The sequence below is a fragment of the Romboutsia sp. BSD2780061687b_171204_C1 genome (assembly GCF_015560225.1).
In the GTDB taxonomy this organism is placed as follows: domain Bacteria; phylum Bacillota; class Clostridia; order Peptostreptococcales; family Peptostreptococcaceae; genus Romboutsia_C; species Romboutsia_C hominis.
In genome coordinates this window covers 461371-576713 of the sequence record NZ_JADMRK010000001.1, presented here as the reverse complement: position 1 = coordinate 576713, position 115343 = coordinate 461371, and the positions used below count along the sequence as shown (strand labels likewise).

The window sequence follows — 115343 nt, the reverse complement described above, 5'->3', positions numbered from 1 at the left end:
TTGCTGTATATCCATCTTTTATCACAAAGTAAAATGATAGATACTCTATACTTATTATTATAGTTTTTAGATATGTATTATCTATGTTTATATTAAACGCTTTAAAAGTTTCTACTATAAAAATGTATACTGATAATACATAAAATACATTTTTAGAACAACATACAAATCTTGAAAGTCTTCTAAAGTTAGCTATAATTTCAAATTTTTTATTTATATTTCCTTTTAACATATTTAATTTCTTGCACATAAATAAGGATAATATATATATAGAAAATACAGTTCCAAAAGGAAATGCAGCTATAAGTATATAATAAATAACTTGTACATATTCTCCGGATTTTAGTATATTTATATATCCTTGAAACTCTTTCATAAAGCTGTATCCTATTAATTTAGATGCATATATATCTACAAATACCATAAGTACAACGCCTATAAAAGAAGTATATACCATATCATCCATAATAGATGTATCCTTACTTATAAAGTAGCCACAAAGTATTCCAAGTATTACACTTTGGCTACACCATATAGCTATACCTATATTCCCAAGTATCAACCATACTATTAAAAGTGATGTTATCCCAGAAAGTACTGAATACTTAAAATCACATCTAAGTACTACTATTGAAAAAAATACAGGAACTATAAAATCTATGTAAAGTGCATATCCAAAACCAATTCCTACAAATAGTAAGGTACTTATAACAAATAGTGCGGATAGTATTGCTGACTCTGTTAACTTTTTAGTTTCATTCATCAAATTACCTACCTTTTAATTTTTATTTAGTTTATCCGTATATTATAATACTTCTAAAAAAAATAATAAAGCATGCTTTATTATAATATAAAAGAAACTGTGAATATTCACAGCTCCTTTTATTAATATATATGAGTTTATTTGTTGCCTACTTTAAATTTATAGCTTCAAGTGCTACTTTTGTATCATCAAAAGGATGCTTTTTCTTACCTATTATTTGATAATCTTCATGTCCTTTTCCCGCTATTATAACTAAGTCTTTATCATTTGCCATATCTATTGCCTTATATATTGCTTCTTTTCTATCTTCTATAATTATATAATTATCCTTTTTTATATTAATACCTTTTAATATATCATTAATTATTTTATGGGGATCTTCACATCTTGGATTATCTGATGTTATTATAGCTACATCAGAGTATTCTTGTGCTATTTTTCCCATTATAGGTCTTTTTAGTCTATCTCTATCTCCTCCGCATCCAAACACTGTTATTACCTTGCCTTTTGTAAATTCTTTTGAAGCTTTTAATATATTTTCTAAAGCGTCTGGAGTATGTGCATAGTCTACTATAACATTTAGCTTTTTATTATTTTTTATACTTTCAAACCTACCCTTAATGCCTTTAGTATTTCTAAATACTTCTTTAACTATGTTTATATCTATATCTAATATGTAGCAAATACTTATTATTCCCAATGTATTATATACACTAAACTTTCCTGGTATATTTACATAGATATAATCTTCATAAGTTGGAGTTTTTACTTTATATTCTATATGATCTTTTTCTAATATAATATCACTTGCCATAAAATCAGCATGTTCATTTATAGCATAAGTGTATACAGGTATATCTAAGTTTTTAATATTATTTAATATAATTTTGCCATGTTCATCATCTATATTTATTATATTTGCTTTTGTTGTCATATAAAATAACTTTTCTTTAGAGTTTCTATAATCCTCTATATTTTTATGAAAATCTAAATGTTCTTCAGTTAAATTTGTAAATAATCCCATTAAAAAACTAGTATCTTTCACTCTACCTAAGCTAAGTGCATGAGAAGATACTTCCATGGCGCAATATTTACAGTTATTTTTTAACATATCATTGAAACTTTTTTGAAGGTCTAAACTTTCTGGAGTTGTATTTTTAGGTATTATTTTTTCCTTTGAGTTGTCTATTTCGATAGTTCCTATAAGACCACATTTATTAACTTTATTTAATATCTCCTTTAAAAGAGTTGATACACTAGTTTTCCCATTTGTTCCTGTTATTCCTATTACATCTAATTTTGTACTTGGCTCATTATAAAAATTAGATGCAATTTTTGCCATGGCCTCTTTAGTATTACTTACTTTTATAATTCTATACTTCTCCATATTATCTATATTTATATCTTCTTCTATTAAAAATGCCTTAGCTCCAGATTTTATAGCATTTTCTATATATAAATGTCCATTAGTATTATATCCTTTTATACATATGAACATGCTGTTTTTTGTTACTTCTCTTGAATCATAATATATATTATCTATATCAATATTTGTGTCTCCATATATATTTAAAGTATCTACATTCTCTAAAATTTTATCTAATCTCATCATATCCTCCTTATCTATTGTTTAATACAGTATATTTTACATATGATTTTTTTATGATATATAATTTAAGGTGGGTCTCCCCACCTTATCTTTCTTTTATTATAGAATTAAAGTACTTTTCATTACATTTTACACATTCATCATTTGGATTTAATTCCATACATTTTTGATGGTGATAATAAGCCCTTGGTAAATCTTTCAATTCATAATAACAGCAACAAAGATTTAAATGAGGTTTAAATCTTAAGTAACTCATATTAATGCATTGGTTAGTATCACAAGATATATCAGTATTAAGTATTATTTTATACCAACTTATAGCTTGTAAATATTTTTCCTCCTCTTCAAATGAATAAGCTATATTATACATTATATCAGCTCTTGGTATATCTTCTTCAAAGGCTTTATATAAATATATCCTTGCTAGTTTGTATTCTTTTTGTTTTATATAACATTCTCCTATTTTGCATAATGCATCTACCGTTTCTTCCTTAAATTTACTTACCTTTATAAATTCTTTTAATATTTCTATAGATTTTTCATATTTTAAATTACAATATAATTCTCTTCCATAATAATACAAATCTCTATTGCTTAATATTTTGCCATCTTTTAGTTTTTTTTCGTATATTTTAAGATTTCTATCATCTATATTTTTTACCTTATCATGTATTATACAAATATCACTATCATATACATTACTTTCATTTATACCCTCTATAGATATATATTCATGAACATATCCTACCCACTTAAAACCTTCATTTCTTTTGATTATTCTATTTCTTCTAGCTACTATTTTAGGATTATTATTTTCATCTATACACATATGAGTCTCTGTAGATATAACACTTATACTTTCATTTAAATTTTCTTTCAAGTTTATAAGTCTTTTTCTATTTTTCTCATCTAAATACTCGTCTGCATCTAACCAAAGTATATAATCTTTGGTTGCTTTATCAAAGGAAAAATTTCTAGCCTTTGAAAAATCATCAATCCACTTAAAATCATATATATTGTTAGTATAATTTCTGCAAACTTCCTTTGTTTTATCTACTGACCCTGTATCTACTATTATTATTTCATCTACTATATCATAAATACTATCTAAACATCTTTTTAAAATATTTTCTTCATTTTTTACTATCATACATAAACTTATAGTAATCATACTATTTGCTCCCTTAATTAAAAGTTATACTTCAATGTATGATAAAATGACATTTTTTGTGTTTATTGTACTGAATTTTCATTAATGTATATATGTTTTTAATTTATCTATATATATATTTATTTCTTTAATTGTATCTTCTATTTCGTGTTTGTTAGTTTGTATACCTTTTATATTTTTTAGTATTTCTAGTGTTGTATAGTTTATCTCTATACTATAATTTTCATATATATCTTTTAGATTCTCACTTATTTTATACTTTAGATTTTCTATAAAAGTATCTATATCATTTAGCAATTCCTTGCTCTTTTTATCATCTCGTACTTTATCATATATAACTTTCCCTACTGCTCCACTTATAGTCCCTGCTATTAATAGCGGTGGACAATAAGTCATTAGTGCTGCTGATATAGTAGTTGAGGTTGCCGATGCTCCAAGTATTGCACTATACATTGAAACAACTGTACCCGAAGTTGCCCCAAGCACTGCACCTGTTCCTACTACTGCTAATAATTCATTTGCTGTTGCTTGGTTTTTTTCTAATTTAAAGCTTTGGGTATCTATGCATTCATTTTTATATGTTATATCATTTATATATCTTTTTATATCATCATCCATTTCATTGCTTATTTCTTTTAAACACTGACTCCACTCATTAAAAAATAAATTATCCAATTCTATTTTTTTCTTGTTTACTAATTCATTTATATATCCTTCATTTATGTATAACTTAGCTAAATCTATATTTAATTTAATTTTTTGTATTTCATCACTAAAAAATATTCTATCTACCCAATCCTTTATCTCAAAATCCATCTTTGAACTTATATAGTCTCTTTTGTTTTGAAGTAATTTATTGTATCTTAATAGTTCATCATCTAAAACATATAAAGTCTTTAGATAATCATTATGACAAACTATATCTTTGTGTATTATTCTATCTAAAGATGATTTTATACTACTATTTTTTTCTTCTTGAGAATTTTTTATTAGATAATTTATATAATCATTTAATCTATTAAATTCGTATTTTAAATCATTATAGTTTGATAATACTAAATCAGTACTTTTTGTTTTTACCTTAGGTAATACCTTCTCTTGGTATTCAAGATATGAAGATATCATAAAAAATTCATCTATATATATTCCATATTCATCTTTTATATAATCTATAATTTCTTCTTTATCAGAACTTAATAAATCACACTTATTTACTATACCTATAATGTTATTTTTATACTCACTTATCAAATCAAGCGCTTCTATTACATCTTCTTGTCCTAGGTGAGTTGCATCTATTACAAATAATATCAAATCAGCATTTTTTATATAGTTTAAAGTTTTTTCTTCATTGTTTACAGTTATGCTCTTTAACCCTGGTGTGTCTACTATATTTATCTTTTTTAAATAATCTATATTAAGACCCACCTTTGTTATGTCTTTATATGTTTTAGTATATGGCATGTTACTATATACTATTTCTATTATACTAGAAGTAGCTTCAAGTACATCTACTTCACTTATATCCCCTCCTATTAATGAATTTACTAAGCTTGATTTTCCTGATTTAACTTCTCCTAACACAACAATTTTTAATGGTTCTTCCTTATTACTTTCTATAGATTTAATAAGTTCAACCGCTTCTTGTAATGGTTCTTTTATTGTATTTTTATATGGTAAATTTAAATCTTCAATTAACTTTTTTCTTATTGGTGAATTTAATATTTCTTCTTTAACTATACATATACCTTTATTATTTTCCAAAATATCACCCCAAAGTATTTAAAATTCTTTCTATATTGTTTAGGAAGTCTATATAAATATTTATATACTTATAGTCTATATATACTTTTTCAAAACTATGATTTTTTATATATTCTATGTTTGAAATTATAGTATTTATATTATCTTTTAATATTTTTTCTATGTCTTTTGTTATGAGTTCTTTATTTATAGATAGGTAATTTGGTTTATAATTTACGTCTTCATTAAATGCTTTAACTAAAAATTTATTAAATAAATTTTCTAGTTTATCTTCTTTTGCTTTATCTTTTAATTGTTTTTGAATTGGTACCTGGATTTTATCTAAATTTATATTAGTATCTATTTTTTGATAAATGGAGTCTTTATTGAAATTTGATTTTTTATAAATTATATCATATATATTACTAAAATCATTATTGCATTTATTTTGCAAACTTATTATATGGTCCTTTATTTCTATATCTATATCTTTTATATAACTTAGAGCATCCTTTTTTATATTATCTAAGGTGTATTTTAATTCATAATCTATTTCATTATATATAGATAAGTCTTTGTATAATTCTCTCTTATGTGAGTATATAGATTGTAGTATATTACTTTTAGTTATATATAAATTTTTGTATTTGGATTCTATTTGCTTATTTTCACAAAGTTTTTTAAAATTAACATCTATACTTTTATATAATTTTTCTATATTGCTTTTCTGTATATAATAATAATCTTCATTTAATATTCCTTTTATAGCATCCTTAGCTGATATGTATACAATGTCTTTAAACTTATCTTTAAATAATTCTTCACATTTATCTTTAACTTTATCTAGATCTTTTTCTTTTATTATATCAATCTTATTTACAACAGCTATTATATTTTTGTTAGTGTAATTTTTATCTATATCATTAATTTCATTTATAAGCTTTGTATTTTCACTAGATACTATATTTTGAGCATCTATTACCCATATAATTCCATCTGCTATCTCATAATATCGCTCTACTTTTTTATCAGTATTTAATAGACTTTGGTTAAGTCCCGGTGTATCTACTATAGTAAAATCATTTATTAAATTTCCTTCTTTTAAGTAATATTTAACCTTACATATTTGAGGTTTATATAAATATTTCTCTTCTAATTCTCTTTTGTATTCTTTAAGTTCTTTTTTTGTTTTTGTATTTTCTTTTTTAAGCTCTTGAACTAATCTATATATTTTTTCTTTAGATTTTTTGTACTTATCTTCTTCATCTTTCAGTAATCTATATCCACCTTGTATACTTTTTAAAATTTTTTCTTCGTTGTCATATATTATCTCTATTTTTTCTAAATTACTCTTTAAAAAAACATCAACCTTCCAAGTACTTGGTATATCTTTTGTAGCTACTACCTCCCTTTTTATTAATGAGTTTATAAGAGTTGATTTTCCGTAGTTCCCACAACCCACTATACAAAGTACAAATGGATTTTCTAGCTCTTTTACATTGTTTTTTAATTTATTTATCTCTTTTTGTATATAATCTATAATATATATTGATTTTGTTTTATCTTTGGTATATATATACTTTGTAATATTATTTATTTCATTTTCTATAGGTGTAATAATTTTCATAATATTGTTTAATTCTTCATATCTTGAATTATACATAATATCATCCTTTTTTGGTAAATTAATTTAATTATATTTTTACTTTAATAAGTGTAGTGTATATAAATTTAATATATAGACAAAATTAAAAACAAAACCATATTCAAAGTATATGATCTAATTATCTTAAATATTATACCAACTTGAAATATTATTGTATATATGATTTAATATTTGTATAAATTTGTAATATTTTGAAAGGAGATTTACTATGAGAAAAGCATCATTATTTATAGTCGTTAATGCTATATCCTTATATATAGTATCTTTACTTTTAAATAGCGTATATATAAGTTCTTTTAAGTCATTAATAATACTTACATTAATATTTGGATTACTTAATTTAACTATAAAGCCTATACTTAAGTTCTTTTCATTCCCTATAACAGTTTTAACTTTAGGGTTATTTTCACTAATTATAAATGGATTAGTTTTAAAGCTAGCATTCTCATTTGTTAATGGAGTTTATATAAATAGTACTTTAAGTGCAATAGGTGCATCTATATTGCTATCTATTGTAAATAGTGTTTTATATAGTATATTAGACTAATTAATAATATAAAAAGGGACTAAAAGCCAACTTTAGTCCCTTTTTATATTATTTTAATTGTTTATATAAAATAAATACAAGTATCAAATTATTTTTGTATATTTATATTTTTTGATTTTATCCTGTTATTTATATACCCACCACATAAAGTATATATCATACTAAAAAGAGGTACTCCTATTAGGATCCCTAATACTCCAAACATTGATGAACCTATTATTATAGGAACTAATATCCAAAATGATGATAATCCTATGGAATTTCCTACTATAAATGGATATATAAAATTCCCTTCTACTTGCTGAATTATAACTATCATTATTATAAAGTAAAGTGCTGTTACAGGTTTTATCATAAATAATATCAAAGCAGAAAGAGCTGCTCCTAAAAATGTACCAAATATCGGTATTAAATCTGTAATTCCTATTAATGTACTTATTAATATAGCATAAGGCATATTAAATATGGTCATACCTATAAAACATAAACTTCCCATAACTATACCATCTGTACATTGTCCTACTATAAATTTTGAAAATTTAACATCGCCTAATTTAATAATGCTCATTATTTTATCTGCAATATTTTCACTTAAAAGACCATATATCACCTTTTTAAATTGAACTATAAGCTTATCTTTGCTAAGTAACATATATATGGCTATAACAAAACCTAATAATAAGTTAGTTATTATAGATGTTATTGAAAAAGTAATTCCAACTATATTAGATATAAAATAATTTAAAGTTTTTATCATAAAGTCTGACATCTTATCAACTCCTGATAATAAACTGTGATGTAAATTATCTGATATATTTATATGAGACATATAAGTTGTTATATAAGACTGTAATGAGTCTATATCCTGCGGAATACTACTTATTAAACTTGAAGTACTTTTTACTAATTGTGGTATTACTAAGTTTATAAATGCACTTAATAATAGCCCTATTGTTATAAGTGTTAATATTAATGATATTATCCTTATAATAATTTTTGAATTCTTTATATTATATTTTTTAACAATTTTTCCTATTAATCTATTTTCAAAAGATTTCATAGGTACATTTAGTAAAAATGCTATAGCTAATCCTATTATAAAAGGTTTTAATATAGATAATGTAGTGTTTAAAACATTTCCTACAGTTTTTATATTTAATAATAAAAAGGATAATATAATTATATAAGTTGCTAGTATAAATTGATTTTTCAGTTTAAAATCCCTCATAAATTTTGACTCTCCTTTTGTTGATTGTTTATTATTAAATTATACAACAAACAAGTTTAAATTAGTATGTTTTCAAACAAGATATAATATTTTATTATTTTTTATATAATTTTTTATTGCATTTAAATATTTATTGACTATATAAGATTTATAAAGTATTATTTTAGTTATTGATATTTATTTTCATTTATTTTTAATTAACATCTAATATTAATTCGCAAGGAGGTTTTATGAGTAATTGGTTATTTTATGCACTTTTAGCAGCTATCAGTGCAAGTTTTGTAACAGTTTTTTCTAAGGTGGGAGTAACTAACTTGTCTCCTTCACTAGCTACTAGTGTTAGAGCAGTTATAATGGGAGTATTTTTAGTATTAGTATCTTTTATAAAAGGGGATTTTTCTAATCTATCTTCTCTTTTAAGTCATAAAAAAGACTTACTATTCTTAATATTTGCTGGCGTATCTGGTGCTTTGTCTTGGTTATTTTTAAATATAGCACTAAAGACGGGAAAAACTTGGCAAGTAGCTCCTATTGATAAGTTATCTGTAGTTTTAACTGTAATTTTTTCTATTTTAATATTTAAAGAACAAATAAGTGTAAAAGGTATAATAGGCGTTTTATTTATAGCTATTGGTACTATATTTGTTGCCTTAGGATAAATTTTACATTACATATCAAGACAATAAAAATATTAACTATATATTTCATAGTACATAGTAATTAATTTTTTATTTACTATATACTATGAATTTGTTATTTTCTGTAGAAACAAATTAACTTCTTTTGCTTTTTTCAAAACTACTATTTTATTCTTAAAATTTTTTTCTATTTGCTTATAATGATTGCGTATTTTTTTAGTGCGACCTTCATAAAGAATCCACCAAATAAATTCTAAATCGATTTTCTCTATACATCCTTTAGCCATATCTTCACGAGTTGTGTTTTTGTATCTAAAATATCTCTTTAATGCTCTATAAATACAAATTCTACGTGGAAATTTCAAAAAAATTATTTTATCAGCTTGTTCTAATCTTTCTTTTTGAAAAAAATCACTATAATTTCCATCTATTATCCAAGAATCATTTTTCATAAAGTCACATACTATTAAACGCCCCTCATCTCTATCACGTTCAATCCAATTTGGCAAAAAATTAACTGTGTCGAGAAATAAAACAGGTGCCTTATAATATTTTGCAAGCTTCCTAGCAAGTGTGGATTTTCCACTTCCACTATAACCAATTATTGCAATTTTCATTTTAATTTCCTCCAAAACTTTAATATTAATAAATTAAAATAATAGTAAATACATTAAAAACCTATTGCTAGTTATTTATAGCCATAGGTTTTTAATGTATTTTTATAGCAAAATATTCTTGTTTATTTTATAAATTCTTTGTTTACTATACTAACCATTTTGTCTAAAGCTTCATTTACTATTAGTTCTCCTTTTTCTTTAGAACTAGTTCTTCCTATGGCTAATAATCCTGATTTTGGAACTAAATCCTTTGGTATTGGATATACATGATAAGTTGGTACTTCTTCTATTTTTTCATCTATTAATCTATCCATATGAACTAGTTGTGGAGCAAATTTAAGTATTAATGAAGTCTCTGTTATAGCTGCATGTTCTAATGCCCACCCTGGAAACTCTATTTCATCAAATACTTTATCAATAGTATCTTGGCTTATTAAGTCCCACCAGCTCATCATTATTATTTTAGTATCATTTGGCATAAATTTGCTTACTAAATCTATGGCTTCTAGTAAAAATGCTTGATTTTCAAAATGAGAGTTTACTATAGCTATTTTTCTTACACCATCTCTTATTAACTCTTCTAAAATATCTTTTACTAACTCTATTAAAGTAGTTCCATTTAAATCTATAGTACCTGGAAATAATGGACCTCCACCTGATGCCGGTTGAGATTTATATCCATAATTTATAGAAGGCATTACTATAGAATTTGTTTTTTCTCCTAATAATTTAGAGAATCCCTCAGATATTATAGTATCTGTAGATAATGGTAAGTGTGGTCCATGTTGTTCAACAGACCCTATAGGTAATATTACTACATCTTTGTCTTTTCTTTCATTAAACTCATACCATGTCATTTCTGCCATTAGTGTCATAAAAATCACTCCTTTATTAATACTACTGTATAAATTATATCATATAAAAAAATGTATTTAACAAGTTTAAATAATTAAATTTACCAATAATAAAAATTTAATTTTTATACTTTAATAAGAGAGGGCATATACCCTCTCTTATATTTATCTTATTATAATTTTAAATATAGCTTTCTTTACATATTCTTTTTCATTTACTTTTATAGCTGTCATGTGAGCATCTTCTGGATAGCAAATCAAGAAATTTCCTTTTCTTAATTCTACATATCCATTATTTTCACCTTCTAGAGGTAAAAAGTCCGATTCTTCTTCATAATCTTTTTGAGTTAATTGTTCTATGAAATTTAAGTCAATTCTTTCGCATCCATCTATCATTAAATGAATATCTATGTACTTTTTATGAGCTTCCCAAAATCTTTCTTCTTTCTCATAAGTTTCATATTCTACTATATTTACAAATATATCTTTTCCATCTATAGTGTATGTCCCTTTTTCATAGCTTTTTAAATCATTTTCATTAGCATATTCAAAACACCTAAGTAGGTCTTTACTTAAATTAGGATAATTTTTTATATGCTCTATATTGCCAAATATCATAAATCTTCCCCCTATCTTAAAAGTCTTTACTTAAATTTATACCTTGATAGCTACTCATTAATTATTGTTCCTACAAAAGTTCTTTCTGTTCTAACACCTGGTTTTACTTCCCCATTTATTGAATATATCTTATTTCCATTAAGTATTAGACCTGCTCCACAAGGTGCATTAAATGGAATTTCTCCTACAGTTTTCCAGCTATCTTCTTCTGCATTATATATTAATATATTTTCATTCCAATTAAATTCCTGAGGATCTGCACCAAAATATTTTTGTCTAAAGGCTTGTAATTCTTCTCCTTTTAAGTTATCTAGATTATAAACTGCATCATCATATATTTCTTTATTAAATCCACCTATAACTAACATTTCTTCTTCATTAAGTTTCACTGAGCTTGCTCCTAATAAAGATATTTTATTATCATTTATTTTAATATCAGAAACCTTTTCCCATTTATTATTTTTTATGTTATATTTATATCCATCTGTATATGCTACTTTATCTCCACCACTAAATACATATATATCATCACCTAATATTTGAGCTACAGCTTGGTTTCTAGTTGCTTCTCCTGGCATAGGTGCTAACTCTTTAGTCTCACCTTTTTTTATGTCAAATCTATACATCTTATTACTAGGTGTTCCATTTTGCTTTCCTAAACCAATATATATATATCTATCTTTTTTAACTGCTATTCCATCGCTAAGTGTAAATGGTAAATCTCCTATGTGCTTTTCTTTAAGTTTTCCTTTTTTATTAACTGTAAATAAAGTTACATTATCAGCTTCTTTTTCATTACTACTTCCACCTATATAGTAAACCCCTTCTTTATCAGTAATTGAGCTCCCATATCCAATTTCATAATTTAGTTTTTCATGGCTAACTTGCTTCAGTCTTCCATCTTCTTCCTTTAGTACATACACATCTGGATAAAGCTTTTTAGCCCCTCCATCTAAAACTGGTTTATCTGGGAAATTTGCTCCTCCACCAGCTATTATATATTCGCCATCTTTACCCGCAAGTAAACCTGCAGTACCTATATTTTTATCTTGTCCAAATTGTGCCTCTAAGTCACCACCATGTTCCCAGAGTATTCTATCTACATCATTTCCACCTGCATTTCCAGTATAATTCATAGTACTTGCACCTAGTATAAACGTAGATGAAATTGCAATTGCCATAGCCTTTGTTAGCTTTCTCATTACTTACCTCCAATAAATAATATATTTTTAAAACTAAAAATTATAGATATAATTTGTAGAGGTATTTATTTTAGTCAAAAACTATTTATCAATTTTATATACTTTAAGATTTATATATACTGTTATTTATAAAAATGACATAACTATATTTTTAGTTTTTTTACTTTTACAATTAGATTGTACTAATAAAAAATATTCTTATCAATAAGATTTTTATATAACTTCTATATAAAATTAATTTTATGTTTAATGTAATAAATACATAAACTATAATAGAATTTTTTATGTATTTTTTAACTAAAATTTAATATTATATATATAGAAAAAGTTATGAAAATAAATATTCTCATAACTTTATATATTTAAATTTTATATACTATCTTTTTGAATATCTTAATATGACAATCCCATTGTCTGAAATATACTCATCTAAGTGTAAATCTATTTTAGGGTTATTACCCAAGAATAATGGTCTACCTTTTCCAAGTATTGTAGGTATTATTCCTATTATATATTCATCTATAATATCTGCTTTTATAAAGTTGTCTACTAATTTCCCTCCTCCAAATAAAAATATGTTCTTTCCTTCTTTTTTTCTTTCTTCTTCTATTACTTTACATATATCGCCATTTATAAAATGTATATTTTCATAATCTTCTAGCTCCTTTGATGTAGCTACATACACCTTTTTGCTTTTGTAGTCATTATGAAAATTTTGGTCATAACATTTTTTTCCCATTACTACAGTATCTACTTCACTTAGAAATTCATTAAAATCCCACTTTTTATCACTATTTAAAGAATTATCTCCATCTCCAACTATCCAGTCAAATCCTCCATCTTCACTTGCTATATATCCATCTATGCTAATTGCTAAGTTTAATATTATTTTTCTTTTCATATTTATGTCTCTCTTTCTTACTGATTTTTTTAGTTTAATTTACATTTTATCATAAAATATTTTAAATTATAAATATATTATAGTACATAGTTTCTTATATTCTATTAAAAATAGATATTATATTAAATTATCAACTTAAAATCATTAATTGTTAGTATTACTATATAAAAAGAGCACCTCTTTTTTAGAGGTGCTCTTTTTTAGCTTATATCAATTTATTTTACATAGCTAATTCAAGATATCCACTTGGGTGGAAGTAGTATATATTTGATGTATTTTTATCTACAAAGAAACCTAAGTCAGTATCATAGTCTGGGAAAAATACATATCCACTTAATCCTTTTTCTTTTAATGCACTAAAGTTATTTTCATCACCTTGGTATGTATAGTTTGCGTCTTGATTATACATTTTTAATAAATCTTTAGCTTGTTCTTGATTTAATACTTTTATAACTTCAACTTTACTTTCTTCTTTTATGTCTGGTTGTACTTTATCATTTGAAACTACTACATTTTCTTCTTGTACTTTATCATCTTCAGTTTTTTGTTTATTTTCAACTTTTGCATTTTCATTAGTAGTTGTATTTTCTTCTTTAGCTACTTGATTATTTTCTTGTTTGTTTTCTTCTTTATTTATTTTATTATCATCTTTTTTAACTTCTTCTTTATTTTCAACTTTTACTGATTCATTATGTACTTTATTATTGCTTTCATTTTTTATTACTTGTTTATCTATGTTGTTATTTTCTTCTTTATTTACTTCTTCTTTTGTATTAGTGTTTATACCTTCAACTGCTTCTACTTTAGGTTTGTTATTAGAATTTTGTGCAAATATTATGTTGTTTATTGGACTTACAAATAACATCCCTCCACATAATACTGATAATGCTGTTATAGCTCTTTTCATTTTAATCACGTCCTTTTAATTTATGTAAATTTATGTAAGTTTTTATTTTATTTCCTTCTATGTATTTATATTAACATATTAAAATTATATATAACAGTTACACGGCTGTTACCTTAGATTACAAGTTCGTAATTAAAGTAACAAGGATGTAACTTTTATATTTATACTTTTTGGGTACAACAAAAATTCGCTTTGCTTGAGCGACGTGTCGGCAAAACACTTCATGTCGTCCACGACTTCGTCTGTTGCTCAAAATATCTTTTTTTGCATTTTAATCTTATTGATATATGTTGTCTATGTAAGCTATCAACAGCTTTATGCTTAATATAAAGTACTGGTATATAAAAAAGATAGCATAAGCTATCTTTTTAATAAATATCTACTGTTTTAGCACTAACTACATCAATACCTGTGTCTAGTATGTTTTTAACTATAACATCTCCTACACTTATTGGTGCACTTACCTTTATAGTATCTAATTCTCTCATTATTTCAAACATCATATCTTTTGGTATAGATTCTTTTGTTTTTACTGGCAGTAGGTTTAAATATGAATTTTCAAGTCTTACAGTAGTAGTTATAACTCTTTTAGGATTAGTTAACTCTTCTACTCCATACTTTTCTCCTCTTTTACAAGTATTTCCTTCTACTTTATATCCATCATTAGTCTTAGTTACTACTAATGGGCATCCCATAGGACATACTATACAAGTTATATTTGCCATATTTAAGCCTCCTTAACACTTACAGTTATATTTTCTTTTATATCTTTAAATAAATCTTTAGATAATTTTATATTTTCCATTTCAGATGGTATCATATGTTTTCTTTTCTTTTCTAATATTACTTTACCATTACTTTCTACTACTAATTTTTTGTTACTGTATATATTTCTAACTCTCATAAATAAATTTATATCTTCATCACAAGTTGTGTCTATATTTTGTGGTACTATATAAGAAATTCCTTCACTTGCTAAAGTTTTTACACTTTCATTATTTTTTAATTTATTTAATGAGTATAGAGCTGCATTTTTACCAGCTATTCTACTTTCTTTTGTAACAAAATCTACTAAGTCATGTACATGAACTACATTACCACAAGCAAATACACCATCTATATTAGTTTCCATGCTATTTCTAACTATTGGTCCACTAGTTTTACTATCTAGACTTACTCCTAAATCAACACTTAACTCATTTTCTGGTATAAGTCCTACTGATAAAAGTACTGTATCACATGGTATATATTCTTCTGTTCCTTTTATAGGCTTTCTGTTTTCATCAAGTTTTGAAAGTGTAACTCCTTTAACTCTTTCTTTTCCATGAATATAACTTATACCTGTGCTTAACATTAAAGGTATATTAAAATCATCTAAACACTGTACTATATTTCTAGTAAGCCCACTACTGTGAGGATTAACTTCTACTACTGCCTTAACTTTAGCGCCTTCTAATGTCATACGTCTTGCCATTATAAGACCAATGTCTCCTGATCCATATATAACTATTTCTTTACCTACCATATACCCTTCCATATTTGATAGTCTTTGAGCTGCTCCTGCGTTGTATACTCCTGCACATCTATATCCTGGTATATCGATTGCACCTCTAGTTCTTTCTCTACATCCCATAGCAAGAACGATTGAATCTGCACTTATATTTATAAGTCCATCTTCTCCAAGTGCTTCTATAGTTTTATCTTTAGTTATATTAAGTACCATAGTATTTAGCATATAATCTATATTTTCTTCTTTTATCATTTCTATAAATCTATGAGCATACTCAGGCCCTGTTAGTTCTTCTTTAAATTCATGAAGTCCAAATCCATTGTGTATACATTGATTAAGTATTCCACCTAATTCTCTATCTCTTTCTATTATAAGTACATCTTTTGCACCATTTTTCTTAGCTTCATAAGCTGCTCCAAGACCTGCTGGTCCTCCTCCAACAACAACAACATTATATTTCAACTAACTCACCCCTCATTTCCTTAACTTTACCTACTACCATGTTTGATTTGTCATAATCTTTTAATACATCTTCAACGTTTATATTAAGTTCTCTAGCTATTATTTCTATAACTTTAGGACCACAAAAACCACCTTGGCATCTTCCCATTCCTGGTCTTACTCTTCTTTTAACTCCATCTACAGTTTTAGCTCCACATGGTGATTTTATAGCATCTATTATTTCACCTTCTGTTACCATTTCACATCTGCATATTATCTTTTTATATCTTTCATCTTTTTTTGCTATTTCTTCTTTTTCTTTGCTACTCATATGTGAAAATGGCTTATTTTTTCTTCTTATTGGGTTAAAATCTGTGTTTTTCTCTAAGTTTAATCCCTCTTCTTTTAGAATTTCTACTACATATTTTGCAATAGCTGGTGATGAGGCTAACCCAGGTGATTCTATTCCACCTACATTTATAAAGTTTTTACATTTATCTGATGCAAATATCATAAAGTCTCCTGTATTTGGTGTTGCTCTAAGTCCTGCAAAAGATGTTATTGTCTTTCTAAAATCTATATTTTCTATACTTTTTCTTGAAGCATTAACTACTTCTTCAATACCTTCTCTACTTGTAGATATATCTTCTTTGTCATCTACAACATTTGCATTTGGTCCAACTAATAAATTTCCGTGAACTGTTTGAGTTACTAATACACCTTTACCTTTTTTTGTTGGGCATTGGAATAATGTATGATTTGCTATTTTCCCTTCAGATTTATCTAGTATTTTGTACTCTCCTTTTCTAGGTATGATATAATACTCATCTCCGCCTATCATATTGTTTATTTTATCACTGTATACTCCAGCTGCATTTATTACATATCTTGATTTTATTATTTTTCCATTTTGTAATTTTATATTAAATTCATCATCTATTTTATTGATATCTATTACTTCACTTTCTAATTTTAAATCTACTCCATTAGTTATAGCATTTTCCATAAGTGCTATATTTAAATTAAATGGACAAACTATACCTGCTACTTCACAAAGTAGTGCACTTACTACGTTTTTATTTACACTAGGCTCAAGTTTTAATACTTCTTCTTTGTTTAGTATTTTTAGACCTTCTACACCATTTTTTATTCCTCTATCATAAAGTTGTTGTATATGTTTTTTATCTTCTTCATCGAAAGCTAAAACTAAAGAACCATTTTGTTTAAATTCTACATTTAGCTCCTTACAAAGTTTAGGATACAACTTGTTACCTTCTACATTTAATCTTGCCTTTAAACTTCCTTCATGTGCATCATATCCACCATGTACTATAGCACTATTTGCTTTAGTAGTTCCTTGACAAACTTCAACTCCCTTTTCTAGTACTACTGTTTTTAAATTATATTTAGATAATTCACGAGCTATAGAGCTTCCCACAATTCCAGCTCCTATTATTGCTATATCATACATAACTTTCCCTCCAACTTATGTTTTTTCTAAAAAAAGACAGAGAGCCCCCTATACGTTGTATAGAAGGCTCTCTCATCTCTTAGCCAAAAATATTTAAATATTGTACTTAATAAAATTCACTTTGTTATAATTTGTAAATTATAGATATTACTTTAAAATTGTAAACATTTTCCTTCATATATTAATTATATACTATAAAATATTTTTTGTCACTAATTTTATATTAACTCTCAACTGATGCTAATTCAGATTTAAGTTCTTCATCTTCTCTTGCCCAATCAAGACTTCTTTGTACTGCTTTTTTCCATCCTTTATATAATAAGTTTCTCTTTGCATCACTCATATTAGGAGTAAACTCTTTATCTATTATCCAAGATTTTTTAATATCTTCTTTGCTATCATAAAATCCTACAGCCAATCCTGCTAGGTAAGCTGCTCCTAGTGCAGTAGTTTCTACTACTTTTGGTCTATTTATATTTGCATCTAATATATCAGACTGGAACTGCATTAAGAAATTATTTGCACTTGCTCCTCCATCTACTTTAAGACCATTTAGCTTTAGTCCTGAATCTTCTTGCATAGCATTTAATACATCTTTAACTTGGTATGCTATTGATTCAAGTGTTGCACGAACTAAATGTGCTCTATTAGCACCACGAGTAAGTCCCATTACGCTACCTCTTGCATACATATCCCAATATGGTGCTCCAAGCCCTGCAAATGCCGGTACTACATATACTCCATTAGTATCATCTACACTTTGAGCATAAAATTCACTTTGGCTAGCATCATATAATATTCTAAGTTCATCTCTTAACCATTGTATAGATGCACCACCTATAAATATACTTCCTTCTAATGCATATTCAACTTTCCCATCTACACCCCAAGCTATTGTTGTTAATAATCCATTTTTAGATTCTACCATATTTTCTCCAGTATTCATTAACATAAAGCAACCTGTTCCATAAGTGTTTTTTGCACTTCCTTCTTCAAAACAAGTTTGCCCAAATAGTGCTGCTTGTTGGTCTCCTGCACATCCTGCTATTGGTATTTCAGCTCCTGCTAACATTTCTTTGTCTGTGTGTCCATATACACAGCTAGATGGTTTTACTTCTGGTAACATACTCTTTGGTATGTTTAACATTTCAAGTATTTCATCATCCCATTTTAACTCTTTTATATTATAAAGCATAGTTCTAGCAGCATTTGAGTAATCAGTTACGTGTACCTTTCCACGAGTTAAATTCCATATTAACCAAGTATCTACTGTACCAAATAATAGATCTCCATTTTCTGCTTTTTCTCTTGCACCTTCTACATTATCAAGTATCCATTTTATTTTAGTTGCTGAAAAATATGCATCTAGTATAAGTCCTGTTTTTTCTTTTATAGTATCTTTGTATCCTTTAGCTTCTAATTCATCACATATACCTGATGTTCTTCTACATTGCCAAACTATCGCATTGTATATTGGCTTTCCTGTATTTTTATCCCAAACTATTGTAGTTTCTCTTTGGTTAGTTATACCTATTGCACAAACTTCATCTGGTCTTATAGAATTAGTTTCTAGAACTTCTCTCATAACTCCACTTTGGCTTCCCCATATTTCCATAGGGTTATGTTCTACCCATCCTGCATTTGGATAAAATTGAGTAAATTCTTTTTGAGAAGTTGCTATTATGTTTCCACTCTTATCAAATAATATTGCTCTTGAACTTGTTGTTCCTTGATCTAGCGCCATTATATACTTTCTTTCCATACAAATCCCTCCCTGAAATTTTAAAATTTATATTTATAATTATTGTTGTATTTAATGTTTCTACTTAGATGTTTCTGTAACCTCTTCATCATCTAAATATCTTTTTACACCTTTGTCATATACAAATCCTGCAAGTAAACCACCTATAATTGGACCTACTATTGGAACTAAGAAATACATATTTTCTCCTAATGCATTAGTTCCCCATCCTGCTATCATTGCAAATAATTTTGGTCCAAGATCTCTTGATGGATTCATTGCAAATCCTGTTAGTACTCCAAAACTTGCACCTATTATAGCTATTGTTAAACCTATCATAACTGGTGCTAAATTAGCATGAGGCTTGTTTGAGTTTTTAGCTTCTCCAACTGCAAGTATAACCATAACTAAAAGCATTGTTATTATTATTTCTGTAAATAAAGCTGTCATTATACTTATATCAGCATGTGGGTATGTTGAGAATATTCCCGCTGTAGTCATACCACTTGCACTTGCTCTTACTATATTATTAGCATTTTCAAAAGATATGAATAAGTTCTTAAATAAAAAGTAAACTGTAGCAGCTCCTACAAAACATCCTAGTATTTGAGCTATTATGTACGGTAAGACCTTTTTCTTTGGAAAATCCCTATACACCATTAAAGCTATAGTAACTGCTGGGTTTATATGTGTACCCGACACTGCTCCTGTAACATATATTGCCATGGTAACAGCAAGGCCCCATATTATACCGATTTCCCACTGTGAAATACTAGCTCCATTTAATACAAGTGATGCAACTGATCCACAACCTATAAATATTAGTATCCAGGATCCTATAAATTCAGAGATACACTCTCCCATCAATGTTTTTTTCAACTTAATTCCCCCTTAATTTTTATAAAATCAATTTTTTGTAAAAAAACAGAGAGAGCTCATAGTAAAAAAACTATTAGCTCTCTCGTCTCCAGCCTAGTATTGATTTAATTAAATAATAATAAAAAAACTTTTTCCCGTCAATATTTTTTAAGGTTAAGTTTTTAACATTGCAGTTAAGTTTTTAACAGCCTTTTTTTAATCCTTACCATATACTTTTATCTGTAGTTGAAACTGCCATAGCACCACAAGATAATATATTTATAACTTCTTCTTTTTCATCTATAAGTCCACCACATATTATTGGTATATTAGGATAAGTTTTATTTATTCTTTTTACTATCTTTGGCATTATTCCAGGCATTATTTCTATAGCTTGAGGCTTTACTTTCCTTAAGCTTTCTATAGCATTTTCAAGTGACATTGAGTCTATAAAGAAAAACCTTTGCACAACATCTAGGTTTAGCTCTAATGCCCTTTTTACAATATTAGTTTTAGTAGTTATTATTCCATCTAATTTTACTTCTCTTTTTATATAATCAACAATAACCGGATTTGATGCTATTCCAGATATCATATCTATATGAACAAATACCTTTTTATCATATTTATGAAGATATTCGATTATTTTTTTTAAATTAAGTATATCTCCATTTAATAAAAATACAATATCACAATCTGATTTTGCTACAGCTTCTAAGTTTTCGTCATTTTTAATTGCACCTATTATAGGATTTACTTCTAAAATTTCTCTCATTTTTTCCCTCCAAATTTGTATGCGTCTATATTTATTATACATTAATAAAAAAAAGTGCAATATTAATTATTTTTTTAACAAATTTTAAAATATAAAGGAGGAACGATTCGTTCCTCCTTTATATTTAGTCCATTTAATTATTTATAGTCATTTTGATTTCGTAAATCATCCCAAAAATTTTCTACATTAACTACTTCTTTATTTATCCCTTTATAACCATCCTAATAAAATTTTTGATTAATATGTATTCAACTTTTAGTTACATTAGCTTTATATAATAAAAAAGTTGGACTATAGATTAGCCCAACTTTTATTTATTCTTAATATTAGTATATTTTTATAAATTCTTCTAATAATGAACTAGCATTTTTAGCTGCTATTGGTAAGAATTCCTCATATGATAAATCAGCTTCTCCATTGGCTTTATCAGATATTGAACGAAGTATAACAAATGGTATATCATTTAAGTAAGCTACTTGTGCCATAGCTGCTCCTTCCATTTCTACTGCCTCTACATCTTTAAAATTATCTTTTATTTTTTTAGCAATATCTCCACCTGCTACAAATTGGTCTCCTGTAGCTACCATTCCATCTACTATATTTACACCTTTTACATTCTTAGCAGCTTCTTTTGCTTTATTTATCATATTTTTATCTGCATCAAAGAATCTTTTATTTAATCTTGATATTTCTCCAAGTGGATCTCCAAATGCTGTTGTATCAAAATCATGCTGAACTGTAGTTGTTGATATAACTACATCTCCTTGATTTAAATCTTCATTCATAGTCCCAGCAACTCCAGAATTTACAAGAGCTGATACATTAAATTTATCAACTAAAACTTGAGTACACATAGCCATATTAACTTTTCCTACACCAGAACGAACTAACACTATATTTTTATCATGTAATGTTCCTTTGTAAAATTTTATACCTGCTATAGTCGTAGTTTCTTTTATATCCATCTTTTCTTTTAATATTTCTACTTCTTCTTCCATAGCCCCTATTATACCTAATACATTTTCATTTCCTGTTTCTGATTGTGATGTACATCCTACCATTAAAAATATTGATAATAATATTGTTGGTAGTAAAACTAATATTTTTTTCATTTTCTAATTACTCCTTAATTTTATGTCAAAATCATTTTACAATATTATTTATATCATTATTTCCATACATTTTCAATATTTTTTTATATTTTTTATGTATTATTATGAATTTTTATATATTCAAATTAAATAAAGTTCGTTTTTTACTTTGTAATATATCTATTAGACACTTTAATTTTTATAAAAAAATAGATATAATAAGTTATTGAAAAACTTACTATATCTATACTTTTATCATATATTTTTTATGTTTTGATTATATGTACTTAAAATAACTGACTAAATATATGTGTATGTTCATTAAATATATTTATACCTATGCCTATAAGTATAATTCCACCTATAAGTTCTGCATATCCATTAAATACGTTTCCTATTTTTTTACCTATAAAAACTCCAAATAAACACATTATAAATGTTATAACACCTATAGCTATTGATACCTCTACTATGTTTATACTTAAAAAAGCAAAACTTATTCCCACTGCTAAAGCATCTATACTAGTAGCTACAGATAACACTAAAATATCCTTTGTAGATAGCTCTTCTTCAGATGTAGCAGCTAACAAAGTATCTACTTCATTTGCTTCTTTTCTTTCATCTATGAATCCTTTTATCATTTTATATCCTAAGTAACTTAATAATATAAGTGCTATCCAATGATCTATAGATTTTATGTACTTTTCAAATCCAATACCCATAACCCACCCTAAAAGTGGCATTCCACCTTGAAATATTCCAAAGAATAAGGCTATTTTTATACCTAAAGATTTTGTTAAATGTTTAATAGTCATTCCTTTTGTTACCGATACAGCAAAAGCATCCATTGAAAGTGCTAAAGCTGTAAATAATACTGCTGTAATACTCATAATTGCCTCCTAATTTTTTATTTTCGCAAAAAAATAACGAGACTCTAGGTATGCAAAATAAGCATACCTGAGTCTCGTTTTTTAAGATTAGACCAGACTATTTAGTCATTATGTTGACCTAATCACACAATACGTGCAAACTACTCCCTCAGTATGATAGTATATACATCTTATTATAATACAAATTTATATATAAATAAATAACTTTTGTATAATAAATAAAGTTTTTAACCATTTAGTATATAAAAAATAGATAGACTTATTTTTATATAAGTCTATCTATTTTTAACTAAGTATATATTATTCATTTATAGGCTTTTTTAAAGCTGCTAATGCTATCATACCTACTACTGAACCTATTGCTATTGCAGCTAAGTATCCTAAAGGGTTACCAACAACTGGAACAACAAATATTCCTCCATGTGGTGCTCTTAGTGTTGCATTAAACATCATACTAAGTGCTCCTGCTGTTGCTGAACCTAATACACAAGCTGGTATAACTTTAAGTGGGTCTGCTGCTGCAAATGGTATTGCACCTTCTGTTATAAATGATAACCCCATTACATAGTTAACCTTACCTGATTCTCTTTCTTCTTTTGTAAATCTATTTTTAAAGAAAGTTGTAGCAAGTGCTATTGCTAAAGGAGGCACCATACCACCTGCCATAACTGCTGCCATTATTTCAAATTGACCTGATTGTAGTGATGCAACTCCAAATACATAAGCTGCCTTGTTTATTGGTCCACCCATGTCTATTGCCATCATACCACCAAGTATTAATCCAAGTATTAATTTAGAACTAGTTCCAAGTCCATTTAAGAAATTAGTTATACCTAAATTAAGTGCTGCTACTGGAGGTATTATTAAAAATGTCATTATAATACCCATTAAAAGTGTCCCAAATAAAGGATATAAAAGTACTGGCTTTATACCATCTAATGAATCTGGTAACACACTAAACACCTTTTTAAGTCCTACTACTAAATATCCTGCTATAAAACCTGCAAGTAATGCTCCTAAGAAACCTGAACCACCAGTATTTGCTAGTGCTCCACCTACAAATCCTACTACTAAAGCAGGTCTATCAGCTATACTATATGCAATATATCCTGCTAGTACTGGCAACATAAATCCAAAGGCAATATCCCCTATTGATTTAAAGAATGCTGCAAGTGGTGTATTTGAACCAAAAGTCTCTGGATTTATTGAATAATTATCAAGTAAAAATGCTAATGCTATTAGTATACCTCCACTTACTACAAATGGTAGCATGTTTGATACACCATTCATTAAATGCTTATATACTTTTCTAAATGCACTTTCATCACTACTTTCTTCTTTTGTTTCTACATTTCCTTCGTGATTATATATAGGTGCATCTCCATTTTCTGCTTTTGTTATTAACTCTTCTGCTTTGTGTATTCCATCAGCAACTTTAGTTATTATAACTTTCTTTCCGTTAAACCTAGCCATATCAACTTTTTTATCTGCTGCTACTATTATAGCTGTTGCATTTTCTATTTCTTCTTTAGTTAATACATTTTTAGCACCAGATGAACCATTAGTTTCTACTTTTATGCTAATTCCCATTTTCTCAGCTTGTTTGTTTAAGCTTTCTGCTGCCATAAAAGTATGCGCTATACCTGTTGGGCAAGCTGTAACTGCTAATACTTTTGGATATTTTGAAGTTTTTTCTTTAACTACTTCTATTTTTTCTTCTTTTTCTTCTGGAAATTTCTCTTTTTCCTTTTTATCTATTAAACTTAAAAATTCATCTTCACTTTTAGCATTTATAAGTTTTTCTCTAAATTCTTCATCCATAAGTATTGTAGATAATCTTGATAATACTTCTAAGTGAGTGTTATTAGCTCCTTCTGGTGCTGCTATCATAAAGAATAAGTGTGATAGGCTCCCATCAAAAGATTCATAATCTACACCATCTTTACAAATAGCTGCAGCTAAACATGCATTTTTAACTGAACTAGTTTTAGCATGAGGTATTGCTATTCCTTCACCTATTCCTGTTGTGCTTTGATTTTCACGAGCTATTATTGCTTTTTTATATTCTTCTTTATTATTTAAATTGCCACTATTATTTACTAAATCTACTAGCTTGTCTATAGCATCACTTTTATCAGTTACTTTTAAGTTAAGGCTTATAGACTTTTTATTTATTAAATCTACTATCTTCATAGCTTATCTCCTCTCTACATTTATTTCATCTATTAAACTATATATGTGTTCTTTATCTGCTAAATCATTAGAAAATGCTGTTGCACCTCCACTAGCTGCCCCTAGTTTTAAAGCTTCTTTGTAGTCTTTTGAATTTAGATATCCAGCTATAAATCCAGCTACCATAGAATCTCCTGCACCTACTGAATTTTTAACTTTACCTTTTGCTACGTTACTTATAAATGTTTCTCCATTTTCTGTTATAAGTAATGCTCCATCTTTCCCTCTTGATATTAATACATTTTTAGCTCCCATATCTTTTAACTTTTTAGCATAAGTTATTATTTCATCAGTAGTTTCTAATTTAACATTAAATAATTCTTCTAATTCATGGTTGTTTGGCTTTATTAAAAATGGTTTGTGCTTTAATACATTAATTAATAAATTTTTAGTTGCATCTACTACTATTTTTATATTTTTATTTTCTAGCCTTTTCATTATATTTTCATAAAGAGAAGAATCTAAAGTATTAGGTATACTTCCTGCTAATACTAATACATCGTTTTCCGTAAGGGTATCTAATTTTTCATATAATTTATTTAAATCTTTTTCACTTATATTTGGTCCTTGACCATTTATTTCTGTTTCTTCACTGCTTTTAACCTTAACATTTATTCTTGTAAATCCATTTTCTATATTTATAAAATCTTCATATAATCCTTTATCTTTTAATACATCTTTTATATAATTACCTGTAAATCCACTAACAAATCCTAGAGCTCTACTTTCATATCCTAGTTCTTTTAATATTAAAGATACATTTATACCTTTACCACCTGGATATACATACTCTTCTTTAGTTCTATTTACCTCTCCATTTTTTAGATTATCTAGCTTTATTACATAATCTATAGATGGATTAAGTGTAACTGTATAAATCATTTTATCACCTCGTTGTGTTATCTTATATACTTATAATAAGTTAGAATACCTTTTCCTGAAAGACAAAAAATTTCTCTTAGTTAAAAGAGAAATTTATCTATTAAATATAAAGGTGTATTTTCACCTTTATTATATTAAATTTTTTCAGATTATAAATTAAATAGATTTATTTAAACATAGCTATAAATTTATCATAATTTTTAGATTCACATATACTTATAACCTTAGCTATAGAATCTATTCTTTTATATATGTTTGAAAGTAAATCTTCATAGTTTAATATACTATCTTTTTGTATACAAAGCATTACTATAAGCCTTACATCTCCTACTTCCCACTTTATGCTTTTTTTAAGTATTCCTATTGCTATAGTATTTTTATATACCTTTCCTTTAGCACCATGAGGAATAGCTACCATATTTCCAATTTCTGTTGTAGCTATCTTTTCTCTATCAATATAAGATAGTTTCATTTCTTCATCTATATAATTCTTTTTAAGTAATTTATCAGACATATAATCTATTACGTCATATTTATTATCAAAATCTAAGTCTGTAAAGAATAAATCCTTATCAAATATTTCAGATAAATTTATATTATAATAAATTTTACCTGTATCTATAAACTTTTCTATTATCATAATTTCCTTGTCATCTAAAAATGGTGATACATTTATAACAGGAATATTTTTAATATCTATAGGTACCGTAGATATTATAAAATCTACATCAAGTACTCCTACAAAATCTATTAAGTAAGAAGGCATTACTTTTAGTATTTCAATTCTTTTATCAAATTTAGCTTCAAGCTTTGCCTTTATAAGCATAGATGTTCCAATGCCTGATGCACATACTATTATAGCTTTTAATACTTTTTTATTTTCTTTATGAGAAGTTCTTTGTAATGCTCCTCCTATATGAATTGCAATATTTGCAATCTCATTTTCATCTATTTTAATGTCTAAATCTTTTTCTAATGTATTTTTTGCAATAGTTGCTAGTTCAAATGCAAATGGATACTTAGCCTTTATATCGCTTGCTATTATACTTTGAGTATTTATGTTTAGTTCTTTATTAATACAAAAACTAAGTATATGCTTATATAAATACTCTTTAAATATATTATCATTGCTTAAATCTATAGATGTAGCTAATTTTAAATTTTTAATAAACTCCTCTATAGAACTTAGTACTTTTTCTTCATATTCTTTATTATAATTACTGTTTATTTTTTCTTGGTAGTTATTAATATATGTTTTTATAAATTCTTTATAATTATTATTATCTTCTAATGATAGTGATAGTAGTATGTAATTAAATATATTATTAAATTCATAATCAGTAAATATTATATGTTTTTTATCTATATTGTATAATATTTCACTTCTTATTAAAGATATATTTGAAGCTACATTGTCACTAAAAAAGTCTTCAATATTTATGTTTTTATACTTTAAGCTACTTTCTATTATACACTTTATTATATTTTTAGTATCTCCTGAAATACTAATACCTAGCTTATGTTTTGATATAGTTTTTAAATTATAATTTTCAAGTATAACTTTAACTTCTTTTAAGTCATTTTTTATGGTAGATAGACTAACATACATTTCATCTGCTAAGCTTTCTATTTTCAAAGTTTTATCTTTATAAAGTAGTAATATCTTTTTTAATATATATCCTACTCTATCTATATTAACGCTTGTTTGTTCATCATCTTTATCAATAATAGAATCTACATTTCCAACTAATATATATCCTTTTCCTCTTATAGAATCTATTTTTACATTTTCTAAAGTGGAGTTTATATCTTTTATTTCTCCTTGAACTGTTTTTGTAGAACAATCTAGTTCATATGCTAAAGCCTTACTAGTTATAGGTTGTGTACTTTTGTTTAATATATTAATTATCTTAACTTGTCTACTGTTTAAAATATATGTCAATATCATCAATCCTTATTATAATTTTTTATCTATTATTTAATTCTACTATAAGTGTAATTATAGTTTCAAATAAAATTAGTTTTCCTTTACTAAGTATTTATCATTTATTTTAAAGTAAAGTAACCTATACATAAGCATCTTTAAAGCTTATATACAGGTTACTTATTAATATACATCAGACATTTCTAAATCTACTATTTTATTTATATCTTTTATACTTGAACCTTCATTTTGCATTTCATTTACTTTCAAATGTCTAGGAAGGCATATCTTAAAAGTAGAACCTTTATTTATTTCACTTTCTATCTCTATTTTTCCATCATGAATATCTATTATTTCCTTTACTATACAAAGTCCTATTCCACTACCTTCATTGTGTCTAGTATATAAGTTGTCCACTTGATAAAATCTATGAAATATATAATCAACCTTTTCTTTTGGTATACCTACTCCATTATCTTTTACTTCAATAACTACATTATCTTTTTCTTTATAAATATACACACTTATAACTCCATTTTCAGGTGTAAACTTTATAGCATTTGATAACAAGTTTAATATAACTCTTTGAATTTGGAATATATCTATAGCTACTTTTATCTCTTCACATTCTGTGTCAAATACCATATCAATATTTTTTCTTCTTGCAAAATCTATACTCGACTCAAATATACCTTCTACAACACATACTATATTGCAATTTTCTAAGTTTAATTTTAACATTCCAGATTCAGCTTTAGTCATATCTATTATATTATTTGATATTTTAAGCAGTCTATAGGCATTTTTATCTACATTTTCTAGCTTACTTAGTATATAATTCTTATCTAGATTTCCTTTTTCAAGACTTTTTTCTAATACTTTGGTAGTTCCTAATATTATATTTATAGGTGTTCTTAATTCATGGCTTAGATTAACTATAAAATCTGATTTTAGTTTTTCTCTTTCTTTTGCTCTTTTTTGTATTTCTATTCTTTTTAATTTATCATTTCTAAATCTAATAAAAGTTATTATTATACCTATAATAATTATTATTGATATGATTTGTAAAAATATTAGAACTCCTTTCATCCATGTAGGTATTAATAAATCAAAAGGATCTTTATTTAAAACAACTACATCCTTTATTACAGAAAAAGGATTAATATTATACTCATATATACTTTTATAATCTACGTATGATTTTACTTTAGGCTCTGAAACACTTTTAATATTTTCTATTTTTTCTCCACTTTTTAACTTAATTATCATCTCTCCAATTATACTACCTTGTTCTTGACCTATATCCATGCTACCCCCTAATATCCCAGCATTCATATAAGTTTGGTCGTTAGAGTATATTGGTGCACTGCTATAATCTTTTATTATGCTTATAACTTCTATAGGAGTTATATACTTTCCTGAATTCTCGTTCTGAAATTCTCCTCCTATTACATTAATAGTATCTTCTGAGTTTTTAATCTCACTTAATTCTTTTGTTATATCTTCTAAATAATTACTTTTTATATGTCTTATTTTTACTTGATCTTTTAAGTATCTATCTACTATCCTTGATACTTCCTTATAAATAGAATATCCATATCCTGATTCTTCTGTTATTATATTTATATATCTTGCTTTAGGAGTTAAGTCTTTCATTAAAATCATTAAATCTAATGTATCATCACGGTGATATATACCTGCCATATTTTCTTTTTCTTTGCTAGTTTCTTCTAAATTGTTATCTACTCCACTAAATAAAAGAGGTAATTTATAAAAATTACTATTTATATTTTTTACTTCATTTTTAAAAACTTCATAAGCTTCATCATTTACTGTATAAATAACATCTATGCTTCCCTTTGGGTACTTTTTACTTAACATATCTTTTAATGATTTTATATATTCTTTATTGTGATTAACTCTAAAATCTAAATATTCAACTTTAAAGTTTATATTTGACTCATTATTATTTGATATATAATTTTTAAGCCCCATTGCTATATTTGATTCCCAGTAATGTCCTTGATGATAAGAGTTTAGTACTAAAACGTTAAATGACGCATCTTTTGTACTTTTTGCATGTATTTTAGATATAAACATCTGTGTCATTAATATAACAGTTAATATGTATATTATTTTCTTAAATTTTGTCATTTATTAAATCTCCCTGTCTCAAAATATACTCAAGATTTAATAATTCTACATTATTTGTTTTTTTCCTTTATTATTTTTATTTAAAATAAATAAACCTAAGGAAATAATCCTTAGGCTATATATTAATATTTATATTTATTACATAGATAATTTAAGTATTTCTTTTATTTCTTCATGAGTAGCAGTTATTGGATTAGTTAAGCCACAAGCATCTTTTAATCTATTTGCACATACTTTAGCATTAAACTTCTCAACTCTTGGAAGTAATACTGCATTACATACTCCATGAGGTAAATCATAAAATCCACCTAATTGATGAGCTATAGCATGAACATACCCTAATAATGCATTGTTAAATGCAACTCCTGCTAAATACTCAGCATATGCCATATTTTCACGAGCGATTAAATTTTATCCATCATTAACTACGTATATTGGAGTCATATTTTTCTCTACTAAAGCCATTTTAACATGTCTTTCTTCATATGTTATTATAGAAAATATTGTTAGTTCACTACCCGTTCCTGCTGTTGTATTTACACATATTAGTGGTAATTGAGGTAGTTTTGATTTATTAACACCTTCGTAATCTTTTATCTCTCCTCCATTAATTGCAAGTATAGCTATTATAGATCATAAAAAGATAGTTGGCCTATACTATCTAGTAATATTAATAGTTTAAGGTTATGCTGTAATAACTTATTTAAGTCTTTGAATTTAAAAGAAGTAGGATATGAATTTATTACTCTATTTGTTCACAATATAATAAAATTGAGGATTATTAATTTATAAACTTATATTCTTAATAGCAATATTTTCTATAGATATACTTTTATTATTAAAGCTTTTATTGTTACATTTGGTAATTATATCGACTGAATAACTTTCGCTATCTTCAAAAACTAAAACGTGTTGTTGATTTAATTGTATAGTTAAAGGTTCTGTTTGGGTAATATAAATATCAAATATATTATTAATAAGCTTTATATCGTTATTAGTTAATGGTCCTCTTACTACAACTTCACTTATACCAATAATATCATTGTCCCTGCTATTTGGAATCATATATTCATTCATAAACTTTCGAGATTTTTCATCATTCATTTGTTGAAATCCAATTTGCAATGGAACTCCTTCAAAAAAATTAATATAACTATTTTGCCAAGGCATAGTTCTTGTAAGCATGTTGAAAAACCATTTAAATTTTAAATGCTCAGGTTTTGTAATTTCAATACTTTTTTTATTTAATAAGTTATAAACTTCATCTATATTAACTACATCTAACATAATACAAATTAATCCTCTATGCCCATTGTTGTATAAATCTACCCATTCAGTTTTCCAACCACCTCCATTAGATCTTAAAATATTTATCATCTCAAAATATTCATTTCCAATCCATAAGTTAGAGGCTTTGTTAATAATAATGATATAATTTTTTTCAAGATATTATCCTCCTTATCTCACTATCTTAATTACATATTTTATTTTCTAATTACATTGTAATCATAATACGTATCAAAAAGTTTGAATTTTAGAAATATATTTTAAAATTAGTATAAAACAGGAGCATCTGCTACTATTTTTTATTTAATTATTAATAGATTTAACAAACTCTTCTAAAAATTTAAAATCTATGTTTTTACCAATAATGTTGTATCTAGATACAGTGCTATAACTTAAACTTTTAGCTTTGCCCAGTATTATTTCTAGTAATATACTTTCTTAAAATATGACTATTTTCACTTTTTATTAATTTGTAATTGTGATTACTTTTGAAGTAGAAAATAAGGAGGAACGATTCGTTCCTCCTTGTAGTTTTAGAATTTATAAAGTTTGATTATTTTAATTTTATTCTATTATAATCAAACATTAAGAAACTAAATTTTTTGTTTAATATTGTTCATTACAAATCCACTTTTAGGCAACGTAGGTATCCTTTCTAGGCTATAACTTAAATCCTGATCAGGTACTTCAAACTCAATACTATTAATAAGGAAATCAATACTAGCTTTCATGATTTCAATTGTAATTTTTTCTCCTGGACAGCGATGACCTTTTGCAGGATCTCCGCCACCTTGAGGAATAAAATCAAATAAGCTCTCATTACGCTCTTTAAAACGCTCTGGTATAAATTCAAAAGGCTTCTCCCATATTCTTGAATCATGATTTGTACCATAAATATCAAGAATAACAAGCATGTCTTTTTTAAATTCGTATTTATTCCAAGCAAAATCCTTTTTTACTCTTGCCCCTAGAAATGGCCCAAATGGGTAATAGCGTCTAACTTCTTGCACAAATATTTCAAAATCTTTACTGCTACCAGACAAAAGTTTTTCTTTACACTCTGGGTGCTCATATAAAGCTAAAGCCGAAAATGTAATGAATGTTGAGATAGCAACAATTGGACGTAGTATATTGATAAGTTCCACCGCAGCAATTTTAGTATCTAGTTGACTACCATCTAACTCTCTATGAAAAGCTATAGCATAAAGTGCTGAGCTTTCTTCAACCTTAAGCTTACCAGAACGAACATCTTCTATGACTTTTTCTATCCACTCTTCGGCTCTAGATCTAGCTATTTTACCTTTCCAATATCGTGGTCCTACTGCTCCAAGGGCATCAACCATTGCACTAAAATCCTCAGCTCTCTCTTTTACCTCAGATTCTAAGAGAGGAACCCCAGCCCAATTACATGCTACCCAGCATAAAATATACTTTACCTCATCAAAAAGTACAATCTCCTTATTACCTTCCCATTTACTAATTGATGATTGCAATTTATCCATTACAAGTTTTGAAAGTTGATTTTGATGATGTGAGTTAGTCAATGACATGAAAAGATTTTTACGATGCCTATGTGATTCTCCATCCATAGACTGTACACCACCTATACCAAACAATGTTTTTTGTACTCGTTTTGGAGCAGCACCATTTCGCTTAAATAACTCTGAATCGTAAAAAATCTTTGCTGCTTCTTCTCCAACTATACAGATTGCTTTTTCTCCTAGCAAATGTGTCTCAAATATATCCGACTGATATTTATCTACCCTATTTTTTATAAATAGATATGCCTCCTGGGACATAGCTATAGTATGGTCAATACCTTTGTCTTGTGGAACTTGTTCTTTAATTGGCATTATCTTATATACTCCTTTATATTACATGTTTTAAAAATCGCTTTGCTCTTTTATTTTTTCCATACCAATTATAAGCTATTCTACTTGTTTATGAAGATATAATAAATGATGGTGTTCTATATAGCTTATTTATCTAATATTTCTTTAAAGTAAAAAATAAGAGGAACTATTCGTTCCTCTTACTAAAATTGTAATTTATATAGCTTATTTTTTAATTTCACTTTTTTATTACCTAAGCTCATCTATAACAGAACCAATTATTTTAATTCCTTTTTCAATATCCTCAAAATTAAGCCTTGAAAAACCAAGTCTTAATGTATCATACCCACTATCATCTGTATAAAATATATCTCCGCACATAAATATAACACCTTTTTCATAACACCTATTTAATAACTCTCTACTATTTATATTATCTAATTTCAAAAATATATGAAGTCCACCTTCACCCATAATATAATCTGTATGTATATATTTTTTTACACATTCTAGTGCAAATTCATATTTTTCTTTATAGAATTTTTTAATTTTTTTCATATACTTTTCAAAAGAACCATTGTTTAAATAATCATATAAAATAGCTTGATCTAAAAAAGATACATGAATATTTTTACATCTTTTAACGCTTTCTAATTTACTTATAATACTCTTATCTGCTAATATCCAACCTATTCTCATGCCAGGGAAAAGTACCTTTGAAAAGCTTCCTATATACAACACTCCATTAGATGAACCATCAAGGGCTGCAATTGGACATATATGAGACCCTGTATGAAGTAATTCTTCATTAAATCCATCTTCTATTATAGGTACATTATACTTTTTCATAAGATTATATAATTCATATCGTTCTTTGTGTCTCATAACTATACCCGTTGGATTGTGATAAGATGGAACTACAAAAGAAAGCTTAACATCATTATTTTTAAGCTCTTTTTCTAAAATCTCTAAGTCCATTCCATTATCAGTCATTTTAACTCCTACTATATTTAAATCATAAACCTTAAAAAGCTTTATAGCAGTATTGTGAGTAGGATTTTCACATATAATAGTGTCCCCACTTTTAGTAAATGAAGATAGTATTATATCAAGACCTTCTGTAAATCCATTAGTTATTAATATGTCTTTGTTAGAAGTGTCAACGCCCTTATCCTCCATATATGAAAGTAAATAGTTAATAAGTGGTTGATATCCTTTTGCATAGCCATAGTTAAGTAGCTTATGACCTTCAAGAGATATTCTATTTAAAAATGATTTTTTTATTTCGTCAATATCAAACAATTCTCCTTGAGGAGATATGCTTTTAAAAGATATTAAATCTTTTTCCCAAGGTATTTCACTTTTTACTATATCAAGTTCTTCGCATAAATTTGCGTAGTTATTATACTTTTCATCCCAATTTATATTCCAAGTATTTTCCTTATGTTCATTAGATATACTTACAAAAGTTCCCTTTCCTTTTTCAGAGTGTATAACTCCTTCAGCTTTTAAATCTTCAAAAGCAGATATAACTGAATTTCTACTTACATTTAGTATTTCACTAAGCTCTCTAGTAGAAGGAAGTTTACTTCCTTTATTAAGCATTCCCTTTGATATCATATCTTTTATGTTATTTTTTATTTGTATATATATTGGTTCTTCATCATTAAAATCTATATTTGAAAATATCAAGTGTTATATCACCTCTATCTTAATAATTATTTAAAATCCTATTTAAAAGAAAAGTTATAACTAATGTAACTATTGAAAATATTAGTCCAATCATTAAAAAAGATATTGTATATATGTTAAATTTTATAATTAAATCTAATAAAAAAATACTTTCATTTTTAAATATTGTACTAATTATAGTTAGAATTATAGATATAATGTAGCATATAACTAACCCATTTAAGCTTCCTTGTATGTCTTTTTTACTTAATGTCATATGAGTTGAAATAAAGTAAACTAATATAAGCATTATTATATGACTAATACTAAAAATATCTTTAGTTAAAAACATACTGTCTATTATTACTTTTGTTTGTAATAATAAAATATTTATTATACTATTTATATCTATATTATTTAGGCTATTTAAATACTCTATAACATTTATATTGTTTATAAGTTCATTGTAAGTATTAGGAGTTAAAACCATCATTATTAACCATATTAAAGCTGTTCCAAATATCATAGGTGCTATTCCTATAAAAAAGTCTCCTACCCTTTGATACAAACTATTTGATTTATAAGAGTGCTTAACGTATCCAAATACTCCATCTAAAAGTGCTTTTTTAGGTCTAAATAATTTAAAATCCACTATTTTATGATTAAATATTTTTGCCATTATCATATGACTTAACTCATGTACTACCGTTCCTATATATCCTGTAACTACTAGTCCTTTAAATCCAAATGTAGATACTATAAGTCTTTCATTTATAGTTTGAATTACATTAAATATAAGGCCAAAAACTATAAAAGTACCTAAAACTGCAAATAAATTTTCAAGACTAGTTATTAAAATTTCTATCATTTACTTTTCTCCTTATTTAGTTTTTGTTTAGATAACAAATATAGGAGGAACGATTCGTTCCTCCTTGTAGTTTTAGAATTTATAAAATTTTATTAATTACTTTTAAGCTAGTGAATATTCTATTATTTTATCTATTAACTCACTATACTCTATACCTCTTGCTTTTGCACTTTGAGGTATTAAGCTAGTAGCTGTCATTCCTGGTAATGTATTAAGTTCTAAAACGTAAGGTACTCCTTCACTTATTATAACATCAACTCTTACATAAACTCTACAATTAAAAGCATCCCAACATTTTTTAGAAACTTCATTTACTTTCTCTTGTAAATCTTTATCTAAGTATACTACTTCTTCTTTTGCACCTTTTCCATCTTGTGAGTATTTAGCTTCATAGTCAAAGAATTCATTTTCTGTTTTTATAGATATTGTAGGGAATACTTCTCCATTTAATATAAATGAAGTGTATTCTTCACCTTTTATATATTTTTCTATCATGGCTTCTTTGTCATACTTTAATACTTCTTTAACTGCATCATATATTTCACTTTTATCTTTTATTAAAAATGTTGCTACACTAGAACCTCCGCTATTTGGCTTTATAAATAAAGGATAACCTATTTCTTCTATTTTATCGTAATCTATTTTATCTAAGTCTTTTACAGTAGTCCAAGGAGCTGTTGGTATATTTCCTTCTTTTAATATTTTTTTACTCATGTTTTTATCCATACATAAACCACTAGTTAAAGGTCCACATCCTGAGTATGGTATATCCATTGCTTCAAGTATTGCTTGAACTGTTCCGTCTTCTCCAAATTCTCCATGTAGTGCAAGTAGTGCAAAGTCTAATCCTTTTGCTTTTTCAAATATATCTTGTTTTGAATCTAATATTACTTCTACTACTTCATATTTATTTTTATCTATGCTACCTAGTATTCCTCTTCCTGATTTTAGTGATATTTCTCTTTCTGAAGATACACCACCCATTATAACTCCAACTTTCATCATTTTATCCATCTCCTATATGTCAATTAGTTCTTTTCTTGTTTATATTAAGATTATATGATTAAATGAACTTTATTTAAAGTACCACATATATATAAGTTTTAAGTAGTAGTGGTACCACTGTTATTTTCATATAAAAAGCCATATATAAGTATGAATATATTTCTACTTATATATGGCTTTTGTTTAAATTAATATTATTTGCAAAGTTATATTAAGCATTATTTAGTTTATTTTTATTGCTAATGCAACATTTATTTTAGTATATACATATATATTTAACATTAAAATATCATATTGTAAATAAATGCTGAAACTATAGCTCCACATATAGGTGCTATAACTGGTATTGGAGCATATTGCCAGTCAGAATCTCCTTTATTTGGAACTGGTAGTATAAAATGTGCAAGTCTTGGCCCTAAATCTCTAGCTGGATTTATAGCATATCCTGTAGGTCCTCCTAAACTTAAACCTATGCCCCATACTACTATACCTACTGCAATCGGACTTATTCCTTCAGCTAATGGATATGCTCCTATACCTAATATTGCAAACATTAATATAAAAGTTCCTATAAATTCAGTTATAAAGTTTGACTTTAAGTTTCTAACTTCTGGAGCTGTACAAAATACACCTAATTTAATACTTTTATCTTCAGTTAATTTAAAATGATCATAATAAGAAATTAATACTAATGAAGCTCCTATAAATGCTCCTATAAATTGTGCTATTAAATACATTGGAACATCTTCCCACGGAAACTTTCCAATAGATGCAAGAGCTAATGTTACTGCTGGATTAAAATGAGCTCCACTTATATTACCAAACATAAATACTGGTATGGTAACTGCAAATGCCCACCCAGCTGTTATAGATATTATTCCACCATTTACACCTTTTGTTTTTTTAAGTATTACATTAGCTACAACTCCGTCTCCTAGTAATACTAATATCATCGTTCCTACTAATTCTGCAAAAAATCTTAAATCCATAATATTTCTCCCATTAAATTCCCCCCTCATTTCTGAAGGGGGATAATACTAGCTAATAATGATACATAAGCCATATTTATTCTAGCTTATAAATTCTCACAAATATCAACTGCTTGTCTTATGTTATTAGCTATTAACTTTATGAAAAGCATCAACAGCAGCTTGTGCTATTAATCTATCTTCTTCTACTGATCCTCCACTTACACCTACAGCTCCTACAACTTGTCCATCTACTACAATTGGTAGACCTCCACCAAAAGGAACTATCCTAGCATTGTTTGTAAGTTGAAGTCCATATAAAGATTCTCCTGGTTGAACAACTTCACTTATCTCATGAGTTCCTTGTCTTAAACAAGCAGATGTAAATGCTTTGTTTATTGAGATTTCTATACTTGTTATAAAAGCATCTTCCATTCTATGCATTAACATAAGGTTTGCACCTTTATCAACTGCTGAAAATACTACAGGTACATTTATTTCTAAAGCTTTTTTTTCTGCTGCTTTAGCCATTTCTTTAACTATTTCTAAGCTTAATTCTTTATATTCATTTAATTTTTTCAAGCAATATCACCTCTTTATATTTTCTTAAGTTCAATTCCTTTAACTAATCTTGCTCCGTTAGCTCCTAGGTTTCTAAATGATCTTAATTCTTGATTAAAATCTATACAAAATAATGGTCTATCTTTTTTTAATTTATTAGTTGTTAAGATTATCTTTTCTTTATTTATACCAATTCCTACAGACAACCTAGATTTTAAAGATGCTTCATGGCTTAAAGTTTCACAGTTATTAAATTTCATTTTTTTTACTATATACGGAATTCCTTCTTCTTCTATACCCCACAAAACTTCCTTAAATTCATCTATATCTGTATCAGCTGAATGATATACATATATACTAGGTGTATCTAAATCATAACTCTTTATAATCATAGCTTGCTCCTTATTTAGATGCTAATATAAGTCCTGTTGCTACTGCATTTCTTGGACCTTCTATTCCTCTTATATTTCCTCTACCTGCTACAACCCCATAGTGAGATAGTGCATCAGTTATAAGTTGTGGTACTTCAAAGTCTAGGGATGAGCCTCCAACTAATACTACAAATTCAATATCTCTAATATTGCCTGTAGGAGACACTATACTAAGTGATCTTAGACAGTTAGTAACAAACACTTTTTCTTTAGCTAATCTTCTTATATTTTTTATTTTTTCAACTGAATTTTGACCATCTATAGGAATCAATTCATTGTCTTTTATAATTACAACTTTTGCAAAGACTGATGGGTCTAGTGGTTTTTCAAAAAATTCCACACTTCCATCTTCATGCCTTATATTAAATAGCGATTCTACCTTTGCTAAAGAATACTTCTTTATATCTTCAGCTGTTGAAAAATCTTCAAGGCCAAGTTCTGATTTTATAAGCATAGTTACCATATTTCCTGCACCTGCTAAATGTATTGATTTAACTTCACCTTTATTGTTCATTATAGAAGCATCCGTTGAACCTGCTCCCATATCAAGTATTGCAAGAGGTACGCTAGTACCTGGAGTTGTTAATGCTCCTTTTATAGCAACGTCAGCTTCTACTCCACCAACTTCTACTTTTATCTTTAGCTTTTCTTCAAGTTCATCTGCTATCATTTGCATTTGGAGTTTATCTGCTTTAACCATAACTGCTATTCCTACAGCATTTTCCATTGAAAACTCTTTTGCAAGTCCACCTTTTACGTTTTGTGGAGTAAATGTATCTACCGCTAATAAATCTTGAATCTTTATATCTGATATGTTTTGATTAGTAAGCTCACTCATTACTTGCCTTACTCTTTCAATCATTCCACCTGCATTAGTTCCAGCTTCACCTTTTATATCACAAACTGGTAAACTTAAATTAACTCCATCCATTATCTTCTTAGCACCTTGGTCAACATCAACTATTTCTTTTCTTCTTTCCCCTTCGATAATTATCTTACCAGCAGGAATTTTTTTCTCCTTAACATCCCCTTTAGGAGTCTTTATAACTACTGCAGATCTATTTCCTATAAGGGCTCTAGATATAGGAACAATCATCTTAGTTTCTTCAGAAGTTAAATTAAACACAGTCGCTATTCCATAAGGATTTGACAACTTATCTATAACCTTTCCTTGCATAGCAACTTCAACTGCACATAGCATGCCTATAGGTACTTTTTCAAGTAGAGTTACTTCATCTACTATTGGTATTTTTTTATCTAACCTATTATTTATTAATACTGCATCATCTCTTTGAACAATGGCACCAGTTATATTTATTCCTCTTTCAACTGCAAAATTTATTCTATATGATGCTTCTAAAAAATTTATATCTTCTAACACAAGAGGAATATAACTTTCTTTTAAATCTATATCTTCTAAATTTTCTAAATCTCTTATATCTATGGTTTTACCTATACCTAAACCTTCTCCACCAGGTGTAGCTGGGTTATGCCCTATCATAGTTGATTCAGTTATTATAGTTTCAGTTATAGTTTCCATAGCTACATCTCCTATAACTGGAGCTGCTTCATTTATTTTTACTAAATCTAAATCTTCCATTTTTAGCTTTGCATTATTAAGAGCAATATTTAAAGATGAAATTACACCATTTATATTCTCTTTTGTTCCTTTTATTCCACTAGTTGGGACGATACTACTAGAAATAAAATCTACTTTATCATCATAAACTTTTGCAAGTGCTACTTCAGTAGTAGCATTTCCAATGTCTACACCTGCTATTATTTTCATTTTGCTTACATCCTTTTATTTATTATTCTATTCTTAGTTTTTTTCTTACTTCATAAACCTCTGCCGCTTCTCTTATAAAGTCTGCATTTACTTTAGCATTGTAAATGTTTTCAAGTTCATCAGCTATTTCAAGTAATTCTTCTTTTGTAGATCTAAAAGGTCTTAATGCATTATATATTTCTAATATTCTTTCATCAGGAACACTTATAAGTTCACCTGCTCTTCTAAAATTTCTTGCTATTGCATTTCTATTCATTCCTTCAGCTATTTGAGCTTGCATTTCTAAAGTTTCTTTAGATATTCTTATATCTTCAGGCTTTATATCTTGTGACATAACACTTTCTAATGTTATATCTTCTAGTTTTTTACCTGTTGGAGTCTTTATAAGATTTGGTATCTTAGTTGCTAAAGGATAATCCTTAGGTGTTATTCTATTTTTTTGCATGAAATTTCTCCTTTCTATAATTAGAATTTAACTTTTATCTCATTTGGTTTTTTATTTTCTATAATATGTTTCGTTTCTTTTATATGAAGTAATGCAGCTATTGCCATAAACTTAGGTCTAGCCATTTGATCATTTTTAGTTGGTACTGGATTTGGTGATTCTCCCTTTGCGTATTTTGCTGCATTTTTTCCTATTGCTCTAAAAGTATCTAAATCTAAAAGAGGTGCTTGTGGAAAAAGTTCTACATTGTTTAGTGGAAGTAAATCCTTTTGATGTATAACTGTTGTTCCTTTTGATTGAATACCTATACCAATTCCTGAACCACTTAATTTAGCAGCATCATTTGCCATAAATGAGACATCAGAGGTTCTTAGTATTCTAACAACACGAGCATGTAATCCCTCTTCTTCTATACCTGCTATAAGTTCTCTTAATACTTCATCATGTTTTATATTAACTATAGTTTTAGTTTGATATTTTAAAAATGCAGGTCCTATCCCTATAACTACTTCATCTGATCTTGTTCCAACACTAGCTTCTCCCATTTCTTCTATTTGAAGAGTTGGCATTATAAACTTATCCATCTATATCAACTCCTTAATCTATATCTTCTGGTTTTATTACATTAGGTATATTCTTTATTTCATTCCATCTTTCTTCGCTTAATCTATATCCTGTTCCAGGACCTTTATAGTCATTAATGTCATTAACGGCACTTATAACATCAAAGTTTTCATCTAATATAGCTGATGTTTGTAAATAATCACCTGTAACTCTTTGCTTAAGCATGTTTAATACATTATTTGCAACATCATCAAATCCATGTTTACTTAATGCTTTAACTATATCAAGTCCAGTTATTTTATTTTTTAACATTTCTTCTGCTGCTTTTAAATCTTCAACTATGTTTCTTTCTGGCATATCTTTACTTCCATGTGCATAAGTTGCAGCTTCTACCTCTTCATCAGTTACATCAGGGAATCCTAATTCCTTAAATACTGCTTGTATAGCTTTTGCTGCTTTATTTCTAATAGCTATTATTTCCTCTTCACTTACTGGTCTAAGTCCACCATCTACCATTAAATCTCTTTGAAGTATATTATAGTCATCAAAATCTTCTGCATCGAAGTTTGATCCAGCGAACATATTATCATAGTTTGGAACTGCACTATATCCTGAGAATATAAAGTCCGTTCCTGGAAGCATTTGCATTAAAGTTCTCGCAGTTCTTCTTATATCAGAATGTGAGAATGTTTGATCATTTGCAGATGCTACTTCTATATCTAACATAGATGCAATTAGATTTTCTGCAAGTACAGCTCTTATTCCTGATGGAACAGCTCCTGTCATACCTATACAACTAACAGCTCCATTTTGAAGTCCTTGAACTCCAGCACCTTTAGTTATATATATACATCTTGCTTCTAAATAAAGCATTGATTTACCTTCTGCATATCCCATTAATGCTTCTGATCCTGTACCTGATGTATATCTCATTTTTAATCCTCTCGAAGCATAAGCAGATGCTAAAAATGCTTTTGACCAAGGTGTATCATCTCCATCTGTAAATACTGACTCTGTTCCATATACTGAAACTGTTTCAGCATAACTTGTAAGACCTCTCATTCCTAAGTCAAGTTCTGTAGCTTCTTCAACAGAACATTGAGTTAATATCCCTCCACGGCCAACTTGAGAACCTACAAGTATAGCTAATGCATTAAAAGGTGCATATCTAACTATTGCAACAGTAGTTTCTTGTTCTGAAAATCCTCTTTTTGCTGCTTCTGCTGCATCTGCTGCTATTTGAACTGGATTATCTTTTAGATTAGTTACATGGCATTGATTTGACGGAGTTTTTCTTGCTCTAGTCTTTTGAAGTGCCATCATCATCTCAACAACATTCATATGAGATACAACTTCAACAATCTTAGCAGGTGTTATAGCTGTACTTATATCAACTATTTCCTCTCTTGAAACATTTATATCTACTAATTTTTTAGCTATTTCAACTGAATCTAAATTCATGTATTCTTCTGCTTTTTCTAAATTTATAGCGTAGTCTGCTATAAATCTATCTATCATATCAAAATCTTCTCTTTTTTTACTATCTAACTCAACTACCTTACCATTTTCTATCTTTATAGAAGGCTTTGGATCATTTGGGCTACCCATTGCTATTAATCCTTCATCTGCCCACTCTCCAATAAGACCATCTTGATTTACTGGGCGCTTAGCTAAAACTTCAAATCTTTTTGACTTCATATTCTCATCTCCCTTAGTTAAATCGTTTTCTCGGTTTCACTTGTTATAATTTTAACTTATTTTTATATTTATTCCATTACAATATTTTGCCTTTATATGTGATTTTTTTATCAATTTATATGTATTTAAATAAGATTATTTTGTCTTTTATATATTTTTGAATAAAAAAATAGTCCTATATTTAAATAGAACTATTTTTAATATGTAAATCTCTATATTTTTTTGGTGTAATGTTTTCTGACTTTTTAAATACTCTTATAAAATAACCACAATCTTCAAATCCAAGATTTATTGCTATGTTATTAATTGGCTCATCTGTACTTACTAGTAATTCTTTTGCTTTAGATATTTTTTTAGAATTTAAGTAGTTTATAAAATTTAATCCAGTTTCTTTTTTAAACAACTTACTAAAGTAACATTGGCTTAAATTGCAAACAAGTGATATCTTATCCAAAGTTATATTTTCATTTATATTATTATCAATATATTCAATAGCTTGTATTATAGGTGACTTAATTTCATTTTCTTCGTTAATCTTTAAATTAACATTTTCATCTATATTTTCTTCTTCTATTTTTATATTCACTTCTTCTAATTGTTTTTTCTTATTTTCTTCTTTTAATTTATAGCTAGCTTCATTTAATGACATCTTAAGAATTGCTTCTTCCACTATATAGTTACTAATATGAAACATCATTTGTGCTATGGCTTTTATCTTCGTAATACTAACAACAGGTAAGTTTTTATATTCTTTTTCTAGCTCTTTTTTTAAATCTTCACCTAAATTATCAAAGTCTTTATTTACCCGTACAATTTCTTCTAATTCGATATTTTCATTATCTTCAAGTAGAACTTGACCAGCCATAACAGCACCTAAGTATTGATCTCTAACTATTATTGGTGCAGCAAAGTCTACTAAACCTTTATGGCATATATATATATATGAATTTTTCATTCTTACAGATTCTAGTCCACCTCTTGAATCACATTTTTCACAAATGGCTGAATATCTATCTATTTTTCTAATCATAGAACAAAATTTAGTACAATTACTATGATTTGTTATTGCCTTTCCCTCATAATTAACCATTATTATAGCTATTCCTGTAGCTTGTGCTATATCATCTTGTATTTTTTGGAATGATTCTATGTTTATTATTTTTTCTAATGATAATGTATTGTTCAATGTGACACATCCTTTTTACATTTTATAGACTCTTTTTATGTCTTTATTATATTGTTATGTGCAAACTTTTTCAATACCTTAATACTAAGCATACTAAATAAGGAGGAACAATTCGTTCCTCCTTTAATGTTTCATCTATAAACTAAATAGTTCATTAATATCCTCTTCACGTAAACTAGATAATAATGAAGAGTTATTCATATCACCACTTATAATATTTTCAATTAAATCTTTTTTATCATCTTGAAGCTTTATAATCTTTTCCTCAATAGTTCCTTTAGCTATAATCTTTATGACTTCTACAACATTTTTTTGACCAAATCTATGTGCTCTATCAGTTGCTTGGTCTTCAATAGCTGGATTCCACCAAGGGTCAAAATGTATAACAATATCTGCACTTGTTAAGTTAAGACCTGTTCCTCCTGCTTTTAGGGATATTAAAAATACCTTATTTTTATCACCTTCATTAAATTCATTAACAAGGTTTATTCTCTTGTTTGCACTAGTTGAACCATCTAAATAAGAATAATTTATATTCTCTTTATCTAATCTATCTCCTAGATTTTTAAGTACTGATGTAAACTGAGAAAATAGTAATATCTTATGTCCTTCATTTATATTTTCTTTTATTAATTCTAAACAAACATCAATTTTAGAACTTCCACCACTATAGTCTTCTATTAGTATAGATGGGTCTAGACAAAGCTGTCTAAGCTTTGTTAAATATGAAAATATAGTTATTTTATCTTGTTTGAACTCTTCATTTTCCCTTTTTTTGTTTATGTCATTTACAAGTGCTGTGTATGCTTTTTTCTGAGGTTTGTTCATTTCAACGAAGAACTTCTTCTCAATTTTTTCTGGCAATTCTTCTAAAACATCTTTTTTAAGTCTTCTTAATATAAATGGATTTATCATTTTCTTAAGTTCATCTATATTTTTATTATCGCCTTTTATAAATTTTTCTTCAAAAGACCTTCTATTGAATAAATATCCTGGCATTAAAAAATCAAATATAGACCAAAGTTCTATTAAATTATTTTCAATAGGTGTTCCAGTTAAAGCAAATTTAACCCCTGCATTTATATTTTTAACACATTCTGTGTTTTTAGCAAATGGATTTTTTATATTTTGAGCTTCATCTATTACTAAATAATCAAAATACATTTTTTCATAATACTCAAAATCATTTCTAAGAGTTGAATATGTAGTAAGTACTACATCTACTTCACTAATTTCCTTAAATAATTTAATTCTTTGATTTTTATCTCCATGCATAATTAGTACTTTCATACTTGGAGCAAAGTTTTCTATTTCATCCTTCCAGTTATGTACTAGGGAAGTTGGAGTTATTATTAGACTTTTTTTATTTTCCTTTGAAAGTAAAAAAGATATTGTTTGTATAGTTTTACCAAGTCCCATTTCATCTGCAAGTATACCACCAAACTCATAATGATTTAAAGTATTAAGCCACTTATACCCATCTATTTGGTAATCTCTTAATATTGCATTTAGATTTTTAGGTACTTTAATATCTATATTATTAATAGTATTTATTTTATCTGCTATTGATTTTAAATACTCTTTACCACTTATAAATTCTAATTCATCATTTTTTAAAAGTTCATTTAAATATATAGCCTTGTTATTATTTATCTTTAACTTACTACTACTTATATCTTTAGTTAAATCACCAACTAATGTATCTAATAGTTTAAAAAACTCTTGTGCTTTATCATCTTTTAAATCTATTATAGTATCATTTTTAAGCTTGTAAAATCTCTTCTTTTCCTTAAAGGCTTTTAATATTTTTTTGTACTCTTTTTCATCAACATTTTCAATATTAAAGTTAATTTCTAAGTACTTTCTATCTTTATTTTCATTTACACTTGCATTTATATTTGGATTTAATATGTTGTATTTAAACTTATCAGAATAATAAACTTCACCTATTTCTTTTAGTTCTCTTATTTTATCGCTTAATAATATATATAAGTCAAGTTCACTTCCTACAAATACAAATTTATTATCAGTTTCTTCTTCAAATTTTAAATTATTTAAAACTTCTTTTATATTATTTTCTTTGTTAACATCTCTTATTATATAGTAATCTTTATTTTCTTTTTCATTGCCATATATAAATTTTAAATCAAGAATTATCAAATCTTTTTTTCTATCTAAGTAAATCTTAGTATTTAAATCTTTTCTTATCTTTTTACTTATGTTTTCATCAATTGATACATTTAAACTAGCTTGTTCTAACTTTGGTATTACTTTAGTTATAACTTCTTGTACTTTTGATTTATCAAATTTTATACTATTATCTTCTTTTAAATGCTTATAAAAGTGTTTATATGAACTATATTGATTTATTGAAGGTAGGTATATATCTCCATTGTAGAAAAATACATCTGCCTTTTCATTTAAAGGAATTGGCATATTTTCATCACTACTTATAACTAATTTATCATTTTTATCTTCTATATTAAAAGATATTGGTAAGTCTTTATAAAGTATATTAGGTTCATATATTATGTCATCTATTTTTATCTTAATTCTTTTATTTCCTAAAGTAGTTAAAAATCTTTTTAAAGAATCTCCAATTATATTTAAAATTTTTCCTTCTACTAATTCTATTTGATCTTTATCTTTTTGTAATACTTTAAATTGTTCGTTTATAGTTACCATTTCATCTATATATGAAGCTATTGCCTCATCTTGTGATGAAAAAGTATGTTTTTTAGGCTCATATTTAAAGTCTTTTCCATAAGTTATGCTACTTCCAAATTTTCTAGCTTCTGTAAAATCGCTTAGGCTTTTTAAAACATACATCTTATTTTTTCCTATCTTAAATTCAACTTTTGCATATTGTTGATTTGTAGATGTATCTATTAATACCTCTAGATTTATTTTTTCTTCAGTCTCTATACTTTCAAGTATCATATCTTGTGGAGTTTTCTTTTCTATTATATCTATTGTTTCTATACTTTTTATATTTTCATGTAAAGTTTCAAGTGGAAACTCTTCTTTTGATTGTTTTATATCATAAATAGCTTCTAAAAATGTTGCTACTAAGTGTTTACACATATATGGATGACTATTAGACTTTTTATTTTTAATATAATCATCACATGTGCAAGAGGTATCTTCAAGGGCTAAGTTTTCTAGATTTAAAGCTAATTCATTTTTATAGTCTATATATGCCTTAGATCCTTCTACTATTGAATGTATGCATATATATTTACCTTCTATAAATATATTTAGGTTGTATACATTTCCTATTTCATAGTATTCTTGTCCTCTACTCCATCTAGTTATATTAGTTATTTTTTTTGCATTTGAATTTATTTTATCTAGTATCACGAATTCACCCCTAACTACCTTTTACTATTTTGTATTATATCATACATTGTATTCTTTAATACGAGATAAAAGGTCTATCCCAATAAATTAGGCATAGACCTTTTATATATTTTTAAATAATAATCTATATATTATATTAAACTTTAAGTAAACAATATAATTAAACAAAATATTGTTATAATATTACAAATTGCACTTACTATACCTTCGTGCTTACCAGTTTTAATATTTGCCACACTTATTCTATGTTTACTGTATGGGTAAAGTATTGGTACACCTGTTGGGTTTAGCATATCTAAAAGAAGATGGCTAATATATCCAACAGTCACTCCCCAAGCAAATATGTCTAAACTATTATAAATCATATTAGAAAATATTGTACATAAAGCTATTAACACTATTAAAGATGGATATTCTAAATCTAATAACTTTTTTATTTTTTTGTTATGTACAAATTTAGGTCTCATTGAGTTTAGTGCTGTATCTAATGCTATCCATATTAAAAATCCACTAATTATTCCTATTGCTACTCTTGATGTTATGTCTTTAGTATAGAAATTTTTAAGTATATATATGCCACCAAGGGAAAGTATAGCTACTATAAGTGCTGCTACTAAGGTATGTGTAAATCCTCTGTGTTCTGTATGCTTTGCTACAAATTTAGATATTGGCTTTAGTTTTTTACCTACCTCACTACCTTTATGGTCTATATCTGGTAGTAATGCTCCAAAAGATGCTCCTGTAACTAACATTACACCTTGTTCTATTGATATATTTTTAAATCCCCCTAGTGCTACCACTGTAAGAGTTGCTAGTGCTACTCCACCACACTTATGTGTTGTTCCATTCATTATGTTTCTCCTAGTCTATATACTATCTTTTTTTAGCTTATCCTAAAGCTATTAATTGTAATTTTAATACTTATATAATATACACATTACAATCTACTTTAGTCAAATAATTATTATATAATAAAAGAGCTTCTTAAAATATTTAAAATTTTAAGAAGCTCTTTTAATTTTATTTAATTATATTAACTAAGCATTAAATTTAATACAGATAATGCTCCTATTATCCAAAGTGTTAAGCTAATCTTTTCAGTTTCCTTAGAAACAACATGCATTATAATGTATGAAATAAATCCAAAACATAATCCTATGCTAATGCTATAAGTAAGTGGCATTAATAAAACTGTAACAAATGCACTAACAGCAATCTTGCTATCATTAAAGTCAACTTGTCTAATACTTGAAAACATAAATACTCCTACCATTACAAGTGCTGGAGATGCAGCATAAGATGGTACTACACCTAAAAGTGGTGTAAATAATAATGTTACTAAAAATAATGAAGCTGTAACTACTGATGCAAGACCTGTTCTAGCACCAGCTGCTATTCCTGCTGCTGATTCTCCAAAAGTAGTAACAGTACTTGTTCCAAGCATAGAACCTATTAAAGTAGAAGTAACATCTGCATATAACATTCTTGATAATCCTTTTATGTTACCATCTTTATCTTCAAGTCCCATTTGCTTACAACAACTTATTAAAAATGCTAAAGAATCAAACATATCTATAAACATAAATGAAAATATTGGTCCAATTAATGAAAACTTAAGTGCTCCTAATATATCAAGTTTAAAGGCAACTGGTGCTATACTTGGAGGAGCTGAAATTATAGATGTAGGAAGTTCTACATATCCTAATACTATAGATAAAACAGTTGTTACAATAATACTTATTAAAATTCCACCTTTAACTTTTTTAACTTCAAATATTCCCATTAAAACAAGTCCAAATAAAGCTATTAAAACTGTTGGTGTAAAATCAGCTAAAGCAACTAATGTATCAGGATTACCAACTATTACTCCCATACCTTTAAGTCCTACAAATGATAAAAACAATCCAATACCTGCAGCTGATGCTATGCTAAGTTCTTTTGGTATTGCATCTGCAATATATTTTCTAACTCCAGTTATTGCTAAAATTAAAAATATCGTTCCAGATATAAATACAACTCCTAGAGCTTGTGTCCAGTGAACCCCTTCTCCAATAACAAGTGAATATGTGAAAAATGCATTAAGCCCCATACCTGGTGCAAGTGCAAAAGGTGCATTACCTAAAAATGCAAATATTAATGTTCCAATAGCAGTAGCAAGTATTGTTACAGTTATAAGTGCTGATTTATCCATCCCTGCATCAGATAGTATTGCAGGGTTTACAAATACTATGTAGGCCATAGTTAAAAATGTTGTAACTCCACCTATTACTTCAGTTTTTGCATTTGATCCACGTTCAGTGTATTTAAATATTTTATCCAAAAAAGATAAAGATGCCTTACTTTGTTGTTTTTGTGCTATCATACTTTCCTCCTAGATTTTAATTTAAAAAAAGATATATATTCTAATTGAATAGAACATATATCTTACAAATCTAGTCTATAAGTATGTGTAGCTATTCATAGCAAACTCATTTACGGCGAGTTCGTAGAAACATATGGACCATATCACCATATTATACGAATAATATATCTATATTTTGAATTAATTATACATCATTACTGAATTTTTATCAATATTTTTATTTAAAAGTTTGTATTTTTAATAGAACTTTAGTTATATTTTGGTATTTTCATATATATTTTTATGTTTTTTTCAAAAATTAAATTAAAATCCGAACTATTTTATGTAATTGTAAATTATATTCATAAAATCTAAGTCATACTTATCTACACATTCATCAAAATCATCATTTATATAGTTTTTTTCATCTACATTCTCTTTTATATATTTTTCTTTGTCAATTTTATCAATTACATCTTTTTTAACTATCTCTGATTTTATTATTTTTCCTCTATAGATAATATATATTTTATAAGTATCCTCACTAACTTCATTTAATGCAATTTTTATATTTTTGTCTATACTACTATTTATTACTTTTTGCTTATTAATTAAACTTTTTATCTTATCCATATCGTCTTTTATCTTAGATGCTTTTTCAAAGTTAAGACTCTCTATTTCTTTATTCATATTATCTTTTAGTATGCTAAGTATATTATCGCTCTCGCCTTTTAAATCACTTATTACTAATTTTATTATTTTATCATATTCATCTTTAGATATTTTTTCTCTACAAGGTCCTATACATTTATTTAAGTCATAGTTTATACACTTATTCATTTTTTTGCATCTTCTTAATTTATAGTTTTCATTTAGTATTTCTTTTATTTTTTCTAAGTTACTTAACTTTGTATATGGACCAAAGTATATACTATTGTCATCTATTTCTTCAGCTACTTCAAGGTATGGGTAGTCTTTATTTGTATCTATTTTTATATATGAGTAATTTTCATGGTTTTTCATTAGAGTATTGTACATTGGCTTTATTTTCTTTATATACTCACATTCTAGTAATAGTGCATCTAGTTCTGTGTCTGTTTTTATTATTTCTATATCATGTATTCCCTTTACCATTCTTTGTATCTTTCTTGAGTGATTTTTAGAATTTGTAAAGTAGCTTTTTATTCTATCTTGAAGCTTTTTTGATTTTCCTACATATATTATATTGTTATTTTTATCTTTCATAAGATATATACCTGGTGTTTTTGGAAAGCTATTTATTTTTTCTTTTAAATTCATAATATCCTCCAATAGCTTATTTTTTATGATTATACAATAAAAATGTAGATAGTTTAATGATTTATTGATTTAAATGTCTTATTTTGTTAGACTATTATATATTATTGTTTAAAGGAAGGATATATTATGGGGAAAAAAATTTATACATTAATAATTATCGCTGTAGCTATAGTAATTATAGCAATTCCTGTGTACTTCATATATTCTATATTTTTTGTAAAATCTACTTCTAAAAACTTTGAAACAACAGGTATTATTACTGAAATGGAATTTGAAGAGGGTAAATGGGAAACAAAAGAAGTTACTAAAAAGGTTAAACAAGAAGATGGAACAACGAAAAAAGTAAAGGAAAAGAAAAAAATATACGATTATGAAGAATGGGACTTAGAAATTGAATATACTGATAGTGAAGGTAGGGAAAGAGTTTATAAAGAGGAGCCAATCGAAAAGTCTGATTTATATAAAAGCTTAGAAAAGAATAATTTAAAAGTTGGAGATAAGGTGAAGTTATTAATTGAAGAACGTTTTAGAGGGGATTCATTGGTAGGAACAGATATAATAGGTGTAATAGAAGATAAAAAATAAGGAGGAACGATTCGTTCCTCCTTATTTTTTAATATTTCATCATGTCTGGTATAACACCTCTTACTTCACCACAATTTACATCAATATTATATTCATCTGAATTATGCTTTTCATATAGTAGCTTTTTACCTTCATCTACTAAATCAAATATAGCATATGCTAATTCATTTTACAGTATATAATTATCCATTTCACAAAGACTATGATAAATTAGTTAGATAAAATCCCACAGATTTTAGAACCTATTTATAATAAGTGTGAAGTTAAAAATGTTTCTGATGAGGTAGCTCTTACTTATCTTTATATGTTATTTTATCTCAAAATATCATCTACTTCTCATATAATTTTTCGACTTTACTCCAATCAATTACATGCCATATATTTTCAACATACTCAGCTCTACGATTTTGATAGTTTAAATAATAAGCATGTTCCCAAACATCTATTGTAAGTATAGGTGTTAACCCTTGTTCAAGAGTTGTATCTTGATTAGATGTAGCTTTTACATATAAATTTTTATTTTCATCCATAAGTAAAGATGCATAACCTGAACCAAACTTAGATATAGCAAGTTTGTTTAACTCACTCTTTAAGTTCTCAACACTACCGAAAGTATCATTTATCTTATTTAGTAAATCTCCTTTTGGTATTTCGCAAGGGTTTGGAGATAAATTTGCAAAATATAAATTATGATTGTAAACTCCACCACCTTGATTTATTACAGACTGTCTAATTTCTTCTGGTAAACTAGATACATTTTTTAATATATCTTCTAATGTTTTTCCTTTAGTAAATTCTTCATAGCCTTTTAATATATTATTTAGATTATTAACATAAGTTTGAAGATGCTTTCCATAGTGAATTTCTAAAGTATCCTCGTCTATATACGGTTCTAAATCGTGAAATCCATAAGGTAATACTATTTTATCAAACATTTTAAACACCTCTTATTTTAATGCTCGTACTTATTAAAAAACATAAGTATCTAATTCCTATTGATTTTTAGTAAATACTTCATTATTATATTTTTATTTTCTTATATTTATACCCAACTAAAATATATTCAACAACATTTTAGTTCGTTTTCTAATTTTTAATCAATTTTTTATAATATCTAAATCCATTAACCTACTATGTATATCTCCTCTACCTACTGCATCATAATAAACTAAGTGAAATAAATTCATTTCAAATCCATATGTATATTACTCATTTACTTCTCCTTCTTTATCTTATCCTCAGCTTCCTTCATCTTAAGCTCAACAGTAAACAATAAAGCCCTTACAAGGTCATCATAAAACTCCCTCTTAAAATCATCAAAATATGTATAACTATCAAAGCTTATAACACCATTGTTCTTAACACCAAACCTCTTACAATACTCCTTATGGCACATAGAAATAAGCCTTCTGTTAACTCCTAAATCTCTATTTTCATAAAGCACCTTCTTTAACATTTCCTCTTTATCAAGATACTTAATATCCTTTTCCTTAAACATTCCATCTAGCTTTTTCATAGCCTTTTCATATACCTCATCACCAAATTTAATACCTTCTTCATAAGGAGGTGCTGCTTCTATTTCTAAATTAGCATCTTGTGCTACTTCCCAAAAGTCCATTTCAAGTTCATCTATAATACTTGTAAGTATTTTTAAATTAGGTTCTCTTTGCCCTTGTTCATATTTTGCTATTGCATGTTTGCTTATTCCAATCCTTTTAGCTAGTTCTTCTTGAGTTATATTTTTTCTTTTTCTAGCTTCTTTGAGTTTTTTTCCTAAATTATCCATTTTTATCACCCATTAAATAATAACCCATTTTGGGTTATTATTCAATATTATTGGGTTATTTATTAAATAAAAAAGAGGAACGTTTCGTTCCTCCTTATTAATAAATATTAACTATCTTATTCTAAACTCTTTAATTATAGTATAATTGTAAAATATATAAGAATAGAAAACTTACCAAATAAGATATATTTTGTAGAATATATAAACTAAAGAAATAACTGAACTTTAGCATTTATATATTTAAATCACTAAAGTACAGTTATTTTATAGTCTATTTTTAATTTTATCTACCTTTTACATACTAGTTTTATAAATACGTTCAATTAATTTTTTATAAATTAGTTATTAAACCATTCACTAGGCGATTGATTAAAATAATGAGGTAAAAATTCTATAACGTTGTAATCTTGTATACCAGAAAGTTTAAGTGGCTCATTAGATAGGTACTCATCTATTTTTTCAATAGATTCTGCCTTCATAACAAATAGTCCTCCACTCATATTTTCTTTAAGTCCAGCCATTAATATTAATCCTTCATCCATTGCCTTTTGAGAATAAGCCATGTGCTTTTTCATGATATTTTCATCAATTGGATTTTTATTTTTTAGTTTTCCTTCAACAATAAAATACTTCATTTTTATTATGCTCCTTTAACTATGTATGATAAATATATTTGACTAGCATTTCTATAATTAGACTTAACTTATTTAAAATGATAAATACCCTTAAAAATACATTTAAAAACTATTAACTAAACAAAATAAAACAACTCTTTCATAGTTTTTGTAATATACCTACTAAGATAGAGTTTGTAATTAAATTTAGTAAACTTCTACCACCCTTCTTTGCTATACTTATCTATTAATTCTCTATGTCTAGATTTGATAAACGTATTACAACTATTAATTATCATTTTTTATATAATCGATTAAATCATCTAAGGAATTCATATATAAATCTAATGATGTTCCATTTTCTAAATTACTGCTTCCATCTGCATTTAAACCTTTCTCTGCTGTACTTCTAACAACTAGACCACTATTTGGTAATTTAAATACTATAGGGTCAATACCTACGCCGTCCCCACCGCTATTTTCATTTCCTACAACTTTTGCCCATCCACTGTCTTTACAAAATATAGCCAATCCTTCGGCTGATGAAAATACCCCTTTATCTACTAGTAAATATATATTTCCATTATAACCTTCTTTGTTTTTTATACCATCAAATATACTTTCATTAGAAAATTTTAGTTTATATTCAGTGTAATATTTATAATCTTCTATATTTCTCACTTTTTTTAACATATCCTTTTTAGGAAATTCATTTATATCTTTTAAATTATTTCCTCTCGCTTCATAATATTCTTTTGTTATTTTTCCGTCTTTATGAAGTGCATATGTCGTGCTTTCATATGTATTGTTTACAATAGGACTTACTATATGGTCAATCCATAATTTACTATTACCACCTCCATTACCTCTTATATCTATAATATAGTCCTTATAATTATTAATATCTTTATATAACTCATTTATTTTATTAATATCTTCATTAGTAAATTCTCCAAAACTATTAATTTTAATATACGCTATCTCATCATCAATTATCTTTGTTTCTATATTACCCTTATAATTTTTAGAAATCTTTTCATTAATTTTTTTATTTAAACTTTGTAAATTATTATTTTCACCTATGTAGTTTTTCCATTTTTTATTTTTATCTATTAAATCTTTATCATTTAAAACATTACCTTGATAGCTTCCTTTATATAAATTTATATACCAATCTATGCTATCTGGTGATATTAAGTTTGTATGACCATCTCCAAGTAAATTTATTAAAGCGTTCATTTTGTTATAAAATTCTTCATTGCTATTACTGTCTTCTATTTCTTCTTTAAAAACATCATATAAATCTAAGTATTCTGTATTGTATTTATTATAAAATACATCGAAGTTGCCATAATTTTCTTTCATTGTATTTATATAATAATTAAAATCCTCTACTTTTTCTTCTTTAGTTAATTCTTTTAATTTATCATTACTGATACATCCAATTGATAGACCTAATAAAAAAATTATTACAATTAGTTTTATTATTTTCATCATATAATCCCCCTAATTAACCTTAATACAAGTAAAAGAATGTTTTTATATATTTACTTTGAATTTATAAACTTTAGTACCTTCTTTTTATATTTATCATTATAATCCAACCAAATATTAGCATGCTCACTATCATTAACCGTTATTATCTTCTTTTTATCATGAGTAATATACTTATAAATATCCTCCCCCATAAAATAAGGTGTAAGTGTGTCATAATAAAAAATATATATTCTTAGATGAAATTTCATGTGTAATTTGTAATAGCTATAAGCTTCGATTTAAATATAAATAAAAGTTATAACTAAAAAAGAGTATCTCTGTTGAAATTAATATATTTCAGCAAACATACTCTTTTTTAGTTGATTTTAACGTATATAACACTATCTTATGTATTTTTTGCTTGTTATTACTATATACACTAAAACCATATAATATCTATATGTTAGTATTTTTAATACTTTTTTATAAAAATTATTTTCCTTAATTTCTAGTTAATTGAATAAGTTACTAGCTCATTTTCTCTGACATTTTCTAAAGAGAATTCCATTGTATCTATATGATTAAAAACACGTAAATATAATTTACCTAAATTTTGATCATATGCACACATATAACTTGAAAAATCTGAATCATCTTTCTCTTCAATAAAACGCATAACTCCCTTTGGAACCCAAACAGAATTTAAAATACTAAATAATTGAGCAGGTGCTTCTTCATCACTAACTTCTCCTATAAGATTTCTTAAATATACTGCACGTACAAATCTTGATGGTGAAGTATAATCTCCTGGTAATCCAAGTAGACCTGTACCATTTGAAATTGGCGTAATTGCTGTTTTATTGTTTAAATGATTTTGTTGTCTATTAAATCCTTGTACTTGAATATAATTTGCTAAATTAGTCATATGCCAATCGAATGTTGGGTCATTAGCCATTACGCCTACATTATTATCAAAAATTCTAAAACGTCCATTATTTGTTGGTTCTAATACGACTGAATTACCCATTTTGTCTGTAAAAGTATAATGAGCAGTAATAGGGTTTCCTTTTCCTAACTCTCCTAATGAAGGAATATCATCACCAGTAACTGCAACTTTTGATATATTTTTATTTATATCACTAACATTTTCAAAGTTGCTTAAAATCCAAAGAATTATTTCACCACTATTAATAGCTGTAAGACCTTCATTTTCTATGTTGTCTTTTTTATCCCATGTACATGCCTTTAAAAATAAAAGTCCTCCAGCAAGTCCTTTTTCATTTACTCCATCAAAAAATAAAGTAGAGCCTGATAGACTTATACCTAAAAAAGCATATTTTGTTTTCCATGGTTTACTTTGTGTATCTAAAGTAAAATTTTTAGGAACAATAGTTACTTTTGAGCCAATATCAAATGGATTAAAAGAAGTATCTAAAGTTCTTCCCCAATAAAAGTTATTTTTGTTGCTTGAAATGTGAACATGCGTACACATTTAACTCATCTCCTGTCATTTATTATAATCTTTTATTTAATATTTTTTATGCCCAAGATTATCCATTTAAAACAGAAAAATTTCTATTATTTATTTTTCCTTTAAGTTGTCATATACTCTGTCGAGATATTCAATTTACTCTAGATCAAGCACTCTTCCTTATAAAAAACTATCTATTTTAATTTTGCTTATATACGTAAGTATTTCTTTTATCACCTATTCCTTAATCAATTTTTATTATTAAAGGACCGTGTATACTTGTTGTAAAGTTTTATTATATATACCCTGTTTAATTCCACTTAAATGTGTCCTAATGTCATTAACTTTATACAAAATACGTAACCAATCTCTAAAATGAAATTTAGTAAATAGTTATATTCTAATTAAATTACAAAGCATTTATTTTTCCTATAAAATTTAGGAATAAGACAATGAATATAGATAAATTTCCTAATAACGAAATTAATAATATTGAATATCTTATAGTAAATACTTTATAAGGACAATTTCTATAATTGAATGTAAGCTTTTTTCCAGAATAAGATATCATAGCAAAAATTGTAAGTATTACTAATAATCCTTGTGCACTTACACTAAATAATTTAAATAAAGAATCAAGATTATTACTTGTCCAAAATGAGTAATTTAGTAAGCTTAAAATAGCGGTAATTATTGCAATTAATTGTGATATTTTAATCAGATCCTTTCTAGAAATCTAGTTTTTTTAATTATTATAATATATCATAATAATTAAACTAAACTTAAACTAAGCTTAAATTATTATTAAATTTAATTTTAACTAATCTTAAAAAACATTTAAAGATATCTAGAAAAATACTCTTAGAATCTTAATTTATCATAATTGTATGGGATACTTGTTCCAACCAATACATCTTCAATTTTATCTATTATTAACCAGTCATCCATCTTACTTTGTTTTTCAAATTCTACAAGACACATACATTTTTTATGCCAACCTTGCGTCTGTTTATTAGTAAGATTCAACTTCTATTGATTATCGGCAAGAACAGTATTTATTTCATCTTCCGATAGCTTTACATAATTAGTATTTTGTATATGTACACTAAAACAGATGTTTTCGTGATAAATAGTAAGTAAAAAGGCTAGAAACATTGAAAATACATCAATTTCTAGCCTTTTTATATTTAAAAATAATAATTCGTAATATATTAAAATTGTTCATAAATCCAAGTGATAGATTGGTATATTATTTATCTTTTTGTTCATTTAAAATCAACCCATATTTCTTCATTAATACTAAGTATATAAATGATAATAAAGATCCTGCTAACCCATATATAGCATCAACAATATCTTTCGTGTTTATAATGCTTAAAAATAATTCATATGCAAAATTTCCTAAAATCAAACTTATACCTAATACAATTACATATCGAAATTTAATATCAAATAAGACCATAATATAACCATAAGCCAAGTAAAAAAGCATACTTAAAGAAAAATTTGATATATGTGAAGTAATAGTGTTATTAATAAATACAATATCACTATTAAAACTATTAATCCACCTAATGATAGTTAAAATGAAACAAAAACAAACTAATGCAAAATAACATATATTAAATCCCTTTTTTATATTGTATTTAGATTTTGGTTTCATATTATTCTCCAATTCAAATTTATATTTACTTAATAATATAATAAAGTTCTAATTCCCGTAATATAACGTTTGCAAACTTTATTATATTATACTAAATATTCAATTATTTTCCAATTACCAAATAATTGAATATTTTCATTAAATCATATGTTTTTTGAATGAAAAATAGAGTAATAATATTATTACTCTATTTATATTTATTTAGTTATAATATAATTTTAATTTCATATGCAGTATAGGGAATGGATTACCCTGTTCATCGAACTTAGATTTTAAGAACTCTAGTAAAATATAACAAAAACAAGTTATTTATGAGTATGTAAATGTTTGTCCCTTAATTAATATAAAATTCCCCTAGAATTGATTATAAGTATTATTTTCTATAAGTTTTTACTATATATAAAAAAACTTCTTAGTGACTAGTTAAATTTTGTGATTAAAGAATATTAAATCTCCAAAATTTATTCCTACCGCACTTCCAAAACTTATACTAAAGATACTACCTAAATTTATACCTGAACTTTTCAGAATAAATTCTAAAATAAATAATACTATAAATGAACATAAAAAATCTTTTAAAGCATTAATTAATCTTCTTTTTCTATCCATTAAGTTTAAAAATATGATTTTTATTATTAATGAAATTCCTCCTATGACTAAGCATGAAATAAAACTTATGACAAAAAAACCTACACTATACTGTACTATTTCTCCTTCTCCTATAATAAATCCAGTAAAAATCAATATAAGTACGGAAAGTATAAATAGGTATGTTAATGCCCTTGTCAACTTAAATAATTTATTGTATTTATACATCGAACCCCCCATTAATTTGTATTACTTTAATAATATATCTTTGAAAAATAATTTACAATCCATATAATAATTCTAAATATATCTTAAATTTTACTTTAGAAATTAATTATCTACTTTACATAAAGTTAAAATTAACACATTATTTATTCAAATAAGAATAATTTCCATTAATTTGGAAAATATATTTTTAACCAAAGATCAAATGGAGGTACATATTTAAATGTTTAAGCATGATAAAAAGTTATTAAGAGAAGTAAAAGTAGAAAAACCAAACCCTCAATATGCAGTTTTAATGCAAGAACAATTAGGTGGAGGTAATGGAGAGCTTAAAGCAGCTATGCAATATATGGCACAAAGTTTTAGAATAAAAGATCCTGTTATAAAAGATTTATTTTTAGATATAGCTGCAGAAGAACTTAGTCATATGGAAATGGTAGCTCAAACTATAAACTTACTTAACGGACATGATGTAGATTATAAGGCTGTTGATTCAGGAGAGATAGAGACACATGTATTAACTGGATTATCACCTGTATTAATAAATTCATCAGGAGCACCATGGAGTGCAAATTATGTAACTGTAACAGGTGATTTAGTTGCAGATTTATTATCTAATATAGCATCAGAGCAAAGAGCAAAAGTTGTATATGAATACTTATATAGACAAATTGAAGATAAATACGTTAGAGAAACTATTGATTTCTTACTTAATAGAGAGGAAGCACATAATGCTTTATTTAGAGATGCACTAAATAAAGTTAAAGGTACAGGCTCAAATAAAGACTTTGGGGTTACAGAAGATTCTAAGTTATATTTTGACTTATCTACTCCTGGACCTAACCATGATACTAAAATAAATATTACTCCACCATCATTTGATAACCCTATAAATAATGATAGTATTCCAGTTGGAAAAAATTCTAAAAAGTAACATTAAGTATATCAATTTAAAATATACACTGTAATTAGGTATTTATAAAATAAAGTTAAAGCCCTTAGAACCCAAATAAATGGATTTCAAGGGCATTTTTCCTAGATATATTTACTTTAAATGTGTTTTAGATACTAATTGAAATTAAATTTATTTGTAAATTGTACCATATTTTTACATTTATTGTTTTTTAATTATAAGTCTATATTTTTTATTCATCATTATCATTATAATTATGATCTTTATCATCGTCTTTGTTATTATCTTTATATTTAAGATCTTTATCGTCATCATCTTCGTTATTATCATTATAATCACGATCTTTTTCATCATCTTTGTTATTGTCATTATAATCACGATCTTTATCATCGTCATATTTGTTACTGTCATTATAATCACGATCACTATCGTCATTATCTTTGTTGCTGTCATTATAATCACTATCACTATCGTCATTATCTTTATTGTCTTCATATCTATCTTCAAGTTCATCTTTTATTTCTTTATTTAAATAAACTGGAGTAGATTTATTTTTTAGTAGATTTATAAGCTCATCAACAGACATATTTTCTATAGTATCTTCTAATAAATCTTCATTTATTATCTCATCTGCTTTATATCTTCCAAGGCTTATCCCTTTTTCAATTGCCATTTCTCTATCTTGTGATGAACCATACATATAAACTATTTCAACTCCACTAAAGTTCTTTCTTATTATATTTTGGATACTTTTTTCAAATACTTTATTGTTTGTATTTTCTAAAAATGCAAATCCTACTATCATTGAATCTTTATTCTTTATATCTTTATTACTTTGTACATAGGATCTAATAATCTTAGTTGCTTCATCAAGACTTTTCCCATTTAAATCTTTCATATTCATTTTCTTTCCATCTTTATTTAAACCTTTTGCATTAACTACTATTTTATTCTCATCAACTTCAAGCCCTATACTTGGATTTATATCTAATGTTACTAATGCATATGGATTAGATATAGGCTCTTTGTCTTTACCTGAAAAGTTAAATATAATTATAAAGAAAATTGATGCAACTAATGCCAATGGCTTTATCCATTTTTTATTTTTAAATTCTATAACTTTGCTTTCTTTAATTATATCTTCTTCAGTAAATATAATTGCATCCCCAATCAATAGCCCCTTTTTAATTTTTATTTTTAACATATCCCCACTATTTATCATAACTATTGCATGGTCTTTATTTAATTCCATAACGATACCTTTGTAATACATAAGCTTAGTCACCTCTATTTCCCTATCCATAACATTAGATTTCTATATTTTTTAAAGAAAATTATTATAAGTGAAATTATAAACTTTTTACTTCTCTTTATCACTTTTTCTGTAACCATATATTTTAAAGAGATTTTTTTTATTGGAAGTCTCTTTTTTTCATACATAAAATCAGTAACCTCAAGGTCTTTACTTGCTTTCTTTGATACATTAATAGCATTTTCTCTTGTATCACTATGTTTTGGTGCTTCTTTTATTAAATCTTCCATTGTTAATTTAAATAAATTAAGTTCTTCTTTAAATTGTTGTATTTCATTTATAAGTTCTGTTTTATCTTCAATTGGATTATATAAGATATTATTTATGTCTATTCCTATCTCCTTATATAAATCTATTGATACAACATCAACCTTTTTTTTCTCTTTTGCTAAATAATTTTTTATTCTGCTTTCAATTACTATCTTTGCAAATGATAAAAATGGACCTTTTTCTTGATTATATTTATCTAATGCTTCAACAAAAGCCATAAGGCCTATGCTAAATTCATCGTCATTTTCAATTGAAACATATTTACCTGTAACTTTTGAAATTGTATTTATTATAAATCCGATATTTTCTTCAACGATCTCATTTATATCACCATTTTGAAATACCTCTTTTGACATAATTTTTATTCCCATCCTGATTCTTAAAATATATTTGCTAGTTTTATATAATAAATAACTTTCTATTTAATTAACTATATACTTTTTGTTATTGATAAAATGAATTTTGATAATGTCCCATTACATTACTAATAGAAGTTTCTTGATTTAATTTATTAATTTGTATATCATCCAATAAGTAAAAGCAGATATTTTAATAAACTATCTGCTTTTGTTCTTTATATAACTTCTGTACTTGGTGCTAATACATTTACACTATCTATTTTTTCAAACTTTAGTAAGTCATCTATCAATAAATTATCTTGATTATTTGATACCTTTATCTCGTAAACTAGTTCAAAGGAATCACTTAATATATTTTTGGCTTTTATATTATTTTTAATTTTATATTTATCAAGTATCTCTTGAATTGTATTTAAATTAACTTCTTTACCTCTTATTACTAGCAATAATTTATTTCCACACTTGCTTTCTTTTCCCGTAATAATCATAAATAAAGCTATTAAACAAGAGCTTATTAGACATAAAAAAAGATTTTGTGTGGCTGATGCAAGACCTACTGACATACTCCAAAAAATAAATCCTATATCTCTATAATCTTTTATATTTGTTCTAAATCTTACTATTGATAATGACCCTAGCATTCCTAGAGATATGGCTAAATTACTTTGAATTAAATCCATAAGAACAGTACTTAGAAAAGCTATCATAACAAGTGTTATATTAAATTTCTTGTTATAATTTAGCGTATCATATGAAAGCTTATATGTATAATAAATTATTGCAGAAAAAACAATAGTCATGATAATACTTTGTATAATAAATTTTGGTGTTTGTGCATTTTGAATTATTGAGTTTATATCTATATTTCCTTTTAAAATTTGATTCATAATATCATCTCCTGTCTAATAATAATATCTATTTAATAATTGTCTTGATGTTCCATACTTGCTTGGAGGCTTCCCAATAAAATTACATTTTGATAAAATTTCTTGTATCTGATAAAACAAGAATCTATCATATTTAACTTCAAGAATAGTTTGATCCTTAGGCATAGCTTGTTTGAAGTTTATATCTTCATCAAATAAATTATAATTAAAGTTTGTATACCTTAAATTGTTATCAAGAGTTATTCTTGTATTAAAGCTTTCATGTGTGAATGCTCTCCTATCATACTCAACCATAGAAACTGGTCTATAATTATGAGTTTTCATTAGATTAAATGCATAATGTGAAAGAGGATTATTATTATATTTTAATAGTACAGAATAATCTCCATTTATTAACTTTATTGCATCTTCTTTAGAAATTGTTATACTTTCTTTTAATTCTCTGTCTAAATGTTTTCGCTTAATTTCAAACTTAGCAAAAGTATCCGTAGTGTTGTATATTCTTAGTCTTACACGCTTTCTTTTTTCAGTTTTTACTAACTTTTGTGTAAAATCTTCATTATCAATACTATCAAAATATACACTTCTTGTTTTATAGCCATTATAATCACCATATTTATCTGGAGTTAATACTTTACTTAAATAATTTAACAAGTAAATTCTATCTATAAGAGAAACTAAAAACTTTACTTCTTTTCTTGATACAGATAACATGTCAATATTACTCATATTTTCACCTCCTAAATTATCTTTCGATATATAATACAATTTTTTTTAAATATTTAGGGACTTTTTTCTAATATTAAAGAAATTTTTAAATAAAAATATAATTAATTTAGAATATACTGATACTATGAATGCTCATTTAAGATTTATCAAATAAATATATTTATAGATTTTACATAAAGTTAAAGCCCTTAGAATCTATTTATTTAGATTTTAAGGGCTTTTTTACTATATTTCTTTAGGATGTATTTTTTAAGAATAATCAAAAATGTATCTCTTTTGTTACCACATGAATGAATCTATAGTTTAAAATTAGCATAAATTACATTTTTAAAATATATACGAAATGAGGGGTATCTATTATGGATATGTATTTTTTTGATCCAACTTTTGACTTATTTAATGTCATGTTTTTTATAATCTTTTTTATTATTTTAGGTACAATTCTAATTAATACTATTAAAGGTGTTAATCAATGGTCTTACAATAATAAACAACCTATATTAGATGTAAAAAGTAAAGTTGTTTCTAAAAGAAGTGAAGTTATAAGACACGCTGGACATGTTGACTCAAATGGAGTACATCATAACGGAGGTTCATCTACAAACTATTATATTACATTTGAGTTTGAAAGTACTGATAGAATGGAGTTTAGTGTTTCAGGAAAAGAATTTGGTATGATTGTTGAAGGAGATGTAGGGACTTTGAAATTTCAAGGGAGTAGATATCTAGAGTTTAAAAGAGATATTTAATCTCCAGAATATGTTTATTTATAAATTTTTATACAGGTTTTATTGAATAGTATTTTTTTATAACAGCAACGAAAACATCTGTTTTAAAGGAGTGGGGGTAAGTTATATGAAAAAGTATATTATAATATTATGCTGTATTATATTTGGTTCTGTATTAATAATAGGATGTAGTAAAAATGAACAAGATGTAAAAAATAATTCTCCTATAATTAAAACATCTACGGCTAATAAAACAGAGATAGGGGAATTATTATTTGAGAAATATCTAAAAGATAGTTATGAGAATTATGTAAATGATGAAGGTGAAACTATAAATATACTTAATGACTATAATATAATTAGTTCTGAATTAACAGATACCCAAGGAAATGATACATTTTTGGTTGGAATACACTATGAAGTTCAAAGTATTGACGGATACTCAACTGTATTTATTACAGGCAATGGTGTTGAATATGAAGATAACTGGATAAAAGAAAAATATCAAATTGTAGAAGTTAAGAAAATAAGAAAAGATAAATATACGATAGTAGGTGTATATACTGGATAATAGGATTGGTGTTAATATCTACTTTATTCGATTATATATTGGGAGGTTATCACATGATAAAAACTAAAAACAAATTATTTGCTTTTTTACTAGGGTTATCAATTATTCTTGTTTTTAGTATATATATATATATGCACACTATATTTGAAAAAGATTCTATAAAAGAAGTATTAGAAACGTTCATCAAAGATGATTACAACTATAGTGGCGGAAAGAATGATTTTTCAACAGTTGGCAATGAAAATTTTAAAAAATATCTAATAGCAAGAAATACAGCAAAATCTACTAATTATAAAAGAAATTACACAAAAGTTCTTTCACAAAATTTTGAATTTGACTATAAAGTTTTTGTGAGGTCTGGTGATTGTGTAAAAGTTAATGTTTATATGCTTGAAAATTGTTCATATGAAGATGAAGATACTGGAGAAATATATGATGCTGGAGCAGGAAATGATTATGTAGTATATCTTTCCAAAATAAATGGAAAATGGAAGGTTATGTCTGCAACAATTAAAGTTGATGCTGATGCAGTAGATGATGAATTTGATGTAAATAAAGAATTAGGTTATGAAGGAAAAGAAACACATGAAAGTGTTGATAAAAACTTAAATAAAATGCTTAATAGACTTAATTATTTAAAAGAAGTGTATTCTAAGCCTCTAAAATAGAATATCTAATTATAAGTTAGATAATATATAGCTTTAACTCTTGGAATTTTAGTAGTAAGCTTTTGTTCACTTACTTTATTTATAAAAACTCTAAAGATATATATAATAATTCTTCATACATAAAGTTTATAACAAGTTTCTAAATTTAAATTCTCAAAAATAGTAAAAAAAGAGTGTATCTATTGAAATTGCTACATTTTAGTAAATACGCTCTTTTTTCTTTTTTATGAAATTTTATTTATTAATTATTATACTACTTTTGATTTATTTTTATCTATATTATTTGCATTTATTATATATTTTCTTTAATTATATAATCTTTAAAATTTAATCCTCTTACTATTCAGGTACTATAGTAACTGTACATTTAGATTTTTTTACCACATATAAAGTTACAGAACCTATAGAATCAATAAAGTTCTTTTTAGTAGATTTGGTCATTATTATTTCATCAAATTTACCATCTATTGATTTTGATATAATTTCTTTGCCTGGATCTCCCAATATCCAATATTTTTCTACTTTATATCCTTGCAATTTATTCTTAAACTTTTCTAACATAATACCTGCTTCTTTTTGAGATTTTTCTATCTTCATGTCTATAATCATTGGATTTGTAATATTAGTTAAGCTAATATCACTAACAGTTATCAATACTATTTCAACTTCATCTTTAGAAAAATTATTTGATACAAAATCTAAAGATTTTTGGCTTCTTTCTGTTCCATCAATAGGAATTAATATTTTTTTCATTTCTCAACACATCCTTTTTAAGAAATATTAACTGTATAATTAATATATTATCAGAAAATATTGTAGAAAAATAGTCTTTTTTGGAAAACATTTCCCAAATTATTATAAAAATTTAAAAATTAAAAGGAATGGTTATTATGCCAATGATTGAACTTATTGATTCTATTATAACTTCTAGAATAGGAGGATTTAGTTCATTGTTTTATAAGTATTTTATAAATAATAAAAATGATAAAATTTAAGAATGCAAATTTCAACTATTACTTAATTTTGTATTTAGGTAATAGTTTTAAAAAAATCTAATATCTTCAACCCTTGTAAAGCCTATCAAAATAAAGAAATGTCAAACTTAATTTTATTAATTCATCTCTAAATGTATTTAAACCATTTTTAACTATATAATAGTATGTATACTAAATGGCTTTATACCTGTACAGTGGTAAGTATAAAAATCCATATTTTTATTTGATAGTTTCTCGCTCATTAACTCAATAAATTCAAATCTCTCACTTTTCATTGATACAGGATTGAACAAGTGAAATCCAGCAATAGTCATATCTAAATTGTTACCAATTATCTTCTCTGCTGTTTCTATAATATTAGTTATACCACGATGAGAACAACCTGCAATAAGTGTATATTTATTGTTTTCTTTTAAAATAAGATTTTGCTCATGATTAAAATTATCTTGAACATATCTATCTTCTTCTTTTTTTAGTAGTGATTTATTTGAATTTGGAATTAAATTATTTTCTTTAACATTTGAAAATAAATATATACTATCATCTAATTTATAATTACCATCAATTAAAACAATTCTATGATTATTCTTAATTTTAGCATCTAGCCCTACATAATATTTTGCAAACTTCATTATTGAAGTATAGTCCGTGAGAAATAATAACTATATCAACATCAGAAATATCAATGTTTAGCTTTCTAGCGTTTTTTATAAATGTATCATCTGGACCTACATCAAACAAAATACTATGTTCTCTAGTTTTAATATGTAAGCACAATCCATGTTTTTTCTTATATTCTTTTGATATTGTAGTATTCTCAACTAAAGTTGTTATTATCAAATATAATCCCCCAATCTTTTCCCCAATAAATTAGTATCTAAATTATTTAACATATAACCATCTGATTTATTGATATTATACAATACAAAAGTTATCTTTTTAATATATAATAGCTTAGTTAGGGAAAATATACCAATTGTACAAGAAAAATTCTCCTAAAACAGATAATATAAGATATATGATAGCCTCATTTTTAGATATGGACATAGTGGTTTTATATGTATCCATAGTATCTTCACTTTTAGATATAAAAGCAATTTCTTTATTTATACTATTAAATAAATTGCTTACAAATATCCATATAAAATACCCCAAAACAGCACCTAAAGAATTCATTACTAAATCATCAATATCTGTAGCTCTATGGTTGAATAGTTGACAAATCTCAATTGCTAATGAAAAGCCTACTCCAGTTAGAAATACTCTAATAGGATTTCTAAATCTCTCCCAAATCAAAGGAAGTAAAAATCCTAAAGGCATAAACATAATAATATTTAAAATATAAGTCAAAATACCATTTGAGTTAAATAAAATTAAATTTATTTCTTCTAATCTAATAATTCCACTATATTGACCTATATCCCATACACTACCAATCCCTGCTACACTAATTGCTAAATAAATATAAATTAAGAAAATATATACCCATATTAAATGTGGTACTAAATATGTTTTTTCTTTTAAATCTCCCTGTTTTATAGCAAATATTTGGTATATTAAACAAGGTAATATTACACAAATAAATGGATAAAGACTCGACATAATTATAAGTTATCTCCTTTCAAAATTTGATTTGTTTATTAATATAAATACTAGCATAATAGTAATTTTTAAATATTAAGAAAATATTAAGAAGCTCTTAATATTTATTAAGATGTATTTTTTAAATTTAAGTCATAATATAAAATGAGTGTGATATATATGTAATATAGAGATATCAATATATCACATTAACAGGTGGCATTTTTAACTTATAAATTTGATACAGGAAACTAAAATTATGGCAAAGTTTATTAGTAATTAAAAAAAGTATCGTCAATTTAATGAATTAACCCAAGAAGAATTAGCTAATAAAGTTAATGTTAGAAGATAAACTATAGCTCGCTTAGAAAATGCAAAGTACAATCCTTCACTTGAATTAGCTGTTAGAATTTCAAAGGAGTTAAATACTCCCCTTGAAAAACTATTTATCTTTGAATTTTAAATAGTATTGAAAAATATTGTAATTAACCAATTAATAACTTAAAATATAAACTTGTTATACTAAATAATATATAAAATTATAAACAATAAAAAGACTAGAAAAAACTGGTCTTTTTTTATTTTGCTCTATTTTAAATAATTGTTGATAATTAATTACTTTTTTTAAATTAAGTTGTAATATAGATATATAAAGTTTTAAAAAGATATTTAATAAAGACCAAGTATGTATTTAAATTAAATAGAAATTTCGGAGGAAAAAAAATATGAAGATAAGGGAATATAAATCAAGTGATTGTGATAAAATAGCAGATTTGTTTTATAATACTGTTCATTTCATTAATGCAAAAGACTATACACAAGAACAATTAAATGTATGGGCTACAGGAAATATTGATATTTATAAATGGAATAAATCTTTTTTATAACTCATTCATCCATAACTGCAAAACCATTTTTTGAAAAGCGTAGATATAAAGTAATAAAAAAACAATTTGTTGAGAGAAATGGTATAAGGCTAACGAATTATATAATGAAAAAATATATAAATTCCAGTTTATCTGCATATTAAATGAATAATCTTAAATTTATAAGCATTTTACTCCTACTATAAATTTTATCTCTAGTATATAACACATCCAAATAAAAAAAGAGGAACGATTCGTTCCTCTTTTTTTATTAGTTATTTATAACGTACCCATCATCTGGAACAAATTTTATTGTAACTCCCTTTAGCTCTATATTAGTGCCATCCTTTAATACTACATTTTGTTCTTCTCTTTGATAAAAATCATCATTTCCACTTACGCCCATTATTAGATTTACTCTAAAGTCAGATGACATTACATTTCCTCCACCTTTTACAGCATATAAATCATATACACCTTCTGGTATATCCTTACCTACTAAATAAGTTCCATTTCCTAAAGTTATACTTCTTGCATCTAATTCAGCTTGTTTTTTTGCTTCTTCTTCTTTTTTCTTCTCTTTGGCTATTCTTTCTTGCTCTTTTTTATTTTCTTCTTCTTTTTTATGAGTTTCTATTTTCATAGCCTCTTTTTCTGCATCTTTCATTTCGAAAAATGGCTTTGCTTCATCTACTTTTGCTTGTAATTCATTTACTGTGTTCTTTGAGCTTTCTAGTTCATTACTTACTTTATCATACTTTGATTTTAATTCGTCATAGTCAGCTTTTGATACCATACCAGATGCTCCCATACCTATTCCTAGGAAAATTGCTACTACAAATGTAACTATATAGCTTATTACTTTCTTTGCACCCATTTCCCTAATTTTAGTTAAAAACTTATTCATATAATTGCTCTCCTTAATACAAAATTTATTATTCCTATTTAAAAATTTTTATACTGCATCACTTATTAATCTACCTATAGCCATTACATCTATGCCTTTGCCTAGTTCAAACTCATATTGAACACTACCTATTACTAACTTAACTTCACTATCTAAATCAAAACTTCCAGAACTCTCTATTGCATAGCTGTTTATTTTGTTGTAATGGAAAAACCTAAATTCTTTTTTCTTTCCTGTTAATCCTTGGATATTAAGCATTATTACTCTTTTGTCTGTAAATACAAGTTCATCTCTTATTCCTTTAAATGAGTATATTATTTCTTCATTAGTTCCTAAGAAGTGATTGAATCCTTCATGTTCTTTTCCCATATTTTCATATCCGAAAAATCCTAATTTTACTATGTTCATACTTTATCTCCTTTTCTTTATTAAATACCAGATATTGTTATTTTGATTTTCACCATATTAATTATACATATCTACCTTGTCGAAATTTGCCATTTTTAGTCGTCTTATTAATTTTTTTATATTTTTTGGTAGAATTTACAGTTAAATGTATTAATATATTAATTTTTTTATTTAATATATTGTAAAATAAGACCTTTTAAAAATGTTTAGTTAAATAAAAAAAGTGACTAGAAATTATTCTAAATCACTTTTTATTTATGTTATTAAGTTATAAAAATATATAAATAATTTAATTACGATTCACAATTATTTATATACACCCTTTTAAAGACTCAATATTCTCGTTAAGAGTATTTAAATATTTTATTCTTGCTTCATATTGTTTAATTGTTAATGACCCTAACTGTTTTTGACTGTACATAATAGATGAGTTTTGAACCTCATAAAAATTATCAAATTTTATATCTAAATTATTTTCTTTACAATAATCATTAAGGATATTTACATATTCTTCAACTTTATTAAAGTGTTTCTCGTGAAGTTTAACAAAAGGTGTCATTAGCATAAACATAATTGCGTTAGTTGTATACATAAATACACTTAGATTAGACTTTGATTTTTTTATATGATTTTGAATAATATTACAATCATTTTTAATATTTGACATATAAATCTCCCCTTTTATTTATAATTATATAATAGATTAGGTTAGATATAATAGTTACGATTTGTATCAAATATATACACCTATATTAGCTTTTAAAATTAATTAAACAAGAATATTGTTTCTTTTTCCATAATACTTTATATACCTTTCATATATTGCTTTTTTAGTCTTTCAATTATATTTTTACATATTATACAAATAAAAATAAGGAACGAATCACTCCTCATTATTTTTATGCTTTTATATTTAAAACTAGTTACTAGCTTGTATATACGCTTTAATTTCTTCTATATTTGGATAATCTAATCATTTACAAATATTATAGGTAACTTTTTATTGCTCATTTCCTTAACTAACTTATTTCCACCTGTATTTATTAAAAAATCTATTTTTTTAGGTCTAACTCCATACACATCCACCTTATAAGTTAAAACTTCTATATCATTATATTGAGACTTTAACATATTTAAATCTTGATAAAATTTTGAAGCTTTCATATCCTTAGATGTATCCGTTAAACCTTGTATTCCATAATTCATTGATTCAAAAATCTCTATTCTCACAATTATTCACCTTCTATATAATTTTATTTTACAAACTAGTATCTGGTTTTATTTGCTACTTCAACAAATACTTCTTACTTATATAAACATATTCAAATTTATGAATATGTTTACTTATATTTAATATAAATATGTTATCTTAAATATAGATTTATTTTGAGTTACCCTCTCTTATAAGTCTTGCAAATTTATTTGGAAGTATTTCATTTTCCTCAATTTCTTTTGCTAGTTTCTCAAAATTATATTCTACTTCAATTATTTCAACTTCAACACTTGAATACGTTTTTGCTAACTCATCATCATTTTTTATATCTATAATTACATAATTTGCATCAGGTCTATTAGTTTTTGGCTTTCCTACACTTCCTGCATTTACAAGTAATTTTTCTCCATAATACTTTGCATATGGTATGTGCGTATGACCACAAACTAATATATCCTCTACCAACTCGTTCATAACTTCATCTGCTTCTTTAGAGTTTTCCTTTAAGTATTCATTTATTACTCTAGTACTTCCATGAACAAATCTTATAGTTTTATTGTTAAAAATTAATACTACTTCTTTCGGAAGATTTCTTAAATATTTTTTATTTTCTTCAGTTATTTCTTTCCCTGTAAAATGCATTGAAAGTCCAGCATTATGAGCATCTTTAGGATCTGGATAATCACATCCACATACTATTTTAGAGTTTCCTATAGCATCATCATAATTTCCCATTATAGTAAGTATATTTTCTTCCTTTATCCTATGTATAACTTCATTTGGTCGAGTTCCATATCCTACTAGATCACCTGTGCATACTATCATATCTACATTTTTTTTGTCAATATCTAATAAAACTTTATCAAGTGCATATATATTACTGTGTATATCTGATATTACTGCTATTCTCATGTTCTTCCCTCCTAAAGTGATTTTCTTTTGTTAATTTTACAAATTATATCTTTAACTTTAGATACATTTTCACAATTTAATCCAGCATCTTTATAGGCTGTTAAAATATCATAGTCATATTTTAATTTTTCCTCTTTATCTAATTCATTTTCTAAAAAAACTTTTATAAAGTTATATTTTTTTAAAGTTTTTTCATCTAATTTATAATACACATATTTTGCCTCTTTGTAATAAGTAACTATATTAGCATTCATTAACTTATTCAAATGCCTAGATGCATTAGATTGTGTAATTCTAAGTATTGATTCAATTTCACAAACGCATAATGGACCTTCTCTTAAAATATTGACTATTCTTATTCTAGTTTCATCTCCTAGAGCCTTTAACATTCGTATTATCTTCATAAAATCTCCTTCATCAAATTATCATATTCACTTTTAATCATATGGTATGCTAAAAAATTAATTTTGTAAACTATTATATCAATTCTTTTTTATATCCTTCTTCTTTATAATTAGCTTAATATAATAAAAATAGCCAAGGATAAAAATCCTTGACTTTATTTTTAGTGTTGAGCATTAAGACGCTTTACATAACTTGTTTTTCTTAAAGAGCAAGTAATAGGAACTGCTATAACTATACTTGTTATTCCTTGAACTATGTTTGCTGGTATAGAACCTGCTGAAACTAAAACACCTCCATTTAATAATATACCTGCTAAAAAGTAACCAATTACCATAACTATACTTCCTAGTAAAGTTGAAGAAACCATATTTATCATTGTATGTCTTTTTAATATAGTAACACCTACTATATATCCTTCTAAACCTTTTATAATAAGAGTAAATAATGCCCAATGAGAATATCCACTTAAAATATCTGCTAGTGCTGAACCTACTCCCCCTGCAATCATTCCTGTAAATGGTCCAAATAAAATTGATGAAATAAATATTACACTATCACCTACATTTACATATCCTTGTGTTCCAGGTATTGGAATTTGAATAGTCATTGTAGCAAGGCATACTAAGGCTATCATAAGTCCATTTATTACAATTTTTTTAGTTTTATTATCCATTTTACTCCCTCCAAATTTTTAGTATCTTATAAGTTAATTATATTTGTGTTTATAAAAATTCTCAATATTAATTGTAACCATACAATTTGTTTTTTAAGGACAAACTAAACTCATACACATATATTAATTTAACTTAAAGCATCTCTCTAATAGAATCTAATAAAAAGGAGTTGATAATATGAAATGGTACTTAGACTTTGGTCATGGTGGCAAAGATCCAGGAGCATTGGGAGAGTTTTCAAAAGAAAGCGACGTAGTCTTAAAGGTAGGAAACTTAATAAAAAATACATTAGAAAAATCAAATGAAACTATAATAACAAGTAGAACAAATGATACATACCACACACTAGAAGAAAGAGTAAATAAGGCAAACAAAGAAAAATGTAATTACTTTATAAGCATCCACCTAAACTCATCAAGTAATAAATCAGTAAGAGGATGCGAAGTATGGGTATACGACAAAAATTCAAAACTATATAATCTATCTAAAAACATTTGTAATTCCCTATCAAAATCAATAAATACTAAAAATCGAGGAGTGAAAATATCTAAGGAATTTTATGTGCTTAGAAAAACAACAATGCCTGCACTATTAATAGAAATAGATTTTATATCAAATATAGAATTTGAGAAAAATCTATCTAATAGTTATTTCCTGGAAAATATAGCAAATACAATATCAAAAGAGCTTTTATCTTTTGTAAATAAGGAAGTGAATAATAAAAAACTATATCGTGTGTGTATAGGAGCTTTTGAGGATAGTGAAAATGCTATAAATCTTAAAAACAAAGCTATATCTAAAGGATTTAGTGATGCTTATATAATATAAAAGATAGATGTGTAAAAAAGTATAAAATATATTATCTAATTATATTTATTCTCAATTTTAATAATATATAAATCAAGGAGGAACGATTCGTTCCTCCTTCTTATAAAGATTAAACATTATGCTTAATTCATATTCAAATATATCTTATGTTAATCATATTATCTGAAAATTATAGACTAAAAGAAATTAAAATGAATTTAAATTATCAGTTAGTTTATAATTATAGTAGTTTTATCTAATACATTATTATAAATCCACCTAGCATTTTCTGTAGCTAATCTAACACATCCATGGCTCAAAGCCATACCAAGTCTATCATCAATTATTTCAGTTCCTGCTGCATTAAATAAAATTGAATGATAATAGTAGCTACCTCGGATTCTAGTAGCGTATTTTACCCTATAAATATCAGAACCAAAGTAAGGCTTTCTACCGCTAACATAAAAAGTTCCCCTAATAGTTGGTGTACTAGGTTTTCCTACTGTACATGACCACTTATAAAGTAAATTCCATGAACCATCATGATTTTTTTCAAATATATAAGTAAGCTTATTTTTTAAATCTGTTGTAATTAAATTTGTAGTGGGGCTTTTAATTTTATTATCATTTACAAACTTTGTCATATCTGTGTAAAAGTACTTAAAATCATATTCTTTAGGTGGGTTTCCATCATCAGAAAGAAAATAGCTAAATATATATCCTTCTTGATTATTATACATAACATGACTCCAATCTCCATTTACTGACAGAACTTGTACTATAGATTTTGGAGGAATTGTAGTTACTGGATTTGATTCAGCAGATGGATAAGATCTTAAAGTAACATCTGTCCATGTATATTCTGTTTTAGATAAATAATCACTATATATATATCCTCTTTTTCCATTATATAATACTTCATACCAATATTCTTCAGCTTCGATAACTTGAACCTTAGCGCCTGTAGGTATTACAGTAATTACATTTGAAGAAGTAGACTTTTCTTCTCTTAGATTAGTGTTAGCTAAGGTATACTTATATAAATTTTGTTGTTGTCTTTTATATTCTTTCATACTTCACCTCTAAATTTACTTTCTTATAATATCCTATGAGGCTTTTTCTTTATTTGGCACCATTATACTAAATACTAGCTAATACAAAATTTTTATTCTTAAATATAAAAAACACATTGACTAATTAATCAATGTGCTTTTTATATTTATTTTTTATAAAATATATATCCTTTTCTTTTACGCATTCTATTTGTAGATATTTTCCTATACAATATTATAGACACTGCTAAAACAACTCCTACAACAGCAACAAAAATACCATATGGTACTATATTAGCTTTAATTAAATCAAATAATGATATATCCACTTTTCCTGGTACCTTTGCTTTATAATTTGGTAATGAAAATGTTAGCTCTACTTCTTTATCTGCTAATTTCCATGCATTTTTATCTTTAGTGTTATATTCTATTTTTGCATTTTTATCATTGATAGGATTTTTATAATACATTATATCTTTTGATACTACAATTGGAGCATCTACAGTCTTTTTAGGCCCGAATAACCCAAATAACTTGTACTCTAATTTTACTGTATCAATCTTTTCTCCAGCTTTTTTAAATACTTGCTTTTTAGCATTATATCCATCATCTGCAATTATCTTTGTATCATTAAATACATCTACATCATTTGCCCCATACACAGAATTAAGAGCAACTGTAACTAATTTTCTACCATCTCTTTCAAAGAAACCAACAAAACATCGACCTGCTTTAGCTTCATTTCCTGTCTTTCCACCTATATTGCCATGTTGGCCAAGCATTTTATTTCTTGTTTCAATAATAACAGATGATCCTGCTAGGTTAACAGTTACCTTTTTATTTTTTTCTGATATTGTATCTCTAATCCATTCATTCTTAAAAGCTTCTCTTGCAATTATTGCTATATCATATGCACTTGATAAGTTTATTTCTTTATTTTCTGGATTTAGAGCATTGCTTTCTAATCCACATGGATTTACTACATGTGTATCTTTTAATCCCATAGAATTTGCTCTGTCGTTCATCATCTTTACGAAATCTTTAGTATTTCCAGCTACAGAATCTGCCATTAAATATGCAGCATCATTAGCAGAAAAAATCATAACGGCTTTCATAAGATCATCACTTGAAATTTTATCTCCTGGATTAACTTTTTTAAAGTTATTTAATGCAGTTTGAGTAGTTTTAAGTGCATCTTCAGTAAACGAAATCTGCTCTGACTTTGAAGTATTTTCTGCATAAATTAATGATGTTAGTAATTTTATAGTACTTGCTACAGGCATCTGCTTATCGGCATTTTTTGATGCTATAATTTCACCAGTATCCATATCCATAACTATTGCTGACTGAGCAACTATTCCTTGGATTTGACCTGTGTTATCTTGGGCATTAGCTAAACTACTAACAGATGTTAGTGCTAATATTAAAATTGTTAGAATTATTGTCTTAAAAGACTTAAATTTTTTCACTTTAAACCTCATTTCTATCGTATATTATTAGTTGCTACTTTTAAAGTTTTATAGCTTTTTTCTTAATCTTAGTCTAAATATAGCCTTCTTAGACGTAAGAAAGCACTCTTACTAATAGAATAAGAGTGATTTAATCGATTTCTTTTTAATTATACTATATTAATAATAAATAAACAAAAACTTATTTATAATGTGAAAAATAACAACTATCTTCTATTATCTAGAGATATATTTTTTATATAAAATTAAAAAGCTATTGATAATTTATCAATAGCTTTTTCGTAAATTTCAATGTTAAAGATAATTCTCAACAATCAAATCCACAATTGTATTTATAAAGATAATATTCTAGTATATATATCTATATAAATATTAATAGTTATATTTTTAGTTATTGTATTGTCTATCTCTAACTTTTTCTTTAATATATTTTTCTACTTCTTCTCTAGATATTCCTAAGGCAATTGAAAATTCATCATTAATTAATCCTTGAGCTAATTTCATAAATTTTTCATCTACTTGACCTAGTTTTTTTCCATTATATTTCTTCTTATAAACACCTAATATTACAGCTAATAAATCTACACACTCATAGTTTTTAATAAAACATTTATATTTAGACTGCAATAAATTTACATTTTTCTCATTGCAGTCCATTTCCTCCATAGAAGAAATACCCTCTATTAATTGTTGAACTTCTTCATACGTAGAAATTGCTCTCATAAATATATCTGTATCTATTGGTGTGAATATTTTTCCATTTTCATATATTGGTTTTAGTGTGTAATAATCCTTTTTATTGTTAATACCTGAAATATTAAGTGGACCTATATCCTCTACTTCACATAATCCACAATTACTATAAATAATAAATTCTCCAATTTTGTACATGCTTTTATCTCTCCTCTTTTATTTTATATATGAAAATAAAACTTAGCCTATTTAACTAGATTTATCTTTCTAAAGCTGTACTGTATACTAATATAGTATTTTATTTAAAGTTTACTAGTAATGTAGATTTTAAGTTTAAATTATTTTCTATATTAAATATTATTATTAATATTATATTCAACTCTTTATACTGTTATAAATATAAAAAAGACCCCACTAAGGAATCTTTCTAATAACAATGTATATATTATAATATAGTTATGTTTTCTGCGTGAGGACCTCTAGCCCCTTTAACTATATTAAAGCTTACTTTTTGACCTTCTTCTAATGATTTGAATCCTTCTGATTGTATAGCCGAAAAATGAGCAAAAACATCATCTCCACCTTCAATTGATATAAATCCAAAACCTTTTTCATTATTAAACCATTTTACTATTCCGTTATTCATATAACTTCTCCTATTGAACCTGCATCAAGATATTCTTGACTTGCTTTTGTATCTCTACAATATTTATTATATCATAAATATATAATAATAGATACTATTATATATTTTTTATTTTAAATCTGTCTTATTTATTTTATATTAGTGTATATTTTTAATTTATTAAATCTGACTCAGCTGCTAAAGGTATCGCTTAGAATTAACAGTGTGTGCTCACATTTTAATATATAGTCTATACAACCTAAATAGGTCTTAAAATTTAATGGTAATCAAATTCTTTACCAATAAATATAAAAAATATTAATGTGCTATAATTTTTTTAAACTAGTAAATTTTATATTTATTAAAATACAATCTATGGATAAATTACTTTATTAGATCAAAAGGATTAATGTTTAAAATAAAAAATAGTTAAGAAGATATAATTATGATTTTATATTTTAGCGGTACTGGTAATAGCCGATATGTAGCTCGCAAAATTGCACAAGAATTAAATGATGAACTGATATCACTAAATCAACTTATAAAAGAAGGAAAAACAGATGAATTAATATCAACAGATAAACCATTCGTATTCGTATGCCCTACTTATGCATGAAGGTTGCCAATAGTTGTTACGGATTTTATAAAAAATACAAAATTTTTAGGAAGTAACAAAGTTTACTTTGTAATGACTTGTGGAGGAGATACAGCAAAAGCCATAAACTATATTCAAAGGCTATGTAAATATAAAGAGTGGCAACTAAAAGGTATGGCAGAAATTAAAGTACCAGAGAATTATATAGCTTTATTTTCTGTACCAGATAAAGAAACATCAAAACAAATTATTATAGATATCTACTTAAAATACGCTTCTATAAATATTTTTAAGAAGCGTATTTTCTATAGTATTAAATATGTCCTCCATAATCAAAGGAATTACAATATACATCGACTTTATCTATTTCAACATATTCTGCATAGCACTTTTTATTTTCATTATATCTACAATTATGAGCCTCACATTTTATATCAGATGGTTTTGTAGTTGAATCCCCTGTACTATTTACAAAACTGTTATTAGAACTATTAAAAAATGATTCTTTCTCATTAGGACTTCCAGCTAAACTATTTACTAAACTACTACTCTCTTTATCTACAAAGCTTGTACAACTAGTCCCTTTAACCTCTACTGCACCAAGCCCACTTACATGTATGGCACCTGCCTTACAGTCATAATTTATGTTATGTATACAATCAGTTGCATTACATTTTAAATTCCCACTTTGCATTTTGTTTTCCTCCTTAATAAATATCTATTTTATTATTTCCAAAATACAAAATATAATTCGATTTGATGTGTTTAACTTTATCTAAAAAAATAAATAATATCTATAAAACAGACTATATATGTCCTATTTAAGGTTTATATTAAAAAAAACACTTTATACATTAAGGAATTTTTTACTGTATATAGTGAAAAATATGATATAAGCAAATTTTTTATCAAAATTAATAAAGAGGTGCAAATATATGAATAACTTTATAAAACAAGCAGATTTAATAAAAGATGAAATAGTAAATTATAGAAGAATAATTCATAGTAATCCAGAAGTTGGAGCTAAATTACCTAAAACAAAAGCTTTTGTAATAAATACATTAAAATCATTTGGATATAATCCAAAAGAAATTTGTGAAAGTGGTATAATAGCTACTATACAAGGAAATAAACCAGGAAAAACATTTTTATTAAGAGCAGATATGGATGCACTTCCAATGAATGAAGCTACTGAGTGTGATTTTAAATCAACAAATGGATGTATGCATTCTTGCGGTCATGACATGCATACTGCAATGCTTTTAGGAGCAGCTAAGCTACTTAAACAAAACCAAAATCAAATTGAAGGTACAGTTAAATTAGTATTCCAACCAGATGAGGAAGGATTTACTGGGGCTAAAAATATGTTAAAAGCAGGTGTACTTGAAAACCCTAAAGTTGATGCTGCTATGGCTATGCATGTTCACTCTGGAACACCTTCAAATGTTGTATTATATGGATTAGGAACTAGTATAGCAGGATGTATTAGATTTAGAATAGTTGTAAAAGGAACTGGATGCCATGGTGCTCTTCCTGAAACAGGCGTAGACCCTATAAATATTGCTTCTCATATATATTTATCTTTACAAGAGATAATTAGTAGAGAAGTATCTCCAACTAAACCAGCAGTACTAACAATTGGTAAATTTACTGGTGGAGATGCTCCAAATATAATACCTGAAGAAGTTGTTATGGAAGGTACAATAAGAAGTTTAGATAAAGAATTAGGAGAATTTATATTTAATAGAATGAGTGAAATAGTAACTTCAACAGCACAAATGTTTAGAGGACAAGCACAACTTATAGAATTATCTTCTGTTCCACCTCTTACAAATGATACAAATTTAGCTAATGAACTTGGAAACTATGTAAAAGATTTAGTTGGAGAAAAATCTGTTGTTTCATTTGAAGGTGGAGGTATGGGATCTGAAGATTTTGCATCTTACTCATATGAAGTTCCAAGTGTTTACTTTATGCTAGGTGCAGGTACTGAACAAGAAAATCCACTATATGGACTTCCTATGCATAATAATAAAGTTGTATTTAATGAGGATATAATGGTTACAGGATCAGCAATGCATGCTTATTGTGCTATTGAGTGGCTAAAAAATAATAAGTAATTGATTAAAAGGAGAAAGATATGAGATTATTAGAAATACTTTTTTATCTATTAAAAATCAACTCTAAAACTACAATAAAAAATTTAGCAGAGATGTTTAATGTATGTGAAAAAACTATACAGAGAGATTTAGATAAATTATCACTATTGGGTATTCCTATAATTTCATATCGAGGTGTAAATGGCGGAGTAGAAATAGATAAAAATTATATAATAGCTAAATATATACTAACTGACAATGATTATAAAGATTTAATATTGTCACTATATATTTCTCAGCATATAAAACCAGACTTAAAAAAGACAGATCTTATTGAAAAATTCAGGCTAGTTGACTCTGATAGATGTAATAAAATATTAGAAAAACTAAAAGAAATATTTATAATAGACTTAGATGAAGACCAAAGTATTGATAAAAAAGATATATATAAAGTAATTGAGGATGCTATAGATGATAAGTCTTTTGTAAAGTTACAGCTTGAAAATACTATTATGGAAGTATTTCCTATTTCTTATGTTTTAAAAAAGGAAGGATTGTATTTATATTGTTATGATGAGGAGTATAAATTAGTTTTAATGAATATGGTATTTGATGCTTTAAAATGTGATAGATATTACACCGGGTCTATAATTAAATACAATGATAATAAGAGTAAATTAAAAATTATCTATAATTTTTAATCAATGTAAATGGTATACCAAAATTGATTTTTACAAAAAATACTGCAGCATACCTAAAACTTGGTAAATTCTATTTTACGTATAAATAAGGAGGAACGAATCGTTCCTCCTTATTTATCCTATAATTTAATTTCTTCCCTTACTCATCTTAAATAGTCCTACTACCAATAGACTCATCAATATTAATAATCTCATTAAAGCTATATATATTTTTACAATACCATACTAGATTTAATTCTACAAAACTTTATTCTTCAATAAATTTTACCAATTCTTCGTTAAATCTCTCTTGCTGATCATAAAAGGATGCGTGACCGCTAAATTCAAATGGTACAAGCTTTGAGTTTTTAATACTTTGATTTTGTACTTTGCCTAGTGAAAATGGAACAACCTTGTCATGAATTCCATGAATAATTAAAGTTGGAACATTAATTTCTCTTAGATCAGTAAATAACACTTCATTTATCCAAGTATTTGCAATGGCTGCTGTTGACCAACCTTCTGCCTGTAAGCCTAATTGCAAGAACCAATCAGAAAATGGTTTAGTTATATACTGAAAGAAAAAAATGTCACCAAAATCACTCAACATTTTAGGACGATCAGTATATGTTCCCTCAATAATTTTGGTAACCTCCTCTTTTTCTAAACCATATGGAAAATTTGGACGTTTGATAAGGCTAGGAGCTGCTGCTGCAAAAAGAGCAAGTTTAGATACTCCGTATCCTTTATGGCGAGACATGTATCTGATAGCTATAGCTCCTCCAGTTGAATGTCCTGCCAGTGTAAAATTATGTAGCCCTAATGCATTAACCACACATCTAACATCGTCTGACAATCGATTGTAGTCATAACCTTCATAAGGCTTATCTGACTTACCAAATCCTCTCTGATCTATACCAATACATCTATATCCCATTTTAGGAAGCTGATTAAACTGATATTCAAACAATTTATGACTCCCTGGCCACCCGTGCAAAAACAAGATTGTCTTCTTCCCCTCTGGGTTAAGATCTTCTACGTAAAGTTTTACATTTGATTCTACTTTAACATAATATCCCATACAAATACCTCCATTAATAGAAAGTCTTTATTAGTAGCTTATTCTTATTGATATAAATATGTAAGTTGTCTTTTGCCTTTTTATCCTGTATTTTAATTTTCAAATATCGTAAGTTAAAATACTAAATGCTTTTAATCATACTAATAATTTATTTTTAAAGAACTATCATAATTTAGGGTATAATATATATGTAATTAATAGAGATATTCACATGTCAAGAGGTAAAATTATATGAAAAATAATAATCAGATAAAAGAGAAAGTCCCTCCTTGGGAAAAGCCTATATTTATAATGATAGTAACCATTGTTGGAGGGTATATGAATGGATATACCTACATTACAAGGCATCATATATTAGCTAATATGCACACTGCTAATATGTCTAAATTAGGAATTAACATAGCACTTGGTCAGTGGCAAGGTGCACTAAGCTACTTTATTCCAATTGTTGCTTGTATATTAGGTGCTGCATTTAGTGAACTAGTTAAAGCTCTACTTGTAATACATAAATTTAAAGGAGATTGGAGAAAACTAGCCCTAATCTTAGAAGCAATTGCACTATTCTTTATAGGACTTATACCTACTTCTTTCCCGGATATTATTGTTACTAATCTAGTTTCTTTTTTTATGGGATATCAGCTGTGTTTATTTAGAGAATGCCTTGGTATTGCATTTAACACAACTATATGTACAGGAAATATTAGAAATGTTGGTCAATTATTATATAGTGCATTAGACGAAAAAAGTAAAGATTCTATAAGAAAGTTAATTATTTTTACATGTCTTACTTTCTCTTTTGCATTAGGAGCTATTCCAGGGACTTTAATATCTATTGCTATAAGTACTAAGGCTGTATGGGTTTGTAGTTTTATATTATTAACACAAGCAGTTTGGATAAATATCTATGAATGTAGTATGGTTTAATTTTATAAGAAACTCCCATACCTAAGAAATTCATCTTAGGCATGGGAGTAAAATTTACTTTTATTTAGTCATGTAATCATTCTTCCATTGTCATCATAACATATATACAATAGTTATTTTTCAACTTTACTTTGCTATACAATAATACCCACGATTCTCTATATAAAAATTTAGATTATCTAGCTATTTTTCCAGCTCCATATTGCATTAAGTTTTCTACATCATCTACATTAACTAAGTTTGCATCTCCATATATACTATGCTTTAAAACTGATGATGCTGTTGCAAATTCTACCAGGTACTCAGCTTCTTTATTATTTAATATAGAATATAGTATTCCAGCAGTTAAGGCATCCCCTCCACCTACTCTATCTACTATATCATCTATAATATATTCTTTAGATGTATAAAACTTTCCTTCAGTATAATAATTACACTGTAAAGTATTTACTGATACTGATTGTATAGTTCTTATGGATGAAAACATATGATTTATATTTGGATAAATCTTATTTATTTCATTATAATAATGACTTAACTTTTCATACTTATCTTCATATTCACAATTCATTTTTAATATATTTTCAGCATCTAATATCCCTGCTGATAGTATATTTACGAAAGGCAATATCTCTAATGTAGCTTGTCTTGCTTCTTCTATAGTCCAAAGCTTTGCTCTATAATTTGAGTCATAACTTACTAATATATTGTTCTTTTTACAGTGCTTTAGTATATTCATAGTTAATTCTCTTAGTTCTTTAGATAAAGCTAAAGTTATTCCTGAAAAATGAAATAAATCTACATCTTCTAAAGCTTTTTCTATATCTAAATCAGTAACTTTCATATTACTAAATGCTGAGTTTGCTCTATCATAAATTACTTTTGATGCTCTATTTCCACTTCCTACTTCTAAAAAGTATATTCCCGTTCTTTCTTCACCTTTTTGAACTTGGCTAGTATTTACTCTATGGCTATTTAAATAATTTATGATTCCTTCTCCAATGTCATTATTAGAAACTTTTGTTATCATTTTTGTATCTATTCCAAACTTTGATAAAGATATTAAAACATTTGCTTCTCCACCACCATAATTTGCATTATAGTTGTTTGTATTAGATATCATAAAACCTTTATTAGTTGCTAGTCTAAGCATTATTTCCCCAAATCCAGCTACTCTCATTTTATTATCCTCTTGCTTTGTTTAATTTTTCTATATATTTTTTGCATATTGATGTTATTTCATCAAATTTACCTTCTTCTCCGATAGTATTTAACTCTCCACCTATTCCTACTAAATCAGCTCCAGCATTTATCCATGCATCTAAGTTATCTATGTTAACTCCTCCAGTTACCATTACATTTGCATATGGAAGTGGTCCTTTTATAGCTTTTATATAGCTTGGTCCAAATGCACTTCCTGGGAATAATTTTATAACATCGACTCCACTTTCATGTGCTAAAACTATTTCATTTATAGTCATAACTCCTGGTATGTAAGCTACTTTATATCTATTACATAAAGTAGCAGTTTCTAAATTAAATGATGGTGATACTATATATTCAGCTCCTTGTAATATAGCAAGTCTCGCAGTTTCAGGGTCTAGTACTGTTCCTGCTCCTATTACTACATCGTCTTGAGTTTTAAATTCTTCACTTAATTCACGTATTATTTCATTTGCAAATTTATTAGTATACGTTACTTCTATTGCTTTTACATTTCCTTTTATACAAGCTTTTGCAATGTTTATTCCTGTTTCTTTTGTATTTCCACGAACAACAGCAACTACGCCACACTCTTGTAGTGCTTTTAAAACTTTCATCTTTTTCATAATAAATTCCTCCGATTAAATTTATATATTTAAAAAGAGAATCTCAAATAATTATATATTAATTTTGAGATTCCCATTTATTTAAAAACTAATTACAAAAGACCTGGTAAAACGTTTTGGAATAAAGATAGTATAGATATAAATGCAAGTGCTGATAAACCTGCTATAAATCCACCTACTGTCCAACCTCTTATAGTGTCTTGAACTGATATTTTAAAGAATCTACTTATAGCCCAGAATCCTGAATCATTTGGAAGTGATAAACCTATTCCACCTGCACATATTGCTATTGCACATAATATAGGAGATACAGAACTTGCTGCTATTGTTCCACTTAATATAGATGCTGTTGTCATAAGCGCAACTGTTGTTGAACCTTGTGCACAACGTATAATTTGAGATATTAAGAAGCAAAGTAGTAATATTGGTATACTAAATTGTGATAATGAACCAGCTATATAATCTGCTATTCCTGTTGCTTGTAAAACTTTTCCGAAAGCTCCACCTGCTCCAGTTATTAGTAATATAAGACCAATTTGGTCAGCTGCGTCATTCATAATATCAGATATACTTCTAGTTATATATGGTTTTGATATAAGCGCTGCATATATAACACCTATCAACATTGCAACATTTTTATCTCCTAAGAACTTAACTAAAGGTACTACCGAATTGTTATCTCCTAATGCTAAAGGTACAAAACTACCTAAAAGTATAAGCATTATTGGAACTAATAATATTGATAAAGACTTCATAAAAGATGGCATAGGTCTAGTTTCCTTATTCGCTTCTAATTCATCTTCTATCTCTTCTATATCTTCAAAAGTATAGAAATGTCCATTTTTCTTATCTTGCTTATCTAAAAACTTACCATATAATATACCACCTGTAATTGTTGCTACAAAAGCTGTTAAAATTGCATATACAAAGAATATTCCTACATCAATTCCTAAACTTTCTGAAACAACAAGTGGTGCTGGTGTAGGTATTACTAATGAATATGTACAAGTTGTTGCTACTGATATTGCACATGCAAATGTCACCATTGATATATTAGTTTTTTTAGATAAAACTCTTAACATAGGTGCAAACATTATATACACTACATCCCCAAATACTGGTATACCAGTTAAAAATCCTGATATAGCTATTGCTGCTGGACTATTTTTCTCACCAAACTTATTAAGTATTGCATTAGATATAGTTTCTATTGCTCCACATTCAAACATAAACTTTCCTAACATTACACCTAATCCAGTTACTATCCCAATTCCACTTAATGTAGATCCAAATCCACCTGAGATAGTAGAGGCTATATCTCCTATTGGCATTCCAACTAAAATAGATGTTACTAATGATGTTATTAATAATGCTATAAATGCATTAAGTCTAAACTTTATTATTGAAACTAGTAATATAGCGATTGCTAATAAAAATACACCTATTAATAATGGTCCAGTTAACATATTTTTCCCCCATTTTATAATTAATTTTTAGTTATTTCATATATCCACCTAACATTGGATCAACTGCATTTTTAGAATATATACTTAGTATTCCTGATTTGTATTTTTCCTCTTTAGGAGCCCAATTTTTTCTACGTTCTTCAAATACTTTTTCAACTTCTTCTAAGCTACATTCCTTGCCATTAATTCCTATAACTTGTAATGTTCTACTCTGTATATCAATTTCTATTAAATCATTTTCACAAACTAAAGCTATTGGTCCCCCTACTGCAGCTTCTGGTGATATATGCCCTATTGCAGGACCTTTAGATGCTCCAGAAAATCTTCCATCTGTTAATAATGCTATACTCGCTGATAATTCTTCATCTGATGATATAGCTTCTGTTGTATAAAACATTTCAGGCATTCCACTTCCTTTTGGACCTTCATATCTTATGATAACTGCATCACCTGGCTTTATAGCTTTTGTTAATATTGCATTTATAGCTTCTTCTTCACTATCAAATGGTCTAGCTTTTAATATAGCTTTGTGCATTTCTTTTGGAACTGCAGAGTGCTTAACAACAGCTCCTTTTGGTGCTAGATTACCTCCAAGTATAGCTATTGCACCATTGTCACCTATTGGATTTGTATTTTTACGTATTACGTCTTCTCTTTTTAATCCAACTTTACTTAAATACTCATCACACTTTTCATAATACCCATTTGTTTTTAAATCTTCTAAGTTTTCACCTAATGTTTTTCCTGTAACTGTCATAACATCTAAATGTAAATAATCTTTTATTTCTTCCATTATTGCAGGAACTCCGCCAGCATAGTAGAAGTACTCTGCTGGCCATTTTCCAGCAGGTCTGATGTCTAGTAAGTACGGTATATTTCTATGTATTTTATCAAATTCATTTGCATCAAGGTCTATTCCAAATTCACGTGCAATTGCTGGTATGTGTAATAATGAATTAGTTGAACCTGAGATTGCTGCATGAATCATAATAGCGTTTTCAAAAGATTTATAAGTTACTATATCTCTTGGCTTTAAATTTAACTTAGCTAACTTAACAGCATAACGTCCTGCTTCTTTAGCTACATCTTCTAAATCTTTGCATGTTGCTGGCATTAAAGAACTTCCTGGTAACATTAATCCTAATGCTTCTGCCATAACTTGCATTGTTGAGGCTGTTCCCATAAATGAGCATGCACCACATGAAGGACATGCATTATGCTTGTAATATGTTAACTCTTCTTCTGTTATTTCTCCCCTTTGATACATAGCACTATACATTCCTATTTGCTCTAATGTAAGTAAATTAGGCCCAGCTTCCATAACACCACCAGTAACAACTATTGATGGGATATTTACTCTACCTATTGCCATTAAATGAGATGGAACACCCTTATCACAACTTGAGATAAATACTCCACCATCAAAAGGTGTTGCATTTGCATGTATTTCTATTAACGCTGCTAGCGTATCCCTTGATGCTAACGAATAATTTATTCCATCATGGCCTTGTGCTTGACCGTCACATATATCAGTTGCATAAAATCGAGAACCTTTTCCTCCAAGTTCATTAACACCTTTAATAGCTTGATTTACAAATATATCAAGATGTGCACTTCCTGGATGACTATCTCCAAAAGTACTTTCAATTATTATTTGTGGCTTAGATAAATCATCTACACTCCATCCCATACCTCTCCTTAAAGGATCCATTTCAGGAGCTATTTTTCTAACTTCTTGACTAATCATATCCTACTCTCCTTATTGGTTTTTATAATACGTCTGACGTCTTTCTTTACTTAATATTAACACGTCTGACGTATTTTTACAATATTTTATCTATTTTTTTCATAAAAACTTTTTCCTAATGTATTTAAGTAGGTTTAATCAGCATATAATTAGACGTAAAAACAAAAATACGTCCGATTAATCAGACGTATTTTTGTTTTTTTATTTAGTTTGTTTTTCAGCTACTATTCTATTTATATTTCTACGGTTGTATGCTAAGTGAAGTAACATAGCATCATGTGCTTCATTTGCATTCTTATTTTTTATTGCATTTAAAATCTCTTTATGAGTTTCTATTGTTTCATTTTTTAATTGTGTATTTGTAACGTCTATAAATACTGCTATAGATTTATTTATTATTGGAACTAAACTTGTTGTTACTAAGTTTTTACTGCTTCTAGCTATTGCTGTATGAAATTCTATATCTTTTTCCATATGTGGTATTCCATTTAATATAAGTTCTTCAACTTCATCACATAATTTTGATAGCTCTTCTATATCTTCTTTAGTTGCATTTATAGCTGCTAAACTTGCTATTTTAGGCTCTATCATAAATCTTATTTCTAATAAGTCAACTGCTAGTTTTAGTTTGTCTTTTACAAACATTAATCCTAATGGATCATCTGCTACCCCACATTTTATAAATGTTCCTGAACCTCTTTTTATTTCTAGTATATTTCTTGATACTAATGCTTTTATCGCTTCTCTTATTGTACTTCTACCTACACCTAATTTATCTGCTAGTTCATATTCATTCGGTAATTTGTCTCCTATTTTTAGGTTTTCATCTACTATTAACTTTATTATTTTTTCTGAAGTTGTTTCTCCTAATGGTTTTGTTATTTCTTCCTTCATATTTTACTCCTCTTGTTTTTTGATATGTTTTTTGTAGAGTCTTTACGCTTAATTATGTCATTACTTATTCTAAGTTTTTATGTCTCCTTATAAAATAAAAAACCACTTATCTATTAACCGTAGAAAAAGTGGTTTAAAGTTTTACTTTAAATTAAATAAAAATAATTTATACTAGAAATCACTACTCTACATGACTAGATTGTGATTTCTTTTTTTTCTTACAACTATATTATACTATATTAAATTTAAAAATAAATAGCAAATTTATTCATTCTATAAATTCTTTTTTTATATAAATTCTCTTTTTTATCTAAAAAATCCATTCTATCATTTATTCTTTCAATTAATTCTCCTCCAATATATTTTTAAAATTCACCTTTAACGTATATACTTGCTAATATATTTGATTTTAAATACTCTACCACTTTAATATTCTCAATTATAAACATATGTCTACCGCAATCTATTAGTTTTCTATTACTAAACAGTCGATGAACTTACTATTATTGTTTTTGAGTATTCTAAGCAGTTTAACATTATATTTTAACAAAATATTGATATATTTAATATAAAATCAATTAAATCAAATATTTTTAGGTAAACTCTTTAGAAAATATGCTTATTATCCATAATACTCCTAAAGTAATGCAGCATGTAATAAACTTAAATGTAAAATACACAAGTGTACTTACCCAACATTTTAAAATCCCTGTAAACATTTCCTTAATTGATAATTTAAATTTATTCATTTCTCCTCGTTTGTTATATGTTATAATACATAATATTGTGTGCACATATAACAACGAAACTATTCTAATCTATTTAATTAAATATTTTGATGCTATACTGTTAGAATTTTTTATAATGGATTGACACACTCCCCTAGATTTATTTAGAGGAGTGTGCCAATAGAAAATACAAAAAATCAATTATCTTTATAACTAAAAGCGTATAAGAAACAACTATGTCAATATATAAATTTATATCTAAGTAGTTACTTTTATCTTAATATATCATTATGTAATACTCTTATTACCTATCTGTTTACGAAGTATTCTACGTATTCAATGATCTCACTTTTTAAGTTTTCATATCCATAATACTTAGATGAACTATCTAAACTTGGCATTATAGGTATAAACTCTATATCATAGATACCGTGAGTGTATTGCCCTAAATCATCTTGCTTAGGATATAAAGTTAAAACTTTATACACAGGCTTTTCTCTTATTACTCTGCCTTTATCAGCATCATAATAATCAAAGCCTGTATATGAAGATAGTTGCTTACAAACATCAGTATCTATTCCTCGCATATTGTATATGTTTGATTTCCTTCTATACTTAACTTCTACAACTTCACACCCTAGCAACTTATTACCTTTATATAGACTTACTAAAATATCAGGTCTTCTGTGTTGATTATCTGGCTTTGTTGAAGGTTGAGATAATTTAACATCTTTTAATTCATCTGGTATGCCGATATAAATATCATATACTATGATAACCGTATAATCATCCTTTTCTAATACAACAGAATCTCCTGATGTAAGATCTCCATTATATAAATTATCATCTGTATTAGATTTTAACCATCCACCTGTCCATGTAAAGCCTAGTTCTTCAAATATATCTTTAATTATTAAGAAGCTATATATTTCAAACAGTGTAGATGTTTTCTTATATGGAAATACTAAATCAAATCCATTAGTAATAGTTGTATTTCTAAGTTTATTATATATATTGTATATTTCATTGTAGTGATAATTCTTTAATACTCTAGTTGTAACAGTAGAAGTATTATACTTTACATCTATATCTTTTATCCATGTTTCATTTATATAATGATTTAATTTCCCTTTTAGCTTATACAAATTAGTAAGGTTCTTTTCAGTAATTTCTTTCTTCTCCTTATTACTAGCTATTTCTCTATCTAAAACACCCATTTCTGCATACCTTAATTTATTAACGTTAAAAGTATTTGGAAGTTTAGATGCTTCTATATAAGCATTGTTCTTTTGGTTAGATTTGTTTTGTAGATCTTCTATTGTCTTATTAATGCTATTAAGTATCTTAAAATATTCCTCTTCAGCTTCTATTAATATGTTTTGGAAGTAGCTTACCATTCTCTTTAAAATTATATTTTCTACTGTACTATTGGTTGAGTAGCACTTTTTCTCGTAAAATGCAGTTGGAACAGTTATACTTTGATTATACTTATCACCTTTCTTTGCTTGCCACCTTTGACTCTTGTTAGTCTTTTTTTTAGAGTACTCTCTTATTTTGTACTCTTTTTTTAAGTCAGAAATAGGATTTTGTTCAATACATTTTAAATGATTGAATAATGAATCTTGATTGCTATATAAATATCTGTATGCTTCTATATTTTGATCGAGATTATTCTCGTTGCTTTTAGTCGCTTTTTTCTCTAAGTAAATATTGTATGCTAAGCCCTTAACTGTGCTTTCTAAATAATATCTTATATTTAACATCGCCTCCCAAGCAATACTATTTGGTATTACACAAAAACAACCTTCAAAACAATAGTTTTGTTTATAGATTTGTATCGAGTATTTACCAGGCACTAACATATCTGCTGAATCACCACCTGGAGAAAGAATTATACTTTCTCCAGGTTTTAATGTGACTATACTTTCATCAACATGTTCACTAGATATGGGATTATAGTGAGATTCTACTTTAAAAAGAACATCATTATCAGTAGAGTGGAATTCAACTTCCGTTCTATCATACTCTTTAAACTCAAACATTGAATTTTCTAAATATAGCTTATTAAAGTCTGCCAATTTAAATTCTATTTCCTTACTTTTACCTTGATAGTTGCTTGAGTATGAAGTTTTAATATTCATCTTAATTAGTGTATCCATACATAGTTAGCTCCTTAGCTTTTCTTAGTATCTCTTGTTTTGTTAAAGTGAAATCACTTATTTTAAGAGCATCCTCTGAATCAAAGAATGTATATAAATCGCTATTTAATATACTCTTTGAGTTTGAATCGTATCTTCCTATAAGATCTCCAAATTGTCTTTCAGATCCTTTTACTTTAGTTAAAACTCTTTGCTTTATCTCGATATCAAAAGCTTCTCTTCTTGATATAATATCATTCTCATTCTCATCAAATACTTGAGGTATATTGTTTATATAACTACTAATCTTCTCTAGTATTCTAAAAGATACTCCCTTTTGAGTATCATAATTTTGTATCATTTCATGAAGTTTATCTAAGAAGTTTAACTCTTCTATGGATAAGTCATCAACTCCGCTAGTATTATCTACCCAAGATCTATAATCATCATAAGAATATGTATACTTTTCTATATCATCCATATTGTAGCTTTTTATTTTTTCAGCTCTAAAATCGACAAACTTTCTTTTCTTTAATGTAACTAAATTCGCTCTATCTAATAATCTATCTGAGAAATCTTTTGTTGTTTCATCTAAGTTGACTGTACCTATAAAAATTATGTTATCTCCGATATTAACAGAATTTTTATATTTAGTGTTGTTATGACAGATAGCACCATTACTATAAAGTTGTAAATACCTTTCATTAGGGTTAAGCTCTAGTAATGATATAAATGGTGCAAACCAGTGCTCTACTTGAGATAAGTTCATTTCATCAAAGATAATCATATGAATTTTATCTGGATTGTTTTCTGCATGAATAAGGAAGTCTACTAATCCTGTTTCTGCTGCTACATATAATCCTGTTGTACTATTTAAGTATCCAGTTAAGTCATCCGGCTCAGTATATGAAGGACTTATTGGTAAGAATAATAACGTTCCGTTCTCTTTATTTATACCTAATGTTTCTCCATAAGCTCTTGCTATTTGCGTTTTACCCGTTCCACTCATACCTGCTAATATTGTAAGAGGATTTGTTTTTACACTTACATGAAAGTTTATTAAATCCTTCATATCGTAGCAAAGATTATGTTTTATTGTGTAATTTTTGAATTTTCTAAGGAATTTAGTTTCAGTTGATGTTGACTTAAATATAGCATCTATATCAATCCTATTATCTTCTGCATCTACTAATGAACTTTCACTTTCTTCTAAATCATTCTCACTACTATTAACATATGTGATTGCTGTTACTTTATTAAAATCAGTAGTTTCTTGTATTCTAATATCGTATTTTTCTTCTGTTGAACCACTAAATACAAACTCTCCTTCATCTGCTAAGCTATATATTTTATCAGTTAAGAAATCCTCTGTTACAAATTTTAGGTTATCTAATATATCTAAAACATCATAATCATAGTCTTCTTCCTCGAATGTAATTTTCGCTTTACGTATTTGGTCCTGATCTTTATCGCAACTCCATAATTTATAATTGCCCTCATGCTTTTTCCAAGATTGAAAGTTAGAATATATGTAATCATTGCATATGATAAACTCAGGAGCTAACATATTATTGTTGTAGCATTCTAGATGTATATATTCCCCTCTTTGTAATTTACTTTCAAAGGCTTCTGTTGGCATATTAACTTCTGGTATAGAAAAATAGAATGTACCTTCTCTGTAATCATCTAATACTTGTTGAATTCTAACGTTTTTATATACTCTATTTGTAGCTTGGTCATATGTTATTGAAGGCTTAAATAATATTAATCTCCCTTCCAATTCATCAAATATTGCATCCTTTTTTTCTTCACTAGATAGTAAGTTGTATGTAGATTGATTTTTATATCCAAAAGGTTGTATGTCCATATTTCTGTGGTGTCTATCTATTCCCACATATAAATCACTTGAATTGCATTTTGGGTTTATAAAATTTCTTATGTAATCTGTTTCTTCACTTACTGGTTTTATGTAAAATAATATAGTTGTATTGTCGTTATAGTATATAGTGTCATGGCAATTTCTATTTCTCATTTTTGTAATAACTTCTTGTGTTTCTCCTAACGTTGGAAAATCATCATAATTATAATCTGTAGCTAATACTCCTAATAAATAAGTTTCATTGCTTTTTGATATATCTAAGTCTTTTCTCTTTTCTATTGCAGTTGAACTCATTTTAACTCCTTCTCCTTTGTTTAATTATGCATATATCAAGTTTGTATTTTCATTATTTTTTATATTTTGTAGTAATTCTTCAACCATATCTAATTCACTTGAGAATAAAAGTGTTTTATAGTTCATACCTTCTTTTTTTATTTTTCTTTTAAGTGTTCCTAGTTCTCTCATACTTATATTACTCATTATATAAACATCTTTTATATTTAGTTTTTTTAATGTTTTAATAAAATTATCACTATCTTTGATATACTCGTTATAACTTTTAAATAATATATTTCTAAATAAGCTTCTTGTTGCTAATACAGAAGTTGTATATATTAAACAAGAACTATACTCTGTATGTAAATTATTATCATTTAACTCTAGAAACTCTCTACTTTCCATTTCTTTATACTTTGATATGATTTCTGCCTTCTCTTTTTCTAATTGTTTATTTTTCTCTACTAGATCTTTATGGATTTTTTCTTTTTCAAGTATTATATCTTCTTTTTCTTTAATCCTATTTTGTAAATTAATATTTTCTTCGTTCATATTTAAAACATCCTGCTCATACTTTTTAATATCTTTCTTAAACTTCTTATTCTCATTAGTAAGTTCGGTTTTTAAAATATTTAATTTATTATTCTCATTTTTAGTTGTTTCTGCCTCTGATTTAATCTTTTCTATTTCAATTTTTAATAATTGAATATCTTTCTTTAAATTGCTTAGTTCTAATGAATCTAGATAATCCAATGATATATTAAAAGCATCAACTCCTTTAAATAAGAATACGTTTTCTTTACAATTAGAAGATATATTGTGCAAATTTTCTTTAATAATATCTGGGAAATTTACATATGCTGTGCAGAATAATTCTAAATTAGACAATGCATCTTTTTTACTAGATGTAATTTCCTTTATAAATGTTTCAATATCACAGTTTAGTAAATCTTTATCTGCTAATTCTCTTATTATTACTTGTACACAGGACTCTCCTTTGTTCTTATATATTTTCTTCATCTTCTTTGATGTTGGTTCTCTCAATAATTTTTGCAACTTTATCTTTTTAACGTTTACATGCTGCTTAGGATTATTGTCCGAGAAAAATTCTATTAAAATTCTATCTAGCATCTTTTCATCTAATAGTTCTAAAAATACTGCAATTTCACTCATACTAAGCCCTCCTTTTTTGTTTATTACTGCCAATTACAAATTTAACATATTCGATTTCATTCGTAAATAAATTTACTACATTTTTGCACTTTTTTGTAAAAATTCACTGTAAATTATCTAAGATATACTCTAAAGGAGAAAGGTTTTATTTAAAATAAAGTCAATTTTGAATGTTTTTTATGCTATTATATGAACTATAAAAAGTAGAGGTAAGTGCTCCTTTTTATAAAAAAATCCCTTAAAAGTGACCTTGAGTGGCTAACGCCATATTTAAAACACATATATTCTTTAAATCCTTTACTAATATCACCACAACTTAAGGCTTTTCTAAATGTATCATCTATATGACTCCTTATGTTCTTTGGAACTCTATCCCCCATTTCTTTTTAAATCTATCATAGTTATCTCTTAATATTTCTTTTATCGTTATTGTTTCTTTTATTTTTGTCATAATATTTATACTATTTATTATTCACTACTTATCCATAATTTCAATTTTTATAATACCTTAGTATATAAAAAAAGTCATACTATTATAGTATGATTTTTTCGTGGATTTCAATATTGGAGACGAGTTAAGTCGAATCCCTGTCCACAGTTTAAATACATCTTATACTAATCCTATATAAATACTAATTATTTATATAACAATAAAAACTCCAACATAAGTAAATAACCATATTTTCACATAAACAAAGAGGAACGAATCGTTCCTCCTTATCCATATATCCTATAATTTAACCTCTTCCCCTTAACACTCACCAAATAGTCCTTACTCATCTCAATAATCCTACTACCAATAGCCTCATCAATTTCAATAAGCTCATCAAAACTCTTTTCCGTACTAACAATCATTGGCAAATTATTAAAATATCTAAAATTAATAATCTCAAATACAATATTTATATCACTTTTGCTAATCCCACCCTTAAACAAATCATCAATAAGTAGTACCCTAGCCCTTTTATACCTACCAATAGCTTTTCTATAATACTCCTCATCCATAATATTTTGCTTAAGAGATATAATAACATCCCTATAGGGCATATACAAAACCCCTACCCCACTATCCATCAAATCATTGCTAATAGCTAAAGATAAATGAGTCTTTCCACTTCCTACTTGCCCCATAAATATTATAGAGTTTTGTCTAGTCTTTTCTATCTCTTTAAAATTCTTTTTATAGCTTAAAGCCTTGGAATAAGCATCTATTGTCTGAACATCATAAGCATAATTAAAGTTTTTAAAAGTCTTTTTTCTAAATTCATCACTTATGCCACTATTTTTTAATATATCTTCACACTCTCTTAAAGCCCTACATTCACAAGGTATAGCAGTATTATCTTCTATTATAAATTTTAAATCTCTACACTTAACACATCTATACTCATTGTAGGAGTCTTTGTATTTCTCTGATTTGTTCCTTACTTGGCTTTTGATATATTGACTCGTCTTCAAGTTCTTTAATGTATCTACTCTTTCCATTTTTCCTATCCCCTTTGTTTTTAGAACTTACTTCATAAGCATTTAAATCTCTTAAGCTTCTTATATTATTAGTTATCCACTGATTTATAATGCCATTTATATATCCTTTATTAACATTTCCTCTATCAGTAGCTACTTCTATAGCTCTTTTAAATAATCCTATATCTATATTTTCACTTATATAAATTAGCCACTCACTAACTAATTGATTTATAATCCCTACATTTTCTTCATATAATTTAGCATACCTACCTACATCATTTACTTCTTCTTCTTTATATTCTTCTTTATCTTTTTCTTCTTCTTTTTCTTGTCTTATATTTTCATACGACTCGTTATACGTATGGTAGTACGAGTCGTCATTACTATACATATCAAACAAATCTTTTATTTCTTTTTTAGGTATACTCTCACTTACATATTTTATAAGTGATTTATCTTTTACTTCTTTTAGCTCTTTATTTATACAATCCATCATTGGCTTTCCAGTTCTATCTAGGTTGTACTTTCCCCAATGTTTAATGGCCAATTCTCTAGTTTCTTCATTATATTTTATAGTTTTGTACTTATTTATAAATATGTCCATTAAAGTATTTATAGTTTCAACAGAATAGCCTAGTTCAAAGGCTATCTGTTTTTTAGTTATTTTATATATTCCTATTTGAGTAGTATTTTGATTGCTAAGAATATAGACCATAAATATTTTACATTCTGGAGTATATTCTTCTAATACTTTATCGTCTCTCCAAAACTGTGTATGTATCTTTCTAAATATTGCCAAAGTCTCACCTACTTCATTCTAAAAGTTCTAGATGTACTTGTTTTTGTATAATTTTTAATTATTTCTGGATAATCAATTTTTAATTTTTTAGTGTCTATACTATTTTTAATTACTTTTTTCCAAGTTATTTTTCTATCTTTACAAAATGCTGTTTCGTACTCTCTCATTTCACTTTGAATAATATGTTCTATTGTCTTTTTTTCTTTTTCAAGCTTGTTTATATTATCTACTATGCTATTGTAATGTTCTATTTTTTCATATAGACCATCATCTAGCACCACTACTTCATTTAAAGTATCTTTATATGTTTCTTTTAAAAACTTACCACACTCATCACTTCCAAATGGTAGGTTTACCTCTTTTTCTTTTTTCTTAATGAAATCTGTAATTTTTCTCATATCCAAATTCCTCCCCTATAATTTTTATAAAATATTTTTGACCTTTCCCTGTTATATAAGTAGTTACTTTTATCTTTTGACCATTATTTGTATTTACTACATACTGACGAGTTTTAAATAGTCCTTGTTCTACATACTTTTGCTTTGGTTGATTTTCATTTCCCTGATTCATAATATATCCATTTACTCTAAACCAATAAAAAAGTCTATTTCTTCCAATATCTATTCCTAGTGAATTTAGCATTTTAGCAAATGCTCCTATACTTATAGCATCTTCACATTCCCCTACTACTTGTCCTATTTTTATATATGGTTCAAAGTCTTTTATAGCTTTGTTTAGTGCTTTTACCTTTTCTTTTTCACCTTTTAATTTTTGAGCTAGTTTTAATAGAAATTCTGGATTTTTAAGTATTTCATCTACTGTTTCATCACTCATATATCCCCCATTTCTTCTTATGCTTGGTAAAATCTCTTCTACTACCCACTTTTCAAATTTCTTTGCACTAGGTAGTTTAGATTTTAATACTAGCCTATATAAATTTGCTTCATCTATAAATTTTTTATTTATATTTTTAGTTTTTAAACTTCCATCTTTATTTTTTCCAATTATTACTTTTGCCCTATAAATTGTCCCCATATCTTTATCACAATGATCTCTTATTGCTTTTCTAGGATTAGTATATCCTAGTATTTGTGCTACTTTAGTTGCTTCAAAGTATTCTTTGTTATTTTCAAATACTACACTTATTTCTCCATATTCACTGCTTTTAAATACCTTTAAATCAAACATTTTATCCCCCATTTTTTAATTAAAATTTATTTCATATTTAGATAATTTATTTGTTACCTAAAAATATGCTTTCCACACTAACTCCAAGTATTTTAGCTAAATCTAATGCTTCATAAACTGTAAATGAGCTTTTCTCATTTTCTTTTTTTACATAAGTTACTTTTGACATATGTATAAGTTTAGCTATCTCCTTTTGTGTAAATCCTTTACTTACCCTTAACCCCTTTAAGTTTCTTTTATATCCCATATTTACTCCTTTATATATTTTATGATTATTTTTATTTAAACTTTGGTAACTTCCCTTGATAATTTAATAGTATTACCCTTTAGGTAAAATATCAACATGTTTTTATCTAAAAGGTAAAAATATGGTAACAAGTTGTATTTTTAGATAATTTTGTTATACATTTGGACTACTTCTGCTATAATTAAATTAAGGTGGGTGAAAAAATGGAAACTTTATCTATGAGATTAAAAGCTTTAAGAAAAGAAAGAGGGTTAACTCTTGAAGAGTTAGCTAAAGAATTAGATACCACTAAGGTAACTCTATCTAGATATGAAAATGGAATAAGAGAGCCAAAAGGTGAAACTTTAAATAAATTAGCAAATTATTTTAATGTTTCTACTGATTATTTGTTTGCTAGAACTGATGATAAAAACTACTTATCAGATGAAGGAATAGCTGATGTTAAATTAGAAATGGATAAAATGCTTAAAAAGATTGGCGCTCATGGTAGTTTAATGTTTGATGGTGAGCCTATGACTGATGAAGAACTAGATAGTTTCTTGCAATCAATGGAAGTTGTTCTTACTTTAGCTAAGAAAAAGCAAGAGTCAAAACTAAGGGGAAAATAATTAATATTATTGGGGAGATTTTATGAATGCTAAATATGAAGCTAAAAAGCTTATAAATATAAAACTAATAATCCTTTTGAACTTATGGATTATTTAGATATAATATATTTTCGTTATCCTCTTAAAGGAAATCTTAGAGGGTATTATACTAAAGAATTTAATCAAAAGGTAATTTGTATTTCTAGTCGTCTTTGTGATGAGGAAGTTAACTTAGTAGCAGCCCATGAACTTGGTCATGCTATACTTCATGAAGATAAAAATATATTATTTATATCTAGAAATACACTTCAATCTAAGGATAAACTAGAAAAACAAGCTAATAAATTTGCTGCTGAAATACTTTTAGATGATAATATATTTAGTGAGTATTATGGTTATTCTTTAGAGGAAATTTCAAAGTGTGAATGTGTTTCTTATGAATTAGTTGAGCATAAGTACAATAATCTTAATAAGTAAATTTTATAAATATTAAAGAGGGCTAATTTTAGCCCTCTTTATATTTAATATACTTAAATATATTGTGTAATAAAATATCTATTTTAATTATTTAATATAAAAATAGGAGCATATTTATTTGCTCCCTTTATATTTTCAATATATTAATATTATTAATCCAATTAGCAAATTAGAATTTAAATTTTAAATATTACTTTAAATTCTTCACATACTACTTTTTATCTTTCTAATGAACCTTAAAATAATGTAATAGAGATATCATTCTACCCCTTTTGTATAAACATAAACTTCACTTTGTAATTTATCTATCCATTCATCATATATAAAACCTAAGTTAAGTAATAAATTTTTTGATGGAATATTTTCTTTTTTTGTCATTGCTATTATTTCACATTCCGGATATTTTTTTCTGATTACTGGAAGTATAGCTTTTAAAGACTCCTTTATATATCCTTGTCTAGAGTATATAGGATTAATAGTATATCCTATTGAAATAGTTTTTGCTTTCTTTATAATATAAATATCACCTAGAAGAGTATCTGTAATTCTGTCACTAATAGCAAGTCTAATGCCTTTATTAATGTCTTTATTACCTAACAAATCTTTTCTATAATCATCTTTTGTTAAAGATTTCGTGCTTTGATATTTCATCCATTTTTTATTATTTCTATAAGACATAAATAACTCTAAGTCATGTTCCTTAAAATCTCGTAATATACATCTATCAGTTTCAATCATCATATACCTCACTTAAATTAAATTTCAAAGTGTAAATGTGTTTCTTATAAACTATTTTATAGTTATATTATAGTTGTATTACAATTAAGTTAATAATAAATAATTAAGACTTATAATTTTTGTATAAGCCTTAATTAATATAAAAAACAAGCCTTATACAAAAATACATCTAGTAAGGCTTGTTTATATTTATAAAATAATTAAATTAACTATAAATTAAAAGATTTATCATCACTCTTTATATTCTTCTTATCAGCAACCCCAGTAAGCATAAGAGTCAACGCACCATCTCCAACAACATTACAAGCTGTTCCAAAACTATCTTGAAGAGCAAATATAGTTAATATAAGAGCTGTTCCAGTTTCATTAAATCCAAGAACACTAGTTATCAAGCCAAGAGATGCCATAACTGTTCCCCCAGGAACACCAGGTGCACCTATTGCAAATACTCCAAGTAATAATATAAATAAAACCATATTCCCAACACTTGGAAGATGACCATAAAGAATTTGAGATACAACCATTACAAAGAATACTTCAGTTAAAACAGAACCACAAAGATGTATATTTGAACAAAGCGGAACAGAAAAATCTAATATATCTTTTCTTAAAACTTTAGACTTATTAGCACATTCTAGTGCTACAGGTAATGTTGCAGCAGAAGACATACTTCCAACAGCTGTTAAATAAGCTGGACCATAATATTTTATAACTTCCATTGGATTTTTTCCTGACATGATACCTGCAATAAGGTATAATACTGACATCCATATAAAGTGACCAATAAGTACAATAACTATAACCTTTAAGAATACTGGAAGATGATTAGTTATAGAACCTTCATATGCTAAACTAGCAAATGTTGTAGCTATAAAGAAAGGTAATATAGGTATTACAACTTTATTAACCAAGCTTAAAACTATATTTTGAAACTCATTTAGAAATTTTTCAACTAAATCAGCTTTAGTCCAAGTTACAGCTAAACCAACTATTATAGATAAAAATAAAGCACTCATAACAGGCATTACTTGAGGTATGTCTAATTGAAAGATAAGTTCTGGTAATTCACGTAAAGACCCTGTAGTTGAAGCGATTGATAATTTTGGAATTAATATATAACCAAATATTGCAGAAAATGCTGCTGCACCCACTGATGATATGTAAGCAAAACCAATTGCAAATCCTAATAATTGAGAAGCATTATGTCTTAATTTAGCTATGGATGGAGCTATAAATCCAATGATTATTAATGGAACTGAGAAGAATATAACCTGACCTAAAACGTATTTAAGAGTAACTATTACGTTCATTACGGACTCTGAAGATATAAATCCAACTATAAGACCAATAGTAACTGCTAGTACTAGCTTAAATATTAAGCTATCGAAAATCTTTTTCATAATAAATCCCCCTTTTAATATGAATAAAATTTTAAATTAAAATATTTAGTATGACAAAATATTATCATCATCAACACAAATGATAGCAAACTAGTACTTAATATTCAACAAAATTTAAGTATTTCTATAATATTAAATCAGATACACAAAAACAGAGTAATAAATTTAGATTACTACCCTGTAAGCTCACAATATATTAAATAAATAAACTACTTAATTTTATCTAACTTATCAAAAAATATTGAAATCTCACCACAATTTGGACAAACAGTAGCCTTTACTTTTCCTTTTGTATCTGAAAAAACTCCACTTCCCTTTCCTAATAACACTGAAGCTTGAGCTGTAAAATTTTCAGTTTTCAACATATAATCTTCAACCATAGTTTCATTACATCTTAAACACTTTCTCATACTATCTCCTCCACAAAAAACATATTTTTGAGCATCATTTACTTTGTTTTGCCCTTTTTAAAATATATTTTAATCTATCATAAAATGTAAACTTATGATTACATTCAGTACAATTTCTCACAATATTTTCCCCTTTCAACCTTTTATTATAATATATAACAATTGTTAATTTAATTATAGCAGAACTTATAGTTAAACAACTGTCCACTAAAAGAAATAATTTGTTAATGATTTAGTATTTATATCTCCACATGCTTTTTAATATTTTATTTTTTAACTATCTTAAATAATTACATGATAAATAAGCAATAAAAATAGCTAGACATATGGGAATTACCCAATATCTAGCTATTTTAACTATATAAATAATCTGATTAAATATGCCAATACTATAGAAGTCATTAAACTATATATAGATCCCTTTGGGGTATCGTACAAAACAACTAATATAGTTATAAAAAACACTGTATTTATTATACTTGTAAAATCAAAATACCACATTCCTATACTAAAAGAACATAATATCATAACTGTAATTATACATACCTTAATAATAAATGGTACAATTCCATTTCCTTTAGCATACCAACAAACAAATGCCAATAACGGAGAAATAATTGTTACTGCATACCATATCATCATGTAATTCATAGGATTAAATCCTGCAAAAATAATACTATATATATGATAGCTAACACACATACCTAAAAAGAATAAAAATACATTAATGCCTGCTCGTAAAGGTGTATTACTAAAAATAGATATACATACTGCAAGTAAAATCCACACTCCAAGTAAAGAGAATACATTTCCTAAATCTAGTATACCTAAAATATGTTGCCACCAAATACCATCATCTATAGCTAAAGTATCTAGCCACTTTGAAAAAGTTCCAAGTCCAATTCCAAGAAAAAAATTATGATTGAATTTATTATCTTTTTTGAAGCCGTCAAATCATTCTTAGGAATTCTTATTTGTTCTAAAAATTTTATCACTGTCTAACTCACTTTCTTATGTAAATTCCCATTTATCTATATTATTTAAAATATTTCCTAAATGATAATCCCTAAGGATGAAAATATTTTAAATCCTCTATTAGTTTACTTTTTATGCTTATTTTTATTATATAAAAATAAGCCAACTCCAGCTATCAATATCCCAAATACTGCAATTGCCCCGTATGGAATTGTAAAAAAATATGTAGTCATTTTATCCCCCCTTTATTTAACACCTTGTCCACTAAAACTCCATTCATCATAAAACTCATTTAAAAACTCTTCCATAAATTTATGTCTTTTTTCTGCTATTTCTTTTTCTGCTAAATATTTAGCTAAGTTATATACCCTTTCTATGTGAAACCAATCGTGCCCACTTCCTTCACCATATAGTTTGTTCTTTACAAACTTCTTAGTTTTCTCTATCATTAAAATCTTATTCATATCTCTTAGCCCTTCATTTAATAATAAAGTTTATAATAACATACATTTAATTTTTTATGGATAGTTTTTAACCTATATATTATTATTTCTTCTTAAATTTATTAGATTTTAAAACTCTCATAGCTATTATATATCCACATTCTGTACATACACTAGCTACTACTTCTTGTGTTTTAGGAATTAAACTATTCGAATTAATTAATCCACCATAACCTACAAAACTACCTTCTCCAATTTCATTACATCCGCATAAAGGACATTTTTCTAAATCCATTGATAATCCCCCTAAAATGTATCTTATTTAAATTCTCATTATGTTAAAATTTTTTAGTAATTATTATGCTAATTTAGCTAATTTTCTCATCCACCAATCCTTAGTTAAATACATATATCCATTTGGAGTTATTACAATATATTCATCATTTACATCTAGTACATCTGGTACTCCCGTATATACTATATCTATATAAAGATTAAATCCCTTAACTTTTCTATTTAATTCACATCTTAATTCATCTATATAATCACAAAATCTATTTTCTACCATAATTTCATAGTAAGAAATCGCACTTTTACCTCCAGCTTGCATATCCCACCACTCAATGAAATATGGATATGCTTTTTTACAGCATTCCCTAAGCTCAATATATTCCAACTCTAAAAAATTATTTACATTATATATTTCACTAACAAGTATACTCATTCTATTATGGTTAATATTATTACACCTTTCTTCTATAACTCCATTAAACCATAGTTTCCACTGTGATTTTAGCTTTTCAATATGTAAATCATCAAAAACTAGATTTGATAGATTAGTTGGCCAAGGTGTATTTGATTCATTAAAGTTTTCATTATCAATTAAATTATACATACACCCAGTAAATATAATAAAGTTTAATAACTCATCCTTAGATGTTCTAATAGACCAAGATTCATTAGTATCTTCACTTATCATTTTAAATACCCCCTTACTATTATTTTTTATTTCGTGTTATATAATAATTGTAAACAAATAATATACATAATTATACTATATGTTATAACTATTTGTATATTTCAACATAATTGACTTTAACTTGTTATCTTATATCTTTAAAATGATAATGTACATAAGATTAATGTAAACCTTAATAAAGATATAATTTTATTGTTAATTATTACGTTTACTGATATAATTTTATTACAGTAAACGTAATAAAGGTTACTGTAATAAAGGAGAAATAAAATGAGAGATAATGTAAAGGGTGGTGCTTTAACAGAAACTACACTTTTTATTCTATTGGCACTATACAAGCCTAACCATGGCTATGGTATTATGCAATTTATAGAATTAAAAACAAGTGGTCGTTTATCATTAGGGGCTGGTACTCTTTATGGAGCCATTAATACTTTGTTAAAAAAAGGATGGATAGAGCCATACGAGAGTAAAGATGATAGTAGGAAAAAGGAGTATTTAATAACATCTAAAGGTAAAATCGTAGTTGAAAATGAAATTGCACGATTAAATGATGTTCTTAATATCTCTTTAAAAATAGTAGGGGATGATAAAATATGAAAAAAATAGTGTTTAAGTATTTCTTTGATTTTTTAGAGGGGCAAGAAAAATGGTTAAACCAAATGGCTAAACATGGATATAGACTTGTTAAGGTAGGAAAATTAACCTATGAGTTTGAAAAATGCAATCCATCAGAATATATATACTGTGTTGAATTTGTTGCTGATAAATCAAACTCTGAAATAAAAAAATATAAGAATTTTTTAGAAGATGATATTGGGTATAAGAGTTTTATAAAGAATATAAATATAAATTGGTCATTTGGAAAAATGAAATTTAGACCATGGAGTAATGGTGGTAAAATTTCAACTTCCCCAGGAAGTTTTAACAAAGAATTACTAATATTAGAAAAGCAAAATGATGGAATGGATTTTAACCTACACACAAGTAATGATGATTTAATAAAATATCTTACTCCAATACGAAATATGTATTTATTTACAACTATACTTCTTGCAATAATTACTTTTGTAAGTAAATACAAAGCTTCTAATCATTTATTATTAAATACTCTATTATGGGGATTAATTTTAATTACTCTATTTTTAGGAATACAAACTATAAAATACTTTAACTTAGTAAAGAAATATAAAAAAGATAAAAAGCTTTATGAATAATTCAACATTAAAAGAGTTATATTATATAAGGTTTAAACTATATAGAATTAAATTTATCATATAGCTATACCACCATAGCTAAATTAATTTTAGTTACTGTGGTATAGCTACTTTTATTGTTGTTTCAACTTTTTCCACTTTTGTATTTTTATTTTAAGTTATTTAAATTCTTATATAAATAATTTTTAATAAACTATTAATAAAATTTAATAAACTGGTTAAAATAATAACTGTAACGAACAAGTGAAGATTTTCTACCCTATCTAAAATATTTGGGAGTATGGCTCAGTTGGTAGAGCAATTGACTGTTAATCAATGGGTCACAGGTTCGAGCCCTGTTATTCCCGCCACTTTAAAAACTCTTAGTTTTGGCTAAGAGTTTTTTATTTGGATATTTAAATATTTTATCAATTATATTATATAAAGGGTCACCAAAGTTTAATTAACATAATTCTCTTTTGTATATCACAGCTATTTATAAATATTTTATAATAGTTAAATAATTTTAAAAAAATATTAATAAAATTTAATAAACTGGTTAAAATAATAACTGTAACGGACAGGTAAAAATTTTCTACCTATCCAAAATATACGGGAGTATGGCTCAGTTGGTAGAGCAATTGACTGTTAATCAATGGGTCACAGGTTCGAGCCCTGTTATTCCCGCCACTTTAAAAACTCTTAGTTTTGACTAAGAGTTTTTTTATTTGGCTATGTTTTAATAACAAAAAAGTAATTGTATACCTACTTATATACTCCTACTTTTTTATTCACATTTTTACAATGAATATCCATACAATCTTTCAGCCGCAAATTAGCTACATCTTACCATTGTTTCACCAGTTTTAATTCTATCTTTATCATAAACATCCCATATTTCCATACTTTCACACCTTCAAAATATATATTTAATTATAATTTAACTATATAAACTTAACATGATTTTTTCTTTTCCTTTTAGTACCATTTTTACAAGAAGTCCATGTTTTATAACCTGATGAATTAGGTCTTTCCCCCGCACCATATCTCATAATCAAGCCTGCAATTATCATTAATATACCTAGATAATATGAATGTTCAAAGTAATTCACATTATACCCCTCCTATTTTTCTACTTATATATAAATATATTATTTATTAAAACTTATCTTACTCTTAAAAATAAGAAATGTTTTACCTAAAAGATATCCAATTCCTATCGCTCCCATGCTAGGAAATAAGTATTTAAATAAAAATGCTATATTATGAATTACTAATTATTTAAACTTCTAGATTTCTTAATTCGTAATATAACAAAATTATAATCTAAATCAGAACTCATTTGATATCATACTTTTTACTTCTTCAATACTATGAAATTTCAAGTATTGATCTATAAAGAATTTATTTTCATCACTACTCAATATATAAACTTTATTATCTTTAATATTTTGAATATATCCTATTTTATTACCTATCCATAAATTATAACGATGGACTCTACTTGATACTCCCTCAATTTTATTATATAAAACTAAGGACATAGTATTTGTTGGTTTTCCTAATTTTCTAGCATTTTCTGAGTTTATATCTATACCATTTTTTCGTTTTGTGAAACAAACCCTAATGATATATTCTTCATCTTCTTTTGAGATGTTTTCATTTTTATCAAGGTTAAGTGCACCAATACTTCCACTTATTACTGCTCCACCAAACTCTTCATTACTTTTTACAAATACTTTTATAACAATAAACATAATAATTATTATCAAACCTAATATTAGGATTATCTTGTTTTTCTTCGAATTCATTTTTCCCCCTTGCATAATACTGTATAGCCTATTATATAATTCATAATATATACCAATTTCTAATTAATCTTTTCGTATCTATGTAACCTATGAGGTAATAAATCAAACAAAGGAATAGTTATAAATAATATTAATATTTGCAGTTTAAATTTTAGCATAAAATCATTTAAAATAATGATATTATTAAATACAAATATATTTGACATAGTAATAATAAAAATGTATATTCCCCTATATACATTTGCTTTAGATTTATAAATTGAGTTACATTTTGAACATTTCAAATGTCCTTCTAAGCTAAAAAAACATTTTAATCTATCATAAAATGTAAACTTATGATTACATTCAATACAATCTCTCACAATAATTTCCCCTTTCAATCTTTTTTTGCAATATATAACAATTGTTAATTTAATTATGTCAAAACTAAAACTTAATAATATGTCCACTAAAGCAGATGATTTTATAAACAATACTATTACATAAAATTATATTTATCAAAATCTTATAAAGAAAAACTAGGCTTAAAGCCTAGTTTCTCATATTTTAATATTTACTTTTCACTTTTAAGCCACTTTAGGGCATTTTTAAGTTTTATTGGATTTCCATACATTAAAGTAGCCATTCTGTATATCTTAGCACCACCTATTCCTGCTAATACTGTTGATACTATTAATATTAATGCAGATATTATAAATTCTACTGATGTAACAGCTCCTGTTGCAACTCTTACTATCATTGTCATTGGAGATGCAAATGGTATGTATGAACAAACCTTTATTAGTGTACTATCTCCATTAGTTAATCCAAATATACTAATCATAAATACTACAATAAATATCATCATTATAGGTCCAACACTTGACCCTATGTCTTCTGTTTTTGATACTAAAGCTCCCAATGCACCAAATATGAATGAATAGAATAGGTAACCTAATATACCAAATATAGCAAATGTAGCTATTAATTCTGGAGGAATTTTAAATAAATTATCTAATATACCATTCCACGCTTTACTATTTACCTTATATGCAATAAGTACTGATGACATTATTACTCCAACTTGTAATATACTTGCTATTGCACCTGCAATAACTTTACCAAATATTAAATTATTTGTATTTGTACTTGTAACTAATACCTCTATTGCTCTATTACTTTTTTCTGCCGTTATTCCCATGGCAATTAATTGACCATACATTAAAATCATCATATATATAACGAAGATTAGTATATAAGCATAAAAATAATTATTTGCACTATCTTTGCCTAGTATTTCAACATTAGATGCTATTTGGGTATTATAAATTGCATCTACCTTATTAAAATCTATTCCTTCGCTAGTAATTTTATTTTTTCTATACTCTTTTTGTAAAAGTTCATCAAATATATACTTATTCTCATCATTAAACTTAGTATTTTGAACAACATAATCATACTCAGTTGGATTTTTAACATTAAAACCTGCTTCTACATCTTTATTTTCAACTAACTTATCTAATTCATCTTTATTTTTTACCACTTTCCAATATGAATTTGGAAAATAAGTCTTTAGCTCTCCTTTATTAGGAATAATATTATTTTCATCATATATTGCAAAATTAGTTTTATCTTCTTCTATAAGATCCTCTACTTTAGCTTCACCTTTATTTCCTATTGGCAATATAGATGACATATCTATAAAGTTAGGCAGGGATAATCCAATTATCATTACTAATGAAATTATTATAGTACTTATTATAAAAGATTTTTTATGAAAGTAGTTTCCAAGTTCAAATTTTAGTACTGTGAAAAATTGTTTCATTATTCTTCACCTACTTTCTTTACAAATATATCTGTTAAGTCTGGTTCATATACAGAAAACTTCTCTATATCTATATTTTCTTTTAATATACTTTCTAAAAGTTGGTTTTTCGTTGTATTTTCATTTAGCACTAATATTAAATAATCCTTTTTAACTTCATCTACCGTTACTAATTCCTTAAACTTATCTTTACATATAGATTCTAAATCATTTAATGTAAAATTCTCTGCACTTAGTATTAATCTATTGTTACCAAATTCTTTTTTTATTTCTTTAAGATTTCCACTCAGCACAATCTCACCTTTATTTAAAATAGCTATTTCTTCACAAAACTCTTCAACATAGCTCATTTGGTGGCTAGAAAATATTACTAGTTTATCTTGATTTATTAATTCTCTCACAGTATCTTTAAGTATCTGTGAATTAACTGGATCTAATCCACTAAATGGTTCATCAAGTATAACTATTTCTGGATCACATACTAATGTTTGTGCTAATTGAACCTTTTGCTGATTTCCTTTTGATAAACTCTCTAATGTTCTATTTGCATATTCTTCTATACCTAATTTTTCAAGCCATATCTTTGTACTTTCTTTTGCTCTCTTAGCATCTGCACCTCTTAACTGAGCTAAGTAAACTATCTGTTCTGTAACTTTCTTTTTAGGATATAATCCTCTTTCTTCTGGTAGGTACCCTATCTGGTAATCTCTTGGGTTAAACTTCTTTCCATCTATTAATACCTCTCCTGAATTAGCCTTGAAAACGTCCATTAATATACGAATTGTTGTAGTTTTTCCTGCACCATTTCTCCCTAATAGTCCAAGTGCCTTTCCACTTTCAACTGAAAAGGATATTCCATGTAATACTTCATTTTCTGAAAAACTTTTTCTTAGATCCTTCACTTCTAGCTTCATATTTTCTCCCCTCTTTAAAGATGTTATCTACTATATAGTATATTAACGATTATTTATATTCAACTATTTCCCTTAACAAATCTAATTCACTAAACACTTTATAATTTATCTATAAAATCTCTTAAGGTATCAGTTAAGTTGACTTTATCAATTTTTTATTGTAATATATAAAATAAGTTCCATGAATTTCAACATCTTCTACTCTCAATTATCAGAAAATAAAATCATAAGAATTTAAGTTTTTAAATTATTCATTATAATGTTTAAAATTTAAATTTATATTAAGGAGGGTAAACTTATGTTTCAATTTTCAAATGAATTAAAAATGATGACCCTAAATTTAGATATAATTCAAAGTATTGCATTTACTACTGCTGTACTTTTAATAGGGTCTTTTATAAAAAGTAAAATCTCTATATTAAATAAATACTGTATACCATCACCAGTTGTAGGAGGATTTTCTTTTGCAGTAATAGCCTTTATATTAAGGCAAACAGGAATAATTACTATAGTATTTGATACAACGCTACAAAATATATTAATGACAGCCTTCTTTACAACGGTTGGATTCACTGCAAGTATGAAAGTCTTAAAAAAAGGTGGAACACAAGTAATTAAGTTTTTAATTATATCAGTATTATTGATATTAGCTCAAAATATAGTTGGTGTTTTCTCTGCTAAGTTAATAGGTGTAGACCCACTATTAGGACTTGTTTCAAGTTCTGTTTCTATGACAGGTGGTCATGGAGCTTCTGGTGCATTTGGTCCTCTTCTTGAAGCAAATGGACTTAAAGGTGCTCTTAGTATAGCTATGGCCTGTGCTACATTTGGATTAGTATCAGGAAGTATTATAGGTGGTCCTCTTGCAAATAGATTAGTTAAAAAACATAATCTTCAACCAGAGGAAATAGAAGTAAAAGAAGAATTAGTATCAACAAACGTAAATGAAGAAGTATCATACAATGAAATATCTATAGGAAAACTTTCAGAAAGTAAATTGACAAGCTCAATTATACAAATAATAATAGCTATGGGACTTGGGACTATAGTATCAGGCTTATTTTCATATATAGGTATAACAATGCCATCTTATATAGGTTCTATGATTGTAGCAGCTATTATGAGAAATATTTCAGATGCAAAAGGGATACATAATGTATCAAGCAATGAATTAGAATGTATAGGTTCAATATGTTTATCATTATTTTTATCAATGGCTATGTGTAGCTTAAAATTATGGGAGCTTGTAGACCTAGCTATACCTATACTAATACTACTAACTTTACAGACATTATTAATGATACTATTTGCCTACTTTGTTACATTTAACGTTATGGGAAAAGATTACACAGCAGCAGTGCTTGCAGCAGGACATTGTGGATTTGGTCTTGGAGCTACACCAAATGGAATAGCAAATATGGAATCTGTAACTTCTAAATATGGTCCAGCACCTAATGCATTTTTCATATTACCACTAGTTGGAGCATTATTTATAGAATTTATAAACTCCGCAGTTATAACGACTTTTATGAATCTACTATAAACATATTTATAAAAAATAATGTATAAGATATTAGAATATATAAAAATAATGTATTTAAAATAATTGTATATTTATTTCAAATATATATAATAAAAACCGTATCACTTCTTGTGATACGGTTTTTCCTTTGTAATTCTAAATTACTAATTTATAATGTATAATTATATATAGAATATATTAGAATTTTATATGAAAGTAAATGTATTAGGGGGAAAACATAATGTCATTTATAATTTTTGTAATATGGGCATATTTATCAACACTATTATTTAGTTTTTTATTTTATAAGTTAAATCATATCAAACCACAATTATTTAAAGGAGTACAAATAAGAATAAATAATTTAAGTGAAAAAAAGAAACGTAGATTAGGAATAATTGCAAATATATTATTTTTAATAATAATTTTTATTTTACCTATATTTAATGATAGTGATATTATAGCTGGTTTAATTATAGGTTTTTTATTTTCATTCAAGGATATATGTTTTAATAATAATGTTATTGAATATGCGTTAAAAGATCATAATGGGATAAAGTAATATATAAAACAATACAGAGTATAAAAAAATATCAAAATTGCCATTCTTTTTAGTTATTATAATAGGTGTAAATTATCATTTAATATATAACAATTATTTGGTTAATTAGGGGGGGAATATTATGGATAATGTTATTGATTTTAAATTGGTTTTTATATTTATGATTTTTATAATTATGTTTTTAGGGGATTATATATCAGAAAAGAAGTTTAAACCAAATAAAGCACTTCTAGAAGAAATTGAAGACTTAGAATTTTCAAGAAGATTTCGTATATTAACTATAATACTAATTATTGCGATACCGTTATCTTTAAATAAAAATACTTATTTTACTTTATTAATAATTATAGTAGCTTTAATAGCTGAATGGATTAGAATTAAATATGCTTTAAAATTTTTAAGTAATAAAGATGAAAGTGAAAGCACTAAAAAATATATATCAACTATGGCTATTTTTCAATTTGTATATGTGATAGCTTTAGCTTTGTATTTTATATTTTTTTAATAAAATTATACTTATATAAAGATTGTATTAGGTATTATACCATTATTCATTAGTTTTTATAGAGTTAAAAAAGTATACACTAAGATAGATGATTTCATAAACAATACTATTACTTAAAATTATATTTAGAAACCATTAATAAGTTTTAAAATTTATATATTTAATCTATACTTATATATAATAAAATATAAGGGGGTAATATTGATGAATATAGGGAATAAATGTAAAATAAAAGACATTTCAAAATGTTTAGTAGATGAATTTAAAGCTCAACAAATTACTAAAGAAGATTTTTTAAATTTAAGTGGAAATCTTTCTACGATTGACTTAAATGACAATTCAATAATATATAAAATAAGTGATTTAGATTTTATTCAATCACTATTAAGTGAAAATGAAAAATCAGAAATACAAATAACTATAAATCATTTTAACGAAAATGTTGAAGATATAGATTGCTTATCATATGAATATCAAATAAGTACTGGAAAATTAATAATTATTGTTTTAGAAAGCGAAGATGGAGAAAATTTATCTAGTTTTACAATAGATGGAAATGGAGAACTATTATTTAATTATTTATCAAAGTTTATTGGTGATGATATTGAAAAAATCGAGAA

120 protein-coding genes, 2 tRNA genes and 1 riboswitch (2 of these 123 only partly in view) are annotated in these 115343 nt (G+C 26.4%); of the genes, 26 read left to right on the top strand and 96 right to left on the bottom strand.

The features are described from left to right. From I2H23_RS02970 to I2H23_RS02950, 5 genes are all read right to left on the bottom strand, one after another. Positions 1–763: the 5' portion of a DUF2232 domain-containing protein gene (locus tag I2H23_RS02970; RefSeq protein ID WP_195581031.1), read on the bottom strand. Its footprint begins 209 nt before the window's first position; the window shows 763 of its 972 coding nt (coding positions 1–763); the start codon lies at positions 761–763; its stop codon lies beyond the left edge, outside the window. Positions 764–911: 148 nt separating this feature from the next. Continuing rightward, positions 912–2372 carry a UDP-N-acetylmuramoyl-L-alanyl-D-glutamate--2,6-diaminopimelate ligase gene (locus I2H23_RS02965; protein ID WP_195581030.1) on the bottom strand — a complete coding sequence of 487 codons (1461 nt, stop codon included), beginning with the start codon at positions 2370–2372 and terminating at the stop codon, positions 912–914. A gap of 85 nt (positions 2373–2457) precedes the next feature. Then, complete coding sequence (locus I2H23_RS02960; protein ID WP_195237076.1) at positions 2458–3543, bottom strand: glycosyltransferase; 1086 nt, start codon at positions 3541–3543, stop codon at positions 2458–2460. Between the two features lie 81 nt (positions 3544–3624). After that, positions 3625–5307 carry a dynamin family protein gene (locus tag I2H23_RS02955; protein ID WP_195581029.1) on the bottom strand — a complete coding sequence of 561 codons (1683 nt, stop codon included), beginning with the start codon at positions 5305–5307 and terminating at the stop codon, positions 3625–3627. A gap of 4 nt (positions 5308–5311) precedes the next feature. Beyond that, complete coding sequence (locus tag I2H23_RS02950; RefSeq protein WP_195581028.1) at positions 5312–6949, bottom strand: dynamin family protein; 1638 nt, start codon at positions 6947–6949, stop codon at positions 5312–5314. 211 nt (positions 6950–7160) lie between these two features. Between I2H23_RS02950 and I2H23_RS02945 the strand changes: the two genes are divergently transcribed. Beyond that, the gene (locus I2H23_RS02945) at positions 7161–7499 is read left to right on the top strand and encodes a phage holin family protein (protein WP_092926290.1); all 339 of its coding nucleotides are present in this window, start codon (positions 7161–7163) and stop codon (positions 7497–7499) included. 88 nt (positions 7500–7587) lie between these two features. On the opposite strand, the gene I2H23_RS02940 is transcribed toward I2H23_RS02945, so the two are convergent. Further along, positions 7588–8727 (bottom strand): AI-2E family transporter, encoded by a 1140-nt coding sequence (locus tag I2H23_RS02940; protein ID WP_092926292.1) that lies wholly within the window; start codon positions 8725–8727, stop codon positions 7588–7590. A 230-nt stretch (positions 8728–8957) separates the two neighbouring features. Between I2H23_RS02940 and I2H23_RS02935 the strand changes: the two genes are divergently transcribed. Further along, positions 8958–9386, top strand: coding sequence for an EamA family transporter (locus tag I2H23_RS02935; RefSeq protein WP_092926294.1), 429 nt, complete (start codon positions 8958–8960; stop codon positions 9384–9386). Between the two features lie 83 nt (positions 9387–9469). Here I2H23_RS02935 and I2H23_RS02930 read toward each other — a convergent pair whose 3' ends face one another. The 37 genes from I2H23_RS02930 to I2H23_RS02750 all read right to left on the bottom strand — a co-directional run bounded on the left by I2H23_RS02930 (position 9470) and on the right by I2H23_RS02750 (position 51738). Next, positions 9470–9982 (bottom strand): DNA topology modulation protein, encoded by a 513-nt coding sequence (locus tag I2H23_RS02930; protein ID WP_092926296.1) that lies wholly within the window; start codon positions 9980–9982, stop codon positions 9470–9472. A gap of 122 nt (positions 9983–10104) precedes the next feature. Then, positions 10105–10857, bottom strand: a complete 753-nt coding sequence (locus I2H23_RS02925; RefSeq protein WP_202819468.1) for a creatininase — start codon at positions 10855–10857, stop codon at positions 10105–10107. Between the two features lie 144 nt (positions 10858–11001). Next, the gene (locus I2H23_RS02920) at positions 11002–11454 is read right to left on the bottom strand and encodes a YhcH/YjgK/YiaL family protein (RefSeq protein WP_092926298.1); all 453 of its coding nucleotides are present in this window, start codon (positions 11452–11454) and stop codon (positions 11002–11004) included. A 50-nt stretch (positions 11455–11504) separates the two neighbouring features. Next, positions 11505–12656 (bottom strand): cyclically-permuted mutarotase family protein, encoded by a 1152-nt coding sequence (locus tag I2H23_RS02915; RefSeq protein WP_195581027.1) that lies wholly within the window; start codon positions 12654–12656, stop codon positions 11505–11507. A 376-nt stretch (positions 12657–13032) separates the two neighbouring features. Next, positions 13033–13557: a dihydrofolate reductase family protein gene (locus I2H23_RS02910; protein WP_166505242.1), complete on the bottom strand. Its 525-nt coding sequence runs from the start codon at positions 13555–13557 to the stop codon at positions 13033–13035. Positions 13558–13777: 220 nt separating this feature from the next. Beyond that, a complete protein-coding gene (locus I2H23_RS02905; protein WP_092926302.1) occupies positions 13778–14464 on the bottom strand; it encodes a hypothetical protein in 687 nt (228 codons plus the stop codon). 368 nt (positions 14465–14832) lie between these two features. Continuing rightward, positions 14833–15189, bottom strand: coding sequence for a DUF1667 domain-containing protein (locus I2H23_RS02900; RefSeq protein ID WP_195581026.1), 357 nt, complete (start codon positions 15187–15189; stop codon positions 14833–14835). Positions 15190–15191: 2 nt separating this feature from the next. After that, the gene (locus I2H23_RS02895) at positions 15192–16436 is read right to left on the bottom strand and encodes an NAD(P)/FAD-dependent oxidoreductase (RefSeq protein ID WP_092926306.1); all 1245 of its coding nucleotides are present in this window, start codon (positions 16434–16436) and stop codon (positions 15192–15194) included. Continuing rightward, positions 16426–17886: an NAD(P)/FAD-dependent oxidoreductase gene (locus I2H23_RS02890; RefSeq protein WP_195581025.1), complete on the bottom strand. Its 1461-nt coding sequence runs from the start codon at positions 17884–17886 to the stop codon at positions 16426–16428. Before I2H23_RS02890 ends, I2H23_RS02895 begins: the two co-directional genes overlap by 11 nt. Positions 17887–18109: 223 nt before the next feature. Continuing rightward, positions 18110–19648, bottom strand: coding sequence for a glycerol kinase GlpK (gene glpK, locus I2H23_RS02885; RefSeq protein ID WP_166505239.1), 1539 nt, complete (start codon positions 19646–19648; stop codon positions 18110–18112). A gap of 60 nt (positions 19649–19708) precedes the next feature. Beyond that, a complete protein-coding gene (locus I2H23_RS02880) occupies positions 19709–20506 on the bottom strand; it encodes an MIP/aquaporin family protein (RefSeq protein WP_092926312.1) in 798 nt (265 codons plus the stop codon). Positions 20507–20708: 202 nt separating this feature from the next. Continuing rightward, the gene (locus tag I2H23_RS02875) at positions 20709–21260 is read right to left on the bottom strand and encodes a glycerol-3-phosphate responsive antiterminator (protein WP_092926313.1); all 552 of its coding nucleotides are present in this window, start codon (positions 21258–21260) and stop codon (positions 20709–20711) included. Positions 21261–21586: 326 nt separating this feature from the next. After that, entirely contained in the window at positions 21587–22372 is a 786-nt protein-coding gene (locus I2H23_RS02870) for a 5'-methylthioadenosine/adenosylhomocysteine nucleosidase (RefSeq protein ID WP_242871329.1), read from the bottom strand. Between the two features lie 266 nt (positions 22373–22638). Next, on the bottom strand, positions 22639–23241 hold the full coding sequence (locus I2H23_RS02865) for a manganese efflux pump MntP (protein WP_092926315.1): 603 nt from the start codon (positions 23239–23241) through the stop codon (positions 22639–22641). A gap of 300 nt (positions 23242–23541) precedes the next feature. After that, the gene (locus tag I2H23_RS02860) at positions 23542–25434 is read right to left on the bottom strand and encodes a PTS fructose transporter subunit IIABC (RefSeq protein ID WP_195581024.1); all 1893 of its coding nucleotides are present in this window, start codon (positions 25432–25434) and stop codon (positions 23542–23544) included. A gap of 3 nt (positions 25435–25437) precedes the next feature. Then, positions 25438–26355, bottom strand: a complete 918-nt coding sequence (gene pfkB, locus I2H23_RS02855; RefSeq protein ID WP_195581023.1) for a 1-phosphofructokinase — start codon at positions 26353–26355, stop codon at positions 25438–25440. Positions 26356–26521: 166 nt separating this feature from the next. Beyond that, positions 26522–28303, bottom strand: a complete 1782-nt coding sequence (locus tag I2H23_RS02850; RefSeq protein WP_243248176.1) for a BglG family transcription antiterminator — start codon at positions 28301–28303, stop codon at positions 26522–26524. A 159-nt stretch (positions 28304–28462) separates the two neighbouring features. Then, positions 28463–30433: a sensor histidine kinase gene (locus tag I2H23_RS02845; RefSeq protein WP_195581022.1), complete on the bottom strand. Its 1971-nt coding sequence runs from the start codon at positions 30431–30433 to the stop codon at positions 28463–28465. Positions 30434–30571: 138 nt separating this feature from the next. Further along, positions 30572–30838, bottom strand: a complete 267-nt coding sequence (locus I2H23_RS15695; RefSeq protein ID WP_442970775.1) for a hypothetical protein — start codon at positions 30836–30838, stop codon at positions 30572–30574. Positions 30839–30844: 6 nt separating this feature from the next. Next, on the bottom strand, positions 30845–31054 hold the full coding sequence (locus I2H23_RS15690) for an iron-containing alcohol dehydrogenase (RefSeq protein WP_442970774.1): 210 nt from the start codon (positions 31052–31054) through the stop codon (positions 30845–30847). A 165-nt stretch (positions 31055–31219) separates the two neighbouring features. Next, complete coding sequence (locus tag I2H23_RS02830; protein ID WP_195581020.1) at positions 31220–31810, bottom strand: hypothetical protein; 591 nt, start codon at positions 31808–31810, stop codon at positions 31220–31222. A 503-nt stretch (positions 31811–32313) separates the two neighbouring features. After that, positions 32314–33573, bottom strand: a complete 1260-nt coding sequence (locus tag I2H23_RS02825; RefSeq protein ID WP_195581019.1) for a cytochrome P450 — start codon at positions 33571–33573, stop codon at positions 32314–32316. A gap of 228 nt (positions 33574–33801) precedes the next feature. Beyond that, the gene (gene pdxR / locus I2H23_RS02820) at positions 33802–35244 is read right to left on the bottom strand and encodes a MocR-like pyridoxine biosynthesis transcription factor PdxR (RefSeq protein WP_195581018.1); all 1443 of its coding nucleotides are present in this window, start codon (positions 35242–35244) and stop codon (positions 33802–33804) included. A gap of 19 nt (positions 35245–35263) precedes the next feature. Continuing rightward, positions 35264–36091 carry a hypothetical protein gene (locus I2H23_RS02815; RefSeq protein WP_195581017.1) on the bottom strand — a complete coding sequence of 276 codons (828 nt, stop codon included), beginning with the start codon at positions 36089–36091 and terminating at the stop codon, positions 35264–35266. 102 nt (positions 36092–36193) lie between these two features. Continuing rightward, positions 36194–37093 (bottom strand): D-alanine--D-alanine ligase, encoded by a 900-nt coding sequence (locus I2H23_RS02810; RefSeq protein ID WP_166506240.1) that lies wholly within the window; start codon positions 37091–37093, stop codon positions 36194–36196. Positions 37094–37377: 284 nt separating this feature from the next. Further along, positions 37378–38085: an MIP/aquaporin family protein gene (locus I2H23_RS02805; protein ID WP_166505228.1), complete on the bottom strand. Its 708-nt coding sequence runs from the start codon at positions 38083–38085 to the stop codon at positions 37378–37380. A 126-nt stretch (positions 38086–38211) separates the two neighbouring features. Further along, positions 38212–38646 carry a GlcG/HbpS family heme-binding protein gene (locus I2H23_RS02800; RefSeq protein ID WP_092926338.1) on the bottom strand — a complete coding sequence of 145 codons (435 nt, stop codon included), beginning with the start codon at positions 38644–38646 and terminating at the stop codon, positions 38212–38214. Between the two features lie 14 nt (positions 38647–38660). After that, on the bottom strand, positions 38661–39017 hold the full coding sequence (locus tag I2H23_RS02795) for a glycerol dehydratase reactivase beta/small subunit family protein (RefSeq protein ID WP_207741684.1): 357 nt from the start codon (positions 39015–39017) through the stop codon (positions 38661–38663). 10 nt (positions 39018–39027) lie between these two features. Continuing rightward, complete coding sequence (locus I2H23_RS02790) at positions 39028–40845, bottom strand: diol dehydratase reactivase subunit alpha (RefSeq protein ID WP_092926340.1); 1818 nt, start codon at positions 40843–40845, stop codon at positions 39028–39030. Between the two features lie 22 nt (positions 40846–40867). After that, complete coding sequence (locus I2H23_RS02785) at positions 40868–41290, bottom strand: diol dehydratase small subunit (RefSeq protein WP_092926342.1); 423 nt, start codon at positions 41288–41290, stop codon at positions 40868–40870. Between the two features lie 20 nt (positions 41291–41310). Further along, positions 41311–41874: a propanediol/glycerol family dehydratase medium subunit gene (locus tag I2H23_RS02780; protein WP_092926344.1), complete on the bottom strand. Its 564-nt coding sequence runs from the start codon at positions 41872–41874 to the stop codon at positions 41311–41313. A gap of 13 nt (positions 41875–41887) precedes the next feature. Continuing rightward, positions 41888–43552, bottom strand: a complete 1665-nt coding sequence (locus tag I2H23_RS02775; RefSeq protein WP_166505226.1) for a propanediol/glycerol family dehydratase large subunit — start codon at positions 43550–43552, stop codon at positions 41888–41890. 181 nt (positions 43553–43733) lie between these two features. Further along, a complete protein-coding gene (locus I2H23_RS02770) occupies positions 43734–44738 on the bottom strand; it encodes a PocR ligand-binding domain-containing protein (protein WP_243248174.1) in 1005 nt (334 codons plus the stop codon). A gap of 135 nt (positions 44739–44873) precedes the next feature. After that, positions 44874–48098 carry a DEAD/DEAH box helicase gene (locus I2H23_RS15430; protein ID WP_195581016.1) on the bottom strand — a complete coding sequence of 1075 codons (3225 nt, stop codon included), beginning with the start codon at positions 48096–48098 and terminating at the stop codon, positions 44874–44876. A 143-nt stretch (positions 48099–48241) separates the two neighbouring features. Then, on the bottom strand, positions 48242–48949 hold the full coding sequence (locus I2H23_RS02760; RefSeq protein WP_195237061.1) for a metal-dependent hydrolase: 708 nt from the start codon (positions 48947–48949) through the stop codon (positions 48242–48244). Between the two features lie 182 nt (positions 48950–49131). After that, positions 49132–50460, bottom strand: coding sequence for an NCS2 family permease (locus tag I2H23_RS02755; protein WP_092926351.1), 1329 nt, complete (start codon positions 50458–50460; stop codon positions 49132–49134). A 78-nt stretch (positions 50461–50538) separates the two neighbouring features. Beyond that, positions 50539–50639: riboswitch (purine riboswitch) on the bottom strand. 136 nt (positions 50640–50775) lie between these two features. After that, positions 50776–51738, bottom strand: a complete 963-nt coding sequence (locus I2H23_RS02750; RefSeq protein WP_195581015.1) for a GIY-YIG nuclease family protein — start codon at positions 51736–51738, stop codon at positions 50776–50778. Between the two features lie 126 nt (positions 51739–51864). On the opposite strand from I2H23_RS02750, the gene I2H23_RS02745 reads away from it, so the two are divergent. After that, a complete protein-coding gene (locus I2H23_RS02745) occupies positions 51865–52323 on the top strand; it encodes a hypothetical protein (RefSeq protein ID WP_092926353.1) in 459 nt (152 codons plus the stop codon). Positions 52324–52364: 41 nt separating this feature from the next. Further along, the gene (locus tag I2H23_RS15220) at positions 52365–52505 is read left to right on the top strand and encodes a hypothetical protein (RefSeq protein ID WP_176698692.1); all 141 of its coding nucleotides are present in this window, start codon (positions 52365–52367) and stop codon (positions 52503–52505) included. Between the two features lie 147 nt (positions 52506–52652). Here the strand turns inward: I2H23_RS15220 and I2H23_RS02740 are convergent, their stop codons facing one another. The 8 genes from I2H23_RS02740 to I2H23_RS02705 all read right to left on the bottom strand — a co-directional run bounded on the left by I2H23_RS02740 (position 52653) and on the right by I2H23_RS02705 (position 60149). Next, positions 52653–53258, bottom strand: a complete 606-nt coding sequence (locus I2H23_RS02740) for a superoxide dismutase (RefSeq protein WP_092926355.1) — start codon at positions 53256–53258, stop codon at positions 52653–52655. A gap of 278 nt (positions 53259–53536) precedes the next feature. After that, on the bottom strand, positions 53537–54109 hold the full coding sequence (locus I2H23_RS02735) for a helix-turn-helix domain-containing protein (RefSeq protein WP_195581014.1): 573 nt from the start codon (positions 54107–54109) through the stop codon (positions 53537–53539). A gap of 338 nt (positions 54110–54447) precedes the next feature. Continuing rightward, positions 54448–54744, bottom strand: coding sequence for a YciI family protein (locus I2H23_RS02730; RefSeq protein ID WP_195581013.1), 297 nt, complete (start codon positions 54742–54744; stop codon positions 54448–54450). Positions 54745–55011: 267 nt separating this feature from the next. Then, the gene (locus I2H23_RS02725) at positions 55012–56220 is read right to left on the bottom strand and encodes a S41 family peptidase (RefSeq protein WP_195581012.1); all 1209 of its coding nucleotides are present in this window, start codon (positions 56218–56220) and stop codon (positions 55012–55014) included. A 487-nt stretch (positions 56221–56707) separates the two neighbouring features. After that, positions 56708–57691, bottom strand: a complete 984-nt coding sequence (locus I2H23_RS02720) for a linear amide C-N hydrolase (RefSeq protein ID WP_195581011.1) — start codon at positions 57689–57691, stop codon at positions 56708–56710. 840 nt (positions 57692–58531) lie between these two features. Then, a complete protein-coding gene (locus tag I2H23_RS02715; protein ID WP_330615388.1) occupies positions 58532–58696 on the bottom strand; it encodes a hypothetical protein in 165 nt (54 codons plus the stop codon). Between the two features lie 223 nt (positions 58697–58919). Next, positions 58920–59081 (bottom strand): hypothetical protein, encoded by a 162-nt coding sequence (locus tag I2H23_RS02710; protein WP_243248172.1) that lies wholly within the window; start codon positions 59079–59081, stop codon positions 58920–58922. Positions 59082–59756: 675 nt separating this feature from the next. Beyond that, positions 59757–60149, bottom strand: a complete 393-nt coding sequence (locus I2H23_RS02705; protein ID WP_195581010.1) for a hypothetical protein — start codon at positions 60147–60149, stop codon at positions 59757–59759. 220 nt (positions 60150–60369) lie between these two features. Between I2H23_RS02705 and I2H23_RS02700 the strand changes: the two genes are divergently transcribed. Beyond that, a complete protein-coding gene (locus I2H23_RS02700) occupies positions 60370–61080 on the top strand; it encodes a manganese catalase family protein (protein WP_166505194.1) in 711 nt (236 codons plus the stop codon). A 211-nt stretch (positions 61081–61291) separates the two neighbouring features. Here the strand turns inward: I2H23_RS02700 and I2H23_RS02695 are convergent, their stop codons facing one another. The 4 genes from I2H23_RS02695 to I2H23_RS02680 all read right to left on the bottom strand — a co-directional run bounded on the left by I2H23_RS02695 (position 61292) and on the right by I2H23_RS02680 (position 64616). Then, positions 61292–62332, bottom strand: coding sequence for an anti-sigma factor domain-containing protein (locus I2H23_RS02695; RefSeq protein WP_195581009.1), 1041 nt, complete (start codon positions 62330–62332; stop codon positions 61292–61294). Between the two features lie 14 nt (positions 62333–62346). Further along, positions 62347–62997 carry a sigma factor gene (locus I2H23_RS02690; protein WP_195581008.1) on the bottom strand — a complete coding sequence of 217 codons (651 nt, stop codon included), beginning with the start codon at positions 62995–62997 and terminating at the stop codon, positions 62347–62349. Positions 62998–63215: 218 nt separating this feature from the next. Then, entirely contained in the window at positions 63216–63887 is a 672-nt protein-coding gene (locus I2H23_RS02685; RefSeq protein WP_195581007.1) for a DUF4956 domain-containing protein, read from the bottom strand. 15 nt (positions 63888–63902) lie between these two features. Further along, positions 63903–64616, bottom strand: a complete 714-nt coding sequence (locus tag I2H23_RS02680) for a polyphosphate polymerase domain-containing protein (protein WP_240275970.1) — start codon at positions 64614–64616, stop codon at positions 63903–63905. 359 nt (positions 64617–64975) lie between these two features. Here I2H23_RS02680 and I2H23_RS02675 point away from each other — a divergent pair, with 359 nt between their 5' ends. The 3 genes from I2H23_RS02675 to I2H23_RS02665 all read left to right on the top strand — a co-directional run bounded on the left by I2H23_RS02675 (position 64976) and on the right by I2H23_RS02665 (position 66583). Beyond that, entirely contained in the window at positions 64976–65365 is a 390-nt protein-coding gene (locus I2H23_RS02675) for a DUF2500 domain-containing protein (RefSeq protein ID WP_330615387.1), read from the top strand. A gap of 106 nt (positions 65366–65471) precedes the next feature. After that, complete coding sequence (locus tag I2H23_RS02670) at positions 65472–65915, top strand: hypothetical protein (protein ID WP_195581006.1); 444 nt, start codon at positions 65472–65474, stop codon at positions 65913–65915. Between the two features lie 53 nt (positions 65916–65968). Then, on the top strand, positions 65969–66583 hold the full coding sequence (locus I2H23_RS02665) for a hypothetical protein (protein ID WP_092926379.1): 615 nt from the start codon (positions 65969–65971) through the stop codon (positions 66581–66583). A 339-nt stretch (positions 66584–66922) separates the two neighbouring features. On the opposite strand, the gene I2H23_RS02660 is transcribed toward I2H23_RS02665, so the two are convergent. The 4 genes from I2H23_RS02660 to I2H23_RS02645 form a co-directional block, all read right to left on the bottom strand. Continuing rightward, positions 66923–67336 carry a universal stress protein gene (locus I2H23_RS02660; RefSeq protein ID WP_195237047.1) on the bottom strand — a complete coding sequence of 138 codons (414 nt, stop codon included), beginning with the start codon at positions 67334–67336 and terminating at the stop codon, positions 66923–66925. Between the two features lie 394 nt (positions 67337–67730). Beyond that, a complete protein-coding gene (locus I2H23_RS02655; protein WP_195581005.1) occupies positions 67731–68210 on the bottom strand; it encodes a hypothetical protein in 480 nt (159 codons plus the stop codon). Continuing rightward, positions 68173–68418: a hypothetical protein gene (locus tag I2H23_RS02650; RefSeq protein WP_195581004.1), complete on the bottom strand. Its 246-nt coding sequence runs from the start codon at positions 68416–68418 to the stop codon at positions 68173–68175. Before I2H23_RS02650 ends, I2H23_RS02655 begins: the two co-directional genes overlap by 38 nt. 114 nt (positions 68419–68532) lie before the next feature. Next, entirely contained in the window at positions 68533–69180 is a 648-nt protein-coding gene (locus I2H23_RS02645; RefSeq protein WP_207733510.1) for a VanZ family protein, read from the bottom strand. Between the two features lie 334 nt (positions 69181–69514). Here I2H23_RS02645 and I2H23_RS15685 point away from each other — a divergent pair, with 334 nt between their 5' ends. Both I2H23_RS15685 and I2H23_RS15580 read left to right on the top strand, forming a co-directional pair. Further along, positions 69515–69622 (top strand): helix-turn-helix transcriptional regulator, encoded by a 108-nt coding sequence (locus I2H23_RS15685; RefSeq protein WP_166506233.1) that lies wholly within the window; start codon positions 69515–69517, stop codon positions 69620–69622. Between the two features lie 262 nt (positions 69623–69884). After that, positions 69885–70046 (top strand): hypothetical protein, encoded by a 162-nt coding sequence (locus tag I2H23_RS15580; protein ID WP_330615386.1) that lies wholly within the window; start codon positions 69885–69887, stop codon positions 70044–70046. Between the two features lie 250 nt (positions 70047–70296). Here I2H23_RS15580 and I2H23_RS02630 read toward each other — a convergent pair whose 3' ends face one another. The 7 genes from I2H23_RS02630 to I2H23_RS02600 form a co-directional block, all read right to left on the bottom strand. Then, on the bottom strand, positions 70297–70932 hold the full coding sequence (locus tag I2H23_RS02630) for a hypothetical protein (RefSeq protein WP_092926391.1): 636 nt from the start codon (positions 70930–70932) through the stop codon (positions 70297–70299). Positions 70933–70980: 48 nt separating this feature from the next. Further along, positions 70981–71340, bottom strand: coding sequence for a PH domain-containing protein (locus I2H23_RS02625; protein WP_092926393.1), 360 nt, complete (start codon positions 71338–71340; stop codon positions 70981–70983). 310 nt (positions 71341–71650) lie between these two features. Then, positions 71651–72007 (bottom strand): hypothetical protein, encoded by a 357-nt coding sequence (locus I2H23_RS02620; protein ID WP_195581003.1) that lies wholly within the window; start codon positions 72005–72007, stop codon positions 71651–71653. Positions 72008–72309: 302 nt separating this feature from the next. After that, positions 72310–72570 (bottom strand): hypothetical protein, encoded by a 261-nt coding sequence (locus tag I2H23_RS02615; protein ID WP_195581002.1) that lies wholly within the window; start codon positions 72568–72570, stop codon positions 72310–72312. A gap of 151 nt (positions 72571–72721) precedes the next feature. After that, a complete protein-coding gene (locus I2H23_RS02610; protein WP_195581001.1) occupies positions 72722–73465 on the bottom strand; it encodes a metallophosphoesterase family protein in 744 nt (247 codons plus the stop codon). 11 nt (positions 73466–73476) lie between these two features. Beyond that, a complete protein-coding gene (locus I2H23_RS02605; protein ID WP_092926401.1) occupies positions 73477–73869 on the bottom strand; it encodes an ArsR/SmtB family transcription factor in 393 nt (130 codons plus the stop codon). A gap of 161 nt (positions 73870–74030) precedes the next feature. Further along, entirely contained in the window at positions 74031–74543 is a 513-nt protein-coding gene (locus I2H23_RS02600; RefSeq protein WP_092926403.1) for an ECF transporter S component, read from the bottom strand. A 178-nt stretch (positions 74544–74721) separates the two neighbouring features. Between I2H23_RS02600 and I2H23_RS02595 the strand changes: the two genes are divergently transcribed. After that, on the top strand, positions 74722–75372 hold the full coding sequence (locus tag I2H23_RS02595) for an N-acetylmuramoyl-L-alanine amidase (protein WP_195581000.1): 651 nt from the start codon (positions 74722–74724) through the stop codon (positions 75370–75372). A 209-nt stretch (positions 75373–75581) separates the two neighbouring features. Here the strand turns inward: I2H23_RS02595 and I2H23_RS02590 are convergent, their stop codons facing one another. The 4 genes from I2H23_RS02590 to I2H23_RS02575 form a co-directional block, all read right to left on the bottom strand. Further along, positions 75582–76424 carry a L,D-transpeptidase family protein gene (locus tag I2H23_RS02590; RefSeq protein ID WP_195580999.1) on the bottom strand — a complete coding sequence of 281 codons (843 nt, stop codon included), beginning with the start codon at positions 76422–76424 and terminating at the stop codon, positions 75582–75584. 146 nt (positions 76425–76570) lie between these two features. Then, entirely contained in the window at positions 76571–77872 is a 1302-nt protein-coding gene (locus tag I2H23_RS02585; protein WP_271932791.1) for a D-alanyl-D-alanine carboxypeptidase family protein, read from the bottom strand. 387 nt (positions 77873–78259) lie between these two features. Further along, positions 78260–78763 carry a CarD family transcriptional regulator gene (locus I2H23_RS02580; protein WP_195580997.1) on the bottom strand — a complete coding sequence of 168 codons (504 nt, stop codon included), beginning with the start codon at positions 78761–78763 and terminating at the stop codon, positions 78260–78262. A 247-nt stretch (positions 78764–79010) separates the two neighbouring features. After that, the gene (locus I2H23_RS02575) at positions 79011–79211 is read right to left on the bottom strand and encodes a cold-shock protein (RefSeq protein WP_195580996.1); all 201 of its coding nucleotides are present in this window, start codon (positions 79209–79211) and stop codon (positions 79011–79013) included. Positions 79212–79635: 424 nt separating this feature from the next. Here I2H23_RS02575 and I2H23_RS15640 point away from each other — a divergent pair, with 424 nt between their 5' ends. Next, positions 79636–79806 (top strand): flavodoxin domain-containing protein, encoded by a 171-nt coding sequence (locus tag I2H23_RS15640; protein WP_334293981.1) that lies wholly within the window; start codon positions 79636–79638, stop codon positions 79804–79806. Positions 79807–80098: 292 nt separating this feature from the next. Here I2H23_RS15640 and I2H23_RS02570 read toward each other — a convergent pair whose 3' ends face one another. Beyond that, the gene (locus I2H23_RS02570) at positions 80099–80479 is read right to left on the bottom strand and encodes a DUF1540 domain-containing protein (RefSeq protein WP_166505179.1); all 381 of its coding nucleotides are present in this window, start codon (positions 80477–80479) and stop codon (positions 80099–80101) included. A 241-nt stretch (positions 80480–80720) separates the two neighbouring features. Between I2H23_RS02570 and I2H23_RS02565 the strand changes: the two genes are divergently transcribed. Next, entirely contained in the window at positions 80721–81905 is a 1185-nt protein-coding gene (locus tag I2H23_RS02565; RefSeq protein ID WP_195580995.1) for a M20 metallopeptidase family protein, read from the top strand. Between the two features lie 20 nt (positions 81906–81925). Beyond that, positions 81926–82585, top strand: coding sequence for a helix-turn-helix transcriptional regulator (locus I2H23_RS02560; RefSeq protein ID WP_195580994.1), 660 nt, complete (start codon positions 81926–81928; stop codon positions 82583–82585). Between the two features lie 247 nt (positions 82586–82832). On the opposite strand, the gene I2H23_RS02555 is transcribed toward I2H23_RS02560, so the two are convergent. Continuing rightward, the gene (locus tag I2H23_RS02555; RefSeq protein ID WP_166505176.1) at positions 82833–83645 is read right to left on the bottom strand and encodes an alpha/beta fold hydrolase; all 813 of its coding nucleotides are present in this window, start codon (positions 83643–83645) and stop codon (positions 82833–82835) included. A 231-nt stretch (positions 83646–83876) separates the two neighbouring features. Here I2H23_RS02555 and I2H23_RS02550 point away from each other — a divergent pair, with 231 nt between their 5' ends. Next, positions 83877–84569: a YoaK family protein gene (locus I2H23_RS02550; protein WP_195580993.1), complete on the top strand. Its 693-nt coding sequence runs from the start codon at positions 83877–83879 to the stop codon at positions 84567–84569. 175 nt (positions 84570–84744) lie between these two features. Here the strand turns inward: I2H23_RS02550 and I2H23_RS02545 are convergent, their stop codons facing one another. From I2H23_RS02545 to I2H23_RS02485, 13 genes are all read right to left on the bottom strand, one after another. Further along, positions 84745–85749: a sugar kinase gene (locus I2H23_RS02545; protein WP_092926424.1), complete on the bottom strand. Its 1005-nt coding sequence runs from the start codon at positions 85747–85749 to the stop codon at positions 84745–84747. Between the two features lie 4 nt (positions 85750–85753). Then, positions 85754–86398 carry a bifunctional 2-keto-4-hydroxyglutarate aldolase/2-keto-3-deoxy-6-phosphogluconate aldolase gene (locus I2H23_RS02540; protein WP_092926426.1) on the bottom strand — a complete coding sequence of 215 codons (645 nt, stop codon included), beginning with the start codon at positions 86396–86398 and terminating at the stop codon, positions 85754–85756. 92 nt (positions 86399–86490) lie between these two features. Then, positions 86491–87864 carry a GntP family permease gene (locus I2H23_RS02535; RefSeq protein WP_195580992.1) on the bottom strand — a complete coding sequence of 458 codons (1374 nt, stop codon included), beginning with the start codon at positions 87862–87864 and terminating at the stop codon, positions 86491–86493. A 31-nt stretch (positions 87865–87895) separates the two neighbouring features. Next, positions 87896–89611: a dihydroxy-acid dehydratase gene (ilvD, locus tag I2H23_RS02530; RefSeq protein WP_195580991.1), complete on the bottom strand. Its 1716-nt coding sequence runs from the start codon at positions 89609–89611 to the stop codon at positions 87896–87898. Positions 89612–89812: 201 nt separating this feature from the next. Continuing rightward, complete coding sequence (locus tag I2H23_RS02525; protein ID WP_092926432.1) at positions 89813–90505, bottom strand: FadR/GntR family transcriptional regulator; 693 nt, start codon at positions 90503–90505, stop codon at positions 89813–89815. Positions 90506–91541: 1036 nt separating this feature from the next. Next, positions 91542–93392, bottom strand: coding sequence for a hypothetical protein (locus I2H23_RS02520; RefSeq protein ID WP_195580990.1), 1851 nt, complete (start codon positions 93390–93392; stop codon positions 91542–91544). Next, the gene (locus tag I2H23_RS02515) at positions 93376–95544 is read right to left on the bottom strand and encodes an McrB family protein (RefSeq protein WP_195580989.1); all 2169 of its coding nucleotides are present in this window, start codon (positions 95542–95544) and stop codon (positions 93376–93378) included. The genes I2H23_RS02520 and I2H23_RS02515 overlap by 17 nt, the downstream gene beginning before the upstream one ends. A 24-nt stretch (positions 95545–95568) precedes the next feature. After that, on the bottom strand, positions 95569–96699 hold the full coding sequence (locus tag I2H23_RS02510; protein ID WP_195580988.1) for a hypothetical protein: 1131 nt from the start codon (positions 96697–96699) through the stop codon (positions 95569–95571). A 717-nt stretch (positions 96700–97416) separates the two neighbouring features. After that, positions 97417–98184: an ATP-binding protein gene (locus I2H23_RS02505; protein ID WP_195580987.1), complete on the bottom strand. Its 768-nt coding sequence runs from the start codon at positions 98182–98184 to the stop codon at positions 97417–97419. Continuing rightward, positions 98087–98965 (bottom strand): DnaD domain protein, encoded by an 879-nt coding sequence (locus I2H23_RS02500; protein ID WP_195580986.1) that lies wholly within the window; start codon positions 98963–98965, stop codon positions 98087–98089. Before I2H23_RS02500 ends, I2H23_RS02505 begins: the two co-directional genes overlap by 98 nt. An 8-nt stretch (positions 98966–98973) precedes the next feature. Continuing rightward, positions 98974–99363: a hypothetical protein gene (locus tag I2H23_RS02495; RefSeq protein WP_195580985.1), complete on the bottom strand. Its 390-nt coding sequence runs from the start codon at positions 99361–99363 to the stop codon at positions 98974–98976. Next, entirely contained in the window at positions 99338–100153 is an 816-nt protein-coding gene (locus I2H23_RS02490) for a BRO family protein (RefSeq protein WP_195580984.1), read from the bottom strand. Before I2H23_RS02490 ends, I2H23_RS02495 begins: the two co-directional genes overlap by 26 nt. Before the next feature lie 46 nt (positions 100154–100199). Then, the gene (locus tag I2H23_RS02485) at positions 100200–100400 is read right to left on the bottom strand and encodes a helix-turn-helix transcriptional regulator (RefSeq protein ID WP_092926452.1); all 201 of its coding nucleotides are present in this window, start codon (positions 100398–100400) and stop codon (positions 100200–100202) included. Between the two features lie 203 nt (positions 100401–100603). Between I2H23_RS02485 and I2H23_RS02480 the strand changes: the two genes are divergently transcribed. Together I2H23_RS02480 and I2H23_RS02475 are read left to right on the top strand one after the other, a co-directional pair. Then, positions 100604–101008 carry a helix-turn-helix domain-containing protein gene (locus tag I2H23_RS02480; protein ID WP_092926454.1) on the top strand — a complete coding sequence of 135 codons (405 nt, stop codon included), beginning with the start codon at positions 100604–100606 and terminating at the stop codon, positions 101006–101008. Between the two features lie 84 nt (positions 101009–101092). Beyond that, positions 101093–101464: an ImmA/IrrE family metallo-endopeptidase gene (locus I2H23_RS02475; protein WP_195580983.1), complete on the top strand. Its 372-nt coding sequence runs from the start codon at positions 101093–101095 to the stop codon at positions 101462–101464. 258 nt (positions 101465–101722) lie between these two features. On the opposite strand, the gene I2H23_RS02470 is transcribed toward I2H23_RS02475, so the two are convergent. The 4 genes from I2H23_RS02470 to I2H23_RS02455 all read right to left on the bottom strand — a co-directional run bounded on the left by I2H23_RS02470 (position 101723) and on the right by I2H23_RS02455 (position 104663). Then, positions 101723–102202 (bottom strand): GNAT family N-acetyltransferase, encoded by a 480-nt coding sequence (locus I2H23_RS02470; protein ID WP_195580982.1) that lies wholly within the window; start codon positions 102200–102202, stop codon positions 101723–101725. Between the two features lie 209 nt (positions 102203–102411). Further along, positions 102412–103602 (bottom strand): dicarboxylate/amino acid:cation symporter, encoded by a 1191-nt coding sequence (locus I2H23_RS02465; protein ID WP_092926460.1) that lies wholly within the window; start codon positions 103600–103602, stop codon positions 102412–102414. A gap of 209 nt (positions 103603–103811) precedes the next feature. Continuing rightward, a complete protein-coding gene (locus tag I2H23_RS02460) occupies positions 103812–104012 on the bottom strand; it encodes a hypothetical protein (RefSeq protein WP_166505150.1) in 201 nt (66 codons plus the stop codon). Positions 104013–104369: 357 nt separating this feature from the next. Next, positions 104370–104663, bottom strand: a complete 294-nt coding sequence (locus tag I2H23_RS02455) for a hypothetical protein (protein WP_195580981.1) — start codon at positions 104661–104663, stop codon at positions 104370–104372. Between the two features lie 76 nt (positions 104664–104739). Between I2H23_RS02455 and I2H23_RS02450 the strand changes: the two genes are divergently transcribed. Further along, positions 104740–104934 carry a hypothetical protein gene (locus I2H23_RS02450; protein ID WP_195580980.1) on the top strand — a complete coding sequence of 65 codons (195 nt, stop codon included), beginning with the start codon at positions 104740–104742 and terminating at the stop codon, positions 104932–104934. A gap of 298 nt (positions 104935–105232) precedes the next feature. Here I2H23_RS02450 and I2H23_RS15305 read toward each other — a convergent pair whose 3' ends face one another. The 3 genes from I2H23_RS15305 to I2H23_RS02435 all read right to left on the bottom strand — a co-directional run bounded on the left by I2H23_RS15305 (position 105233) and on the right by I2H23_RS02435 (position 106409). Beyond that, positions 105233–105451, bottom strand: a complete 219-nt coding sequence (locus I2H23_RS15305; protein ID WP_242871338.1) for a hypothetical protein — start codon at positions 105449–105451, stop codon at positions 105233–105235. A gap of 82 nt (positions 105452–105533) precedes the next feature. Further along, positions 105534–105725, bottom strand: coding sequence for a transcription initiation factor TFIIIB (locus I2H23_RS02440; protein WP_195580979.1), 192 nt, complete (start codon positions 105723–105725; stop codon positions 105534–105536). 63 nt (positions 105726–105788) lie between these two features. Beyond that, complete coding sequence (locus I2H23_RS02435) at positions 105789–106409, bottom strand: hypothetical protein (protein ID WP_195580978.1); 621 nt, start codon at positions 106407–106409, stop codon at positions 105789–105791. Positions 106410–106679: 270 nt separating this feature from the next. Between I2H23_RS02435 and I2H23_RS02430 the strand changes: the two genes are divergently transcribed. The 4 genes from I2H23_RS02430 to I2H23_RS02415 all read left to right on the top strand — a co-directional run bounded on the left by I2H23_RS02430 (position 106680) and on the right by I2H23_RS02415 (position 108295). Further along, the gene (locus I2H23_RS02430) at positions 106680–107009 is read left to right on the top strand and encodes a PadR family transcriptional regulator (protein ID WP_166505147.1); all 330 of its coding nucleotides are present in this window, start codon (positions 106680–106682) and stop codon (positions 107007–107009) included. Next, positions 107006–107626, top strand: a complete 621-nt coding sequence (locus tag I2H23_RS02425) for a DUF2812 domain-containing protein (protein WP_195236997.1) — start codon at positions 107006–107008, stop codon at positions 107624–107626. Before I2H23_RS02430 ends, I2H23_RS02425 begins: the two co-directional genes overlap by 4 nt. A gap of 274 nt (positions 107627–107900) precedes the next feature. Beyond that, a tRNA-Asn gene (locus I2H23_RS02420) sits at positions 107901–107976 on the top strand. Positions 107977–108219: 243 nt separating this feature from the next. After that, positions 108220–108295 (top strand) — tRNA-Asn (locus tag I2H23_RS02415). A 254-nt stretch (positions 108296–108549) separates the two neighbouring features. Here I2H23_RS02415 and I2H23_RS02410 read toward each other — a convergent pair. The 4 genes from I2H23_RS02410 to I2H23_RS02395 form a co-directional block, all read right to left on the bottom strand. Continuing rightward, complete coding sequence (locus tag I2H23_RS02410; protein WP_166505145.1) at positions 108550–108717, bottom strand: hypothetical protein; 168 nt, start codon at positions 108715–108717, stop codon at positions 108550–108552. Positions 108718–108936: 219 nt separating this feature from the next. Beyond that, entirely contained in the window at positions 108937–109416 is a 480-nt protein-coding gene (locus I2H23_RS02405) for a hypothetical protein (RefSeq protein WP_195580977.1), read from the bottom strand. 553 nt (positions 109417–109969) lie between these two features. Continuing rightward, positions 109970–111220: an ABC transporter permease gene (locus I2H23_RS02400; RefSeq protein ID WP_195580976.1), complete on the bottom strand. Its 1251-nt coding sequence runs from the start codon at positions 111218–111220 to the stop codon at positions 109970–109972. Further along, entirely contained in the window at positions 111220–112134 is a 915-nt protein-coding gene (locus tag I2H23_RS02395) for an ABC transporter ATP-binding protein (protein WP_195580975.1), read from the bottom strand. Before I2H23_RS02395 ends, I2H23_RS02400 begins: the two co-directional genes overlap by 1 nt. A gap of 298 nt (positions 112135–112432) precedes the next feature. Between I2H23_RS02395 and gltS the strand changes: the two genes are divergently transcribed. The 4 genes from gltS to I2H23_RS02375 form a co-directional block, all read left to right on the top strand. Beyond that, positions 112433–113677: a sodium/glutamate symporter gene (gltS, locus tag I2H23_RS02390; RefSeq protein WP_330615385.1), complete on the top strand. Its 1245-nt coding sequence runs from the start codon at positions 112433–112435 to the stop codon at positions 113675–113677. 220 nt (positions 113678–113897) lie between these two features. Beyond that, positions 113898–114218, top strand: a complete 321-nt coding sequence (locus I2H23_RS02385) for a hypothetical protein (protein WP_195580974.1) — start codon at positions 113898–113900, stop codon at positions 114216–114218. A gap of 121 nt (positions 114219–114339) precedes the next feature. Next, on the top strand, positions 114340–114723 hold the full coding sequence (locus tag I2H23_RS02380) for a hypothetical protein (RefSeq protein WP_195580973.1): 384 nt from the start codon (positions 114340–114342) through the stop codon (positions 114721–114723). A 204-nt stretch (positions 114724–114927) separates the two neighbouring features. After that, on the top strand, positions 114928–115343 hold the 5' portion of the coding sequence (locus tag I2H23_RS02375; protein WP_195580972.1) for a hypothetical protein. The gene runs 64 nt beyond the window's last position; 416 of the gene's 480 nt are visible here — the first part of the coding sequence; the start codon lies at positions 114928–114930; its stop codon lies beyond the right edge, outside the window.

Bases quoted from the DNA above. Each gene is read 5' to 3' on its own strand.
- I2H23_RS02965 (WP_195581030.1), bottom strand. From the start codon at position 2,372: ATGAGATTAGATAAAATTTTAGAGAATGTAGATACTTTAAATATATAT.
- I2H23_RS02960 (WP_195237076.1), bottom strand. From the start codon at position 3,543: ATGATTACTATAAGTTTATGTATGATAGTAAAAAATGAAGAAAATATT.
- I2H23_RS02950 (WP_195581028.1), bottom strand. From the start codon at position 6,949: ATGTATAATTCAAGATATGAAGAATTAAACAATATTATGAAAATTATT.
- I2H23_RS02945 (WP_092926290.1), top strand. From the start codon at position 7,161: ATGAGAAAAGCATCATTATTTATAGTCGTTAATGCTATATCCTTATAT.
- I2H23_RS02940 (WP_092926292.1), bottom strand. From the start codon at position 8,727: ATGAGGGATTTTAAACTGAAAAATCAATTTATACTAGCAACTTATATA.
- I2H23_RS02935 (WP_092926294.1), top strand. From the start codon at position 8,958: ATGAGTAATTGGTTATTTTATGCACTTTTAGCAGCTATCAGTGCAAGT.
- I2H23_RS02930 (WP_092926296.1), bottom strand. From the start codon at position 9,982: ATGAAAATTGCAATAATTGGTTATAGTGGAAGTGGAAAATCCACACTT.
- I2H23_RS02925 (WP_202819468.1), bottom strand. From the start codon at position 10,857: ATGACACTAATGGCAGAAATGACATGGTATGAGTTTAATGAAAGAAAA.
- I2H23_RS02920 (WP_092926298.1), bottom strand. From the start codon at position 11,454: ATGATATTTGGCAATATAGAGCATATAAAAAATTATCCTAATTTAAGT.
- I2H23_RS02915 (WP_195581027.1), bottom strand. From the start codon at position 12,656: ATGAGAAAGCTAACAAAGGCTATGGCAATTGCAATTTCATCTACGTTT.
- I2H23_RS02910 (WP_166505242.1), bottom strand. From the start codon at position 13,557: ATGAAAAGAAAAATAATATTAAACTTAGCAATTAGCATAGATGGATAT.
- I2H23_RS02905 (WP_092926302.1), bottom strand. From the start codon at position 14,464: ATGAAAAGAGCTATAACAGCATTATCAGTATTATGTGGAGGGATGTTA.
- I2H23_RS02900 (WP_195581026.1), bottom strand. From the start codon at position 15,189: ATGGCAAATATAACTTGTATAGTATGTCCTATGGGATGCCCATTAGTA.
- I2H23_RS02890 (WP_195581025.1), bottom strand. From the start codon at position 17,886: ATGTATGATATAGCAATAATAGGAGCTGGAATTGTGGGAAGCTCTATA.
- glpK (WP_166505239.1), bottom strand. From the start codon at position 19,648: ATGGAAAGAAAGTATATAATGGCGCTAGATCAAGGAACAACAAGTTCA.
- I2H23_RS02875 (WP_092926313.1), bottom strand. From the start codon at position 21,260: ATGAGAGAAATTTTAGAAGTAAATCCTATAATAGGTGCAATTAAAAAT.
- I2H23_RS02870 (WP_242871329.1), bottom strand. From the start codon at position 22,372: ATGAAAAAAATATTAGTTTTACTACCAACAATATTATTATCAATATTT.
- I2H23_RS02865 (WP_092926315.1), bottom strand. From the start codon at position 23,241: ATGAGTATTACAGCAGTATTATTTACAGCTTTAGCACTTTCAATGGAT.
- I2H23_RS02860 (WP_195581024.1), bottom strand. From the start codon at position 25,434: ATGAAGATAGTAGATTTAATAAATAAAAAGTCTATAAGCCTTAACTTA.
- pfkB (WP_195581023.1), bottom strand. From the start codon at position 26,355: ATGATTTATACAGTTACACTTAATCCATCTATAGATTATGTAATAAAG.
- I2H23_RS02850 (WP_243248176.1), bottom strand. From the start codon at position 28,303: ATGATATTGACATATATTTTAAACAGTAGACAAGTTAAGATAATTAAT.
- I2H23_RS02845 (WP_195581022.1), bottom strand. From the start codon at position 30,433: ATGACAAAATTTAAGAAAATAATATACATATTAACTGTTATATTAATG.
- I2H23_RS02830 (WP_195581020.1), bottom strand. From the start codon at position 31,810: ATGATAAATATTTTAAGATCTAATGGAGGTGGTTGGAAAACTGAATGG.
- I2H23_RS02825 (WP_195581019.1), bottom strand. From the start codon at position 33,573: ATGCCAATTAAAGAACAAGTTCCACAAGACAAAGGTATTGACCATACT.
- I2H23_RS02815 (WP_195581017.1), bottom strand. From the start codon at position 36,091: ATGATAGAAATTTTAATAACTAGTCTTGAAAATTTATTTGCAGTTTTA.
- I2H23_RS02810 (WP_166506240.1), bottom strand. From the start codon at position 37,093: ATGAAAGTTGGAGTTATAATGGGTGGTGTATCTTCAGAAAGAGAAATA.
- I2H23_RS02805 (WP_166505228.1), bottom strand. From the start codon at position 38,085: ATGGATTTAAGATTTTTTGCAGAATTAGTAGGAACGATGATATTAGTA.
- I2H23_RS02795 (WP_207741684.1), bottom strand. From the start codon at position 39,017: ATGATTATAAAGAGTTATGATTTAGATACACCTAGTATATATGTATAT.
- I2H23_RS02790 (WP_092926340.1), bottom strand. From the start codon at position 40,845: ATGAAAATAATAGCAGGTGTAGACATTGGAAATGCTACTACTGAAGTA.
- I2H23_RS02785 (WP_092926342.1), bottom strand. From the start codon at position 41,290: ATGCAAAAAAATAGAATAACACCTAAGGATTATCCTTTAGCAACTAAG.
- I2H23_RS02780 (WP_092926344.1), bottom strand. From the start codon at position 41,874: ATGGATAAGTTTATAATGCCAACTCTTCAAATAGAAGAAATGGGAGAA.
- I2H23_RS02775 (WP_166505226.1), bottom strand. From the start codon at position 43,552: ATGAAGTCAAAAAGATTTGAAGTTTTAGCTAAGCGCCCAGTAAATCAA.
- I2H23_RS02760 (WP_195237061.1), bottom strand. From the start codon at position 48,949: ATGAATGGAACAACACATAAGTGTGGTGGAGTAGCACTAGCAACTCTT.
- I2H23_RS02755 (WP_092926351.1), bottom strand. From the start codon at position 50,460: ATGATAGCACAAAAACAACAAAGTAAGGCATCTTTATCTTTTTTGGAT.
- I2H23_RS02750 (WP_195581015.1), bottom strand. From the start codon at position 51,738: ATGAATTTAAAAGAAAAAATAAATAGCTTTCCAAAAACACCAGGTATA.
- I2H23_RS02745 (WP_092926353.1), top strand. From the start codon at position 51,865: ATGGGGAAAAAAATTTATACATTAATAATTATCGCTGTAGCTATAGTA.
- I2H23_RS15220 (WP_176698692.1), top strand. From the start codon at position 52,365: ATGTCTGGTATAACACCTCTTACTTCACCACAATTTACATCAATATTA.
- I2H23_RS02740 (WP_092926355.1), bottom strand. From the start codon at position 53,258: ATGTTTGATAAAATAGTATTACCTTATGGATTTCACGATTTAGAACCG.
- I2H23_RS02735 (WP_195581014.1), bottom strand. From the start codon at position 54,109: ATGGATAATTTAGGAAAAAAACTCAAAGAAGCTAGAAAAAGAAAAAAT.
- I2H23_RS02730 (WP_195581013.1), bottom strand. From the start codon at position 54,744: ATGAAGTATTTTATTGTTGAAGGAAAACTAAAAAATAAAAATCCAATT.
- I2H23_RS02725 (WP_195581012.1), bottom strand. From the start codon at position 56,220: ATGATGAAAATAATAAAACTAATTGTAATAATTTTTTTATTAGGTCTA.
- I2H23_RS02720 (WP_195581011.1), bottom strand. From the start codon at position 57,691: ATGTGTACGCATGTTCACATTTCAAGCAACAAAAATAACTTTTATTGG.
- I2H23_RS02705 (WP_195581010.1), bottom strand. From the start codon at position 60,149: ATGTATAAATACAATAAATTATTTAAGTTGACAAGGGCATTAACATAC.
- I2H23_RS02700 (WP_166505194.1), top strand. From the start codon at position 60,370: ATGTTTAAGCATGATAAAAAGTTATTAAGAGAAGTAAAAGTAGAAAAA.
- I2H23_RS02695 (WP_195581009.1), bottom strand. From the start codon at position 62,332: ATGTATTACAAAGGTATCGTTATGGAATTAAATAAAGACCATGCAATA.
- I2H23_RS02690 (WP_195581008.1), bottom strand. From the start codon at position 62,997: ATGTCAAAAGAGGTATTTCAAAATGGTGATATAAATGAGATCGTTGAA.
- I2H23_RS02685 (WP_195581007.1), bottom strand. From the start codon at position 63,887: ATGAATCAAATTTTAAAAGGAAATATAGATATAAACTCAATAATTCAA.
- I2H23_RS02680 (WP_240275970.1), bottom strand. From the start codon at position 64,616: ATGAGTAATATTGACATGTTATCTGTATCAAGAAAAGAAGTAAAGTTT.
- I2H23_RS02675 (WP_330615387.1), top strand. From the start codon at position 64,976: ATGGATATGTATTTTTTTGATCCAACTTTTGACTTATTTAATGTCATG.
- I2H23_RS02670 (WP_195581006.1), top strand. From the start codon at position 65,472: ATGAAAAAGTATATTATAATATTATGCTGTATTATATTTGGTTCTGTA.
- I2H23_RS02665 (WP_092926379.1), top strand. From the start codon at position 65,969: ATGATAAAAACTAAAAACAAATTATTTGCTTTTTTACTAGGGTTATCA.
- I2H23_RS02660 (WP_195237047.1), bottom strand. From the start codon at position 67,336: ATGAAAAAAATATTAATTCCTATTGATGGAACAGAAAGAAGCCAAAAA.
- I2H23_RS02655 (WP_195581005.1), bottom strand. From the start codon at position 68,210: ATGAAGTTTGCAAAATATTATGTAGGGCTAGATGCTAAAATTAAGAAT.
- I2H23_RS02645 (WP_207733510.1), bottom strand. From the start codon at position 69,180: ATGTCGAGTCTTTATCCATTTATTTGTGTAATATTACCTTGTTTAATA.
- I2H23_RS15580 (WP_330615386.1), top strand. From the start codon at position 69,885: ATGAAGATAAGGGAATATAAATCAAGTGATTGTGATAAAATAGCAGAT.
- I2H23_RS02630 (WP_092926391.1), bottom strand. From the start codon at position 70,932: ATGAATAAGTTTTTAACTAAAATTAGGGAAATGGGTGCAAAGAAAGTA.
- I2H23_RS02625 (WP_092926393.1), bottom strand. From the start codon at position 71,340: ATGAACATAGTAAAATTAGGATTTTTCGGATATGAAAATATGGGAAAA.
- I2H23_RS02620 (WP_195581003.1), bottom strand. From the start codon at position 72,007: ATGTCAAATATTAAAAATGATTGTAATATTATTCAAAATCATATAAAA.
- I2H23_RS02610 (WP_195581001.1), bottom strand. From the start codon at position 73,465: ATGAGAATAGCAGTAATATCAGATATACACAGTAATATATATGCACTT.
- I2H23_RS02605 (WP_092926401.1), bottom strand. From the start codon at position 73,869: ATGAAGATAATACGAATGTTAAAGGCTCTAGGAGATGAAACTAGAATA.
- I2H23_RS02600 (WP_092926403.1), bottom strand. From the start codon at position 74,543: ATGGATAATAAAACTAAAAAAATTGTAATAAATGGACTTATGATAGCC.
- I2H23_RS02595 (WP_195581000.1), top strand. From the start codon at position 74,722: ATGAAATGGTACTTAGACTTTGGTCATGGTGGCAAAGATCCAGGAGCA.
- I2H23_RS02590 (WP_195580999.1), bottom strand. From the start codon at position 76,424: ATGAAAGAATATAAAAGACAACAACAAAATTTATATAAGTATACCTTA.
- I2H23_RS02580 (WP_195580997.1), bottom strand. From the start codon at position 78,763: ATGTACAAAATTGGAGAATTTATTATTTATAGTAATTGTGGATTATGT.
- I2H23_RS02575 (WP_195580996.1), bottom strand. From the start codon at position 79,211: ATGAATAACGGAATAGTAAAATGGTTTAATAATGAAAAAGGTTTTGGA.
- I2H23_RS15640 (WP_334293981.1), top strand. From the start codon at position 79,636: ATGATTTTATATTTTAGCGGTACTGGTAATAGCCGATATGTAGCTCGC.
- I2H23_RS02570 (WP_166505179.1), bottom strand. From the start codon at position 80,479: ATGCAAAGTGGGAATTTAAAATGTAATGCAACTGATTGTATACATAAC.
- I2H23_RS02565 (WP_195580995.1), top strand. From the start codon at position 80,721: ATGAATAACTTTATAAAACAAGCAGATTTAATAAAAGATGAAATAGTA.
- I2H23_RS02560 (WP_195580994.1), top strand. From the start codon at position 81,926: ATGAGATTATTAGAAATACTTTTTTATCTATTAAAAATCAACTCTAAA.
- I2H23_RS02555 (WP_166505176.1), bottom strand. From the start codon at position 83,645: ATGGGATATTATGTTAAAGTAGAATCAAATGTAAAACTTTACGTAGAA.
- I2H23_RS02550 (WP_195580993.1), top strand. From the start codon at position 83,877: ATGAAAAATAATAATCAGATAAAAGAGAAAGTCCCTCCTTGGGAAAAG.
- I2H23_RS02545 (WP_092926424.1), bottom strand. From the start codon at position 85,749: ATGAGAGTAGCTGGATTTGGGGAAATAATGCTTAGACTAGCAACTAAT.
- I2H23_RS02540 (WP_092926426.1), bottom strand. From the start codon at position 86,398: ATGAAAAAGATGAAAGTTTTAAAAGCACTACAAGAGTGTGGCGTAGTT.
- I2H23_RS02535 (WP_195580992.1), bottom strand. From the start codon at position 87,864: ATGTTAACTGGACCATTATTAATAGGTGTATTTTTATTAGCAATCGCT.
- ilvD (WP_195580991.1), bottom strand. From the start codon at position 89,611: ATGATTAGTCAAGAAGTTAGAAAAATAGCTCCTGAAATGGATCCTTTA.
- I2H23_RS02525 (WP_092926432.1), bottom strand. From the start codon at position 90,505: ATGAAGGAAGAAATAACAAAACCATTAGGAGAAACAACTTCAGAAAAA.
- I2H23_RS02520 (WP_195580990.1), bottom strand. From the start codon at position 93,392: ATGGATACACTAATTAAGATGAATATTAAAACTTCATACTCAAGCAAC.
- I2H23_RS02515 (WP_195580989.1), bottom strand. From the start codon at position 95,544: ATGAGTTCAACTGCAATAGAAAAGAGAAAAGACTTAGATATATCAAAA.
- I2H23_RS02510 (WP_195580988.1), bottom strand. From the start codon at position 96,699: ATGAGTGAAATTGCAGTATTTTTAGAACTATTAGATGAAAAGATGCTA.
- I2H23_RS02505 (WP_195580987.1), bottom strand. From the start codon at position 98,184: ATGGAAAGAGTAGATACATTAAAGAACTTGAAGACGAGTCAATATATC.
- I2H23_RS02495 (WP_195580985.1), bottom strand. From the start codon at position 99,363: ATGAGAAAAATTACAGATTTCATTAAGAAAAAAGAAAAAGAGGTAAAC.
- I2H23_RS02490 (WP_195580984.1), bottom strand. From the start codon at position 100,153: ATGTTTGATTTAAAGGTATTTAAAAGCAGTGAATATGGAGAAATAAGT.
- I2H23_RS02485 (WP_092926452.1), bottom strand. From the start codon at position 100,400: ATGGGATATAAAAGAAACTTAAAGGGGTTAAGGGTAAGTAAAGGATTT.
- I2H23_RS02480 (WP_092926454.1), top strand. From the start codon at position 100,604: ATGGAAACTTTATCTATGAGATTAAAAGCTTTAAGAAAAGAAAGAGGG.
- I2H23_RS02475 (WP_195580983.1), top strand. From the start codon at position 101,093: ATGGATTATTTAGATATAATATATTTTCGTTATCCTCTTAAAGGAAAT.
- I2H23_RS02470 (WP_195580982.1), bottom strand. From the start codon at position 102,202: ATGATTGAAACTGATAGATGTATATTACGAGATTTTAAGGAACATGAC.
- I2H23_RS02465 (WP_092926460.1), bottom strand. From the start codon at position 103,602: ATGAAAAAGATTTTCGATAGCTTAATATTTAAGCTAGTACTAGCAGTT.
- I2H23_RS02460 (WP_166505150.1), bottom strand. From the start codon at position 104,012: ATGAGAAAGTGTTTAAGATGTAATGAAACTATGGTTGAAGATTATATG.
- I2H23_RS02455 (WP_195580981.1), bottom strand. From the start codon at position 104,663: ATGAATTACATGATGATATGGTATGCAGTAACAATTATTTCTCCGTTA.
- I2H23_RS02450 (WP_195580980.1), top strand. From the start codon at position 104,740: ATGCCTGCTCGTAAAGGTGTATTACTAAAAATAGATATACATACTGCA.
- I2H23_RS15305 (WP_242871338.1), bottom strand. From the start codon at position 105,451: ATGAATAAGATTTTAATGATAGAGAAAACTAAGAAGTTTGTAAAGAAC.
- I2H23_RS02440 (WP_195580979.1), bottom strand. From the start codon at position 105,725: ATGGATTTAGAAAAATGTCCTTTATGCGGATGTAATGAAATTGGAGAA.
- I2H23_RS02435 (WP_195580978.1), bottom strand. From the start codon at position 106,409: ATGATAAGTGAAGATACTAATGAATCTTGGTCTATTAGAACATCTAAG.
- I2H23_RS02430 (WP_166505147.1), top strand. From the start codon at position 106,680: ATGAGAGATAATGTAAAGGGTGGTGCTTTAACAGAAACTACACTTTTT.
- I2H23_RS02425 (WP_195236997.1), top strand. From the start codon at position 107,006: ATGAAAAAAATAGTGTTTAAGTATTTCTTTGATTTTTTAGAGGGGCAA.
- I2H23_RS02405 (WP_195580977.1), bottom strand. From the start codon at position 109,416: ATGAATTCGAAGAAAAACAAGATAATCCTAATATTAGGTTTGATAATA.
- I2H23_RS02400 (WP_195580976.1), bottom strand. From the start codon at position 111,220: ATGAAACAATTTTTCACAGTACTAAAATTTGAACTTGGAAACTACTTT.
- I2H23_RS02395 (WP_195580975.1), bottom strand. From the start codon at position 112,134: ATGAAGCTAGAAGTGAAGGATCTAAGAAAAAGTTTTTCAGAAAATGAA.
- gltS (WP_330615385.1), top strand. From the start codon at position 112,433: ATGTTTCAATTTTCAAATGAATTAAAAATGATGACCCTAAATTTAGAT.
- I2H23_RS02385 (WP_195580974.1), top strand. From the start codon at position 113,898: ATGTCATTTATAATTTTTGTAATATGGGCATATTTATCAACACTATTA.
- I2H23_RS02380 (WP_195580973.1), top strand. From the start codon at position 114,340: ATGGATAATGTTATTGATTTTAAATTGGTTTTTATATTTATGATTTTT.